At 44.5% G+C, this 82,823-nt stretch carries 82 protein-coding genes and 1 pseudogene; 44 read left to right on the top strand and 39 right to left on the bottom strand.

Going from position 1 to position 82,823, the window contains the following annotated elements:
- Positions 1-221: 221 nt before the first annotated feature.
- Positions 222-728 carry a regulatory protein RecX gene (locus B0E43_RS23355; protein WP_077346048.1) on the bottom strand — a complete coding sequence of 169 codons (507 nt, stop codon included), beginning with the start codon at positions 726-728 and terminating at the stop codon, positions 222-224.
- 70 nt (positions 729-798) lie between these two features.
- Here B0E43_RS23355 and tpiA point away from each other — a divergent pair, with 70 nt between their 5' ends.
- The 13 genes from tpiA to B0E43_RS23420 all read left to right on the top strand — a co-directional run bounded on the left by tpiA (position 799) and on the right by B0E43_RS23420 (position 15,878).
- Complete coding sequence (tpiA, locus tag B0E43_RS23360) at positions 799-1,560, top strand: triose-phosphate isomerase (protein ID WP_077346049.1); 762 nt, start codon at positions 799-801, stop codon at positions 1,558-1,560.
- A gap of 6 nt (positions 1,561-1,566) precedes the next feature.
- On the top strand, positions 1,567-2,394 hold the full coding sequence (prmA, locus tag B0E43_RS23365) for a 50S ribosomal protein L11 methyltransferase (protein ID WP_077346050.1): 828 nt from the start codon (positions 1,567-1,569) through the stop codon (positions 2,392-2,394).
- 1 nt (position 2,395) lies between these two features.
- Positions 2,396-2,596: a hypothetical protein gene (locus B0E43_RS23370; RefSeq protein WP_077346051.1), complete on the top strand. Its 201-nt coding sequence runs from the start codon at positions 2,396-2,398 to the stop codon at positions 2,594-2,596.
- Positions 2,597-2,693: 97 nt separating this feature from the next.
- Positions 2,694-4,418 (top strand): single-stranded-DNA-specific exonuclease RecJ, encoded by a 1,725-nt coding sequence (gene recJ / locus B0E43_RS23375; protein WP_077346052.1) that lies wholly within the window; start codon positions 2,694-2,696, stop codon positions 4,416-4,418.
- A gap of 1 nt (position 4,419) precedes the next feature.
- Positions 4,420-5,157 carry an LPS export ABC transporter ATP-binding protein gene (lptB, locus tag B0E43_RS23380; protein ID WP_077346053.1) on the top strand — a complete coding sequence of 246 codons (738 nt, stop codon included), beginning with the start codon at positions 4,420-4,422 and terminating at the stop codon, positions 5,155-5,157.
- Positions 5,157-6,677 (top strand): GH3 auxin-responsive promoter family protein, encoded by a 1,521-nt coding sequence (locus tag B0E43_RS23385; protein ID WP_077346054.1) that lies wholly within the window; start codon positions 5,157-5,159, stop codon positions 6,675-6,677. The genes lptB and B0E43_RS23385 overlap by 1 nt, the downstream gene beginning before the upstream one ends.
- A 212-nt stretch (positions 6,678-6,889) precedes the next feature.
- Complete coding sequence (locus B0E43_RS23390; RefSeq protein WP_077346055.1) at positions 6,890-7,828, top strand: lytic transglycosylase domain-containing protein; 939 nt, start codon at positions 6,890-6,892, stop codon at positions 7,826-7,828.
- Positions 7,829-7,961: 133 nt separating this feature from the next.
- The gene (locus B0E43_RS23395; protein ID WP_077346056.1) at positions 7,962-8,756 is read left to right on the top strand and encodes a hypothetical protein; all 795 of its coding nucleotides are present in this window, start codon (positions 7,962-7,964) and stop codon (positions 8,754-8,756) included.
- Positions 8,757-8,900: 144 nt separating this feature from the next.
- Positions 8,901-10,181: a Xaa-Pro peptidase family protein gene (locus B0E43_RS23400; protein ID WP_077346057.1), complete on the top strand. Its 1,281-nt coding sequence runs from the start codon at positions 8,901-8,903 to the stop codon at positions 10,179-10,181.
- 106 nt (positions 10,182-10,287) lie between these two features.
- Positions 10,288-13,119 (top strand): excinuclease ABC subunit UvrA, encoded by a 2,832-nt coding sequence (gene uvrA, locus B0E43_RS23405; protein WP_077346058.1) that lies wholly within the window; start codon positions 10,288-10,290, stop codon positions 13,117-13,119.
- 83 nt (positions 13,120-13,202) lie between these two features.
- Positions 13,203-14,255, top strand: coding sequence for a sensor histidine kinase (locus B0E43_RS23410; RefSeq protein ID WP_077346059.1), 1,053 nt, complete (start codon positions 13,203-13,205; stop codon positions 14,253-14,255).
- 14 nt (positions 14,256-14,269) lie between these two features.
- Positions 14,270-15,004 carry a LytTR family DNA-binding domain-containing protein gene (locus B0E43_RS23415; RefSeq protein WP_077346060.1) on the top strand — a complete coding sequence of 245 codons (735 nt, stop codon included), beginning with the start codon at positions 14,270-14,272 and terminating at the stop codon, positions 15,002-15,004.
- A gap of 118 nt (positions 15,005-15,122) precedes the next feature.
- Complete coding sequence (locus B0E43_RS23420) at positions 15,123-15,878, top strand: LytTR family DNA-binding domain-containing protein (RefSeq protein ID WP_077346061.1); 756 nt, start codon at positions 15,123-15,125, stop codon at positions 15,876-15,878.
- Positions 15,879-16,004: 126 nt separating this feature from the next.
- Here B0E43_RS23420 and B0E43_RS23425 read toward each other — a convergent pair whose 3' ends face one another.
- From B0E43_RS23425 to ileS, 5 genes are all read right to left on the bottom strand, one after another.
- The gene (locus B0E43_RS23425) at positions 16,005-16,235 is read right to left on the bottom strand and encodes a hypothetical protein (protein WP_139352622.1); all 231 of its coding nucleotides are present in this window, start codon (positions 16,233-16,235) and stop codon (positions 16,005-16,007) included.
- Between the two features lie 255 nt (positions 16,236-16,490).
- Positions 16,491-17,837 carry a PhoH family protein gene (locus B0E43_RS23430; RefSeq protein ID WP_077346063.1) on the bottom strand — a complete coding sequence of 449 codons (1,347 nt, stop codon included), beginning with the start codon at positions 17,835-17,837 and terminating at the stop codon, positions 16,491-16,493.
- A gap of 224 nt (positions 17,838-18,061) precedes the next feature.
- Positions 18,062-20,998, bottom strand: coding sequence for a DEAD/DEAH box helicase (locus B0E43_RS23435; RefSeq protein WP_077346064.1), 2,937 nt, complete (start codon positions 20,996-20,998; stop codon positions 18,062-18,064).
- Positions 20,999-21,202: 204 nt separating this feature from the next.
- The gene (locus B0E43_RS23440) at positions 21,203-21,823 is read right to left on the bottom strand and encodes a lipoprotein signal peptidase (RefSeq protein WP_077346118.1); all 621 of its coding nucleotides are present in this window, start codon (positions 21,821-21,823) and stop codon (positions 21,203-21,205) included.
- Positions 21,824-21,834: 11 nt separating this feature from the next.
- On the bottom strand, positions 21,835-25,206 hold the full coding sequence (ileS, locus tag B0E43_RS23445) for an isoleucine--tRNA ligase (RefSeq protein WP_077346119.1): 3,372 nt from the start codon (positions 25,204-25,206) through the stop codon (positions 21,835-21,837).
- Between the two features lie 695 nt (positions 25,207-25,901).
- Here ileS and B0E43_RS23450 point away from each other — a divergent pair.
- From B0E43_RS23450 to B0E43_RS23480, 7 genes are all read left to right on the top strand, one after another.
- Positions 25,902-26,078 (top strand): hypothetical protein, encoded by a 177-nt coding sequence (locus tag B0E43_RS23450; RefSeq protein ID WP_168171866.1) that lies wholly within the window; start codon positions 25,902-25,904, stop codon positions 26,076-26,078.
- Between the two features lie 51 nt (positions 26,079-26,129).
- Positions 26,130-26,726 carry a pseudouridine synthase gene (locus tag B0E43_RS23455; RefSeq protein ID WP_371454115.1) on the top strand — a complete coding sequence of 199 codons (597 nt, stop codon included), beginning with the start codon at positions 26,130-26,132 and terminating at the stop codon, positions 26,724-26,726.
- A 118-nt stretch (positions 26,727-26,844) separates the two neighbouring features.
- Positions 26,845-27,816, top strand: a complete 972-nt coding sequence (locus B0E43_RS23460) for a MoxR family ATPase (protein ID WP_077346068.1) — start codon at positions 26,845-26,847, stop codon at positions 27,814-27,816.
- A gap of 182 nt (positions 27,817-27,998) precedes the next feature.
- Entirely contained in the window at positions 27,999-29,234 is a 1,236-nt protein-coding gene (locus B0E43_RS23465; protein ID WP_077346120.1) for a hypothetical protein, read from the top strand.
- A gap of 105 nt (positions 29,235-29,339) precedes the next feature.
- On the top strand, positions 29,340-32,219 hold the full coding sequence (locus B0E43_RS23470; RefSeq protein ID WP_077346121.1) for a TonB-dependent receptor: 2,880 nt from the start codon (positions 29,340-29,342) through the stop codon (positions 32,217-32,219).
- A gap of 90 nt (positions 32,220-32,309) precedes the next feature.
- Positions 32,310-32,873, top strand: a complete 564-nt coding sequence (locus tag B0E43_RS23475) for a hypothetical protein (protein ID WP_077346122.1) — start codon at positions 32,310-32,312, stop codon at positions 32,871-32,873.
- Between the two features lie 12 nt (positions 32,874-32,885).
- A complete protein-coding gene (locus tag B0E43_RS23480) occupies positions 32,886-33,329 on the top strand; it encodes a DinB family protein (RefSeq protein WP_077346069.1) in 444 nt (147 codons plus the stop codon).
- Positions 33,330-33,332: 3 nt separating this feature from the next.
- On the opposite strand, the gene B0E43_RS23485 is transcribed toward B0E43_RS23480, so the two are convergent.
- Together B0E43_RS23485 and wecB are read right to left on the bottom strand one after the other, a co-directional pair.
- On the bottom strand, positions 33,333-33,815 hold the full coding sequence (locus tag B0E43_RS23485) for a cupin domain-containing protein (RefSeq protein WP_077346070.1): 483 nt from the start codon (positions 33,813-33,815) through the stop codon (positions 33,333-33,335).
- Between the two features lie 3 nt (positions 33,816-33,818).
- Positions 33,819-34,913: a non-hydrolyzing UDP-N-acetylglucosamine 2-epimerase gene (gene wecB / locus B0E43_RS23490; RefSeq protein WP_077346071.1), complete on the bottom strand. Its 1,095-nt coding sequence runs from the start codon at positions 34,911-34,913 to the stop codon at positions 33,819-33,821.
- A gap of 132 nt (positions 34,914-35,045) precedes the next feature.
- Here wecB and B0E43_RS23495 point away from each other — a divergent pair, with 132 nt between their 5' ends.
- Positions 35,046-35,711 (top strand): hypothetical protein, encoded by a 666-nt coding sequence (locus tag B0E43_RS23495; protein WP_168171867.1) that lies wholly within the window; start codon positions 35,046-35,048, stop codon positions 35,709-35,711.
- 9 nt (positions 35,712-35,720) lie between these two features.
- Positions 35,721-37,418: a capsule assembly Wzi family protein gene (locus B0E43_RS23500; RefSeq protein WP_077346124.1), complete on the top strand. Its 1,698-nt coding sequence runs from the start codon at positions 35,721-35,723 to the stop codon at positions 37,416-37,418.
- Here the strand turns inward: B0E43_RS23500 and B0E43_RS23505 are convergent.
- On the bottom strand, positions 37,398-38,270 hold the full coding sequence (locus B0E43_RS23505) for a glycosyltransferase family 2 protein (protein ID WP_168171868.1): 873 nt from the start codon (positions 38,268-38,270) through the stop codon (positions 37,398-37,400). The two genes, B0E43_RS23500 and B0E43_RS23505, sit on opposite strands and share 21 nt — an antisense overlap.
- Before the next feature lie 146 nt (positions 38,271-38,416).
- Here B0E43_RS23505 and B0E43_RS23510 point away from each other — a divergent pair, with 146 nt between their 5' ends.
- Positions 38,417-38,932: a peptidylprolyl isomerase gene (locus B0E43_RS23510; RefSeq protein WP_077346073.1), complete on the top strand. Its 516-nt coding sequence runs from the start codon at positions 38,417-38,419 to the stop codon at positions 38,930-38,932.
- 128 nt (positions 38,933-39,060) lie between these two features.
- Complete coding sequence (locus B0E43_RS23515; protein WP_077346074.1) at positions 39,061-39,576, top strand: DUF6252 family protein; 516 nt, start codon at positions 39,061-39,063, stop codon at positions 39,574-39,576.
- A 114-nt stretch (positions 39,577-39,690) separates the two neighbouring features.
- On the opposite strand, the gene B0E43_RS23520 is transcribed toward B0E43_RS23515, so the two are convergent.
- Together B0E43_RS23520 and rlmH are read right to left on the bottom strand one after the other, a co-directional pair.
- Positions 39,691-40,521: a hypothetical protein gene (locus B0E43_RS23520; protein ID WP_077346075.1), complete on the bottom strand. Its 831-nt coding sequence runs from the start codon at positions 40,519-40,521 to the stop codon at positions 39,691-39,693.
- A gap of 191 nt (positions 40,522-40,712) precedes the next feature.
- On the bottom strand, positions 40,713-41,186 hold the full coding sequence (gene rlmH / locus B0E43_RS23525; protein ID WP_077346125.1) for a 23S rRNA (pseudouridine(1915)-N(3))-methyltransferase RlmH: 474 nt from the start codon (positions 41,184-41,186) through the stop codon (positions 40,713-40,715).
- Positions 41,187-41,374: 188 nt separating this feature from the next.
- Between rlmH and B0E43_RS23530 the strand changes: the two genes are divergently transcribed.
- Positions 41,375-41,875: a fasciclin domain-containing protein gene (locus tag B0E43_RS23530; RefSeq protein WP_077346076.1), complete on the top strand. Its 501-nt coding sequence runs from the start codon at positions 41,375-41,377 to the stop codon at positions 41,873-41,875.
- A gap of 52 nt (positions 41,876-41,927) precedes the next feature.
- Here B0E43_RS23530 and B0E43_RS23535 read toward each other — a convergent pair whose 3' ends face one another.
- Positions 41,928-42,401: a YcxB family protein gene (locus B0E43_RS23535; RefSeq protein WP_077346077.1), complete on the bottom strand. Its 474-nt coding sequence runs from the start codon at positions 42,399-42,401 to the stop codon at positions 41,928-41,930.
- Positions 42,402-42,551: 150 nt separating this feature from the next.
- Here B0E43_RS23535 and B0E43_RS23540 point away from each other — a divergent pair, with 150 nt between their 5' ends.
- Positions 42,552-42,782 (top strand): hypothetical protein, encoded by a 231-nt coding sequence (locus B0E43_RS23540; RefSeq protein ID WP_077346078.1) that lies wholly within the window; start codon positions 42,552-42,554, stop codon positions 42,780-42,782.
- On the opposite strand, the gene B0E43_RS23545 is transcribed toward B0E43_RS23540, so the two are convergent.
- Both B0E43_RS23545 and B0E43_RS23550 read right to left on the bottom strand, forming a co-directional pair.
- Positions 42,779-43,192 (bottom strand): Fur family transcriptional regulator, encoded by a 414-nt coding sequence (locus B0E43_RS23545; protein ID WP_077346079.1) that lies wholly within the window; start codon positions 43,190-43,192, stop codon positions 42,779-42,781. The genes B0E43_RS23540 and B0E43_RS23545 overlap by 4 nt on opposite strands.
- A 78-nt stretch (positions 43,193-43,270) precedes the next feature.
- Entirely contained in the window at positions 43,271-45,751 is a 2,481-nt protein-coding gene (locus tag B0E43_RS23550) for a zinc-dependent metalloprotease (protein ID WP_371454137.1), read from the bottom strand.
- A gap of 153 nt (positions 45,752-45,904) precedes the next feature.
- Here B0E43_RS23550 and B0E43_RS23555 point away from each other — a divergent pair.
- Positions 45,905-47,029 (top strand): annotated as a pseudogene (locus tag B0E43_RS23555) (NAD(P)/FAD-dependent oxidoreductase); the annotation flags it as partial.
- On the opposite strand, the gene B0E43_RS23560 reads toward B0E43_RS23555, so the two are convergent.
- Positions 47,030-47,926 (bottom strand): UbiA family prenyltransferase, encoded by an 897-nt coding sequence (locus B0E43_RS23560; protein WP_077346126.1) that lies wholly within the window; start codon positions 47,924-47,926, stop codon positions 47,030-47,032.
- Between the two features lie 91 nt (positions 47,927-48,017).
- On the opposite strand from B0E43_RS23560, the gene B0E43_RS23565 reads away from it, so the two are divergent.
- The 3 genes from B0E43_RS23565 to B0E43_RS23575 are packed head-to-tail and all read left to right on the top strand — an operon-like array spanning position 48,018 to position 50,649.
- Positions 48,018-49,097 (top strand): type III polyketide synthase, encoded by a 1,080-nt coding sequence (locus B0E43_RS23565; protein WP_077346082.1) that lies wholly within the window; start codon positions 48,018-48,020, stop codon positions 49,095-49,097.
- A complete protein-coding gene (locus B0E43_RS23570) occupies positions 49,094-49,798 on the top strand; it encodes a methyltransferase domain-containing protein (RefSeq protein ID WP_077346083.1) in 705 nt (234 codons plus the stop codon). The genes B0E43_RS23565 and B0E43_RS23570 overlap by 4 nt, the downstream gene beginning before the upstream one ends.
- Before the next feature lie 23 nt (positions 49,799-49,821).
- On the top strand, positions 49,822-50,649 hold the full coding sequence (locus tag B0E43_RS23575) for a mechanosensitive ion channel family protein (RefSeq protein ID WP_077346084.1): 828 nt from the start codon (positions 49,822-49,824) through the stop codon (positions 50,647-50,649).
- A gap of 62 nt (positions 50,650-50,711) precedes the next feature.
- On the opposite strand, the gene B0E43_RS23580 is transcribed toward B0E43_RS23575, so the two are convergent.
- The 3 genes from B0E43_RS23580 to B0E43_RS23590 are packed head-to-tail and all read right to left on the bottom strand — an operon-like array spanning position 50,712 to position 53,174.
- Complete coding sequence (locus B0E43_RS23580) at positions 50,712-51,560, bottom strand: hypothetical protein (RefSeq protein ID WP_077346085.1); 849 nt, start codon at positions 51,558-51,560, stop codon at positions 50,712-50,714.
- A gap of 59 nt (positions 51,561-51,619) precedes the next feature.
- Entirely contained in the window at positions 51,620-52,297 is a 678-nt protein-coding gene (locus B0E43_RS23585) for a nitroreductase family protein (protein ID WP_077346086.1), read from the bottom strand.
- Positions 52,298-52,352: 55 nt separating this feature from the next.
- Positions 52,353-53,174, bottom strand: coding sequence for a hypothetical protein (locus B0E43_RS23590; RefSeq protein WP_077346087.1), 822 nt, complete (start codon positions 53,172-53,174; stop codon positions 52,353-52,355).
- Positions 53,175-53,472: 298 nt separating this feature from the next.
- Between B0E43_RS23590 and B0E43_RS23595 the strand changes: the two genes are divergently transcribed.
- The 5 genes from B0E43_RS23595 to B0E43_RS23615 all read left to right on the top strand — a co-directional run bounded on the left by B0E43_RS23595 (position 53,473) and on the right by B0E43_RS23615 (position 57,432).
- On the top strand, positions 53,473-55,242 hold the full coding sequence (locus B0E43_RS23595; RefSeq protein WP_077346089.1) for a hypothetical protein: 1,770 nt from the start codon (positions 53,473-53,475) through the stop codon (positions 55,240-55,242).
- Between the two features lie 64 nt (positions 55,243-55,306).
- The gene (locus B0E43_RS23600; protein ID WP_139352624.1) at positions 55,307-55,459 is read left to right on the top strand and encodes a lmo0937 family membrane protein; all 153 of its coding nucleotides are present in this window, start codon (positions 55,307-55,309) and stop codon (positions 55,457-55,459) included.
- 71 nt (positions 55,460-55,530) lie between these two features.
- The gene (locus tag B0E43_RS23605) at positions 55,531-56,676 is read left to right on the top strand and encodes a 5-(carboxyamino)imidazole ribonucleotide synthase (RefSeq protein WP_077346090.1); all 1,146 of its coding nucleotides are present in this window, start codon (positions 55,531-55,533) and stop codon (positions 56,674-56,676) included.
- Entirely contained in the window at positions 56,673-57,188 is a 516-nt protein-coding gene (purE, locus tag B0E43_RS23610; RefSeq protein ID WP_077346091.1) for a 5-(carboxyamino)imidazole ribonucleotide mutase, read from the top strand. Before B0E43_RS23605 ends, purE begins: the two co-directional genes overlap by 4 nt.
- A 97-nt stretch (positions 57,189-57,285) precedes the next feature.
- Positions 57,286-57,432 carry a hypothetical protein gene (locus tag B0E43_RS23615; RefSeq protein WP_168171869.1) on the top strand — a complete coding sequence of 49 codons (147 nt, stop codon included), beginning with the start codon at positions 57,286-57,288 and terminating at the stop codon, positions 57,430-57,432.
- Between the two features lie 27 nt (positions 57,433-57,459).
- Here B0E43_RS23615 and B0E43_RS23620 read toward each other — a convergent pair whose 3' ends face one another.
- The gene (locus B0E43_RS23620; protein WP_077346092.1) at positions 57,460-58,182 is read right to left on the bottom strand and encodes a hypothetical protein; all 723 of its coding nucleotides are present in this window, start codon (positions 58,180-58,182) and stop codon (positions 57,460-57,462) included.
- Between the two features lie 111 nt (positions 58,183-58,293).
- Complete coding sequence (locus B0E43_RS23625; protein ID WP_168171870.1) at positions 58,294-58,746, bottom strand: nuclear transport factor 2 family protein; 453 nt, start codon at positions 58,744-58,746, stop codon at positions 58,294-58,296.
- A gap of 205 nt (positions 58,747-58,951) precedes the next feature.
- On the opposite strand from B0E43_RS23625, the gene B0E43_RS23630 reads away from it, so the two are divergent.
- Together B0E43_RS23630 and B0E43_RS23635 are read left to right on the top strand one after the other, a co-directional pair.
- A complete protein-coding gene (locus B0E43_RS23630) occupies positions 58,952-60,061 on the top strand; it encodes a Fic family protein (protein WP_077346094.1) in 1,110 nt (369 codons plus the stop codon).
- Positions 60,062-60,136: 75 nt separating this feature from the next.
- Positions 60,137-61,252 (top strand): amidohydrolase, encoded by a 1,116-nt coding sequence (locus tag B0E43_RS23635; RefSeq protein ID WP_077346095.1) that lies wholly within the window; start codon positions 60,137-60,139, stop codon positions 61,250-61,252.
- Positions 61,253-61,283: 31 nt separating this feature from the next.
- Here B0E43_RS23635 and B0E43_RS23640 read toward each other — a convergent pair whose 3' ends face one another.
- Together B0E43_RS23640 and B0E43_RS23645 are read right to left on the bottom strand one after the other, a co-directional pair.
- The gene (locus B0E43_RS23640) at positions 61,284-61,643 is read right to left on the bottom strand and encodes a hypothetical protein (RefSeq protein WP_077346096.1); all 360 of its coding nucleotides are present in this window, start codon (positions 61,641-61,643) and stop codon (positions 61,284-61,286) included.
- 263 nt (positions 61,644-61,906) lie between these two features.
- Positions 61,907-62,485, bottom strand: a complete 579-nt coding sequence (locus B0E43_RS23645; RefSeq protein ID WP_077346097.1) for a HupE/UreJ family protein — start codon at positions 62,483-62,485, stop codon at positions 61,907-61,909.
- Between the two features lie 122 nt (positions 62,486-62,607).
- On the opposite strand from B0E43_RS23645, the gene B0E43_RS23650 reads away from it, so the two are divergent.
- Complete coding sequence (locus B0E43_RS23650; RefSeq protein ID WP_371454139.1) at positions 62,608-63,066, top strand: DUF6702 family protein; 459 nt, start codon at positions 62,608-62,610, stop codon at positions 63,064-63,066.
- 82 nt (positions 63,067-63,148) lie between these two features.
- Here B0E43_RS23650 and B0E43_RS23655 read toward each other — a convergent pair whose 3' ends face one another.
- From B0E43_RS23655 to B0E43_RS23705, 11 genes are all read right to left on the bottom strand, one after another.
- The gene (locus tag B0E43_RS23655; protein WP_077346099.1) at positions 63,149-64,615 is read right to left on the bottom strand and encodes a glycine--tRNA ligase; all 1,467 of its coding nucleotides are present in this window, start codon (positions 64,613-64,615) and stop codon (positions 63,149-63,151) included.
- Positions 64,616-64,749: 134 nt separating this feature from the next.
- Positions 64,750-65,190 carry an outer membrane insertion C- signal gene (locus tag B0E43_RS23660; protein ID WP_077346100.1) on the bottom strand — a complete coding sequence of 147 codons (441 nt, stop codon included), beginning with the start codon at positions 65,188-65,190 and terminating at the stop codon, positions 64,750-64,752.
- 53 nt (positions 65,191-65,243) lie between these two features.
- The gene (locus B0E43_RS23665; RefSeq protein WP_077346101.1) at positions 65,244-66,290 is read right to left on the bottom strand and encodes an oxidoreductase; all 1,047 of its coding nucleotides are present in this window, start codon (positions 66,288-66,290) and stop codon (positions 65,244-65,246) included.
- Positions 66,291-66,302: 12 nt separating this feature from the next.
- Positions 66,303-66,929 (bottom strand): response regulator transcription factor, encoded by a 627-nt coding sequence (locus B0E43_RS23670; protein ID WP_077346102.1) that lies wholly within the window; start codon positions 66,927-66,929, stop codon positions 66,303-66,305.
- Positions 66,930-67,000: 71 nt separating this feature from the next.
- Positions 67,001-67,756, bottom strand: a complete 756-nt coding sequence (locus B0E43_RS23675; protein ID WP_077346103.1) for a sensor histidine kinase — start codon at positions 67,754-67,756, stop codon at positions 67,001-67,003.
- Entirely contained in the window at positions 67,749-68,468 is a 720-nt protein-coding gene (locus tag B0E43_RS23680) for a hypothetical protein (RefSeq protein WP_077346104.1), read from the bottom strand. Before B0E43_RS23680 ends, B0E43_RS23675 begins: the two co-directional genes overlap by 8 nt.
- Positions 68,469-68,474: 6 nt before the next feature.
- Positions 68,475-68,843, bottom strand: coding sequence for a hypothetical protein (locus B0E43_RS23685; RefSeq protein WP_077346105.1), 369 nt, complete (start codon positions 68,841-68,843; stop codon positions 68,475-68,477).
- A gap of 135 nt (positions 68,844-68,978) precedes the next feature.
- Entirely contained in the window at positions 68,979-71,945 is a 2,967-nt protein-coding gene (gene secDF, locus B0E43_RS23690; RefSeq protein ID WP_077346106.1) for a protein translocase subunit SecDF, read from the bottom strand.
- Positions 71,946-72,037: 92 nt separating this feature from the next.
- Positions 72,038-72,382 (bottom strand): hypothetical protein, encoded by a 345-nt coding sequence (locus B0E43_RS23695; protein ID WP_077346107.1) that lies wholly within the window; start codon positions 72,380-72,382, stop codon positions 72,038-72,040.
- Positions 72,383-72,439: 57 nt separating this feature from the next.
- Complete coding sequence (gene udk / locus B0E43_RS23700) at positions 72,440-73,060, bottom strand: uridine kinase (RefSeq protein ID WP_077346108.1); 621 nt, start codon at positions 73,058-73,060, stop codon at positions 72,440-72,442.
- Positions 73,061-73,093: 33 nt separating this feature from the next.
- Positions 73,094-73,675, bottom strand: coding sequence for a non-canonical purine NTP diphosphatase (locus B0E43_RS23705; protein ID WP_077346127.1), 582 nt, complete (start codon positions 73,673-73,675; stop codon positions 73,094-73,096).
- A gap of 380 nt (positions 73,676-74,055) precedes the next feature.
- Here B0E43_RS23705 and B0E43_RS23710 point away from each other — a divergent pair, with 380 nt between their 5' ends.
- Together B0E43_RS23710 and B0E43_RS23715 are read left to right on the top strand one after the other, a co-directional pair.
- Positions 74,056-74,619 (top strand): TIGR00730 family Rossman fold protein, encoded by a 564-nt coding sequence (locus tag B0E43_RS23710; RefSeq protein ID WP_077346109.1) that lies wholly within the window; start codon positions 74,056-74,058, stop codon positions 74,617-74,619.
- Positions 74,620-74,870: 251 nt separating this feature from the next.
- The gene (locus tag B0E43_RS23715) at positions 74,871-75,374 is read left to right on the top strand and encodes a hypothetical protein (RefSeq protein WP_077346110.1); all 504 of its coding nucleotides are present in this window, start codon (positions 74,871-74,873) and stop codon (positions 75,372-75,374) included.
- A 79-nt stretch (positions 75,375-75,453) separates the two neighbouring features.
- Here the strand turns inward: B0E43_RS23715 and B0E43_RS23720 are convergent, their stop codons facing one another.
- Entirely contained in the window at positions 75,454-76,179 is a 726-nt protein-coding gene (locus tag B0E43_RS23720; protein ID WP_077346111.1) for a TIGR00730 family Rossman fold protein, read from the bottom strand.
- Between the two features lie 163 nt (positions 76,180-76,342).
- On the opposite strand from B0E43_RS23720, the gene B0E43_RS23725 reads away from it, so the two are divergent.
- The 4 genes from B0E43_RS23725 (at position 76,343) to B0E43_RS23740 (ending at position 78,494) form a co-directional block, all read left to right on the top strand.
- The gene (locus tag B0E43_RS23725; protein ID WP_077346128.1) at positions 76,343-76,927 is read left to right on the top strand and encodes a YkgJ family cysteine cluster protein; all 585 of its coding nucleotides are present in this window, start codon (positions 76,343-76,345) and stop codon (positions 76,925-76,927) included.
- 89 nt (positions 76,928-77,016) lie between these two features.
- Positions 77,017-77,385: a phage holin family protein gene (locus tag B0E43_RS23730; RefSeq protein ID WP_077346112.1), complete on the top strand. Its 369-nt coding sequence runs from the start codon at positions 77,017-77,019 to the stop codon at positions 77,383-77,385.
- Positions 77,375-77,755, top strand: a complete 381-nt coding sequence (locus B0E43_RS23735; protein ID WP_077346113.1) for a hypothetical protein — start codon at positions 77,375-77,377, stop codon at positions 77,753-77,755. The genes B0E43_RS23730 and B0E43_RS23735 overlap by 11 nt, the downstream gene beginning before the upstream one ends.
- Positions 77,739-78,494, top strand: coding sequence for a phosphoglycerol geranylgeranyltransferase (locus tag B0E43_RS23740; RefSeq protein ID WP_254423331.1), 756 nt, complete (start codon positions 77,739-77,741; stop codon positions 78,492-78,494). The genes B0E43_RS23735 and B0E43_RS23740 overlap by 17 nt, the downstream gene beginning before the upstream one ends.
- On the opposite strand, the gene B0E43_RS23745 is transcribed toward B0E43_RS23740, so the two are convergent.
- The 5 genes from B0E43_RS23745 to panD form a co-directional block, all read right to left on the bottom strand.
- On the bottom strand, positions 78,477-79,406 hold the full coding sequence (locus B0E43_RS23745; RefSeq protein WP_077346114.1) for an AraC family transcriptional regulator: 930 nt from the start codon (positions 79,404-79,406) through the stop codon (positions 78,477-78,479). The genes B0E43_RS23740 and B0E43_RS23745 overlap by 18 nt on opposite strands.
- Positions 79,407-79,543: 137 nt before the next feature.
- Positions 79,544-80,683, bottom strand: coding sequence for an acyl-CoA dehydrogenase (locus B0E43_RS23750; RefSeq protein ID WP_077346115.1), 1,140 nt, complete (start codon positions 80,681-80,683; stop codon positions 79,544-79,546).
- Between the two features lie 102 nt (positions 80,684-80,785).
- The gene (locus tag B0E43_RS23755; protein ID WP_077346116.1) at positions 80,786-81,472 is read right to left on the bottom strand and encodes a zinc metallopeptidase; all 687 of its coding nucleotides are present in this window, start codon (positions 81,470-81,472) and stop codon (positions 80,786-80,788) included.
- Between the two features lie 34 nt (positions 81,473-81,506).
- Entirely contained in the window at positions 81,507-82,511 is a 1,005-nt protein-coding gene (locus B0E43_RS23760) for a lysylphosphatidylglycerol synthase transmembrane domain-containing protein (protein ID WP_077346117.1), read from the bottom strand.
- On the bottom strand, positions 82,511-82,823 hold a 313-nt coding region (panD, locus tag B0E43_RS23765), incomplete at its 5' end, for an aspartate 1-decarboxylase (protein WP_139352625.1). The genes B0E43_RS23760 and panD, both read right to left, overlap by 1 nt.

Genomic DNA, 82,823 nt, shown 5'->3' on the forward strand with positions numbered 1-82,823 from the left:
GCTACTCAACCAAAAAAAGAAATATGTTCTCAAGCTTGCAGCAGAAATGAATATGGAAGTATACCAGACAAAATAAACATTCGATAATTGAATAAAATCAAAATAAATATTATCTCGTCATTGGTAGTGTAGTCGAAGTGTCAGCTTGATTTAATTTACTTAGCCTGATACTACATTTCAAGTGGGCTTCGACTCCGCTCAGCCTGACAACCGCAAACTGATCACTGCGACTGCAAACTGGCCACCGCCTCCTGTACCATATCCTGCTCAAAGCCCTTGGACATTAAAAAGTGAATTACTTTGTAGCGCTTTTTAAGGGGATCCTTTTCGGTTGTTTTCTCCCATTTTTTCTTCGCCTGGGTCAATAGAGAGTCGTAATATTCCTCCGGATCAATCTCAGTAAGTGCCATCTGAATACATCGGGGACTGATCTCCCTGATCTTCAGCTCTCTTGTGATTCTTATTCTTCCCCAATGCTTCAATCTGAATTTTCCCCTGGCAAATGCTCTTGCAAACCTCTCTTCGTTCAAAAAATCCGCTGTAATCATTTCGCAGATCAGTTCTTCCGACTGATCACCTTTTATGCCCTTTTCGTTGAGTTTTCGCCGTACTTCCCACTGACTTCGCTCTTGGTAAGCACAATAGGTTTCGAGTTTTCCCTTGGCCTCTTCCAGAGTCCAGTACTTTTTTGGAGTATGATCCGTGTTAAATTTTCCCCAACTGGACATTTTTGGTAATTTTAAGCCAAATTACCCCTGCTTAATCTTTTTTCAAACCCCCCAAAATTTTAATCCTCTTATGCGAAAGAAAATCGTTGCCGGAAACTGGAAGATGAATATGACCCTTGATGAAGGTCAAAAACTCACCTCCGAAATTGTTAATATGTATAAAGATGAGGCCTTAGAAGGCGTTATTGCTGTACTTAACCCGCCTTTTCCCCATATTTTTCCTGTAAAAAAACTGATAGGAAGTATTCCTGGCATCGCCGTAGGTGCTCAAAACTGCTCTGACAAAGAAGCCGGGGCATATACCGGAGAAGTGTCTGCCAAAATTCTGGCTTCCTTTGGGGTGCAGTATGTGATTTTGGGTCATTCAGAAAGAAGAGAATATTTCAAAGAAACCAACGAGCTGCTTTCCGAAAAAGTGAAGCAGGCTCTGGCAAATGGTCTGATACCGATTTTTTGCTGCGGTGAATCGCTCGAAATCAGAACAGCCGGTACACACGAATCCAATGTGAAGTTTCAGCTGACACAAAGTCTTTTTGACCTTTCTCCTGAGGATTTCTCCAAAGTTGTGATTGCTTACGAACCGATTTGGGCAATCGGTACCGGCAAAACTGCCACTGCTGACCAAGCTCAGGAAATGCATGCCGCGCTCAGAAGGCATATTGCCACCAAATATGGAAAGGAAATAGCCAACGAAACCTCCATCCTTTACGGTGGCAGCGCCAATCCGGGCAATGCAAAGGAGCTTTTCTCCAAGCCTGACGTAGATGGAGGTCTCATCGGAGGTGCATCCATCAAGTCTAGAGACTTCTTGGATATCATTAAATCATTCTAAATTTTCATGGATTACCTGGAGTTTAAAATCAAGTGCCTGGAAGAATTCAGGGAAATCCTCATCGCCGAACTGGCGGAAATTGGCTTCGATTCCTTCCTTGAGACCGAGGAAGGAATCGATGCTTATACTCCCGAAGCTGATTTTGACCGGGAAAAATTTGATGAAATTCTATCAAAGTATCAGAAACCTGGCCAAATCACCTTGACGGAAGGCATGATGCCCAAAGTCAATTGGAACGAAGAGTGGGAAAAAAACTACGATCCTATTGAAGTAGAGGACTTGGTGTATGTGAGAGCATCCTTTCATCAGCCTCAGCCGGGGTTCAAGTACGAGATCGTCATCAACCCAAAAATGTCCTTTGGCACAGGACACCATGCTACCACATTTCAGATGCTCCGGCATCAGGGGGAATTGGACCATTCTGGAAATCGGGTTCTTGATGTGGGCTCTGGCACCGGGATTCTGGCCATCATGGCTCACCTTTTGGGTGCCCGTGAAGTCGAGGCATTCGACATCGATGACTGGTGTGTGGACAATGGAAACGAAAACTTTGATCTCAACGGACTGAAAACACGAATGGGATTGGGGACTATCCGACAGGTAAATCCAATTGGGCACTTTGATATCGTCCTTGCCAATATCAACAAAAATGTCCTGCTCGATGAAATGGGAATCTATTCCGGACTGTTGGCTCCAAAAGGGTATTTACTTTTAAGCGGCTTTTACACCGAGGACATTGAGGATTTGTTGGAGGTAGCCAAACCTTTGGGAATGGAGCTGATCAAAAAGTCTTCGAAAGACAATTGGGCAGCTCTCATTTTACAGAAAAACTGACATGAATGAACTCCTGATCTATTCTTTCCTACTCGTTGTTGTACTGGGACATTGTACCGCTGCAGTCTTCATGTACAGGGAATTGAATGCCGATACTGGACTGACTTTTCGTGAGAAAAACGACTGGAAGCTGAAAGCCCTGGTTTCACCAGCCCTCTACTGGTACTACTACCGACAGGAAAAAAAGCGGCGGATTTCCTGAAAAGGGAAACTTTTTGGCCCGAAAGTCCGCTTTTAGGGGATCACCCAAACAACACACAAGCGGATTTTTTATCCTTTTTACCTTTGTAAAACAAAATATGGAGTACGTCTGGAAACAAAAACCCAAAGCATCCCAAACAGCCATAGATAGGCTGGGTAAGGAAATCAATGTGAATCCTACCCTTGCCAATATGCTGATCAATCGGGACGTGGAAAGTTTCGAGCAGGCCAAAGATTACTTCCGACCAAGTCTTAGTCAGTTGCATGATCCATTTCTGATGCAGGATATGGATGCAGCGGTCAACCGCATCGAAAAAGCGGTCCAGAACGAGGAGAGAATTCTCGTTTATGGAGATTATGATGTGGATGGCACGACTGCGGTAGCCCTGATGTACAGCTTTTTGAAAACCTTTTATCCAAAGGTTGATTTTTACATTCCAGATCGGTACAAGGAAGGTTACGGCATTTCAGAGCGCGGTGTCCGGCATGCCGCAGAAAATGAATTTTCGCTGATCATAGCTTTGGACTGTGGGATCAAAGCCATCGAAAAAGTGGCGCTTGCCTCCGAACTTGGAGTGGATTTCATTATCTGTGACCACCATACTCCCGGAGATGAATTGCCCGCTGCGGTGGCTGTCTTGGATGCCAAAAGAGCTGATTGCAATTATCCATACAAGGAATTGAGCGGATGCGGAGTTGGCTTCAAGTTGATACAGGCTTATGCCAAAACTCACGGGATCGAGGAATCAAATCTTTATGCCTATCTGGATCTTTTGGTGGTAAGTATTGCGGCAGATATTGTTCCGATTTCCGGGGAAAACAGGATTTTGGCCTATTACGGGCTTGACCGAATCAACAACATCCCGCGACCAGGGCTGAAAGCGCTGATCCTTCAGGCCAAAGTCGAAAAGGAAATCCAGATCTCAGACATCGTATTCAAAATAGGTCCCCGAATCAATGCTTCCGGACGCTTGGAACATGCCAAAGCCTCTGTGGAGCTGCTCATCGCTCCTAATTTGGACGACGCAATTGAGCGGGCCAAGTTGGTAGATGAGGTCAATTCTACTCGTCGAAACTTCGATGAAAACATCACCAAGGAGGCCTTTGAAATGTTGGCTGCACGTGAACAAGAAGCGGAATGGAACTCTACAGTTCTCTTCAAAGAGGACTGGCACAAAGGTGTGATCGGAATCGTAGCGAGCAGATGTATTGAAAAGTATTACCGCCCCACGATCATCCTCACCGAGTCCAACAACAAAGCCACCGGAAGCGCCCGCTCGGTGGTTGACTTTGATATTTACGAGGCAATAGCCGAATGCGCGGATCTTTTGGATCAGTTTGGCGGGCATAAATACGCCGCCGGATTGACGCTTTCGGTGGAAAATGTTCCGGCTTTTCAAGCCAAATTTGAACAAGTAGTCCGCAGCCGGATAGAAGAAATCCACCTGAAACCGGTGATTGAAGTGGATGATGTGCTCCTGTTGGATCAGATCAATTACAAATTTTACAGCATTCTTAAGCAAATGGCACCGTTTGGACCAGGCAATGCAGAGCCGGTTTTCCGGATTTCCAATGTGTTCGCAGAAGATGTCACGGTTCTGAAAGACAAGCATTTACGGTTTAAAATCGTGCAGGATGGACAGGTGACCACTCCCGTTTGTCTGGGATTTGGAATGGCAGACCGGGCCAAAGACCTGGATCTGACCACCGTCAATATGCTCCGGGGAAAAATGCGCTTTGATATCGTTGCCGAAATGCGGGAGAATTTTTTCAGAGACAAAAGCAGTTTGCAACTCTACGTGAAAGACATCAAATTTGACTGATATGATGCTTCGTGCCGAAAACCTAGTTAAAATCTACAAAGGACGCCGTGTGGTCAATGATATTTCCGTGCAAGTCGAGCAGGGGGAAATTGTCGGGCTTTTAGGCCCAAACGGTGCCGGAAAGACCACCTCGTTTTACATGATCGTGGGACTGATCCAACCAAACGAAGGCAAGATTTTTTTGGAAAATGAGCAAATCACGGGCCTTCCTATGTACAAGCGGGCTCAGCTTGGGATCGGGTATCTCGCTCAGGAAGCTTCTGTTTTCAGAAAACTTTCGGTAGAAGAAAACATCCTGGCTGTGCTCGAGATGACCAAAATGCCAAAAGCACAGCAGAAGGAAAAGATGGAAAGCCTCTTGGAGGAATTCAGCCTGACGCATGTCCGCAAAAACCTCGGAATGGTGCTGTCGGGAGGAGAACGGCGAAGGACGGAAATTGCCCGTGCTTTAGCCGTGGATCCCAAATTCGTCCTCTTGGATGAACCATTTGCAGGTGTCGATCCGATCGCCGTGGAAGAGATCCAGACTATTGTAGCAAAACTTAAAACCAAAAATATCGGAATTTTGATCACAGATCATAATGTCAATGAGACACTTTCCATTACCGACCGGGCTTATCTGATGTTCGAGGGACGGCTGCTTAAAGCCGGAACTGCTGAGGAGCTGGCCGCGGATGAGCAGGTTCGTAAGGTTTACCTGGGGAGCCAATTTGAGCTGAAACGAAAAGTTTTTAATTAATGGAAGTGATCAACAGTTTTTTGACCTGGATTTTTAAAAGTAGACTGGGTCAGATCGAGAATTTCAAAGAAAATCCCATTCCGGTTCAGGAGGAGACATTCCGTGAATTAATCGATGCTGGAAGACGCACAGAATTTGGCCGGGAATATGGATTTGAACAGATCAGGACCTATGCTGATTTTGCTGCAAAAGTTCCTGTTTTCGATTACGAATCTTTTAAGCCCTACATCGAAAAAACCATGCAGGGCCGGCAAAATGTCATATGGAATACCGATATCGAGTGGTTTGCCAAGTCATCCGGTACCACTGGCAGCCGAAGCAAATACATTCCGATTTCGGAAGAAAGCCTGGAAGAATGCCACTACAAAGGAGGCAAGGACATGGTTTCCCTCTATGTTTCCACCCATCCGGAATCCAAACTTTTCACAGGCAAAAGCCTTACCATCGGCGGAACTCTGGAGAAAAATCCCCTGAATCCTGAGGGAACTGCCAAAGCCGGGGACGTTTCGGCTGTGATCATGCAGAACCTTCCAATTTGGGCGCAATTTGCCAGAACTCCTGCCTTGGAAACTGCCCTAATGGGTGAATGGGAAGCCAAAATCGAAAAAATGGCCCGTGAGACAATGAATGAAAATGTCACAAGCATTGCAGGGGTTCCCACTTGGACTATTGTTTTGTTGAGGCGGGTTCTCGAATTGAAAAAGGCCAAAAATATCCTGGAAGTCTGGCCAAATCTGGAAGTTTTTTTTCATGGAGCAGTAGCATTTGGGCCCTATCGCAGCCTTTTCAAGGAATTGATTCCTTCTGAAAAAATGCGGTACATGGAGACCTACAACGCCTCCGAGGGATTTTTTGGGATTCAGGATCAGCCGGATTCTGAGGAACTTTTGCTCCTCCTTGATTATGGGATTTTTTATGAATTCATAGCCATGGAAGAGTGGGAAAAGGAAAACCCAACGGTCATTCCCCTGAAAGAGGTCGAAGTCGAGAAAAACTATGCCATGGTCATCTCTACTAATGGTGGGCTTTGGAGATACAAAATCGGTGATACGGTCAAATTCACGTCGCTCTTGCCATATCGCTTCCGTATTTCCGGTCGAACCAAGCATTTTATCAATGCATTTGGGGAAGAAGTGATCGTGGAAAATGCTGAAGCGGCAGTGCAGTTTGCGGCTGAGGAGACTCATTCCACCATTGCCAATTTCACTGCTGCCCCGGTTTATTTTGAAGGAAACGGCTCAAACGGTGCGCATGAATGGATCATTGAGTTTCAAAAAGCTCCAGCTGACCTTGAAGAATTCACCCGGCTTTTGGATCAGAAACTCCGTCAGGTCAATTCGGATTACGATGCCAAGCGATACAAGGACATCGCACTGAAAATGCCGCTTGTCCACCAGGCACCAACCGGACTTTTTGAGTCGTGGCTCCGCAAAAAAGGGAAATTGGGTGGTCAGCACAAAGTGCCAAGACTTTCCAATTCCAGGGAATTAGTAGAGGAGCTTTTGGAGATGATGCCCTGATTAATATTGAATTGGCAAAAAGTTAACTTCATTTCGTTTTTTTGATACAACAATTTCAAAGGGTGTTTTCTACAAACAACAATTTTTGAATTTGTTGTTTGTAGAAAACATTATTCCTCAAATTCAAATATTCCCTCCGACACATTCGTGTTATATTTCTACCGTTTACAAAAGAGCCTGGGATTACACCCAATCCGGGATTATCTTGAATTATGAGTAGAATTCACCTCTTTTCAATTTATATTCTTCTGGTTGCCAGCCTGATCTTGGCCTCTTTGGCATTTTGGAAAAGCATCGGTGAAAAAGATCAATCCGAGCTTGTTTCCGAAAATCAATCTTTCATTTCTCAGTTGCCACCTTCTGGAGATTCCATCCGATTGTTTGACATTCCCAAGGAACTGTCTTTTGCGGGTGAAAAAGTCCCTTTGGAAAAAGGCGATATTTTTGAAAGGCTGGAAAGGGAGATCTATGTCAATGCCTATTGGGAATCCAATTTGATTTTGCTCCTGAAGAGGTCCGCTAAATATCTGCCCGAAATGGAGCGAATGCTAAAGGAAAACGGCATTCCGGACGACTTCAAATACCTCGCAATTGCGGAAAGCGGGCTGATGAATGTAGGTTCTCCGGCTGGAGCGCGCGGTTTTTGGCAGATTTTGGAAACAACGGGCAAAGAATACGACTTGGAGATTTCTCAGGATGTGGATGAACGCTATCATTTTGAAAAGTCGACATTGACAGCATCCAAGTACTTCAAAAAAGCCCATGCAAAATTTGGGGATTGGACAGCAGTGGCAGCGAGCTACAACATGGGGCAGACGGGCTTCAGCAAAAGACAGCAGGAGCAGCTTCACCAAAACTATTACGAGCTCTATCTCAATGACGAAACCAGCCGATACCTTTTCCGGATCCTGGCTTTCAAGATAATTTTTGAAAATCCGGGAGCATTTGGATATCATCTCACGGAAGGTGACTACTACAAAAATCTGCCTCTGAGGACAATCAGAGTGGATGAGGATATCAAGGATCTTCCAAAATGGGCGAAAGAGCAAGGAAGTTCTTTCAAAGATCTAAAACTCTACAATCCCTGGCTTAGGGACCGAAACCTGAATGTGAAGCGAGGTAAATCGTATGAGATTAAGCTTCCGGAGTGATTATTGATTAAGTCTTAACTTATTCATTGAGAATTGATTACAAATTCTGACTCTCCTAGATTTGTGGGAAAACTCCGCTGATAACAATTTCGAGTATGAGGCGTTTTCTTTTTCAACCAACTCGTTGACTACTATGAAAAATGCATCGACCTCCCGGAAAATTGGCTTGCTATTGAGCCTGGCGCTTTCCTCACTTTTTTCATGCGATCTAAATAATGATCCTGATGACGATGACGATGGATTTTCCAATTCCTCCGCTGTATTTCTGCTTATAGACGAGGAAAGCATAGACAACGGGAATCCACCAAACAACTTTTCAGCAAATGATGTCAATGACCAATTGGTTACCATCGGACTACGCCAACCGCTCCGATTTTTTGAAAACAATATGGGTAGGGAGATTGACTTATTCACAGGGCAAGTGGGAGATGAGGGATGGTTTGCCCTCAAGACTATTCCAAATTCTTGGATTACAACTGGCCCAACTGGTAATGGACTAAGAAATTATCTGACTCCCGGCCCAAGTTTGGGAGCAGCAGTTCCTGACGACGATCGGGAAGTTTTGCTGGATAAGATCCCAAATGTAACCCCACTCCGAGCCACAGGCCTTGCCATGTTGGTTGGGCAGACCGTCTATGCCGTCGTATATGACAGTGATATTTCGATTAATTATTCACCACTTACCGGAAACCTCCAGGGTGACAATTTGGGCGTAGTGGCTTTTGATGTGATCAGGGCGGTGGAGCGGACGGATGGTTCTTCTTCGGATTTGCCTAGGGTGACAATTCGAATCCGAAGTGCATCGAGTGTTTCCGGATTAGACCTCAGCCTTTTTTCCAACGCCCCCGTTCCGTCATCCTCTTCTGAGCCTTTTGACATTGCGCCACCCGCCAATCCGCCGGCAATTGTCCTAAATCCCGCCAATTGAGTTACTGACAATTGACCAACTCAATGAGATCTGCTTTTTATCGAAGGTAAAATGACCAAAAGTGTCAATTTACCTTCGCTGTGCGATAATTTTCAAGGCCATATTTATTTACCTTGGATTCCCATCAGGAATCTCCTTTAAAAAATGAACAGACGGAATTTTATTAATGTATCTGCAATGACAGCAGGAGCAACACTATTGGCAGGAACTGCATCTGGCAGCGTCAAAAAAACAAACAAACAATCTATTTCACCTTTAGAAAGCCTCAGTTCAAAGCTGGTGGAAGTCGTTCCGATTTCACTTGAAGAGCGGAAAATCAGAATAGCGAAAGCGCAGGATCTCATGGCAAAAAATGGATTCGCTGCCATAGTCCTGGACTCAGGGACATCGATGAATTATTTCACAGGCATGACCTGGGGACAAAGCGAGCGACCGATGGTCGTTGTCATTCCTGCCAAAGGCGAGGTGAGCTATATCTGTCCAAAGTTTGAGCAAAGCAGGCTGGAGGAAAATATCAAAATCGGCCAGGATGTCTATCCCTGGGAAGAGGATGAAAGTCCCTACGAGCAGATCAAAAAAGCCATTCTTGACTCAGGAGCCAATTCCGGAAAAATAGGAATTGAAGAGCGGGTGCGGTTTTTTATTGCCGATGGGCTGCGCCAAGTCGCAACCGGTTTTACAATCGTGAGTGCTGATCCTGTCGTGATTCCCTGCCGAATCATCAAATCTCCAGCGGAAATTGCGCTGATGCAGATCGCTACAGGCTACACGATTGAAGCGATGAAATTGGGATTTGCGGCGCTCAAAGAGGGGGAATCTCCTTCCATTTTTTCATCTGCAGTGGCTCAGGCCCACCAAAAATTGGGTGCCAGGCACGCCTTTGCTTTGGCCAATTTCGCAGAAGCTTCAGCATTTCCCCATGGGACATCCAAGCCTCAGATTCTGAAGAAAGGCGATGTGGTGCTGGTGGATTGTGGATGTTTGGTGCAAGGTTACAATTCAGATATCAGTCGGACCATCGTATTTGGTGCAGAACCCACGGCGAGACAGCTTGAAATCTGGAATTTGGAAAAGGAAGCACAAGCTGCCGGATTCAAGGCTGCTCAGATTGGAGCACCCCTGGAAGCAGTGGATGCCGCTGCGCGAAAGGTAATCACTGATGCGGGCTTTGGTCCGGATTACAAGCTGCCCGGCTTGCCACACCGAACCGGCCACGGGATCGGAATGGATGGGCACGAATGGGGAAATGCCGTCCGAGGCAATAAACAGATTTTGGAACCCGGGATGTGTTTCAGCATCGAACCAAACATCTCCATTGTGGGAGAATTTGGAGTCAGACACGAGGATTGTGTCTACATGACTGAGTCTGGACCGGTATGGTTTTCCAAACCTAGCCCATCGATCGCGCAGCCATTTGAGCAGTAAGAAATCGGAAACCAATTATCTCATTTCAGCTTACAATCTTTGAATCCGAATCGGTCTTCCTCTTAAAAAACCGTACCTTCGCTGTTTATTAATTTCCCCCTCTCCCATGAGTCAATCCCCTGCTTCACAGGAAGAATTTATCGAAATTTTTGGAGCCCGAGAACATAATCTCAAAAACCTGGACATCAAAATTCCCCGCAACAAACTGGTCGTGGTGACCGGACTCAGCGGGAGCGGCAAGAGTTCTTTGGCTTTTGATACCATCTATGCGGAAGGTCAGCGTCGGTACATGGAGAGTTTTTCGGCTTATGCCCGATCCTTTTTGGGAGGAATGGAACGACCAGATGTGGACAAGATCAACGGGCTTTCGCCGGTGATTGCAATTGAGCAAAAAACTACATCAAAAAACCCACGATCCACGGTCGGCACAGTGACTGAAATCTACGATTTCATGCGTCTGCTCTATGCCCGGGCAGGTCAAGCCTATTCCTACATGACCGGAAAAAGGATGATCCGACAGACCGAGGATCAGATCATCGAGCAGCTGTTTACCAAGTTTCTGGACAAGAAATTGTACATCCTAGCACCTGTGGTGAAAGGCAGAAAGGGACACTACCGCGAGCTTTTTGAGCAAATCCGAAAGATGGGATTTTCCAAAGTTCGTGTCGATGGAGTGGTAATGGACATTGTGCCCAAAATGCAAGTGGACCGATATAAAATCCACGACATCGAGATCGTCATCGATCGGATCGTGGCTGAGGAATCAGACCGGTTCCGGATTACGCAATCCCTGAAATCTGGATTGCAGCACGGCAAAGGGGTGATAATGATTCGGGAAGAAAACGGAGAAATCCACCACTTTTCCAAGTATCTGATGGACCCTGAGACGGGGCTATCGTACGACGAACCTGCACCAAATTCCTTCTCCTTCAACTCTCCCTATGGCGCTTGCCCAACCTGCAATGGCCTAGGTGTAATCGAAGAAATCACGCGCGAAAGCATCATTCCAGACCCAAGTCTGAGCATCACCCGAGGGGGAATTGCCCCGCTGGGAGAATACCGGGATATCTGGATTTTCAAGAAAATTGAAGCAATCCTAAAACATTATAAGTGCAGCATGAGCACTGCAATCAAGGATCTTCCGGCTGAAGTGGTGGAAGTTTTGCTTTTTGGTGACAAAGTGGAAGTGGCCGTGGATTCGGTGAAATATCCGGGAACGAAATGGACGACCACTTTCGAAGGAATTGTAAACTTTCTCCAAAAATATCAGGAAGGTAGTTCGGATAAAATCCAAGACTGGGTCAGTGAGTTCACTATCACTCAGACCTGCCCGGATTGCCATGGCTACAGGCTGAAAAAAGAAGCCTTGCACTTCAAAATCGATGAAAAACATATCGGCGAGTTGGCTGTGATGGATATCCGAGGGCTGTCGGATTGGTTCGATGGTTTGGAAGCACGAATCAGCGATAAGCAAAATATCATCGGAGCAGAAGTGTTGAAGGAAATCCGTAAGCGGATCGGATTTTTGCTGGATATCGGACTGGATTACCTTTCTCTAAACCGGCCATTGAGGACACTTTCCGGAGGGGAAGCCCAGCGAATCCGCTTGGCCACCCAGATCGGCACCCAGCTCGTGGGCGTGCTTTATATCCTCGACGAACCCAGTATTGGTCTGCACCAGCGGGACAATGAGAAATTGATCAAAGCCCTTCAAAGTCTGCGTGACTTAGGAAATTCTGTCTTGGTCGTGGAACATGACAAAGACATGATGATGGCCTCGGATTTTGTCCTTGATATGGGACCGGGTGCAGGCCGACATGGTGGTCACGTGGTAGCTGCTGGTCCTCCAAATGAGATTTTCAACAATGGATCTGTCACCGCTAGATACCTCAGCGGAAAACTGGGACTGCCAATTCCAAAAGAGCGAAGAACAGGAAAAGGGAAAAGCCTGATTCTGAAAGGAGCTACTGGGAACAATCTGAAAAATGTGACTTTGGAGCTTCCTTTGGGCACGTTGATTTTAATAACTGGAGTTTCGGGCAGTGGAAAAAGTACCCTGATCCATGAGACACTTTATCCGATCTTGAACCGGGAATTTTACAATTCCAAAAAGGAACCGATGCCCTATAAAAGCATCGAAGGCCTAAAGGAACTTGACAAAGTCATCGAAGTCGATCAGTCACCGATCGGCCGGACTCCGAGATCAAATCCGGCGACTTACACCGGTGTTTTCTCCGATATCAGGACACTCTTCACCGAACTTCCCGAAGCTAAAATCCGGGGATACAAACCGGGCCGTTTTTCCTTCAATGTCAAAGGCGGAAGATGTGAAGACTGCGAAGGAGCCGGGATGAAACTAATAGAAATGGATTTTCTTCCGGACGTCCATATTCCGTGCGAAACTTGCAAAGGCAAACGATACAACAGGGAAACTCTGGAAGTCAGATTCAAGGGAAAATCCATTTCCGATGTGCTGGATATGACCGTGGAACAAGCGGTTGACTTTTTTGAATTTCAGCCCAAAATCCTCAGAAAAATCAAGACACTAAGTGAGGTGGGATTGGGATACATCACATTGGGCCAGCATGCGACTACGCTGTCGGGTGGTGAAGCCCAGCGGGTGAAATTGGCAACGGAACTTTCGAAAAAAGACACCGGAAAGACCTTCTACATTCTGGACGAACCCACTACCGGTTTGCATTTCCAGGACATCGATTTATTGATGGGAGTTTTGCAAAAGTTGGTGGAAAAAGGAAATACCGTCCTGATCATCGAGCACAACCTGGACGTGATCAAAGTAGCCGACCGGGTGATCGATTTAGGTCTCGAAGGAGGAAATAAAGGAGGAACAATTGTGGTCCAGGGGACGCCCGAGGAAGTGGCCGCTCACCCGAAAAGTCATACAGGTAGATTCTTAAAGGCTGAGCTAAACTCCTGAATTTGACGCGAAAATCAAGTGTCTCGTCCTTCTATCAAATTAAAAGCGGTCAATCCTACTCCTTGGCTACCTTTGAATCTGGAATGAACAGGGTAAGACTTTATTGGATTTTACAACTTTTGGGATGGGGCAGTTTTGCCTTTGTAAATATCTTTTTTGCCTCACTTTCCCAGGGGATTTCCGCAGTGCAGGCTTGGGCCTTTGTTGTTTTGGCTGCATTTTATTTGCTTTCAACGCATACTATGCGCCATATGGTCAAGGCCTATGGCTGGTTTAGACTGGGGATTCTCCGGTTACTCATCCAGACTATTTTTGCCTTGTTTGCCTTGGCTGTGGCCAATGTGCTTGCCCAGATTTTGATCAACTTGGTTTTTGGCACTTTAAAGCCGGACGAGGACTTCAGGTCCTTGGTTATAGCGGTCAATCTCTTTGTCAGTTTCCTGTATTATGCATTTTGGTTTTTGCTGTATTTTTTATTTCACTTTCTTGATAATTACAACAGCAGTCTCAAGTATGAAGCGAAAATCAATGAGATCCGCTTGAATCATTTGAAAAGTCAGCTAAATCCCCACTTCATTTTCAATGCTTTGAATTCTGTCCGGGCATTGGTAGATGAGGATCCCGATAAGGCCAAATCCGCAATTACCCGGATTTCCAACATGCTCCGGTTTTCCCTGATGATGGACAAAAAGCAGGTGATCGATTTCGCCGATGAGCTGGCCACAGTCAAAGACTACCTGGCTCTGGAGTCAATCCGGTTTGAGGAGCGACTCGAGGTAGTCTACCACATCGAGGAGGAATCGTTCAGCTATAAAATTCCGCCGATGATGCTGCAGACGATCGTGGAGAATGCAATCAAACATGGAATTTCCAACCTGGTCAAGGGCGGACTGATCGAAATAAAATGCCGTGAAGGACTGCAAAACGAGTTGTATATCCAGGTAAAAAACAGCGGATACCTCAATCCTAATTCCTCCAAGTCCAAAAGGGAGGAAGGAGGTCATGGGCTTGAAAACACGAGACAGCGCCTGAAGCTGCTTTATGGAGACCAGGCAAGTTTTCGGATTTTCAACTCTGGAAACCAATTCGTGATCACCGAAATTAAAATTCCCAAACAAAGAGTTACTTTAGAATAACCAACTCAACAAAGATGAGAGCCATTGTAATAGATGACGAGCGACTTGCACGTAAAGAACTGATCAATTTGCTAAATCAACTGGAGACTGTAGAAGTGGTCGGAGAGGCTGTCAATGTAGATGATGCCAAGGAGAAAATTGAACAACTTCAGCCGGATGTGATATTTCTGGACATTCAGATGCCGGAAAAAACCGGCTTTGACTTGCTTGAGGAACTGGACCACGTGCCCCACGTGATCTTCACCACCGCCTATGATGAATATGCCCTGAAGGCCTTCCAAGTCAATGCCCTGGACTATCTGCTCAAACCCATCGAGCCAAAGCGGCTGGAGGATGCCATCAACAAACTGATAGGCAAAATCGAGGGAGGAACCAAGCGGGAAGAGGACGGTTCCTATGCCAACCAAAAGAAACTGACCCTTGAAGACCAGGTATTTGTCAAAGACGGAGACCGGTGCTGGTTTGTTAGATTATCCAATGTCCGGCTATTTGAATCGGACGGCAATTACATCAAAGTTTACTTTGACAACTTCAAGCCGATGATTCACAAGTCTCTCAATGCCCTGGACGAGCGCCTGGATGAAAAATCCTTTTTCAGGGCGAGTAGAAAGCACATTATCAATCTGGGTTGGGTCGAGGCTATTGAGCCTTGGTTCAACGGCGGCTTGGTTGTGACCCTCAAAGGAGGAGACAGAATTGAGGTGAGCAGAAGACAAGCTGCGAGATTCAAGGAAATGATGAGCCTCTAAAATTTTTCATAGGCAAAAAAAGGCATTTGATTTGCCGAAGAAAAATTTGACATTAGGGTACCTATTGGTTTCACCTATTTTGTATCCAATTAAACACCCCTAACTCACCCATCTCACCATGAAAGAAGAACGGATTCTAATAGTCGAAGACGATTTAAGTATTGCAGAGAATATTCAGGAAATTCTTGAGCTCCTTGGCTATGTGAATATTGATATTGCAAATTCTGCAAATCAGTGCATCAAGGTGATCAAAAAATATCGCCCAGACCTGATATTCATGGATATCAAGCTGAAAGGCGATAAGGACGGAATTGAATTGGGAGAGATCGTTAAGCAAATGGTAGATGCTCCACTGGTCTTTGTGACTTCCTATAGTGATCCGACCATCATTGAGCGAGCCAAGCGGATTGCACCTGCCGGATTTATCGTGAAGCCTTTCAATACCAACGATATCCATGCCATCGTCGAAATAGTTCTCTACAATAAGCGGACAAAACCCGCACCTGAAGCTACAGTTGTAAAATCAGGGAATGAAAGCCCTTTTCTGGTAAATGATGCGGTTTTTATCAAGGCCGACAATGCCTTTGAACGTGTACTCTACGAAGATATTTTTTATATAGAAGCCAATGGAAACATGGTGACGATATTCACCAAAAACCGTGATTACAATATTCGAAAGTCCATGAAAGAGATCGAGGATATTCTTCCTTCCCAGTTTTTTCTCCGGGTTCAGAAGTCTTATATCGTCCACTTAGGCCAGATCGAGAGCTTCAATACTAAGGAAATCATGCTCAAACAAGGAGGAGTAATTCAGGTAGGCCGGCAGTATTACAATAGCTTCCTGGCCAAATTGAATACAATCACTGAAAGTTGAAATTCACTTAAACCCTCCAAGGGTTCAAAACCCTTGGAGGGTTTAAAATAAAAAAGAGGCGGACAAAATCCGCCTCTTTAGATTAACCAAACAATCAACCAAATTAACCCTTACGGATAATTGTCTTTAACAGGTCCCGGAATTCCGGGACTTTTCTGTTTTGTAGATGTTTACCTGAAGTGCTTCAGGATTTTTGTCAGTTTCGAATCCGATCTGTGGAGTTGGTTTAGTAAGTTCAAATCGGGCAGTTTGCTGTGCGAGGCTGGATTCAGCTTTCGCTTTTACGACGATAGTGATTGCCATTGCAAGTCCCAGTGCCGCACAGACGTTTTTTTGAGAAAAGATTGCAGTAGTCATGGCAGTAATAATTTGTTGGTTTGTTTTGTATATCACCTTATGCCAAAAGGCGACCAAACTTGAAAAAGGCCTAATTCAGCAGGATTTAAGGCTTTTGCCAAAAAACACTGTACGCTTGCGTACACCTGTCTGCCAGCTACGGACAAAAATTTCAAAAAGTAAAGGTTACAGCTCGGATGCAGTTTTTGGAGTAATTAACAAAAAAAGCTCCCGGTTAGGGGAGCTTAAGCTAAAGGGAAGCTAAAATTTTTAGAATTACAACAACTCATTCGCCAGATTGGCCAGCTCGGACCGTTCGCCTTTCTCCAGCTTGATATGGGCATAGAGTGGATGGTCTTTGACCCGGTCAATCAGGTACGACAAGCCATTAGACTGTGAATCCAGATAAGGTGTATCAATCTGGAAGACGTCACCTGTAAAGATGATCTTGGTGTTTTCCCCAGCTCTTGAGATAATCGTCTTGATCTCGTGAGGAGTCAAATTCTGCGCCTCATCTACAATAAAGAAGATGTTGGAAAGCGATCGGCCCCGAATGTAAGCCAAAGGCTGAATCACCAATTTTTCCTGATTGACCAGTTCGGTGATCTTCTGGAATTCCTTATCCGTCTCCTTGTATTGGTTTTGGATAAACTTCAGGTTGTCCCAGAGCGGCTCCATGTAAGGATTGAGCTTGGACTTGATATCCCCGGGAAGGTAACCGATGTCTTTGTTGGACAGCGGCACGATCGGTCTGGCCAGGAATATTTGCTTATAGTCCCTGCGCTGCTCCAAGGCTCCGGCAAGTGCCAATAGCGTCTTGCCTGTACCGGCTACACCCTGAATCGACACCAGCTTGATATCGGGATTCATGATGGCATGCAGGGCAAAGGTCTGCTCCGCGTTCTTGGGCTTGATGTTGTAAGCCAAGCGTTTATCCACTCGCTCCAGCACATTTTCATCGGAATTGTAGAATGCCAAAACCGAGTTCTTTTCGCTTTTCAGGATGTAGTAGGCATTTGACTTTCGCTTTCTCGTCCCCAGGATATTCTTTGCTTCGATATATCCCTGTTCGTAGAGCTTGTTGATCGATTCGGGATCCACGTCGTCCATCACATACTTCCCGGTATTTTCGAGTTCAGTGATGTTTTTGATCTTCCCGGTTTCGTAGTCTTCGGCCAGAAGTTCCAGAGATTTAGCCTTCAATCTTAGATTGATGTCTTTTGAGACCAGAATCACTTTCCGGTTTTTCTCATTCTCCTTGAGATAAAGTGCCGCATTGAGGATTTTGTGATCGTTCTTTTCCTCCCCAAAGATGATATTGGCGTTCATCTTGTTCTCCGGATTCATGAGTACTTTGAAGAACCCCTTGGTTTTCCCGTTCAGGGGTGTCCATTCATGAATCATGTGGTCCATAGACAGCTTATCCAACAATCGGATAAACTCCCGTGCCTCAAAATTCTTGGTGTCGTTGCCCTTCTTGAACTGGTCAAGCTCCTCTAGCACAGTGATGGGAATCACTACATCGTGCTCGGCAAAGTTCATGATGGAGTTGTGTGCATATAGGATCACGGACGTGTCCAACACAAAGATTTTCCGATCTTTATCGGACTTGGCTCTAGGCATGCGCAGGAAATTCTAGTGGTACTGATGTGAATTAATTTAGAAAAATATCCTCATCAAAAACGAAGAATTGCCAATAAATAATGGTTAAGAATTGTCAAATGCGGATAGGAGATTGAGAATCAAATTGATAAAAAAGAGTTGGAAGGTCAGAAAGTTTTAAAGTTGCAAATTTTTGCCCTCTAACCTTACAATTTTCCAGCCTTCCTACTTTTGAACTTCAAATTTTAATCCAACAGCGCGCGAATGTCTTCATTGTCCAGACTCTTCATAAAGCTCTCTTCGTTACTGATCAGCTCGCCAGCGAGGGCAAGCTTGCGATCCTGAAGGGCCATGATCTTTTCCTCGACGGAGCCGCGTGTGATGAACTTGTAGATGATGACCTTGTTTTCCTGTCCGATCCGGTGCGCCCGGTCGATGGCCTGCGCTTCCACGGCCGGATTCCACCAAGGGTCAAGCAAGAATACATACTCTGCTTTGGTCAGGTTGAGTCCCACGCCACCAGCTTTCAGAGAGATGAGGAAGACCTTGATGTTTTCGTCATTTTGGAATTTCTCTACCTGTGCCTGACGGTCTTTGGTCGCGCCGTCCAGATAGGCATAGGGGATCTTATTCTCATCTAGATAAGCCCGGACGATACTCAGGTGTCGTACAAATTGGCTGAAGACAAGCACCTTGTGGTTTTCGGAGATCGTCTCCTGCAGCATGTAGGTGATGTCTTCCAGCTTACCGGAATCGTCCTTGTAGTCTTCCCGGACCAGTTTCGGATGGTTGGCGATCTGGCGCAGCTGGGTCAAGCCACGAAGCAATGTAAACTGCTGGGAGCCCCTTCCGCCGCCATTTAGTTCGCCGATGATCTTTTCCCGATAATAGGTTTTTACCTCTTCGTAGACTTTTTCCTGCTCTGGAGTCATGTCGGAATACTTCACATTGGTGAGTTTTTCCGGCAGGTCTTTGGCGACTTGGGATTTGAGTCTTCGGAGGATAAACGGCTTGATCATCGCGTTGAGACGACCGGCCTTTTCCCGGTTGTTTTCCTTTTCGATGGGCTGGAGATATTGCTTCTTGAAGAGCGCTTGATTTCCCAGCAGTCCCGGATTGACAAAGTTCATCTGTGACCAAAGATCCATGGTGCTGTTTTCCACCGGAGTACCGGTCAGGATCAGACGTCGTTTGCTTTTCAGCTTGTTGACGGCCACGGCGATGTTGGACGTCGGATTTTTGATGGCCTGGGATTCGTCCAGGATCACGTAGTTGAAGTAGAAATCCTTCAGGACATCAATGTCCAGTCTCACGATCCCATAGGAGGTGAGCACGATGTCGTACCCTCGGAATTTCCAAGGATCTTTCAGTCTTGAGGTACCGGAGTAAACCAGAATTTTGATCTCTGGGGTGAATTTTTTAGCTTCCAATTCCCAGTTGTAAAGCAGGGAAGTAGGCATCACCAGCAGGGAAGTGAAGCCCGGATTTTCTTCTTTTTCATGGGCCAAAAGTGCCAAAGCTTGCACGGTTTTTCCCAGACCCATGTCATCGGCAAGGCAACCTCCAAACTGGTATTCATTCAGGAATCTAAGCCAGTTGTATCCCGCATGCTGGTAAGGCCGAAGGGTCCCTTCAAAACTTCCAGGCAATTCATAATCGTCAATTGCATCGAAGTTTCTCAAACGCTCCAGTTTGAGACTGAGGTTAAGCCTGATAAGTTCACCATTTTGAAGCTCTCTGGCAAATGCCAGGTGGTGTTTGCGCAGGACCAATTCCTCTGTTGACCGCTCTTCGATGAAATTAAACAGTTCAGAATAGTTGACAAACCAGGATGCAGGGATTACGGCAATCTCCCCATTTGGGAGCTCAAATTCCGTTTTCCCCTGGATGATCAATTTGCGGATTTTGGCAAAAGGCACCAGATAGACTCCAAATTTGATCAGGGCTTTGACATCAAACCAGTCGATGTTTTCATTGACCTCAATGGTAATTTGGGCTTTTCCGATATGGAATGTTTTACCGCTGAGACTGCCTCTCTGGACGATTTTGATTTTATGTTCCTCCAGGTAATCTTCATTGTTGCCCAACCATTCGAAGGCTTTGGTTTTGGGCAAGGCAAATTTTCCATGGGTGAAAATCATCTGTTTTTTCTTCAGATAAGTTTCAAATTTCTTCTCAACCAATGGAGTCCGGACGGTTTTCCAAAAGGTGAATTCCCCGTTGTTTTCCTCAAACCTGCAGGAATTGCCACTGTTTTCACCATCATTTGACAATATGCCAAAATCAAAATCACCGTATTTGTACCTCAATTCGAATACAATGATGTCCTCGGTTATATTTTCAATTTCACTTCCAAAAAGGTCCTCTTTGGTACCGCCGGGAAGCTCACTGAATGCCAACAAAGCCTGTGGGGTACCCTGCTCCGTGTGGATTTCAAAACCTTTGGCCTCGACTTCAAACTGTGTGATCAAACTGGTGACAAACTTTCTATAGTATTCCAGTTCGAATTTCCGCTCGACCATGATCCTACTCTTTGTGAGAAAGGGCTGAAGTTTTTTGCCATCTATTCCTTTTTCAAAATGAAATAGCTGCTGATTCACGATCAGCCAAGCCGGATCTTTACAGATGAGGTATCCGCCTTTGTGTTGCCAGTCAAGTGGTTTTCCTCTGAATTTTACTTTAGGGTAGTATTGAGTGTTGTATTCTCCTTTTTCAAAATGAAAAATGACCGTAGCCCTTTCGGCATTGACTTGGATTTCTTTCCAGGTAGGATTGCCGTCTGTAGCCATTTCAAACAGTCGTTTTCCTATCAACAAGGGAAGAATTTTGGCCCGTTTGATTTCCAGGTTTTTAAACAACAGCTCCTGAATTGTCTTGTCTTCGGTTTTTGGATCAAAAATTTTAATTAAAAATTCTTTGGGACGGATATTCCCCTTTTTCATATAGGGCTTTACGACTACCTCAGGCTGCATGGAATCCATCAGCTTGATCAGTTCGTAGTCAGCCTTGTCCAGGCCAGCATTAAACTCTATAGCGTTGGCCGAACTGATGTTTTGATACGCCAATGAGAGCCGGCCTTTTTCATCCAGTTGAATCACAAAAGACTCAAATAGCAGCCCTAAAGATTCATGGCTGAAAATGGAATATACTATTTGAAAAGGCCGGTCGGAATTAACTATCATCGTTAGTTATATACTATATATAGCTCAAGAATATATTTTCCGGTGCTATACTTTTAAAGGTTAGGGTTGGGACAAGGATATATAAGTTGAAAATTACTCAAAATGGCATTTCAATTTGGAATAGCCTGAGGATTTTTTAAAAAAAGCGACAAAAAAACCCGGATTTTAAATAATCCGGGTTTAGAATTGGACTTTATCCGATTCTCAGGAAAGAGTTGTGGGTTCCTCGACCGGAATTTCTGCTTTTTTATCCGGGAAAAAGCGGTTTTGGAAAACTAAAATTATGGCTACCCCAATGAATATCGAGGCGTCTGCCACGTTGAAAATCGGCCAAAGTGCAGTGTACCCGCCTCCGAAAAGAGGAATCCAATCGGGGATATAGCCTTCCCAAATATCAAAGTAAAACATGTCTACTACCTGACCGTGAAACCAAGGAGTGGGTGCATTGTAAGGTGCATTGTCCAGCCAAACTCCGTAGAATACCGAGTCCACCAAATTGCCTATAGCTCCCCCGAGAATCATGGCAATACAAAGGATATAAACCGGATGATTTTTCTTGTCAATGATATGAGTAAGGTAAAAACCAATCCCTACCATTGCCACCAAACGGAAGGAGGTCAGAATCATTTTTCCATACTCTGAACCCAATTCCATCCCAAAAGCCATTCCCGGATTGGTGGTGTAGTGGAGTTTAAACCAATCCCCGAAAATTGGAATCTGGCCAGGGGTGCCGAAGTCCATCTGAAAATGAACCAGCATTTTCACTACCTGGTCTAAGGCAATTACCAAAAAGGCAATCCCAAAATATTTGATATACTTATTCATCTGTTGCAAGCTTAGGCCTTTTCTACTTTTACGGCCAATTCAAAATCATCCATATCCAATACAGTTCCGTCAGTAATAGAGCTCAGACTCAGCGTCAAGGCCTGGGTCTCAGACTGAATGTATTGACCAAAGGCGGACACGGCAGCTTTTGCCAGTTCATTGTCTTCGGACACAATGATGTTGATTTTATCCTGTACTTCCAATCCCATGTCTTTTCTGAGATTCTGGATTCGGTTAACCAAGTCTCGGGCTACCCCTTCCTGCTTCAATTCGTCCGTCAAGGTGACATCCAGAGCCACAGTTACCCCCTGATCGGAAGCCACGGACCAGCCTGGAATATCCTGGGAGGTGATCAGGACTTCTTCCAAAAGCAAGTCTAGTGTTTCCCCTTCTACCAGTACCGGGATTTTACCATCTCGTTCAATCTGTGCGATCTCCTCTTGTTTCCAAGAATTGATAGCAGCAACCACGAAGCGCATCTTTGGGCCAAGTTTTTTACCCAAAACAGGCAAGTTTGGTTTCACATTTTTCACCAAAATCCCGGATGCATCATCCAGAAATTCGATGGATTTGATGTTTACTTCTGATTTGATCAGTTCCTCGACATGCTCGATCTGTGCTTTGGTTTTGGCCGAAAGAACAGGAATCAGGATGCGTTGCAAAGGCTGGCGAACCTTCAGTTTTTCTTTCTTTCTCAGCGAGTGGACCAAGGAGGAAATGTTCTGAGCCAAATCCATGCTTTGCTCCAATTCAGTATTGATCAAAGCCGATTCGGCAGCCACCCAGTCAGTCAGGTGAACGGATTCTTTTCCGTTTTCGGCAGACTCATTCAGGTTTTTGTACATCCAGTCGGCATAGAAAGGAGCAAATGAAGACATCAATTGTGTCAGAGAAAGCAAGCACTCGTACAAAGTTTCATATGCAGCCTGTTTATCGGGATTCATTTCCCCTCTCCAGAAGCGTTTTCTTGCCAATCGTACATACCAGTTGGACAGCTGGTCAACCGTGAAATTCATGATTGCTCGCGTAGCCTTGGTGGCATCGTAATTATCCATTGCTCCCTCTACTTCAGCGATTAGGGACTGAAGTTTGGAAATAATCCACTGGTCTAGTTCTGCTCTTTGACTCACCGGCACCGCTTTGGATTTGTCATAGACGAAAGCATCCAAGTTGGCGTATAGCGCAAAGAAATTATAGGTGTTTTGAAGTGTACCGAAAAAGCGTCTCTGCACTTCGGTCACACCGTCCAGGTTGAATTTCAGGTTGTCCCAAGGGTTGGCATTGCTGAGCATATACCAGCGCAGCGCGTCCGGCCCGTATTCCTTCAAGGTTTTGAAAGGGTCAACAGCATTGCCCAAACGCTTGGACATTTTATTGCCGTTTTTGTCCAGGACAAGACCATTTGCTATTACATTCTTGAACGCCACGCTGTCAAACAGCATCACGGCAATCGCGTGAAGCGTAAAGAACCATCCACGGGTCTGATCCACGCCTTCGGCGATGTAATCTGCCGGATAGTTGGCTTTGAAAATGTCCTGATTTTCGAAAGGAAAATGCCACTGGGCATAAGGCATGGCTCCTGAGTCAAACCAAACGTCGATCAGGTCCGGCTCGCGGAACATCTTTTCGCCTTTGTCAGAAACCAAAACGATATCATCCACATAAGGCCTGTGAAGATCCAGTTCTTTTCCTTCATAAGGAGATTTTTCCATAAATCCGGAAGCGATGGACTTCTCCATTTCGGCATTCAGTTCGGCGATGGAGCCGATGCACTTTTCTTCCATTCCGTCAGAGGTTCTCCAGATCGGCAGCGGCGTCCCCCAAAAGCGGGAGCGGCTGAGGTTCCAGTCCACGAGATTTTCAAGCCAATTGCCGAATCGGCCTGTGCCGGTAGCTTCCGGTTTCCAGTTGATGGTCTTGTTCAGCTCGACCATCCGGTCTTTGAATGCAGTGGTTTTGATAAACCAACTTTCCAATGGATAGTAAAGCACCGGCTTGTCAGTTCTCCAGCAGTGCGGATAGGTGTGCTCGTATTTTTCGACCTTGAAGGCCTTGTTTTCATTTTTCAGGATGATCGAGATGATCACATCGGTGTTTTTGTAATCCGCTGCGTTTTCATCGTCCTCGGTGTAGTTTTTTACATAGAAGTCATCCACTCCATACGTCTTGTGAGCAGTGATAGCATGCTCCTTCATCTTTGCAGCCAGGTATTCTCCGACCACGGGCAGGAATTTACCCCGCTTGTCCACTACGGGAATGTCATTTCCCAATTCATCTTTGACAAAGACGCCGGGCACCTTGTTTTGCACCAAAGTTCTAAAGTCATCCGCACCAAAAGCCTTCGCCAAGTGCACGATTCCTGTACCGTCCTCGGTAGTGACATAATCTCCTGATACGACAGTGAAAGCTGGATTTGGCAAGGCCAATTCCGCGATTGGGAACAATTGCTCGTATTCCCAGCCCAGCATGGATTTGCCTTTGAACTCTTCGATTACTTCGAAAGGGATCAACTTGTCTCCGGCATTATAATCTTCCAGCTTCAGTTCAGCAGCCTTTGGATTAAACAAAGACGACATTCTGGCTTTAGCCAAAATCACCGAAACAGGTTCATAGGTATAAGGATTGAAAGTCTTCACTTTCACATAATCCAGATTTTCCCCGATTGCCAAAGCCGAGTTGGATGGCAAGGTCCAAGGCGTGGTCGTCCAGGCCAGGATGTAGGTATTTTCGGCACCTTTTAGTTTAAACTGGGCAGTAATCGAGGTATCCTTGACATCTTTGTAAGTGCCAGGTTGGTTCAGTTCGTGTGAACTCAAACCTGTCCCTGCAGCCGGCGAATAGGGCTGGATCGTGTAGCCTTTATAGAGCAAGTCTTTGTCATAGAGCTTCTTCAACAGACTCCAAAGGGACTCGATATAGTTAGGTTCAAAGGTGATATAGGGATCATCCAGATCGACCCAATAGCCGATTTTCTCAGTCAGGTCGTCCCATTCTCCCTTGAATCGCATGACGGTTTCCCGGCACTTGCGGTTATATTCTTCGACGGTGATTTTCTTGCCGATATCTTCCTTGGTGATGCCGAGTTCCTTTTCCACCTGCAGTTCAACAGGCAATCCATGGGTGTCCCATCCGCCTTTGCGCTTCACTTGGAAACCCTTCAGGGTCTTGTATCGGCAGAAGATGTCCTTCAGCGTACGAGCCATCACGTGGTGAATACCCGGAGTGCCATTTGCCGAAGGTGGACCCTCGAAAAAGGTGAAGGTTTCCGCGCCGTCACGGTTGGCAACTGACTTTTCGAAAATCTGATTTTCTTTCCAATATTGAAGGACTGACTCTCCGATATTCGGATAATCGACCTGCTTAAATTCCTGATACGTTTTCACAATTGTCATTCTGGTGAATTGGGAGTTGGGGAAGATTTGGGCGTGCCCCGCCTTGCAAAAAGGCGGGTCGGGCTATCCACTGTATTCCCTTCCCCGGTTACCACCGGAGGAAGGGAATGCCGCTTTTATCCCTCACGCGGGCCATCCCGCTCAAAACAAGCCACAAAGATAGAAGAATTGGGCTTTTCGGGGAGATGGAAATTGGAAATAGGGAAAAAGCTTAAGTTTTGGATCAAGCGGAGGTTGCAAAAGCAGGCCTGAAAGGCCGATTTATCCTAACCAAGTCTGATAGGGCTGGGTTTTGCCGGCCACTCGATCTCCACCAGGCCTGAAAGGCCGATTTCCAAACTCAAAAATCATGAACAAAATCGGTCTTTCATACCTCTTGTCCTTTGCATGTGTCCTACCTTTTCCCGGAGCTCAACCGCTCCGGGCTGCTATAAATCAGGCATTCAGCCTGGGTAGTTCCCACCTCCCCACCTCGGCATATACTGCTACCTTTCGTCTTTGAGATTCCATTGACGCTGGGTGGTCAAACTTCTCAGAACACTTGCTCCCTCCGTTTACCAAATCTCTAATTAGTTGAAGATCAACTGGCCTTATTTTTGCCCAAAATATTTGGCTTTTGTATGGAACCAATTTGTACAGATATGCTATTTTAACCACTCAATCACCACTAACACCAAAGAACTTTTATGACCGAACAACAAAAACAAGCACTTGAGCAAGCCATAGACGCTTTGAAAGGCAAACTGACCGGAGATATGTTTGCTGACATGGAGACCCGGGATGAAATTCACAACCTGGAAATGCAGCTGAAAGGTGTGAAACCTATGGATTCACATTTCGACTGCATCGGCTGCGGAAGCTAAATCTTTAGCGAATTGGCCAGCTATTTTATTATTTACAAACCCTTTGGGGTTTTGACACAATTTTCTGGAGAGGGGCCTACATTGGCCTCTCTCGGTGCTTTTCCCCGGGAGGTATATCCGGTAGGGCGACTGGACAAAGATAGCGAAGGCCTTCTCCTCATTACTGATGATAAGTGGCTCAACCACCATCTCCTCAATCCAAGATTTGGTCATCAACGGACCTACTATGTCCAATTGGAGGGAATTCCCACTCCAGAAGCTTTGAAGCAGCTTCAAGCCGGTGTGGTGATCAATGTGGATGGGAAGGATTACAAAACCAAACCCTCAATTGCCAAAATCCTGGATCCGGTACCCCAGTTGCCGGACAGAAATCCACCGATTCGGTTTCGGGCTTCCATCCCGGATACTTGGATTTCCCTGACTTTGATCGAAGGGAAAAACAGACAAGTACGAAAAATGACAGCAGCAGTTGGATTTCCGACACTTCGTTTGGTCCGGTTTTCAATGGAGAAAATCAACATTGCGGGGATGCAGCCGGGTGAAATTCTGGAGTTGGATGAAAAGACGGTCTATCATCAGCTGGGCTTGACTGGATTTGCCAAAGCAGCGACTTCACCAAATAGTGGAAAAGGAAACCGTCGTTCTTAAATTTTCCTAAAAACCTCCGTCCCCCGCTTGATTTCCGCTTGTACCATTTAAAATTGTTGGTTGGTACAAATTCCCCTAATTTAGCCTCGCCATTTCAGGCATCTAATACTTGTAGTTCATGCATCAGGATAAAATCGCCGAAGTAATTCAGGAAGTCAAAAAAGTAGTCGTCGGTCAGGACAAAATGGTCAACCGATTGTTGATCGGACTTTTTACCAACGGACACATTCTCCTCGAAGGGGTGCCAGGTTTGGCTAAAACGCTCACAGTAAATACACTCGCCAAGGTACTTCATCTGGATTTCAAGAGGATTCAGTTTACTCCCGATTTGTTGCCATCGGATCTAATCGGTACGATGATTTACAATCAGCAAACCGCAAGCTTTGAGGTAAAAAAAGGCCCGATCTTTTCCAATGTGATTTTGGCGGATGAGGTGAACCGCTCCCCTGCAAAAGTTCAGTCCGCTTTGCTCGAAGCGATGCAGGAAAAGCAGGTCACCATCGGAGAGACTACTTTTACTCTTGACAGGCCATTCTTGGTTTTGGCCACTCAAAACCCGGTGGATCAAGAGGGAACCTATCCCCTGCCTGAAGCCCAAGTGGATAGATTCATGATGAAAGTCCATATCGACTATCCCAGCAAATCTGACGAAATGGAAGTCATGCGGCGCATGTCCAACATGCAGTACACTTCCGAAGTACGACCGATACTTACCAAGCAGGATATTTTTGACATCCGAAACGAAATCAATGCAGTCAACATCGCCGAGCCTTTGGAACATTACATCATTGAATTGGTGTTTGCGACGAGATTCCCTGCGCAGTACGGCCTAAAGGACGAAGCGAAATACATCATGTTTGGGGTTTCTCCACGTGCCAGCATCAATTTGAACCTGGCAGCAAAAGCGGTTGCATTTATGGATGGACGGGATTATGTATTGCCCGAAGACATCAAAGAAATCGCCGAAGACGTGTTAAATCACAGGATTTTGCTCAATTACGAGGCAGAAGCTGATAATGTGAGCACCAGAAGTCTGGTGAAAACACTCCTTGAAAAAGTGCCGATCAATAAGGCCGTAACATTGAAATAACATTAAATCAAGCTTAGCAAGGCTTTCCGGCAGGAAAGCCTTTTTTTTTGTCTCTGCTGTTAATTCAGTATTAAATTCTGTCTGGATTTTTAAACAAAGCATAAACAGTAAAATTCTCTTGTGGGGAAAATTGAGGTCAGCTTTGCATCATCAAAATGCAAAACCATAATTCTACCTATAAAATGAAAAAGTACAATTACCTGATAATGCTTGTTACAGCTTCCCTTCTGGGACTTACCAGCTGTATCGAAGGAAATGATAAACCGGATACGGATACTGATACCGGATCAAGCGTGGATATCACTTCCAACATTACCACAAACACCACTTGGGAAACCGGAAAAACTTATGTCCTGGCAGGAAGAATTGCCGTGACTTCCGGTGTCACTCTTAACATTCAGCCAGGCGTGGTTGTAAAAGGCCAAGTAGGATCGGGAGCAAATGCTTCTGCTCTGATCATCGCACGTGGCGCCAAAATCAATGCTGTTGGGACTGCTGCTCAGCCTATCATTTTCACCACTGTGGCTGATGAAATCGAGCCGGGCCAAATCGCTTCTCCAAACATGGAGCCTACTCTTGAAGGACTTTGGGGTGGCTTGATGATCATGGGCCGTGCAAAAGGTTCCTTTGCAGGAGATGTTCAGGAAATCCAAATTGAGGGTATTCCTGCATCCGACATCAACGGACTCTATGGAGGAAATGACGACGCTGACAATTCCGGTGTTCTAAAATATATCTCAATCCGTCACGGTGGTGCCAATATCGGTGAAGGAAACGAAATCAACGGTTTGACCCTTGGTGGAGTAGGTTCAGGTACAGTGATCGAGAACGTAGAGGTAGTAGCCAACCAGGATGACGGAATAGAGTGGTTTGGCGGGACAGTTTCTGTGAAAAATGCGCTGGTTTGGAATTCCGGTGACGACGCAGTCGACACAGACCAGTCCTGGGCTGGTACTTTGGACAATTTCATCATCATCGCTGGTTCAAATACTGACCACGGTTTGGAAGTCGATGGGCCGGAAGGAGCTTACAATGCGGCTCACACAGTGAAAAACGGATCTGTAAAAGGCCATCCAAACTCTGAATTTGGTGATTTCAGAGCGGGGGCCAGAGGAACTTTCGAAAACCTATACTTCTTCAATTTCCCTGCTCCATCTGCTAACAACAACGCAGGAAAAGGTGACTTGTCCCTAAGTGGTGACAATACCATTGCAAACTTCACCAATAGCATCCTGAAATTCTCCAAGCTTGAAGCAACCCTTGTCGAAGGCGTAACATTACAGCAGGCATTCAGAAACGGTACAGATGTACATGCTGGTACTGTAGCTGCCAAAGCTAACACTGTTGGAGCTGACAAAGCCGCATTCAATGGCTGGACTTGGGCTTCTGTTGGCAACACACTAGCTGATTTCAAATAATTAAAAAAAGCACCCGGAAAGAAAGGTCTTGCAAGGACCCTTTCTTTCCGGGTTTCTCAATTGAATTCACCCATTTGCTGTATGAAAAATAAATCAAACCAATCCATGCGAAAAGCAACTTTGGCAATTGTCCTGGTGGTAATTTTCCAACTGCTGGCAGGATTTGCCTTTGCCCAGAACGGTACCATTCGAGGTGCTGTTTATGAAGAAACTACCGGAGAACCTTTGTTTGGTGTCTCTGTATTAGTAAAAGAATTGTCCACCGGAGCAGTAACAGATTTTGACGGAAAGTTTGAAATCCAGGTAGCTCCGGGCACTTACACCGTTCAGGTGTCTTACCTTTCTTACTCCACTATCGAACTGACAACAGTCCTTGTTGATGCCGGCCAGGTCAATGTCCTCAATGACATTCTGATGAAGGAAGAGGCTTCTGAATTGGAAACTGTGACTGTGCAGGCTGCCGCTATCCGAACCACGGAGTCAGCATTAATGTCTGTGAAAAGAGGAGCTCCCAACTTGTTGGATGGGATCTCTGCGAGCACTTTCCGTCAAATTGGCGATGGTGATGCTGCTTCTGCTGTAAAGCGTGTAACAGGAGTTTCTATCGAAGGTGGTAAATACGTATATGTCCGTGGTCTTGGTGATCGCTATACCAAAACTGTCTTAAACGGGATGGATGTTCCTGGATTGGATCCGGATCGGAATACCATCCAGATGGATATTTTCCCAACCAATGTTATCGACAACATCATCGTTTCCAAATCTTTCACTTCTGAATTGCCTGCCGATTTTACCGGTGGTGTAGTGGATATCGAAACCAAGGATTTTCCTGAGGAAAAGACCATGAGACTGGGGATTTCAGGAGGTTTGAATCCATCGATGCACTTCAACAACAATTACATCACCTATGAAGGCGGCAAGACAGATTGGCTGGGTTTTGATGACGGAACCCGCGCAATTCCAACAGGCGGAAGAACTGACATCCCGCAGTACGGCGATGTGGTTGGAAATCCAAACAGTCCTGCAGGATTGGAATACCAGCAAATTCTGGGTGACTTTAACAAAACACTCGGCGGAACACGTCAGTCCAGTTTGATGGATTTTGGACTTTCTTTTTCTTTGGGAAATCAAATCGTCAGACCAAAAGTGACCTGGGGCTACAATGCTGCTTTGACCTACAAAAACGAAACAGAGTATTATCAAAACGCGGAGTTTAACCTGTATGCAAAGCCAATCGGTGAAACTGAAACAGAACTTGAGTCTTTGGAAAAGCAAAGAGGAGACTATGGGGTAAACAGTGTTTTGCTTGGAGGAATGGCTGGAATTGCTTTGAAAACCAATGCATCCAAGTACAAAATCAACTTCCTGCACCTTCAAAATGGAGAATCCAAAGCCGGTATTTTCGATTTCGAAAACACAAACTTGGGTGCAAACTTTGAAGCAAAACAATACAACCTGGAGTACAGCCAAAGAGCTTTAACAAGTGTCCTGTTTTCTGGTACACACTTTTTCAGTGGAAGAGATTGGGAAGTTAGCTGGAAGATTGCGCCAACCCTTTCTACCATCGAAGATCCGGATATCCGTTTCACTCGTTTTAGATTGCCTACGAATAATATTTCTACCGAAGTGGGTCTGCCAGCCAGAATTTGGAGATCCCTTCAGGAAGAAAACCTGGTTGGGAAAGGTGACATCACCAGAAATATGTCTGTCTGGAACAGAGACGCAAAACTTAAATTCGGAGGAAGCTATTCCTTTAAGCACAGACTTTTCAATATTCAAAGCTTCCAGTTTCCGACAGGTGATACTGAATTGACCGGTGATCCAAACCAGATCATGGACGAAGAAAATCTGTTTTCAGCAAACAATAGAAATGGTGTTCGCTATAACCCTGACTTTATCCCAAACAATCCAAATGAATACGAAGCTTATGCTACCACCATGGGTGGATATGCTTCCATGGAATTGAACCCAGCCGAGAAACTGAAGGCGGTGGTTGGATTGAGAGTGGAGCAGTTTAACCAATTCTACACCGGTACCAATCAAACAGGTACAATTGTCTATGACTTGGTGGAAATGCTGGATGACCTGGATTTCTTTCCAACTGTCAATCTGATTTATAACCTGAAGGAAAATCAAAACCTGAGACTTTCTGCTACCAGAACTACCGCAAGACCTTCTTTTAAGGAACTTTCCTATGCTGAAATCTTAGATCCGATTACCGGTAGAACATTCATCGGTGGACTTTACCCGGAAACTACAAATGGAGGTTCTGAGGTATTGTGGGATGGAAATTTGACATCCACCCGCATAAACAACTTCGACTTGCGTTGGGAATTGTTCCAACAAAGAGGTGAAATGTTCTCTGTGAGCGCATTCTACAAGACCTTTGAAAGACCGATTGAAATTGTCCAGTTCCTTTCGGATCCGGGTACTTTCCAGCCACGAAATGTGGGTAATGGAGCAGTGGCTGGTTTGGAATTTGAATTCAGAAAGTCCTTGACTGTTTTGGCTCCGTCACTTGAGAATTTCTTTTGGACAGCCAACGTCACAGTTACTGATTCCAAAATAAAAATGTCTGAATCCGAATTGAGATCCAGAACTCTTTCTGCTAAAGAAGGTGAAGTGGTGAATGATACCCGTCAGATGGCAGGTCAGGCTCCATTCATTGTAAATACCGGCCTTTCCTACACCAGCTTTACCACTGGATTTGAGGCAGGTTTATTCTACAATGTTCAGGGATCCACGCTCAATTACGTGGGTTTTGGAAACCGAACCGACACATTCTCGGTCCCTTTTCACTCTCTCAATTTTAACCTGAACAAATCATTCGGTGCGGATGAAAGAATTCAGGCAGGATTGGGAGTTCAAAATATCCTGAACCAGAAGCGTGAAATGGTGTTTAGTTCTTACGGAGCTCAGGATCAGATTTTCTCAAGCTTGGCTCCGGGGACAAAGATCAATTTCAATGTTGCCTTTTCTTTCTAATTAATATATGCCACGATGACCTGAGGCCCCGAAAAGGGGCCTTTTTTATTTTCAGGGATTGAAATGATTACTTTAGGAAAAAATAAACCCATGAAGTATCTCTTTTCCCTTTCAGTTTTCCTTCTCAGCTTTCAATTACAAGCTCAAGAATTAACCGGTGCTGAACAATTTTGGAGCAAATTGGAATTGCATTGTGGCAAAGCCTATGAAGGGAAACTGGTGTCGCCAGAATCCGATCCCAGATTTGCCGGCAGACTCGTCATGCATGTCAGATCCTGTGAGGATGGCAGAATCCGGATTCCTTTTTTTGTCGGAGAGGACCGTTCACGTACTTGGGTTTTGACAAAAGATGAGTCAGGTTTGATCCAATTAAAGCACGATCATCGTCATGAGGACGGAAGCGAAGACAAAGTCACACAATACGGCGGAAAAGCGACAAATACTGGTTCAGCGCTAATCCAGTTTTTTCCGGCGGATCAATTTACTGCTGGCTTGCTTCCTGCAGCCGTGGGCAATGTTTGGTGGATTACAGTTGATGAAACCTCCTTCACCTATAACCTCCGAAGGCTGGGTTCAGATACACTTTTTAGCGTTAAATTCGATTTGACCAAGCCAGTGTATGCCCCTGAGGCCCCTTGGGGTTGGAAAGATTAACTGTACTAAACCATGACAAACTCCTCCCTGATTGCACTATGGGCCGAAGGCCGAACTCGCTTCACGAAATTGCTGGATGCAGTTCAGGAGGCTGACCTGCCCAAAAAGAATGGCGACAGTCCCAATTCTGCTGGTTTCTTGATCCGGCATATTGCGGAAGTCGAGTTGCTTTTTGCGAAAAATGTCTTTGGCTTAGCGGAGGTAAAAATTGTCGCAAAAACGCTGATTGCCCAAAAGGATACTGGAGAGTGGACCAATCTTGCGGAACTGAAAGAAATCGCTTCTTATTCTGGTGAGATGATTATAAAAACAATTTTGGCTCAGACAAACTGGGATGAAGTCATCGAAACCAAAGAGTTTGGCAAAAAGACCAGAGCAGAAGCATTGGGCAGAATTGTAACCCATACTGCTTATCATGCCGGTCAACTGGCCTTGGTGTTGAAATACGGGAAATGAGCGTTAGGTGAGTTTTCGGATGATTTTTTCAGCTTCTGGAAAGAGAGAAAGCAAGTCTTCTGCATTAAAAAGTTCAAAATCCCTGAAATCAAATCCGGGGGCAACTACGCAGGAAACCAAAGCATAGCTTCCAACTTCGTTAACAGAACTTCCAAAAATGGTATCGGATTTTACCAAATGCTGAGGTAAAGCTCCAGATCCGTCGACAGGTCCAAGCTTTAGAATTTCATGCCCTTTCTCTCCCAATAAATGGACTGAAAGTGGGCTTCCCTCATGCCAAAACCAAAGTTCATCGCTTTTGATCCGGTGAAAATGTGAGACATCTTCCGAACGGAGCAGAAAGTAGATGGACGTGGTGAGATTTCTTTCGCCGCCTGAGGTTTCCAAAACTTGAGCAGAGCGATAGGTTTCCGCATAAAAGCCTCCTTCCGGGTGGGCTTTCATGTCCAGTTTTTCAACCAATTCCTGGATACGCTTTCCGCTCATAGCTTAGGAGTAGGATTCGGTCAGGATTTGCACGATTCTTTCGGCAGTCTTCCCATCCCAAAGGGGAATTCCCTGGTATTGTTTCCACTCTCCTTTCATAATCTTTTCGAGGTAGGGCTTTAGCTTTTTGGGATCAGTTCCCACCAGTTCATTTGTGCCGAGGTGGATGGTTTCAGCCCTTTCGGTATTATCCCTGAGAGTTATACAAGGCACGTTCATTACAGACGTTTCCTCAGTTACTCCACCCGAGTCTGTGATCACGCCTTTGGCATTTTTCACCAAATAGTTGAATTCCAAATAGCCCAAAGGTTCGCACATGTGAAGGTTTGGAGCCTGAATTCCCAGATTTTGTAGGTTTTTAGCGGTGCGGGGATGTACAGGAAAGAAGATCGGCAATCCGCAAGTTCCTTCCAAAATTGCATCAATCATCGCTTTCAGAGAATGTTCCTGATCGACATTGGCCGGACGGTGCATGGTCATCACGAAGTAATTTCCAGGACTTAGATTCTCAAAAATTTCACCTTCCGGTTTTTTGAAATTGGGCATCTGAGCCTTCAGGGTGTCGATCATGGTATTGCCGACAAAATGGATTTTTTCCTCAGTGACTCCAGCTTTTCTAAGATTGGAATTGGCGATTTCAGAAGTAGTGAAAAAATGATCGGTGATGCTGTCGGTGACCATCCGGTTGATCTCCTCCGGCATGGAAAGGTCTCCGGAGCGTATTCCTCCCTCGACGTGCGCAACATCAATTTGTAGCTTTTTGGCAGCGATGGAGCAAGCCAATGTACTGGTGACATCCCCTACCACAATGACCAAATCGGGACGGTTTTCCATCAGCTCTTTTTCGAAAGCAATCATGATTGCTGCGGTTTGCTCAGCCTGAGTGCCTCCTCCTCCGCCGAGATTGGCATCCGGCTCGGGAATATTCAGCTGGTCGAAAAAATCCCCGGACATCTTTTTGTCGTAATGTTGGCCGGTATGAACCAAACGGTAGACGACGTTTGTCCCTGCTTTTTGTTGCTTTTGAAAAGTATGAATAATCGGAGCGATCTTCATGAAATTGGGCCTGGCTCCTGCAACGATTGTAAAAATGGGCATGTGTAACTCGAATAGTTTGGGCAAAAATAAATAATCAATTCGGTGCGACAGTCTCTTTCGTCAGAATCATGTGCTCCTTTTGGTCAGATTTTTGTTTCTTTGTCCCGATGCTTTTTGAGTAAAACTGAATTAATGAGAAAGATTAGTTGGCGCAATCGCCTCCATGTGTGGATACTTTTTGGATCTTTGATTTCCATGGCTTCCTGCCTCCCCACTGTAGAAACGGAGCAAGTATTTTATTCCAATGATTTTTCGGATCTGGATCTTGCGGGGTTTGAAAATGGAAGGCTATTTATTTTTCAGAATGATACCATAGCTGGCTATTTCCACAATGAAGAGGTAGCGGTAAATCTTCAAAATATTCCTTCGCATAATTACCTCAAAGTGACCATTGAAGTGCTTGTCCATGACAGCTGGGACGGCAATCCTGACGATGGTATAGGAGGTCCTGATTTTTGGTATATGGGATATGATGGTACGGAGGTTTTCAGAACTACCTTTTCCAATTCTCCCTGTGTATCCACCTATTGTCTGTTTCAGTCCTACCCCAATGATTATTTCAGGCAAAATGTCCCCAAATCAGGAGCCATCAGGACCAATTTACCAGGCCTTTGCATTTTCGGAGCCAGTCCCAACTACACCACCACCTACCAGGTGTCCAAGTTGATAGAGCACTCCAACCCGAAGGTGAGAATATACATGGGGGGAGAACTGAAAGCAACGAATTCGCCCGATCCGATCTGTGACGAATCCTGGTCGATAGGCAAGATTGAAGTGGTGGCAATTCAAACGAATTAAGGGATGGATATGAAATTGCAAGTATTATCAGTTTCCTTTTTTTGTTTCTTGTTTTTGGGCCTTGGTTATAAGGTTAAATCACAGACAATTCCGGTCGGGACGCCGGTTTTGGATGAATATCTAAGGAGGCAACAGCTTTTGGGGAAGGTTGATTCGGCTTCCTCATGGATGATCCGGCCAATTTTTCCAACTGAGGCATTTGGTGTTGAAAATGGATTTGATCTCGACAGCTCGGTGGTGGATCTGGACAATTCCAACCTGCATCGAAGAATCGGGAAAGACGGTTCGGGGAAATTTTTAGTGATGCCGGGTATTTATAAAGTGCAGTATAATTCCACCTATGCGTTTGGTGTGAATGATGGTGCTTTTATCCCAAACAGAGGATTTCAGCAGGTTTTTAACCCCGGAGTCTATGCCGAATATGGAAAATTCAGCCTGCAGTTTCAGCCCGAACTATTGATCGCCCAAAACCAGGATTACCTCGGTTTTCCATTGGAGCACCAGGCCACGATCCTGTTTTATTACGAATACATGAATCGTATCGATATGCCTGAGCGGTTTGGTACGGGCACCTTTGTCAAATTATACGCTGGGCAATCCAGTTTCAGGTTCAACCTGAAGGAGTTTTCTTTGGGTTTGTCCACCGAGAACCTCTGGTGGGGACCCGGTCGAAGAAATTCACTCTTACTGGGAAATAATGCCCCGGGTTTCCTCCATTTCACTTTGAATACCAGAAAACCTGTCAAAACAGAAATCGGATCTTTTGAGGGTCAGTTGATTTCAGGTTTTTTGAAGTCGACAGAATTTCTTCCGCCTTGGCCTGATTATAACATCCAGCAAAATCCGGTTTACATTCCAAAAAGAGGAAATGGGAACCGGTATATATCCGGGTTGATACTGACCTACCAGCCTAAATGGGTCCCGGGCCTGTTTTTGGGATATGGATCAGTCAATCATCTGTATCGGGAAGATATTTCGAGCTTTGGAGACTTGATCCCTGTTTTCAATGGACGAAAGGGGCCATCCAATGTTTGGGATCCAATTCGTGATAAGCGTCAGCAATTTAGCTCCGGATTTTTCAGATGGTTGAGTCCTGCAGGCCATTTTGAGTTTTATGGGGAATATGGTACTAGAGGAAACAGCCGCAAGTTTGAAGAGTTTATCACTACTCCCGAGCAGGGAAGGGCATTTACTTTTGGCTTTGCCCACCTTATGAATCTGAAGAAGCCTGGGAGATTCCTTGAGATAAGTTCAGAAATGACCCTTTCGGGTCAGACGATTCGGGAAGAAATCCGTCAGCTTCGCACCTGGTATATTCATGATCATGTGAGGCATGGTTATACCCATCAAGGACAGGTATTGGGGATAGGAAATGGTCCAGCGGCGAATCAGCTTTTTGTAGGTTTGGCTTGGGTGGAGGGACTCAAAAAAATTGGGTTGCAGTTTGAAAGAATCGAATACAACAATGATTTCTACTATTACCGGTACGAGGCTTCTAAGGATTTCAGAAATAAGTATGTGGACTTGGTGTTGGGCTTGACTCCTGAATGGAACTTTGGAAGTTTTTTACTCGCAGGCAAATTCCAGTACGTGAGTACCCTGAATTACAAGTGGTATTTGGAGAATCAGCCGGATCAATATTTCGTTCCGGGGTATGACAGGAAGAATTTTGTGGGCTCGGTCGGATTAACTTACCTTTTTAAATAGGGGTATTTTATTCAGGATTGTAAAGGAGATTTTTTGAAGGACAGCTCTGAAAATAATCCGCTTTTCGGAAAGGCTTAAAGGCAGTTTGAAGATTACTTCACAGATTGCCAGATATAATGCAGACCGGTTGGTAAAGCTATATTTCCATTGAATGGACAAGTTTTTTTTGGTGTAAACTTTTTCAAAAAGAATCTCATCCGAGCAAACAAAAGGGCCAAAGGAAGCAGCTCTGATCAGCCAAACCAAATCCAGGGCAAATTCTTTTTCCCCAAATCGCAAGGGTTCAATCGGCAATATTTTTGGCACAAAACTGCTTCTTAGTAATCCATGATAGGCTGCCCACCACTCAGGAATCTCAAGTTTGATCAGTGGGATAAGGCGATCTTCCGGGCGGAGAGAGGAAGCAAATCCATGCGGAATAGAATCTTTGGAAGTGCCGTTTTCATAGGTGTTTTTCATTCCAGGTACACATAAAATTGCTTCAGGATTTTTTTCCAAAAGCACTACTTGCTCTGATATGAAATTCAATTTGGGAATGTCATCATGTGGATTGAAAAAGCAATAATCACTCGATTCTGAAGTGATCTTCCAAAAATGAATGGAGTTCCTCCACCAGCCTAGGTTATTTTCGTTTCGGAATAATTTGAACCTTGGGTCCTTTTGGCAAAAATCATCACAAATCTCAAGAGTACGATCAGTTGATGCATCATCACAAATCCAAATCTCAAAGTTCATATAAGTTTGCATTGAAAGGGCTTCCAAAGTGGCCAGGATGAATTTTTCAGCATTGAAGGCTGGTACATATCCGATTACTTTGGGAACCTTGGTCAATTGGCTGGATTCAATAGTCAAGATCTTGTTGTTTGAATTTTGGTAAATCGTAACAGAGGTAATATTATTCCACTATAAATTATTCTAAATTCTAAATTTGTGATGAATTTTCACCAACGCTTTTGCCTGATCGCTGATCCAGAAGTGCAATAATAAAACTTAATGAAATGAAAGCAGAAAAAGATAAAGTAATAGCAGTGGCATACACCCTACGAGTCGATGATGGAGAAAGTGGTCAGGAACTCTTTGAATCGGTAACTGAGGAAAGCCCCTTTTACTTTTTGATGGGTTATCAAAATGTCTTGCCCAAATTTGAACAGGCAATTGAAGGGAAAATTGCCGGAGAAAGTTTTTCGGTAGCTATCGATTTCGAAAATGGCTATGGAGATTACGATGAAAATAAAAAAGTGATCATCCCAAAAGCCAATTTCAAGGAAGACGGAAAAAAGAACAAAGACTTGCTCAAGGTCGGAAATGTAATCCCCATGCAGGATGACAAAGGAAACCAAATGCGCGGTGAAGTGACCAAGGTAGATTACCGTGGAGTACATATGGACTTCAATCCGCCTTTGGCAGGATTTGACTTATTTTTTGAGGGAAAAATAATCTCGATCCGAGAAGCCCAACCGGTGGAGATTGAGCACGGTCACGTGCATGGGCCTGATGGACATCACCACCATTGATTTTTCATAAAATGTATCCAGTTCCAAATGCCCTATTCACATTGAATAGGGCATTTGTCGTATGGTGGAGTAGGTAATGGGTAGGTAATTTTGACCAGTTCAGTTTTAAAAACCTAACCATTTATTTTGTGAAAAATACAATCGAAATTTTTAAAAAGGCCGCCCTTCTGGTTTTTTTTGTAGCATTTATGGCATGTTCCAATGATGACGGTCAAGATGTTTCCGGTAGCGGGGAGGAGTTTTCGGCAAATGTCGCAGGAGTGGGTGCAATCGCCGCCTCCAAGGATTTTGACACCGTTTCTGGGACTAAAATTGCTGCGGGAGGGTCCAATGTACTGGTGCTTCAGGGCACAGACAACTCCGGCAAAGGATTTATGCTAAGATTGAATACTTACACCGGGATCGGTTCTTATTCTCTAGGATTTGGAAATATCGCCAACTCTGCCACCTACATTGGAGGTACAGCAGTGGGAGAGCAATACTCCACGGCATTCCAAGGAACCTCAGGTAACATTACTGTAACTTCTGATGACGGCAAAACCATCGAAGGAACCTTTGAATTTGTGGGAAAAGTAAACAACACTTCTGCCTCAGTCTCTGTATCCGAGGGCGTGTTTAAAGTCAATCTCCAAGAGGGTGGATAAAGGAATCAAATTTTTTTAAAGTGTAGCTAGATTTTTTGAAATGGCAAATTTTCGGAGGATTAGGGTGATGATTCCGAAAATGAGCCGGGTTCCCGGGTGACCGGGAACCCGATTTCATTTTTTCAGTTCGTAGCCGTAGGTTTTGTAAGCCAAGTCTATGCTAAGCTCACGAAGGCCAAGAATCCGATCCGAAGGGTACAGCAAATACGCTTTGGATAGTTGATCAACAGCCTGCCCGAAGGCCTGGGTGTTGAAATGTACGATGGCATCATTGTAATATTGAAGACCTGCCAATTGCTTCAAGTTGACAATTCTGAAAATGGCATTGTCACTGTAATCAATATGTTGACCAGCTAAACCCTGGTTCAGAACTTTCAATTTTGAATTTGCTTCCGGTCTGTAAGCATCCAGATAGTTCTGAACTTCTGAAGGCATGGTAATCATACCGCCTACAGGTAGTGTGCTTTCTAAAACCACTTTTTTACCCTCCAAATTGACAACAATAAAGACATGAAAGTCTGTCTCCACGATGTCAAAAGAGTATTCATATCTCTCAAGTAAAAGTCCTAAAGCCGCTGAACCGCTTACGCAATCGAACTTTCCTTCAGAAAGCATAGAGTTGAAACTCGAATGCAGTTCGTATTTCTTGAGAAGTTTTTGGTGGGTTTTTTGGAAAATCTGGCGGAGAAAATTGAGCTCATCGCCTTTTTTGGATGCTTTTGAATCAAGGTCTTCAACTAAGCTTGCCCAGGCATCTTCAGGACTTGTCTGGTCCGCTTGAACGGCCCTGAATAGTTGGAATGGGTCCTCATTTCCTGTTTTCCAAATATTCATCTCCAATTCAGAATCAAAGGTCAGGTTTTCATGCTCCAGCAATTCATTCTGAGGTTTGGCCACTTGTGCCAACCCTGTCAGAAGTAAGAGCGTGAATAAGACCTTTTTCATGTGATTATAATTGCTTTTTAGCGGTCACATGGAATCTCGCATGGTGGAAAAACTTCCCACTGTTTAAAGTATTTGTCATGCTTGATTTCACATGAGATGAATCTAATGTTAACCAATTGTGCCAAAGTTAACAATTTGGTAACATTAGAAAATGCCCCAGCTAAAAACTTAACATTGAGTACTCTAGGTACTCATTCGTGATGATAGGGCTCGTTCTTTAAAATTGTAAAGGCTCGATAAAGCTGTTCTACAAAAAAAGGTCGGATCATTTGGTGGGAAAAAGTCATTTTTGAAATGGAGATTTTCCCGTTGGACCTTAAATAAAGTGCCTCAGAAAATCCATAAGGGCCTCCAATGACAAAGACCAATTGGCGAAGTCCCGAATTCATTTTCTTTTGCAGGTAATCGGAAAACTCAACAGAGGAAAATGTTTTCCCTCGCTCATCGAGAAGAATCAACTCATCGGAAGTTTGAATTTTTTTGAGGACCAATTCCCCTTCTTTTTCCTTTTGAATCTGCTCGGAAATCGACTTGGTGTTTTTTAAATCCGGAATAATGTCCAGTTCAAAGCGGACATAAAATCCTAAGCGAGTGGAATATTCCTCTAAAAGTTTTTGAATGGCAGGATGATCTGTTTTCCCTATGGCAATCAGCTTGATTTGCATCCTCCAAATATCTAAAAAAGCTTCAGAAAAATTTTTACGGAAAATTTTGAACAAAAACTAAAATCCGCTCAAGTAATTCTCCTACCGTACCTACCTGAAAAAGTCCATTTAGGATTCTTAACAAATCTTTGACAAACAATCACTTAAGACAGACTGTTCGGCCCTCACAAACCAAAATAATTTCTACCATGAAAAAAGTACTTTCTATTCTGATGGTGATGACGATTTTCTTCGCTTCATCATTCACACCAAAATCTGCAAATGTTCACGAAGTTGAAGCGGACATCGTCGACTTGGCAGTATCCACTGAGTTTTTGTCCACTTTGGTGGCAGCTGTCAAAGCTGGAGATTTGGTCAACGTGTTGAAAGGTGATGGTCCGTTTACCGTTTTTGCGCCTACTAATGAGGCATTTGCAAAACTGCCGGCCGGAACTGTTGAGAACCTGTTGAAGCCTGAAAACAAGGCTCAACTAGTGGCGGTTTTGACTTACCACGTTGTGCCTGGAAAAGTAATGTCGAAAGATCTGAAAAATGGCCAAAAGGCAAAAACAGTTCAGGGTTCTGAAATCACCGTAACCCTGAAAGACGGAAAAGCCATGATCAACAATGCAACTGTTACCGCAGCGGATATTGAGGCAAGCAACGGTGTGGTCCACGTAATCGACACGGTGATTTTGCCTAAGATGTAATTCACCTCATTCCAAAAAAATAAGCCCTCCGAGAAATCAGAGGGCTTTTTTGTTATTTGATCAATTCTTTGCGCTTCAGAATTGTTTCAAGAAATTTCTTTTCGTTCTCGGTATTGAAAATCCGGAAAGGAAGGTGGATAAACTGTGCCTTGGAAAGGTAAAGAACAAATGCATCTTTGGTGAGTTCGACGCGCTTGACCATGTTCCACTGAACAGGCATTCCTTCTCGGGCATTGATTTTCATAAGAATTTGGCGGCTGTCGATTTCGTAGGCCAATTTTTGAAAAATTGGCTTATTCTGTTCCATTTGGGTAACCCCGGTAAATTGGATGGTCCAAAAAAGAACATAAAGCCCGTAGGCGATCACAGCACCGATAAACCACCAAATGGATGCAATCCAGAAATACCCAAAGCATATCGCAAGGGCAATCAAAATAACCCACCATTGTTCTTTTAGGATGGATTTTAGGCCCATTTTGATGTAGGTTCCAGTCTCGAGCTGGTATTTTTTTGTTTTGATAATCATCGGTTACAAATTAGAGAGCGCAAATATCCACCTATCCGAGTGATTAAGCAAGTCCGATAAAATCATAAATAGGGGTATTAGATGAAACAAATGGATTAATCCGTTGATTTAGAATTTCCATTCGTTTATATTATATGAAAATCATCAGCTATGAACAGTCTTGTGATAGATCTTTTTATGTGCGGTGTAGCTTATGTCATTTTGATCTATTTTGTGGCTACGATGACAAAAAACTCCCTCAGGAGAGGAAATAGTAATAATGATGATGGGGACGGAGGAATTGAAAACCTAACCCCACCAAAAATTGATTTGCCTCCAGGGGTGATTTGGCCATCGGATGTCCCAAAAAAATCAAAGTCTCCCGAGCCGATTGACTTCTAGTGACACTTTTCGCAAATGCCCTGAACCAACAGGCTCATTTCCTTTTTTTCAAATCCTGAAGGAAGTTTGATCTGGGGGAGAATAATATCTTCCAAACAGGTCGTTTCCCCGCAGATTTCACATTTGAAATGCACATGTTCGTGGCTGTGATTGTGCACAGTCTCTCCATGTGAACAAAGCGCATACTTAGTCGCGCCGCTGTCATCAAGGACTTTGTGAATCAGATCTTTATCCAAAAAAGTCTTCAGAGTACGATAGATCGTCACCCGATCAAACTGCTGATTGAGCGTTTCCTCCAGATCTGAATGCGAAAGGGCGATGTTTTTGTCAAGAAATTCCTGAATGATTTCCTGTCTGCAATCGGTAATTCTGAGTTTGTGGGATTGTAATATGGTTAGCGGGCTCTGCATGACTTCCTTTTGGCTTTTCAAATTAACTCAAAAAATGGAAGTGAAAAAAAAGGCGCCAAATTCGGCGCCTTTTAAGTGTTAATTTCCTGATTCTTCGGAGAGGATTTTTTCGATTCTAGCCAGAGCATCCTCCAAATGGAGTTTTGACATTCGGTCGGAAGTCCTTCCGATTGCAGCTCTGATCTGGGTTTGAAGCGTTTTCAATTCGCCTCTTGCCATTGGTCTGATGTCAGACTGAGAAGCATTGATCTGAGGTCCTACAAACTGACGGAATTGTGCCGGAATGGCAGGTAGATCTCCCGTTAAAAGCAATTCTAGACGCTCAATATGTGCGCGCTGCAATGCTCTACGGTGAACATCGATGGTACTTCCAGATGCTAATTCAGTCCAGATTCCTTTTCTCAAGTCGTCGAACAGCTCGGTGATTTTGTAAGCCTCATTTCCGTTCAACGCTTCATTTTCAATCACACGACCTAAACGGCCCCAATCCAAAATCCCATTAAGGGAGGTCACCTGCATTCCTCTGATTCTTTCCAAAGCTCCAAAGTCGCCGATTCTGGAGATGATCTCATCGTCTATCATCCAGGTTGGAGTTGCGAACAGCTGCTTGTTAAGGAAATCCACCGCTGACTTCTGCATTTCTTTGGAAGTGTGGGTGTAAACGGCATCACCTTGTCCAGAAGATTTATAAATCTCCATGACACCGCCCACGTTGGTTCTCACATGTCCCATGTACCGGTTGAACTGGCCGATTACCTGACCGTACATTTCTTCCAGGTCCGCATAATCTTTGTATGGTTTGTTTTCTTCAGCTGTCCATTCCATAAGGTTTGGCATGATTCGCTTCAGGTTTTTAATTCCATATTCGGAAGCTTTGATTGCATTGTCTCCCAAATCCTCAGACTGAGTTGTTGGATCATAGCTGTTTCCCTGACGGCCATATCGATACACAGGATCACCTTTTTTGTCCAAGATCCACTGATCCAGGATCGCCTGTTCTTCTTCCGGAGTATTGGCTTCCGGAATTGGCTTATAACCCCACATGACGGCGTATTTGTCATAAGGTCCCACATCAGGCATCAGGCTAACACCGGCATCTTCTGGCTGGGCGATGTAATTGAATCGGGCATAATCCATGATCGATGGTGCAGTGCCAAATTCCTTTGTAAATGCCGGATCACGCAGTTTTTCTACCGGGTAAGCTACAGAAGAAGCAAAGTTGTGAGGCAAGCCCAAAGTATGGCCTACCTCGTGGGAGGAGACAAAGCGAATCAGTCTTCCCATTGTTTCCTCGGAGAAATTCACTCCCCTTGCATCCGGATTTATTGCTGCTGTTTGGATAAAGAACCAGTTTCTCAGCAAGTTCATGACGTTGTGGTACCAGCCGATGTGAGACTCTAGGATCTCTCCTGATCTTGGATCTGACACGTGCGGGCCATAGGCATTCTGTATATCTGAAGCGAAATATCGGATCACGGAGAATCGGGCATCTTCAGTACTCCAGGTTGGATCTTCCTCAGGAGTTGGTGCTTCCTTGGCAAGGATGGCATTTTTGAAACCGGCTGCTTCGAAAGCTTTCTGCCAGTCTTCCACACCCGCGATCAGATAAGGGACCCATTGCTTAGGAGTGGCGGGATCGATGTAGAACACGATGGGTTTGACCGGCTCAACCAATTCCCCACGCTTGAATTTCTCCATGTCCTCCGGCTTCACTTCCAGTCTCCAGCGGTCCAAATAACGGCGTGAAGCTGCCTTTTGGGCGTCAGAGCCATAGTCCACATAAGATCTGGCAAACCAGCCCACTCTTCGGTCCGCAAGTCTTTGCTTCATCGGCTCCTTTGGAAGTAGGATCATGGAAGCGTTCATTTCCAAAGTGATTAAACCGGTAGAACTGTTTGAAGGTGGCTCGGCTGCTGCATACGTCAACACATAGCGAGCCTCGATGTTGATTGGATAGGAATTGATATGTGCGATGTAAGTTCGCTCATTATCCAGTCGGGACACTTTATATTCAGTTCTTCTGTTTCGCTGAAGACCCAAAGCCTGATTGTCTTTGTTGAATAGATCCGTAGCCTCGATTACAATGCCAGTGGAATCTGTTCCGCGGGATTTGATGGCGAATTTTTGAAGGATTGGTTCTAGGTTGGAAGCTTTCACCGCCATGGAAATAGGCAGGGAATCCGCTGCGTAGTTGTTGACGGAGACTACTTTGAGCAGGATGTCGTCATTGCTTTTCTCCCAGCGCACCATCAGGTTGTTGGTGTTTTCACCGCCGTATCCGATTCCGTCTGCAGTTTTGGCGATTCTTACTACCATCAGCATATCTCGGCCAAGAAGAGAATCCGGGATTTCGTAGAAAAATTTATCCTCGATCTGATGCACTTTGAAAAGCCCTTCTTTGGTTTTGGCTTTTGCAGTGATCACTTCTTTGTATGGCTTTGGCCCGTTGGTCGGCGCACCGTTTTGCGGTTTCGCCGGTGCTGTAGGAGCTGGCGTTTCTTGGCCTTTTTTCTTTTTCTTTTGGGCAAATGAGTCTTCTGCAGATAGCAGCGTTCCCATCAATCCCAATACAAAGGCAGTTCTCCTTAGTAATTTGGGTAGGGTTTTGTTCATGTTACAGTATTTGGATTCTGGAAATAAAGTAACTTCCAAACAGCGGGATAAGCGGCAGTCAAACTTATTTTTTGATAAACGGTTGAATCCTCAAATCAAAGGCTCTTGAAGGAAACAAAAAACAAGGTAATCGTGATCGGTGGAGGGCTGGCAGGGCTGGTTTCCTCAATACTTCTTGCAAAACGCGGTAAGGATGTACTCCTGATCGAAAAAAAGACCTATCCGTTTCACCGGGTTTGTGGAGAATATATCTCGAATGAAGTTCTTGATTTTTTGAAAAGGGAAGCCATCTACCCGGATTTTTTGGAAATGCCTTCGATCTCCCGTTTTGAGTTCAGTGATACCAAAGGCCAAAAAGTCAGGATATCCCTTGATCTGGGTGGTTTTGGTATCAGCAGGTACGTTTTGGATGAATGGTTGTATCAAAAAGCCAAGTTTTTTGGAGTGGAAGTTCTTACAGGAATTCAGGTTTCTACGGTTGATTTTGATGAAAAAACAGACAAATTCTCCTTGTCACTTTCTGATCATTCGGTACTTGAAGGCGATTATGTGATCGGAGCCTATGGCAAGCGAAGCAAATTGGATTTGACGCTCAAGCGGCCATTTATTCAACAACGGAGTCCATTTATCGGTGTGAAATACCACCTGAAAATGGATTTTGTTCGAGACACTGTCGCCCTTTACAATTTCGCAGGTGGGTATTGCGGGATCAATGCTATTGAGGAGGGTAAATTCAATCTTTGCTATCTGGGAAGCCGAGAACAGTTGAGAAAATTTGGTTCTGTAGAAGAAATGGAGCGGCAGGTTTTGTGGAAAAATCCGATACTGGCAAGGATTTTCAGAGAAAGTGAGTTTCTTTTTGAAAAACCCGAAGTCATTAATGAGATTAATTTTGAACCGAAAAAACCGGTGGAAAACCATATCCTGATGGCTGGAGATGCTGCTGGGTTAATTACTCCGCTTTGCGGAAATGGGATGGCAATGGCGATACATTCCGGAAAACTTGCCGGTGAGGCCTTGCTGTCGGGACAAAACCGAAGTGAAATCGAATCAATCTATGCTCAATCTTGGAATGCAGAATTCCGGCAAAGGCTTTGGATAGGAAGGAAAGTGCAACGGCTTTTTGGAGCAAAAGGAGTTTCGGTTTTTGCCCGAAATCTGATTCAGCATCTTCCTTTTTTTGCGAAGCAAATCATCAAAAACACCCACGGAAAACCATTCTGATCAGAACCCGAAAACCTGTAAGATCTGGGTGTTTTCCAGAAAATAGTAAATAAAGAATGCATTCAGGATCAAGGCAGAAATGCTGTTCATGCCCATTGCCCAGGAATAGGAGGCATATTTTTCCGGATTGGAATTTACAAAACCGAACCAGATTAGAAAGAAAAGCATGATCGGAGCCATTGCGCCCAGGTAAATCCAGATTACCTCCACCTGATTTCGATCCAAAAAGTACCAGACAAAGGCTGCACCGGTAAGCGCAAAAAAGAAGGCTGAAAAAATAAATGTTCCCTTGATCCCCAACTTGATACTGAGAGTATGGTCGCCCCGTCGGGAATCTTCCCGATGTTGGTAAACTTGTGTCAATGGGTAATTTCCCCAAAGCATCAGGCTGGTCAAAAGTCCTGGAATTACCACGTGAGGCCTCAAAACCACATCCCAACCCAAGTTGCTCAGCCCGGCATAAGTCATCGCAAAAGTGAAATATCCCTGAAAAAACCCGGCAATAAACCAGCTTGCCCAAGGATACTTTTTGATCCGAATCGAAGGATGTGAATAAGCCATGCTGACAAAAGCATAGACTAATAGCATACTTGCAAAACTCCAGCTGATCATTGCTCCCAAAACCAAGGCAACTAAGAGGAACACCTGCGAAAGCCAATACAAATCCGGGGTGACTTTTGGTGGATGCTTCAGACCTCCGATACTTTCCTCGTCTTTGTCAAAAAAGCTGTTGTACCCATTGCTACTCGGATAGAGGAATAGGTGCAATGCCAAAAACACCAATAACAAGCGGCCCTCATTATGGTTTGGTGTAAGAGCAAGCGCAAAAAGGAATACCGGCATCAGGAAAAGCGAGAAAGGGATGCGCAGATGTTTAAGACTTGAGCTCGTGATCATGATTATTTTTTGTTGACCACTTAACCTTATCAGGCCGGGATGGTTACGTAGATAGCCATCCAATTTAGAAATTATACGTTAACTTGAAATAATGAATTCCAGCATAGTCAGCATCGGCCTTTCCAATCCGGGAGCCCCGATTTCCCAGTCCGAGATTGCCCGATTTATGCAGCTAGCCCATCAGTTGGATGAAACCGAAGGTAGAAGGCTGGGATTTCTTTACCGCAAGACCGGAATCGACAGCCGACACAGTGTTCTGGAAGATTTTGACAAGTTGAGTGTGGAGGATTTTAATTTTTTTCCCAAAAATGAATTGCTCTGTCCATTTCCTGGAACAAAGGCCCGGATGGATGTTTTTCAAAAAACTGCACCTCAATTGGCTTTTGATGCAGCAATTTCCTGTTTGAATCAGGCAGGTGAAAAATCTGAGGCCTTGACTCACCTGATTCTTGTTTCTTGCACCGGAATGGTGGCTCCCGGTGTGGAGCTCCAACTCATGGAAATGTTGGGGCTGGAGGATTCGGTGGAGCGATATTGTGTGCATTTCATGGGTTGCTATGCAGCCTTCACAGGATTGAAGCTAGCTGACAAAATCCTTCGTGCCGAACCAGAAGCCAAGGTTTTGTTGGTTTCGGTGGAGTTATGCACGCTCCATTTTCAAAAAGAATATTCTGAGGACAACCTTTTGGCAAATTCCATTTTTGGAGATGGAGCGGCTGCGGCTTTGGTCATGAATTCTGATATAGGACTGAAAATCAATTCTTACCTCAGTCAGGTACTTCGGGAAGGAGTGCAGGACATGGCTTGGGGGATTGGTGATTTTGGTTTTGAAATGAAGCTCAGCAAATACATCCCATCACTCCTGGATAAGGGAATCAGGCAGTTGAAAGAAGTTTTTGAAAAGAAGTTTCGTCTGAGTCAGATTAAAAATTTTGCGATCCACCCTGGAGGTAAGCAGATCTTGCAAAAGGTCCAGGAGGCATTCGAACTTGGCCCAGAGGTTAATTTCCATGCCTTGGAAGTGCTGAAACAATTTGGAAATATGTCTTCGGCTTCCATTCTTTTTGTGTTGGAACGGATGATGAAAGATCCAGAAGTTCAGGGAGAAATTCTTTCGATGGGCTTTGGGCCGGGATTGACTTTAGAAACTTTGCACCTGATCAAGCAATGAGCAAGTTTGCAAAGCGAAGTGAGGAAAAGGAGCTAATGGACGATCTCGAGTGTTCCGGTGAAGTGCTGGAGCAGACCCTGAAAGAGCTCAAAACTATCAATCGTTGGCTGGGTGGGAATTATGTCACCACCGATGGATTGGCCAAAATCATGAAACACCATCCCAAGGATTCCTATCAAATCGCGGACATCGGATGCGGGGGAGGTGATATGATCCGAGTCATGGATCATTGGGCCAAATCCAAAAAACTCAAAGTGGATTTTGCAGGTATCGATGCCAACCCAAATATAATCGACCTGGCTAAAGTCAGACTTCAGGACGTGACCAATGTCAGATGGCAGGTTCAAAATGTGTTTGAGCAGGAGTTTTTGGAGGAAAAAGTGGACATAATTACTTGCACCCTTTTTACCCATCATTTCACGGATCAAGAATTAATTGGCTTGATTCAGGCTTTTCGCAGCAAAGCTTACCTGGGAATTGTCATCAATGACCTCCATCGGCATTGGTTTGCGTTTCACAGCATTCGGATATTGACCGGGCTTTTCAGCAAATCACCGATGGTGAGAAACGATGCTTCTTTATCCGTTTTGAGAAGTTTCAAAAAAGCTGATCTGGAGAGAATTTTACGGGAGGCCGGAATAAAAACTTTCGAAATTCGTTGGTTTTGGGCGTTTAGATGGCAAGTTTTGGTCTTGTTTTAAATTTGAAACCTACTATTTTATTTATGGAATTGTCTCCGGAAACTATCAAAACACTATTGGAACAAGGTATCCAGCTGGCTTACAAAATCATTCCTTCACTGCTTTATGCCCTGTTTTTTTACTTTGTGGGGCGTTTTATTGTAAACAAACTTGTCAATGGATTCAGCAAAGTTCTGAATAGACGAGACGCGAATCCCTCCCTGAATACCTTTTTGGTGGGTCTGGTGAAAGCTGTGCTCTATGTCTCCTTGTTCATTGGGATTGCCACGATTTTGGGAGTGCCGATGTCCTCTTTCCTGGCGATTTTGGGTGCCGCAGGCTTGGCTATCGGTTTGGCACTTCAGGGCTCGCTCTCCAATTTTGCTGGTGGAGTTTTGATATTATTGTTTAAACCTTTTAAAGTTGGGGACGTCATCGAAGGCCAGGGCCGAACCGGAACAGTGACCAAAATTGATATCCTTTATACCCACCTCAATACCTTTGACAACAAAGAAGTTGTGATTCCAAACGGAAACCTTGCCAATTCCGATGTGGTCAATTTTTCTTCCCAGCCTACCAGAAGAGTGGATCTCAAAATAGGAGTTGCCTACCATACGGATCTCAAAAAGGCAAGGGAAGTGATTTTGGCAATTTTCAAAAATGATAACAGAGTCCACGCAGAACCGGAACCCGTAGTTTTTTTAAACAATTTCGGAGAAAGCTCTTTGGATCTGGTGGTAAGGGCTTGGACGGATACCGAAAACCTTTGGCCGGTCTATTTTGATTCCATGGAGAAAATCAAAGCCTCATTTGACAGCCATGACATTGAGATACCATTTCCGCAGCGGGTTGTTTTCACCAAAAAGGAGTAAAAATCAAATGGCCAACAGGAAACCGGAATTCCTGTTGGCCATTTGAATTTGAACCGGTTTTATTAAGATCTGGGCAAGGTAACGATTTTGGTCTGGTCTCCCACCGTGATAGAGACTTCTCGATCACAGCCATCCGTCCCAAAGTCGACTTTCATTTCTCCTCTACCCACTACCTTGATTTCCATCGATCCTTCATTTGGGATTCGGACTCCCGTGCGGATGCATCGCTCTACAAAGATCAAAGGAGATTTGATTTCAACTACGTATTCATTCCCCTTGCGGTTGATGCCTTTACTGCCGCCTGAGACAGCGTAGACAAATCCTCGGTCACCATTCGGCAAAAATATCTTTTTGGTATGTCTTGCCTCGAAAGTTCTGAAAGTGCCGTCAGGCCAGGTTATTTTGCCTCCTTCCACGACAGTTTTAAAGCTGAAAAACTTGTCATTTTCGTTAAAGCCTTCATTGGTGACCACCCGGATACCTTCAATTTTACGGCCATCCACGTAAAAATCATCAAATCTGGTCGTGATTTTGGAGCCTGGAACCCAATACCTTCCCGTGTAGGTGACAATGATTTTGCCCTTTCGGGTGACGCCTTTAGGGCTGGTGCAGCCTTCCCCAAAATCGATAACCATCCGTTTTTCATTGGGTGACCAATTGATTTTGACCTTTTCGCACAAGTCCTCTTCTAAGGTAATCAGGCTTCTGTCAGCAAATCCATTTCGCTGAAAACCGGTCAGTGTGACCTCATCGATGTCCTCCATAGTTGCCGTCAGGTCCACTTCTTGGGATGTCTCCTCAGTATCTTCAAGTTGACTCGACGGCAAATTGTCATCTTTATCACAAGAAGTAAAAAGCAGGATGCCTGGTAGGGCAAGGCATTTCAGCAGGGCAATACGTGTTGATTTCATGATAGATGGGGATTGATTTCTTGAAATTCGAACTTTAGACTAAAATACAACACGTCAGTTTAATAAGTTATCAATATTTTCTCTAGCCGTTTTCGTTCAATATCAGGAACATAGGCAGGGGTTTTTGGGTGGCCTACCGGCAAAAGAAGAAATGGCTTCTCATTGGATGGCCGTTTTAAAATTTCAGTCAGAAAATTCATCGGACTTGGAGTGTGGGTGACCGTGACCAATCCAGCTTGGTGAATAGCGGCTATCAAAAAGCCGCAGGCTATTCCTACAGATTCACTGACATAATAATGCTGGGTTTTTTCCCCATTTTCCACGCCGTAAGATTGCTTAAAGACGACAATCAGGAATGGAGCCTCTTCCAAAAATGGCTTTTCCCAATCTGTGCCCAGTGGTTTCAGGTCATTTTTCCAGTCTTCTGGCATTCGGTGCGAATAGGAAATTCGCTCTTCTTCCTCAGCTGCTTTTCGTATTTTCAGTTTGATATCCGAATCTGAAATCAGGCAAAACGTCCAAGGCTGTTTATGTGCTCCTGAGGGCGCCGTGCCAGCTGATCGGATGATATTTTCCATAACTTCAAGGGGTACCGGTCGAGTGTCAAATTCACGGACAGTCCTACGTGAATCCATGTCCTTATAGAAGACCATTGAATTTCGGACCAATTCCTCATCTGTCAATTTTGGCCTTTGGTAACGGATATGGTGGAATCCATTGATCAGTTTTTTTTCCATAAAAACAAAAACGGCTATCCCTAAAGATAGCCGTTCCTTTTGGAATGATAGTTTGTCAGTCCAGTGTGATTTCTTTAGATCCTCCCGGATAGGTGACTGTAGCGAGCTTGTCGCAGGTTCCACTGCCAAGATCTACTAAAACTGAGATGTCCAACACACTAAAATCCATCTTGCCTGAACTTGGGACGAACACGTTGGTCCTTACGCACTCTTGGTTGAGTACAAGTTCCTCAGTTACCAGGGCTGTATAGGCAAAACCTTCCCTGCCGGTGCCTGCCGCCGTCCCAGTGATGACTACTGATCCGTTTTCTCCAAGAGTTACCATGCGGGTTTGGGTAGAAGTATAGGTCGCAAAGCTATTGTCTGGCCAGGTTACTTTCCCGTTTTCGATCTTGACATTGAGTGATACTGGGCTGGTGCCGCTTGGTAGATTTCCGGTGATGGTCTTGATTCCTTCGATCTTCAATCCGTCAGCTTCATAGCCTTCCAAGGTGATGTTGGCGGAGATTTTACCCTGAAGCAGTTCGGCCAAAGAGTAGGAAATGAGGATTTTACCCTTCCTTTCTACTCCATTTGGGCTGGTGCATCCGGTACCGAAGTCTATGGTGAGTTTTCCCGCCAATGCGTTGTTGGTGATCGCGGTATTGGAGCAGATGTCTGCGTCAGTGAGTATTCTGGCGCCTAGTCCTATGCCTTGCAAGGCATCAAAAGCCAGCAAATCGATGTCCTCATAGGCTGCGTTGACTTCAAACTGTTCTTCAACGACCGCTACTTTGGACTCGGTAGTGACAGGATCGGGCTCATCGTTGCAGGAAAACAGCAGGACAGGAAAGGCCAAAAGCGAAAGTTTAGCAAGTGTCAATAGATTGGATTTCATTTTGTTATGTTTTAAAAGTCCGAAATTTACTTTTTATTTTTTGATAGTTGATTTTTTGGTTTTGGGATTACTTCCCACACACCCGATGTTTTGGGTTAAAGGGATGTCTGAAGGCAAAATTCCCATACCGGCCCTCATGTCCCATTCTTCAGCTTGATTGGATGGGGAAACCGTTTTAGGAAGTTTTTTGGTTGAATTATCCATTACTTTTTTCAAACGAGCACTTGGGGATAAGATTATTATTTTTGGATGAAAGTTTGAAATCGAAAGAATTTTTCCCCTTTGTCTATCTTTGGGGATGCCCAATTTCGACTTTGTTACTCAAGAATTAGACCAAAAACTCACTAAAAATAAGAAGAAAATAATTCAGGTTTCCCTTGTGCGGTTACTTGCTTTTTTTGGTTTGGGAGCTCTTCTTATCCTCACCTTGGCAGATCATCCATTTTGGGGGATTCCCGCATTTGGGATGGGGTATTTTTTTGTACGTCTCATTCAAACCTTCAATTTCCATAAGGACCAGGAAGCTATCTATCTAGCTTTGCAAAAAATGGACGTTGAAGCCCACCATCGCAAAATGCGGAAGCTTTCTGGATTTGATTTGGGAGTAGAATATTCAGAAAAATCCCATCCCTTTTCTAATGACCTGGATCTTTTTGGGGAGCATTCCCTTTTTCAGCTTTTAAACCATACTGTGACCAAAGGTGGAAAAGACAAGCTCGCCTTGCTGATGAAAAGCAAGTTTGACAAGGACGAATCCCAAAGAAGAGCTCACGCAGTAAGCGAATTGAAATCAAAGCCCTTGTTTCTTCAGGCGATGGAGGCAGCAGGTTTGGCATTGAAAAAAGATGAAAAGGAAGCCGAAAACTGGATAAATTGGTTGAATGCTCAGGAAAAAATCTCCTGGTTGCATCGACTTCTCGCTTTTTTGGGACCGCTTGGCGGAGTTGTCATGTTGGTTTTGGTGACTACTGGAATTCTGCCGGAGGCATTCTTGGGAGTTTGGATTTTGATTGGAATTGGATTTCTGGGTAGCGTTTTTCAGCCTCTCAAAAAAGCCGCAGAAGCAATTCCATCAGCTGCCACCCTAAAATCCTATCTGATTCGGACTGATTTGATTGAAAAAGAAGATTTTCATGGTGAGGAACTGAAAAGTGCGAAAGCCGAGTTGAGTAAAGAAGGAGTTCCCACATCAGGACTTTTGGGAGAGTTAGATAAGCTGGGCCTTTGGGCCCAAAATCGGATTAATCTGCTGTATTTGCCGATCAACTTGCTGTTTTGGACAGACTTCCTCCTTTTTGTTCAATTGGCTTCCTGGAAAAACCGAGTTGGTCAATCTCTGAGTCATCTGCCGGAAAATCTCGAAAAATGGGAAGTTTGGGTTTCTTTGGGAGCTTTTGAAGTCGAATTGGGAGGCTCGGGAAATGTGGAATGGACGGATGATTCCCAGCTGTCGGCAATTGACTTAACTCATCCACTGATTTTTCCCGAAAAAGCAATTTCCAATTCCATTGACTTTGATGAGCAACATAGGCTGATTTTGCTGACCGGAGCAAATATGAGCGGCAAGACGACCTTTATGCGAACTCTTGGGATCAACTGCGTTTTAGTCAATCTAGGTTTGAGTCCTTTTGGGAAAAATTTAAAACTCGGACGGGTTCAGTTGTATACCAGTATGCGCAATTCGGATAACCTGGGTGAAAGCGTGAGTTCCTTCTATGCCGAACTTAGAAGAATCCACATCCTGCTTGAAAGGCTTGAATCTGGAGAGAAATTATTTTTTCTTTTGGACGAAATTCTAAAAGGAACCAATACTCAGGACAGGATATCCGGATCCGAAGCTCTGGTTCTCCAAATTCTCCAAACCAAAGGATTTGGCATTATCAGCACCCATGACATTGAATTGTCAGAATTGGAACAAACTGTGGAAAAAGTCCACAATTTTTCATTCCATTCAGAGATTCACGATAAGTCCATCGACTTTGATTACAAAATCAAAAAAGGGCCCTGTCCTAGTTTTAATGCCCATAAACTGATGGAGCTGATGGGTATACGGTTCAATAAAGCCTAGTTTATGGCATTGGGATTGGATAAATCAATTCGAAAATCAATTGTTTACCTAAACCAAAAAAATCATGAATTCTTTATTGTATATCATCGCAATCGTATTGATCATTGGATGGTTGTTGGGAGTGTTTGTCTACAGTGTTGGTGGACTTATCCACATCCTTTTGGTCTTGGCAGTTGTTTCCATCTTGCTCCGATTAATCGGCGGGAGTAGGGTCTAAAGCCAAATACCCAACGATGTCAAATTTTACCATGCCTCTTTCTCTGAGAATCTGTTAATTTTGGCCTGTCTATGGCCAATACATCACAAAACCAGATTCTCGGAGTTCTTGGAGGTGGGCAACTGGGTCGCATGCTGATTCAGTCTGCCATCAATTACAATCAGGATATCCACATACTGGATCCTGATCCCAATGCTCCTTGCAAGGACATTGCTCAGCATTTTCAGGTAGGGTCGCTCAAGGATTTCGATACCGTTTATTCATTTGGATCCAGTTGTGATGTGCTCACAGTTGAGATTGAGGCTGTCAATACCGACGCACTTCAAAAGCTTGCCGATGAAGGCAAAAAAGTTTTCCCCCAGCCGCACATTCTGAAGTTGATTCAGGATAAGAGGGAACAAAAGCAATTTTATCTGACTCACGGCATCCCAACAGCGGACTTTGTCCTGACTGAAAACAAGGCTGATGTCATCTCCAAGAAGTCCTTTCTCCCGGCTGTAAACAAACTGGGGAAAGAAGGCTATGATGGCCGAGGAGTTCAGATTTTAAGGTCAGAAAATGACTTGGAAAAAGCATTCGATGCTCCTGGACTTTTGGAAAAACTGATTGATTTCGACAAAGAAATCGCAGTAACCGTGGCCCGAAATGAAGCCAGTGACCTCATTGCCTATCCTGCAGTGGAGTGCGCTTTTCACCCGACCGCCAATCTGGTAGAGTTTCTTTTTGCTCCAGCCCAGATTTCTCCGGAGGTTGAAAAAAAGGCTCAGGCTATCGCCAAAGAAGTAATTCTCAAACTTGAAATGGTCGGAATCCTGGCAGTGGAATTATTCGTCACCAAATCAGGCGAAGTCTTGGTCAACGAAATTGCCCCGCGCCCTCACAACAGTGGACACCATACTATTGAAGCCAATTTCACTTCTCAGTTTGAACAACACCTGCGCTCGGTGATGAATTGGCCTTTGGGCAATCCCGACTTGAGATGTCCTGCCGCTATGATCAATCTGCTCGGTGAGGATGGATATTCCGGTCCGGCGATCGTCGAAGGAAAAGAAGAAGCCCTGGCCGAGAAAGGGGTGTATATTCACCTTTACGGAAAAAAACTCACCAAACCTTTTCGGAAAATGGGTCATGTGACGATTCTTGATGAGAATATCAGCAGTCTCAAAGCCAAAGCTCACCGAATTAAAGAATTGATCAAAATAAAATCCATCTCATGAATCCACAGGTAGGAATCATCATGGGAAGTCAGTCTGACCTCCCCGTCATGGCAGAAGCTGCCCAGTTTCTCGAAGAACTCGGAATCGCCTACGAGCTCACTGTGGTAAGTGCGCACCGTACTCCCAGACGCATGATCGACTATGCAGAGTCTGCCCGGGAGCGTGGGATCAAAGTCATTGTAGCCGGTGCAGGCGGAGCGGCACATTTGCCAGGAATGGTCGCCTCTTTGACTAGTCTTCCGGTGATCGGCGTGCCGGTCAAAAGCTCCAATTCCATTGATGGCTGGGACAGTATTTTATCTATTTTGCAGATGCCAAGCGGCATACCTGTGGCTACAGTTGCCCTGAACGGAGGAAAAAATGCGGGTATTTTAGCTGCATCAATTGTCGGAGCCTATGATTCCGAAGTCGGTGCCAAAATGGATTCATTCAAAAAAGGTCTTCGTGAAAAGGTCGAGGAATCCGCCGCCGAGCTAGAGGCAAAGGGATGGAAGAGCGTACTGAAAAAGTAGGTTTAAAGGTGGAAATGTTGAAAAGTTCGCTAAAGCCCAATCCCTTAACACCTTCCAAGGCGTCGTCAATCGTAATTCTTAAATCGTAAATACCTTCATGGATTGGAAAAAGCCTGTCAAATTCAAAATCGGATCTGAGGATTGGGAAATGCCCCTGAACGTGCTGGTTTTGCTGGGGTTTATTACCCTGGTTTTGCTGGGATTGGGTGCATGGATGGGATTTAGTTTTGGCAGTCCCAATTGATGGTTTCTTGAAAAAAAGGATTGAATTCTAGACCTTGAAAATTGAATTCATCAGAGAAATCAAAGCAGTGGAATCCCTCAATCCAAGCAATACCGGAATAGCTAAAAGCTGCACAATAGCTACCAGGACGTATGAGAAATAGATTTTTTTCTCCCTCCTGTAATCCAGAATGATCAGAATAAGCACCACCAGGAATATTAAAAACTGGTTCCAATTGAATACATCTGACCAAGAGAAAGGGAAATCTGAAAACTGGGCTGGCTGGTAAATCATTCCCAAAGGGATGAATGATAACCTTGTGGTAGCTGGAGAGAGTACCCAAAAAACCGTACTGATCATCCATCGGGAATGGACTTTGGTGTTTTTTGAATTCCAAATCGCCGCAAGAACAGAAAAGATAAACCCGCTGATAAAGATAAAGTCCATGAGGGAAAGACTGTAGCGGACCTCATAGAGAGGGCTTTCTGCAGTAGCCATCATGTTTCCCCGGATCACTCCCAAAGCAGAAGCTGTTACAAACCCCGCAAGAATTACCCCAAAAATTCCGACTTTCTTGTGGATCCGGATCGGGCGATAATGGTAAAGCCAGGGCTGTATGATCAGGATGATGTACCATGCTGTGGCTGAAATTCCGTGCAGATGCCATTGAAATGAAGCGTCCGCAAAGTCCGTCCAATAGTGATTGAAACCGATCAGCGTAAGGACAAAAGGGAGGATCAACCAAAAGTGAAGCTTGGGAAAAATTTTCATAAAGAACCTGTTTTGAATTGGAATCCTAAAGTGTTCGGGTATTCAAATCAAATCAGCAGAAAATTTAAACAGCTGAAATTCAATGGAAAAGGTAAGCTATTTGGAGGAAAACTACTCTTTTCCTGATGAATTATGCAAAAGCCGGATGCGCCAGCCTGCATCGGTTTTGACCGCAACGACTGTTTCCAGCCAATGGATTTTCCTTGGAGGCGAGTTTTCGGTCGTGAATGTGGCGTAATTGTGATAGCTAACCAAGGCGACATCACCTTTCACTTCGATGGAAAAATAGTCAAACCTGTTTTCCCTCTTGGCTTGGGGAGTTCTCGATTTGGCCCTTTCCACATAATTCCGGGTGGAATCGTTGTTCCAGATTTCCCCGTTTTCGATCAGCATAAAATGCTCCGTAAAGTAGTCCGGTATTTTCTCAGCTTTAAACTGGGTCAAAACATCCTCAAAAGCTCCCTCTATCAGCTTTTTCAGGAGAATTTCATCCTGACTTTGAGCGAAAGCAGTGGAGGAAAAAACAGCAAATGCTGCGATCGAAAGTATAAGTCTGGTCTTCATAGAAGTTGGATTGGCAGGAATAAATATTGGCATAATTTCTTGTTATTAAGCAATATTGCCCAGCCATTTTCAAAAGAGAAGATCCATTTTGAGCCGATTAGTAAAGCTAATCGGCTCAATAAAATTAAAAATATGAGCCGAATAATAATATTAATCGGCTCAAAAAAGTTGTATATTTGAGCCGAATAGAAAACCTAATCGGCTCATGAGCTACAATTGGCAACAGACAGGCTGGCCAAAATTTGAGTTTACACCAGGAATCATCGAGGATGTACAGCTTAAATTTTTGCTCAAATCCGGAAAATCAAGCGGGCAATATTCCGGGATTTCCTTGGAGAAGAAAGACCAGCTTCTCGTGGATATCCTTTTGTCTGAGGCGATCAAGACATCTGAAATTGAGGGCGAATTCATGAGTCGGGTTGATGTCATGTCATCCCTCAAGAAGAATTTGGGCATTCACGAAGAGCAGCCTCGATTGGTGAAAGACCATCGGGCTAAGGGCATTGCCAAGCTGATGATCGCCGTGCGCCAAACCTGGAAAGAACCGCTGAGCGAGGCCATGCTTTTTGCCTGGCATGAAATGCTCATGGAAGGCAATCGCTACATTCAAGCAGGGGAATGGCGAAGCGGAACCGAACCCATGCAAGTCGTTTCGGGTGCCTTGGGCAAGGAAATTGTCCATTTTGAAGCACCTCCATCATCACGCGTTACTGATGAGATGGGCCAGTTTATTGCCTGGTTCAATGCCACTGCCCCGGGTGAACCAAAGGCTATTTTGAATCCAATCCTGCGTTCGGCTTTGGTGCATTTGTATTTTGAAAGCATCCATCCCTTCGAAGACGGAAACGGTCGAATCGGTCGAGCTTTGGCAGAAAAGGCGCTGCATCAAGGCTTGGATCAGCCCATATTGATCAGCTTGTCTCAAGTCATTGAGGCCAAGCGACTGTTCTATTACGATCAACTCAAGAAGGCTCAGCGGAGCCTCAAAGTAGATGACTGGTTGCTGTATTTTGCCGATGTGGTGATGAAAGCTCAGGAAAAAGTCGAGGAGCTGATCGAGTTTTCCCTTCAGAAAACCAAGTTTTTCGATGCGTTTAGCAAGGAATTGAATGAACGGGAATTGAAGGCATTGAATCGAATGCTCGATGAAGGTCCGGAAGGATTTGAAGGCGGCATGAATGCCAAGAAGTACATCGGGATCACCGGCGCATCCAAAGCCACAGCCACCCGTGATCTGCAGCATTTGCGGGATTTGGGGATTTTCGTGGCTGAAGGTGGAGGGCGAAGTGTTCGGTACCAAGTGAAGCTATCCTGATAGTTGCCTTTGCCTCAAGCTTTTCCAAAGTTTAAAACTTTGGAAAAGCTCGTTACTTTGGGGAAATCAAAGACAATGAACCAACTAGTCCAACTCCGACATACGCTCCATCAATTTCCTGAAGTTGGTTTTGAAGAAAGCCAAACTGCTCAACGGATTTTGGAGTTTTTCAGACCTCTTCAGCCGGATCAAACTTTCGAAAATCTGGGAGGTACAGGTCTGGCTTTTATTTTTCGGGGGAAGAGGCCGGGAAAGCGGATGCTTTTCCGCTGTGAACTGGATGCCTTGCCCATCGAAGATCTTAAGGAAAGTCCTTACCAAAGTCAGATTCCCGGCAAAGGTCACCTTTGCGGACACGATGGACATATGGCGATCATTTGTGGTTTGGGAGAAAAACTTTCCCAAAACCGACCCGAAACAGGCGAAGTCGTGCTTCTTTTTCAGCCTGCTGAAGAGACAGGCGATGGAGCGAGAGCCATTTTGAATGACCCAAGGTTCGAAGAAATCCGGCCCGATTTTGCTTTTGCCCTGCACAATCTTCCCGGTTATCCGCTTCATCAGATTGTGATGCGAAAAGGAACTTTTGCAGCAGGAAGTACCGGAATGACCATTTTCCTGAAAGGTAAAACTTCGCATTCGGCTCATCCCGAAGCTGGAATCAACCCGGCTCAGACTCTAGCCCAACTGATCAAAGAACTGCCAGAACTTCCCAGAACCCTTTCTCATTTCGGTTTATTGACACTTATTCATTCCGAGTTGGGAAGTTTGGCTTTTGGTACCAGTGCGGGCAAAGCCAGTTTGAGCATGACCTTGAGAGCTTTCGACCAAAAGGATTTGGATGATTTGATCGAAAAAGTAAAGGCAAAAACAAAGGCGGTGGCGGAACCGGAAGGATTGGAAGTGGACTTTGGTTTTGTGGAGCAGTTTGCCGTCTCGGTCAATGACCCGGACTTGTATCTCGTGGTGGAAAAAGCCGCACAAAATCTCGGACTTACCTTGACTGAAAAGCCTGAGCCTTTCCGCTGGTCGGAGGATTTTGGCCTGTTTTCACAGGTTTGTCCTTCGTTTTTATTTGGACTGGGAGCTGGAGAAAATTGTCCCCAACTGCATGAAGGAACTTATGATTTTCCGGATGAACTGATCGAGACAGGAGTGGGGATGTTTGAGGAGATACTCGGGTTTGTTTGTTAAAGACCTGGCAGGTTTTCAAAACCTGCCAGGTCTATTCCTTCAAACCACTTCCCACTTTTTTGATCAAAAGGACTACCTGACGATCTTTTTCATCCACTTTTTTTGAAGTATCAGGAAAGGGCTTGAGATCCACTAACTCGACTGAGTACCCTTCTATCGTTTGGATGTTCGGCACCTTGTTTCCAAAGTTCGGTGCAGAACTAAGATTGAATACCTCTTCCTGCCCATTTAGATTTACCGAAATCCGGACTTCCACCATCCCGGCCCAAATGCATGTGGCACCAATCGGACATCTGGAGTCGGAGATCAAATCCAGAAAAGTGACTGAAATAGGTTCCGTGCAATGAGTCACTGTCCTACCAAAGGGAATTTCGACAGGTTCTCCAATCATAAAGCTTGTGCAGGGGATTTCCTCCTCACAACTTGAAAAAATAAGTAAACAAGCAAGGAGTCCTGACACCGATTTCATCTGCCTGGATCTTTTTGGTTTAAAAATAGGAAGTTCCGATTGGGGTTTCTCATCGGATGAAATAAAAACGAAATGGAATGATGATTCGCTACAATTGGGGGAATTAATCCGAGACCTGGCAGGTTTCGAAAACCTGCCAGGTTTAAACTGGAAAAATGGAATAAGTGGTGAATGTTTGCTGGATTTTACCAGAATTTGGTCTCCAGCATCAGCATGCAAGCCACGCCCAACACAAAGGCTGAAACGATCAGTGTCCATTCTTTGCGGCTGACACCAGCCAGGCTAAGCAGAGAAGTTGCCAACAGAAAAGCTGATACAATAACGATTTGCCCGACTTCCAGTCCTATATTAAATGCCAACAGGGGTTGCCAGATGCTGGACTCTTTGCCGAGCAGTTCCTTCAGGTAATTGGAAAAACCCAGCCCGTGGATCAGGCCAAAAAACACCGCAAAGATATAATTGAGGGGTATTCCTTTGCCATTGGAAGGTTTGGGTTTGAAGATGGAAACCAATGCCGTAATTGCGATGGTGACCGGAATCAGAAATTCGATGACTTCGGATCTGACCTGGATGACATTGAATGTGGCCAATGCCAGTGTAAGAGAATGTCCTATGGTGAATGCCGTGACGAGGATGAGGATCTTTTTCCAATCCCGCGCCACATAAATTGCGCAAAGGGCCAAAATAAACAGGATATGGTCAAAGCCCCGGATGTCCAGAATATGCTGAAGTCCAAGCTTGAAATACAACTGAAATAAATTCATGATGGGGTGATACTTCCGCTATTGAAGTAAATTGCCGCAATAATACTGGATTAATCCCACATAAGGCACATTGAGCTGACCAAATGCAACACTTTTACATTTCGTTGATTTTCCCGGTTTGGATGGCTCTCGTTCATCCTTTTTTTATCAGCTTAACCGAAATGAGCTATAATTCTGAAAAGGGTAAAATGGAGATTTCCCAGAAGATTTTTTGGGATGACCTCGAGGTGGGACTGAGTAATCATTTTGGGGAAAAGGTGAATTTTCTTCAGCCAAAAGACAAAGCCACTTTGGACCGCCAGGTCAAAACCTACCTGGAGAAACACAATCAGATCCTGGTCAACGGAAAATCTATTACTCTGAATCTGCTGGGCTATGAAGTGGATGGCGAGGCGGCTTGGTTTTACCTGGAATCCTCACCTGTCGATCTTCCCAAATCGGTCGAAGTCACTAATACCCTTTTATTGTCAGACAGACCGGGCCAGCAAAATATTGTTCATGTCTATAACCAGTCCAAATCTCCGAGAAGTCTCCTGCTCAGCGAGGGAAATGAAAAAGGTAAGATTGAATTTCAGAAGTGAGAAATAAGAGGCAAGAAAAAAAGCCGCCAGACCTCAATCTGACGGCTTTTTAAATCCGAAATCACAAATCCGAAACCCGAAATCAGAGTTTCTCAAAAATCCTTCTGAAGCTGGTTGCCTCGGCGATTCGGCCATGGAGTTCGGAGATAGCAATTCGCTCCTGCTCGGTGGTGTCGCGGTGACGGATAGTCACAGTATTGTCTTCCAAAGTCTGGTGATCTACGGCGATACAGAACGGCGTGCCAATCAGATCCTGACGTGCATAGCGCTTTCCGATTGAAGCTGCATCTTCGTAGATGATGTTGAAGTCGTACTTCAGCAATTCCACGATTTCCTTTGCCTTTTCCGGCAAGCCGTCTTTCTTCACGATCGGAAGGATGGCGGCTTTCACCGGAGCGATGGCAGGATGAAACTTCAGATAAGTTCTGCTTTTCTCCTCTGAAGATTCCTCAGTGTAGGCATTGCAAAGCGTCAAGAGGAACAATCGATCCGCACCGATGGAGGTTTCGATCACATACGGGATGTAGTTTTGATTGATTTCCGGATCGAAGTACTGCTGCTTTTTCTTGGAAAACTCCTGGTGGGATTTCAGGTCAAAGTCTGTTCTAGAGTGAATTCCCTCCACTTCTTTGAACCCAAATGGAAACTCAAACTCGATGTCCATCGCAGCATTTGCATAGTGAGCGAGTTTTTCGTGATCGTGCTTTTTGAGCTTTTCCGCAGGGGTACCCAAGGCCAAATGCCATTTCATACGAGTCTCAGACCAGTAGGCGTACCAGTCCATTTCGGTGCCAGGACGAATGAAAAACTGCATCTCCATTTGTTCAAATTCACGCATCCGGAAGATAAACTGCCGCGCCACGATCTCATTTCGGAAAGCCTTTCCGATCTGAGCTATCCCAAAAGGAACTTTCATTCGTGCCGTTTTCTGCACGTTGAGGAAATTGACAAAAATCCCCTGAGCTGTCTCAGGACGCAAATAAATGGTGGAGGAATCTTCCGCTACGGAACCCACTTGGGTTGAAAACATCAGGTTAAACTGACGTACATCGGTCCAGTTGGAGGTGCCGCTGATCGGACATTTGATGCCTTCGTTGGTGATCAGGTCACGGACTCCGTCCAAATCTTCTGCTTCAAGCAATCGCGCCAAAGCAGCAGTCAAGGACTTTCCTTTCTCCGCTTGACCTTCTTTTTCAAGTTTGGCTGCATGTTCTTCTACCAAGACATCGGCTCGGTATCGCTTTTTGCTATCTTTGTTGTCGATCATCGGATCGTTGAAGCTGTCCACGTGACCGGAAGCTTTCCAGGTGGTCGGATGCATGAATATCGATGCATCAATTCCGACGATATTGTCCTGCACGCGAGTCATGGTTTCCCACCAAAGACGCTTCAGGTTATTTTTCAATTCAACTCCGTAAGCCCCGTAATCATACACTGCCTGCAGGCCGTCGTAGATTTCAGAACTTGGGTACACAAACCCATACTCCTTGGCATGGGAAATAATATCTTTCAATTGAGCATTTTCGCCCGGGGTCTCTGTCTTTGCCATAGGCCGCAAAAATAAAGAAACAAATTGATTTGAAGCAGGATGTAAATTTCCATTTCCGGCTTAAAACCTGCTTTTATTCAAAAAAAGCCACAACCCAGATAGGATTGTGGCTTGGTTTACTGGATAGGATTGATTTATCTAAAAGTGTATTTAAATCCAATACCACCTCTAAGATAGCTATCGTGATGACTTGCAAAAACTGGGGCAGCTTCGATTAAGAAACCAAAATTTTTCGAACTGAAAGGCTTGATGAGTACACCAAAAGGAATTGCAAAATACACATCATCATGATGTTCATGCTTATCATTCCTGTGATAGTCTCCAAAAAGGCCAAGAGCAGCCCCGACATAAGCGTTGACTTCACTCTTTCTGACAAAATTATACCCACCCATCAATTCAAGACCTATGTTGTCGCCTAAACCCAATCGTGCTTCTCCGAAAAATTCTTTATCCGGATCGGTACCGACTGTGATGAATGTACGGGTATTTTGAAAGTTGATTCCTGCACTGACCTGGGCCTCAGCCATAGACACAATTCCCATCAGGAAAAAGGCGAGAAATAATAATTTTTTCATGACAATTGGATGTTGTTTGGACTACCAATCAGACAAAGTCTAAGCCAATCCAATTACCAATTGCCTTCTAATTGGGTAATTCTTCTGCCTTCCTGAGCGCTTTTGAAGGCTGTTTCGATGATTTTCAACACCGAAATTGTCTGAGACAAAGTCACTTGGAGTGGCGTTTCTTTCAAAATAGCATCAGCTACATTTTTATAAAAAATCCTGTAATCTCCGGGCAAAGTCGGATAAGTAAGGGTTTCATTTTCTAAATAAACCTTCCCCCACCGATCTTCGGGATCGACTCCCCAGTTTGGTCCTTCCGGTATTTTGCCGTCTTTAAAAGCCTGCTCCTGTGCATCCAAAAAGAATTTTTGGAAAGATCCATTTTGGCCCAAAAGCAGGAATTTCGGAGTTGGGACATTGACCAATACCCCAGCGGTGACTCGTGCTTTTAATCCCGGATAATACAGTGAAATGTCAAAAAAATCGTCTGCAACAGCATTCATTCGCTGTTTTTGGATGTCGGCAAAGATTGCTTCCGGCTTTCCGAAAAGCAGCACGACCTGATCGATCAGGTGAGATCCAAGGTCGAAGGTAATCCCGTTTCCGGGCACTTCTTTTTCTCTCCAGTTTTCGGAAACATTCGGTCTGAACCGGTCAAAATGCGATTCCAGGTAGACCAAGTCTCCAAGAGTTTTTTCGGCTACCAGCTGTTGCAATGTCCGGAAGTCTCCATCGTACCTGCGGTTGTGAAAGACGCTGCAAACCAGGTTCTTTTCAGCGGCGATTTTTTCCAACTCTTCAGCCTCAAATGAATTGATCGTCACAGGTTTGTCCACCACCACATGCTTGCCTGCTAAAAGGCATTGCTTGGCCATCGGAAAATGAAACTCATTTGGGGTGGTGATGCAGATCAAGTCTGCTGCATCAGCTTCCAACAATTCCTCGAGGCTTCGAAAAGTCCTCACTTTGGGGAATTTTCCCTCACACCGATTCCCATTGCGCTCCACAATTGCCACAAAATCCAGATCAGGGCACACTGAGATCAGTGGAGCGTGCATTTTTTCTGCCACAGAACCATAGCCCACCAAGGCAGTTCGGATTTGTTTATTCATCGCAAAATTGGATTAAAGGTGCATTTCATTGACCTTCTTGATCAACTCGATTCGGGAGGAGACTTGCAGTTTTTGATGGATATTTTTGCGGTGAGTCTCTATGGTCTGAATACTCAAGCTCAATTGATCTGCAATATCGCGGTTGAGCAATCCATCGCTGATCAGTTTCAGGATTTGGGTTTCTCTTCTGGAAAGCCGGTATTTTTCCCGAAAAGCGTCAAAGAAAGGGGTGACATCTGATTGCTGAATTACCCGTTTGAAATCCATTAGGAAGCGACCTTCATGGACTTCAATGATGGTGAATATCAGTTCGTCAGGATCAGCATCCTTCAGTATAAAAGCATCGGCACCGAGGCTGGCGCATTCCTTAAAAATCTTTTCCTCGTCATACATCGACAGGACGATTACCTTGAGGTTGGGATGGTGTTTTTTGCAGTGACGGAGTACCCCAAAACCATCAACGATGGGCATGTTGAGGTCTGTTAAGACCAAATCCACTTCCTCGCTGTCCAAATATTCCAACAATTCTTTCCCGTTTGGAAACAGCCCGGTGACCAAAAAACCCTCATGTTCTTCGATAAGTCCTTCGAGTCCTTTTGCAAATAACTTGTGGTCGTCAGCCAGGGCGATCCGGATCATTTTTTGAAATATAGGTTTGGGGAGAAAGCGAGATTGAAATACTAAAGATTTTGGAAATTAGGTTACTTAATTCAAAAAGGCAACTTTAATGTTATTTGAGTTCCTTTTCCGACTTTAGATGTCAGGCTAAATTTCCCCCCGATCGTCTCCATTCGCTTCTTGAGGTTGGACATACCGCTTCCCTGAGATTGGTGGTTTGTGTCAAAACCTTTCCCGTCATCCCTGATTTCTATCGTTCGGGAAGTGCCGTTTTTGGACACCAGAATAGTGATTTTGTCGGGATGGGCGTGTTTGATCGCATTGTTCAGACATTCCTGGATTACCCGGATCAGAACCAGTTTATGGTCTTTGTTCAGCTCCAAAAAGGATCCGTCGGATTCCAGAGCCGTTTGGCAAAAGCCGGTGGACTGTATTTTTTCCAATTGCTGTCGGATAAAATCATCCAGGGAGACAGACTCAACCCAGTCCAGATTAAGTGTTTTGGAGAGAGTCCGGACTTCTTTGATGATCTGATTGATGTATTCCTTGCCTTCCGACTGTTTTTCCGGTTTGGAGGAGTTGAGGTTGAGTTTGGCTAGGGAGAGTAACTGACCGATATTGTCATGCAGCTCCCTTCCGATTTGGGTGAGGGTTTCCTGTTGGATTTCGTTTTCTACATTGAGCAGGGTTTTTTCATTTTCGTCTTTAATCTGAGTAAGCTTTTGGCGGTTTTGAACTTGGCGCTGTCGGTGGAGGACGACCATTGCCACGACAAAAAGCGACATCAGGAATGCAAAGAATATCCCACCAAAAAGAATTAAGATAAATTGACTTTCCTGCTCAGACATGGATGATCTCTAGTTGGAATCGATCTTTAATCAATGGCGAATAAATGCCAAAACAAAGCAAAAGGTTGCACAGGAGTGTCATATGCCTGGGAATCTGTATGACCATGTAATAAATATCCAAATGATAGGTGTAGAGGTATTTGAAAGAAATATAGACCATAAAGGAGGAGGAAAAATAGAATAAAATCGCAGTGGATGCCCAAAAGCTAAATTCCTTTAAGGGATCAATTTCTAAGAACTCATCTATTGTAATTAATTCAAAAAAATACAACCCACAGCAACATAGGATCAAAACAGTATTCAAAAATGAAATGTATTCCCCGCTGTCATTGTAATGCACGAATCCTGTAAGATGCAAAACCAGGGAAATCAAAAGAAAAAGCACAATGAAAATGTTTACCATTTTTTTGTGACTTTCTCTTTTGAGAAAACTCCCGATCAAAAGCATAAACAAAACCGCTGCTACATGTGCGTTGAACAGGTTATAAACCCATAGGTTTACTATTTTTTGGGAGCTTACAAATGTTGCAACCAATTCATAGAAGCCAACAGTCACCAAAATTTCAAGGCAGAACTTCAGGGGCTCATTTTTTCTTTTCTCTTTTGAAAGTTGTAAATAACCAAATAGTCCAGCAATAGCAAACCCTACTAATAACAATGGGTAATAGCCAAGTCTGTCATAAAATAGGTCGAGATTTACTGCTTTCATCATTTGTATTTATTGGCAGGTAGGAGGACAGGTAGTGCCTTTGTCATAGTATTGGTCTCCTCCTTGGATATCGCCCGATCGGGTGGCTTCAGGGCTGGCATTGATGGAAGAATAGACCAAGCCGAGTCGGCCTACATAAAGATCTGCATCGGCGCCGTATAACTTCTCGGCGACATCTTTGGTAAATTCAGTAAAGTGAAACTTGATGCCGGTCACACCGTCTTGGCCCAAGACTTCCATCAGGTCTTCCTTGGTGTAGGCAATCCAATTGGTCTGGTCTTCGATGTCGTGCTTGTTGCCTTTGCCTGGTTTGCCTTTTTTAATTTCTTTGTCATACTTCGCTTTCATTTTTTCGAAGTCTTCTTTGCTGATTTGCATGGTAAAATGGGTTGTTTAGAAAAGTTTGAAGATGAAAATTTTTGTGTTTGAAAAGATAATGGATTTTGTGGGAATGGGACAAAAAAAAGGAACGGGAGGCATCCCGTTCCTTTTATTGGATATATGAAGGAAAGCTTAAGCTATCTTCTTAGCCTCCTTTGGTGCTGGATTTTCTTCGTTTTCAAGCTCCTTTTTCATCAAATCCACTACGATCGGGGTCGCGATGTAGATCGAAGAATAGGTACCTACTGTGATACCCACAAATAGGGCGAAAGAGAAGCCTCTCAATACTTCACCACCAAACAACAACAACACAATCACCACAATCAAGGTAGTGAAAGAAGTCATCAAGGTACGTCCCAAAGTTTGGTTGATTGAGTCATTGAATACTTTTATCAACTTGTGAGTCCCGCGATTTTCGATGTTTTCACGGATACGGTCGAAGATGATTACCGTATCGTTAATCGAATAACCGATTACCGTCAATACCGCTGCGATGAACACCTGGTCGATCTCGAAAGTGGCGCCAAATGTACTTGCAATAGCAAATGCAGCAACTACAAACAGCGTGTCGTGAATCAAGGCCACAATGGCAGCCAAGGAGAACTGCCACTTGCGGAATCTCATCAAAATGTAAAGGAAGATGCCAATCAAGGCTAAAATCATCGCTTCTACGGAGGAAGTTTTGATGTCATCAGCTACTGTTGCACCAACTTTGGATGACCCCGAAATGGAGAATTGTCCATCCGCAATTTGGTCAGCATTCTCTACAAAAGTAAAACCGGTCACTGTCGAGATCCCTTCTTTTACCTTGGCTTCCACCTCTTTGTTTGAAGCATCGTCATCCTCGTTGATTAGGTAGGAGGTGGTTACTTTCAAGGTATTGTTGCCTCCGTAGGTCTTCACTTCTACAGATCCATCAAATTCACCATCTAGCCCCACTTTCAGATCAGACGGTACGACTGGTTCATCGAAAACCACGACATAGGAACGCCCACCGGTAAAGTCCACCCCGAATTTCAGTCCGTTGAAAACTGCAATGGCCAAACCGATCACGATGATGGAGGATGAAATGAGGTAGGCAACTTTCCGCTTGCTCATAAAGTCCACATTCATTCCGGTAAGTGCATTTTTAGAAAAAGGTGCTGTGAAGTTGATGGTGCTCTTGTCTCCTTTTTTGGTCAACCAATAGACAATCACACGGGTAATGTATACGGAAGAGAAGAAGGAACAAGCAATACCGATCATCAAAACGATGGCAAAGCCTTTAACCGGACCTTGTCCCAAAGCAAACAAAATCGCTCCAACAAGAAATGTGGTCAGGTTACCATCGAGAATCGCAGAGAATGCTTTGCTGTAGCCGGCCTCAATGGCTGCCATCAGATTGACACCGTTTCGGAGTTCTTCTTTGATTCGCTCAAAGATCAATACGTTAGCATCAATCGACATACCGATCGTCAATACGATACCTGCGATACCGGGCAAGGTTAGGGCTGTGCCCAATTGGGCGAGAATACCCAGGATGAAGAAAATGTTGAAAACCAGAGCAGCAACAGCAACTAATCCGCCTTTGGCATAATAAGCAACCATAAACAGAACAACCAAAGCCAAACCGGCAACCATAGAGAAGATACCCTGTGTTTGGGCTTCTTTACCCAAGGTCGGGCCGATGATGCTCTCTTCTACGATTTGAGTTGGAGCTGGAAGTGAACCGGACTTCAGGATATTTGCCAGATCCTGAGCTTCTACAAGGGTAAAATTACCCGCTATCTCAGATTGGCCGTTAGGTATCTCACCGTTTACAACTGGTGCAGTGTATACATAGTCGTCAAGGACAACTGCGATTCTTCTTCCGATGTTTTCAGAAGTCAAGGTTCTCCATTTTCTGGCTCCGTCAGCATTCATCTGCATGGATACCGCAGGCTGGGAAGTCTGGTCCAAAGTCTGACGGGCATCGGTCACTACGTCACCTTCTAGTGGTGCCTGATCGGATCCACGGGTTGTTTTTATTGCATAGAGCTCCAACAACTCACTTCCATCTTCAGCGATGGTTGGTTTCACTCCCCAAAGGAGTTTCAGATCTCTTGGAAGAAATGACTTATAGCGCTCGTTTTTGATGATTCTATTGATGGTCACCGTATCGCGGACATCGTACACCAAGCCATAACTAGCTTTCATCAGGCTGATTATCGGTGATACGTTGTTTTCGCTGTTCATCGGATCAATCTGCTCCAGCTGTTTTTCCAGCGCATTTCTCAGGGAATCTTCCGAGGAAACCTCGGCTGTGGTATCCACTGCGGCAGGAGTGGCTTTTTGATCAGCTACCCAAGTGGTGTTGATAGTTTCGATGGATCCACCATATTCATTCAACTCCAAAACTTCCCAAAACTGAAGCTTTGCCACGCCTTGAAGCATGTTTCTCACTCGCTCCTGATTGTCAACTCCGGGAAGTTCGATCTGGATTCTTCCTGAACCTGCAATTCTCTGAATGTTTGGCTGTGAGGTTCCAAATCGGTCAATACGGGTTCTGAGGATGTTGAATGATCTCTCGATAGCATTTTCAACTTCGGTGTTGATCAGGTCAAGGATTTCTGAGTCAGAGGATTCCAGGGAAATTCTGCCTCTGTTGGCAGCTGTTGCGAAAATGGTGCTCAGGTTTTTTCCGGCATTATTCTTCTGCCAGGCAGCATAGAATAGGTCCACAAACTTCGCATCGGAAGTTTTTGCAGCTTCTCTGGCTTCGTCGACCGATTTATTGAATCCTTCGTCTTTTGGATTGCCTGCAATTCCTTTTACAATTTCTACCGGAGAAACTGCCAAAGTCACGTGCATCCCGCCCTGAAGGTCAAGACCAAGGCCAAGTTCGGTTTCTTTGATTTCCTGATAAGTGAAGTCAGCACCCAGGAAGTTGTAGACTGGCTCTCTCCATACGGAATCGAGGTAAGCTCTTTTTTTGGCAAAGTCAATATTGCCGGAGGCATCGGTAGCATAAGCTTCAGCTTTTTGCTGGATACCATTGGATACGAAAGTGAATGACAGATAGTACAGACAAAGCGCCGTAACAATCACTGTCAAAAACACAATGACACCTTTGTTTTGCATAAGGATTGAATAGTTAATTAGAATAAGAAATACAGAATTGATTCAGAACCTGAAGAGGTTCAGTGTTACTTGTTTTGGGGGAAAAGCGAAAATCAGGGCCCCTGAGTGGAAATAATCCGCTCAAAAAGTATCTCTACGAGATGGTTGGGATAGAAAGCCGAAACGGCCTGGTGTGTAGGTAATTTGAATTCAAAGCTGAAAACCTGATAAATCAGGTAAAAAACAGTGTCAGCCACATGCAGGATGAAAGGTACCACTGCATCTACGGCCACATTGAGAAAGGTCTGATCGGGATTTTCGGAGGAATGCTCAGTTTTTGCGATTTCACCACCCTGAGGCAAATACTCCACGCTGGAAATGAACAGGCAAAACAGCAAGGCCATCAACAGCGTGAAGCGCTGTTGGAAGAGACTGTTATGGATTATCCTGTTTTTCATTTGGCGCAAATATAGACATTATTTGAAAATCCAACTTTTTGCTACCAATATTTTGATTCAGTTCCCTGATTTGGCGCGGAGATAAGTGCGGATGACTTCCAGGGCCATGTCAAAACTGGAGTTGTTTGGTACGATCAGGTCAGCTTCGTTTTTGAAGGGCTTGATGTATTTTTCATAAGTAGGCATCACGTGCATTTCGTAGCGGTAAAGCACATCATCCAGGTCATAGCCCCGCTCCACTTTGTCTCGGATGATTCTCCGCTTTAGTTTAATGTGATCTTTGGCATCGATAAAAATCTTCAGATCAAGCAGATCTGCAAGTTCTGGATAGAAAAGCACAAAAATTCCCTCGACAACCACCACGGGAGCTGGAGAGAAGGTGAGCATTTTTGGTTTTTTGGAGGAGTTGTTGAAGGTATATTCTTCCCGTTGGACCGTTTCTCCATTTTGGATCTTACGGATATCAGTCGCGTATTGCTCGAAATCGATGCTATTGGGAGTATCAAAATTGTGGACTCCCTGCGCATCGATGGGCTGCTGATGTCGGGGTTTGTAATAGTTGTCCTGAGAAATGAGGCAAACTTCGCCGGGGTCAAAACTGCTTAGTAAACGCTCCAAAAACAATGTTTTGCCGGAAGCGGAGCCTCCGGTAATCCCGACAATGAATGGTTTTTTCATGGGGAACAAAGGTAATTTATTTTAGACTTCATCTCAGAATTTTCTATTGCTTAGGAAGGAAATCAAGGCTTTTACGGCTTTGCCACGGTGACTGATTTCATTTTTTTCAGCCAAGGTCAATTGTGCAAAAGTCCGATCAAATCCGAGAGGTTTGAAGACTGGATCATAGCCAAATCCTCCCGACCCCACTTTTTTATCCAAAATCTCACCTTCTGCTGTTCCTTCAAATGAATATTCTTTTCCATCAAGGATCAGTGCAATGACCGTTCGGAATCTGGCATTTCGGCTGTTTTTTCCTTCCATTTTCTCCAAAAGCAAGGAAATATTCCTTTCGTCGCTCCGGGCCTCACCGGCAAACCTCCCGGAATAGACCCCCGGGGCTCCGTTTAGCGAATCCACTTCCAGGCCCGTGTCATCAGCAAAACAATCAACCCCGTAGTGGTCTTTTACAAAACGGGCTTTTTGAAATGCATTGTGATCCAGGGTGTCGCCGGTTTCGGGAAGCTCCTCAAAACACCCGATTTCACTGAGAGAAACGACTTCATATTCAGTGCCTAAAGCGGCTTTTACTTCTTCGATTTTCTTTGAGTTATTGGTAGCGAAGCAGATTTTCATGCGGTAGATGAAATAATCGGGTGGATAAAAAATATTTTGCAAAGGTCGCAGAGATTTTCAAAATCGGTAGCTAAAATTCAGGAAAGAGCTGGGAAATCGCTTTTACCATTTTCGATAAAAATGATGTCACCCCTTTGGGGTTACCGTACATAAGAAACACATTTAAAGCTATAATCCTGTTATCCCTTCGGGATTTAAAAGCCAGTATGGCTGAAATTATTATAGGAACGATTGGATAAGCATTCATTTAAACCCCGAAGGGGGTGATACAAATTTTAAAAGCGATTTACTGCAGGAAAGAGGGATTTTTTGGTGGAGTTCGATAAACTCCTAAAGTCCTTTTCATTTCCCCTTTGATTTGAAACTTGTATTTTCGGGATATGAAGAAAATCACGATTTACTGTGGCTCGAAAAAAGGAAACAGTGGCGTCTATGAAGCTGGCGCACGTTCCTTGGTGCAGGAGATGATCAGGCGAGATCACTCTTTGGTCTATGGAGCGGGGCGTGTGGGTTTGATGGGCATCATTGCCGACGAAATGTTGGCGGCCGGCAAGGAGGTTCTGGGCATTATTCCTCAAAAATTGGTAGATCGGGAAGTAGCTCATCTGGGCTGTACCGAATTGATCATCGTGGAGACGATGCGGGACCGGAAATGGCTGATGGCAGAGCGGGGAGATGGGTTTATTGCCATGCCGGGAGGAATCGGGACTTTGGAGGAACTTTTTGAAATCATGACTTTAAACCAACTCCACTATATCCAGAAGCCTTTGGCCTTATATAATGTCAACGGGTATTTCGATAAGTTGATAGAGTTTTTGAATCATGCGATGGAATCGGGGTTCCTTTATCCCGAGCAGGAGGAAATGCTTATCATCTCCGATGATCCCATTGATTTGCTTGATCAAATGTCAGCTTATCAGGCAAGACGACCGGCAGATTGGTAAGGATCGTCATCGGTTAACCGTCACTGCGAGGGAGGTACGAACGAAGCAGTCTCCAAATTAAAACCTGCTTCTAATGATGGGATTGCTTTGGGGCATGAAACACCCAAATCAATCTAACCTTGGAAAAGCCCCTCGCAATGACGTCCCCAAAACAGCCGGAAGTGGCCATCCAACACTTATCCGTATTTCGTCTTTTGGACTTCGTAATTCAGAAAGATAAATAGTACTTTTGCCAGAACCCTGATAGCTGTATGATCGACAAGCTTTTTCCACTGGATAAAAATTACATTCTACGACAAGCTCAGTATGTATTGGAGGAAGAGCTGATGGATCAGATGGTTTACGAATTGAAGCGCTCTTATACTTTTCATTACAATCCACTCCGGCTGATGGATCAGACCTATGAGAGGATTTTGGATACCTTTGATTTTCCCACTGACAGGATTCGGATGATTTACCGCCAGCTTTGCGGGATCTATCGGTTCAAAAATAAGGATAACCAACTGGAATTGCTTTTTGATGGGCGTAGCCACTTTGACAAGTTCAAGGAAGACTGGGAGGCTGGATTTATTGCATGGATCCAAGAACTAGGTCAGCATGAACAATACGTGAAAACCATGCTTCGAATGACCTTGCTGTACGATACTGAATCCCGGGCAGAATGGGCCGAAAACCACTGCAAGGCTTTTATCAATCAGTACTTTGAGCTAAAAATTGTAAAAAGGCAGGGTGAATTGAGATTGAAAGTCGGTTAATAGATTCAGCCAAAACAGAACAAAAAAATAGCCATCTCCACGATGGCTTTTCAATTTTCAAAATCTGACGGGTCAGGTATCAGAAGTTCGGACTCAACAGGTATTTGCTGTAGAAATCATCGATCGCTTTTACCGCTTCGGTGGCATTATCGACCACAGTAAACAATTCAAGATCTTCTTCTTTGATGTAGGCGTGGTCAGCCAACAGGGTTTTTTTGATCCAGTCCACGAGTCCTTCCCAATAGGACTTACCTACAAGCACGATTGGGAACCGACCGATTTTATTGGTTTGGATCAAGGTAAGTGCCTCAAAAAACTCATCCAGGGTACCAAATCCTCCAGGCAAAACCACGAATCCCTGAGCGTATCGGATAAACATAACCTTTCTGACAAAGAAATAGTCAAAGGTAATCAGCTTATCCCGGTCAATGTAGATGTTGTTAAACTGCTCAAAGGGGAGCACAATGTTCAAGCCCACGGACTTACCGCCTTCGGAATAAGCGCCTTTGTTTCCGGCTTCCATGATTCCGGGACCGCCGCCGGTGATGACTCCATAGCCATGTCTGACGAGTTTGGCGGCAATTTCCTCGGCCATCTTATAATATTCATGGTCTCGTGGAGTGCGGGCTGAGCCAAAAATAGACACGCATGGGCCGATCTTTGCCAGTTTTTCATATCCTTCGACAAATTCGGACATTACTTTAAAAATTGCCCAGGAATCCTCACTTCTGATTTCGCTCCAGTCGCGTTCCTTGAAAGCCTTGCGGATGCGTTCTTCGGCCTGTTTGTCCTCCAGATTATTCATGTTTCTTCCTTTTAGTCTTTCAAAAAAACGATTCTCAGAGGCAAATGTCGATCTATCTAGTCCTTCTAAATTTAAACGATTGATAATCAGGAAGAAAAAATGCAGGAACCCCAGAGTTTATTGGGGATTAGTTCTGCTACTTTTGTCTTCTGAAAAATTGGAAATGAATCTATTTGAAAAATCCGAGGCTGTCAAAGAGGTCTTTCAGGAGCTGGAGGCTGAGTCCCGCCAATTTCATTCTGAAGCTGGAATGGGCTGTATTTCAGGTTGCGGATTTTGTTGTGCAAACCCGGAGGTTCCTGCATCACCTTTGGAATTTTTGCCTTTGGCATTTGATCTTTACAATAAGGGAATAGCCGAAGAAATCGCCAATCAGCTTTCGATTGAGGATGAACCGGGCAATTGCATTGTCTATCGGTCCAGCAAAGAAGATGTGACCAAGGGATTTTGTGGAAATTATGCCAACAGAGGACTTATTTGCAGACTTTTTGGTGCATCTGCCCGCAAAACTAAATATGGCCAAAAAGACCTCATCACCTGCAAAATCCTAAAAGCCCAAAAATCAGAAGCTTTTGCAGCCGCCACTTTGCGCATCAACTCGGACATGGAGATCCCTATGGCAACGGCATATTATACCCGACTCAAGGATGTGGATGAATCTCTGACCAATCAATATCCGGTCAACCAGGCAATTTTGATGGCTCTGGAGTTGGTTTTAAGGTTTAAATTTTACGAAGAAGCAGAGTGATGTGCCTCGGTTTGATTTTTTTGCTCTTTCGTTTTCCAGTATATTCGGAATATGATTAGTGGAAAAAGGGACAAAAAACACCCGAAATTATGTTGAAAATCGCCGAAATCATTCAAACCGTAAGGGGGATCATTGAAGCCCGGATTGGAATTGTCAAGCAAGAAATCCAGGATGAATTTGTGGGGATTTTGTCCCGGCTTATTTTATTGGTTGCCATTGGAAGTATGCTTCTGTTGGTATTTCTGTTTTTGTCACTTTCATTGGCTTTTTTCCTGAGTCAAGTTACCAAGAGCCCCTACTTGGGCTTTTTGATCGTGGCCTTGATGTATTTTTTGGTCGTGTTGGTGATGGTATTGAGCAGGGATTCTCTGCGCCTCCAGCAAAGGGTCGAAGATTTGCTTAAAGATTTTATTTTCAAAATTAAATCCAACAGGGAAGAAGAAGAAGATGAGCAATAAACTTGATAAAAAGACAGAGGAATTGGAGCAAACTCTGGCCAAGCAATTGGAAGTGTTGAAGAAAGATTCCCAAGAATGGCTGAAAGTAGGAGCTGTAGTTGCGGTCGGGGCACTTTTGACTTATGGAATCATCCGTGCCACAAAAAAGAAAAAAGTAAAAACCACGGACAAAGCTTTGGAGGTATTGGAGAAAGAAGGACTTCTCAATGAGGACATCAAAAAGCGTCTGACCAAGTCAAAAGGTTCATCTTTTTGGCCAAATCTGACCCAGAGGTTGATCATTTTGGGGCTTGCCTTGGCCAAAGACAAGATTTTCAGCGAGATTTTTTCTTCCCCGGCAGAAGTAAAAGAAGGTGAAAAAAGTAAGTAAACTCCTCAAAGGGCTCTCCAAATCCCAAAAAAAAGGAATTGCCTGGTTGGTTGACCCAGAAAAGGAAACGGATTTGAGCCGATTCGCATGGGTAAAAGGCTCAGGTTTGGATTTGATCCTGGTGGGTGGCAGTAGCACTTCTTCAGAGAATTTCGAAAACACTGCCCGATCCCTTGGAAAAGTAGCCGGAGAGATTCCGGTTTGCCTTTTTCCTGGCTCCCATCTCCAGCTTTCTCGGCATGCGGATGCGATTCTGTTTATGAGTTTGATTTCGGGTAGAAATCCCGAGTTTTTGATTTCCCATCAGGTTCTTGCTGCACCTGAGCTAGCAAGAATGGATTTGGAAGTGTTACCCACAGGGTACATTTTGGTCAATCAGGGGGAGTTGCTCAGTGTCCATTCAGTGAGTCAGACTTTGCCCCTTTCCAACGAGGATTTCGAGCAGGTCAAAGCAACAGCCTTGGCTGGTAAATTTCTTGGAATGAAATATTTTTACCTGGATGCCGGGAGCGGAGCCGGATTCCCGGTTAGCCCAAAAGTGATCTCGGAGGTGAAGTCCACAGTAAATTTGCCTCTGATTGTTGGGGGGGGATTAAACAGTCTTGAGAAAATAAGGACGGCATTTGAGGCCGGTGCAGATCTGATTGTTTTGGGCAATTCCATAGAAAAAGACCCCGGCTTTTTGGCCGAGGTCCTGGATATCAAGGAATGGTACAATCTGTCACTGAATATTAATTAGGGATTCTCTTCTGCGCATTTTTCCTGCAGGTACCCCATACATCATTTTGAAACGACGGCAGAAATACGCGGTGTCTTTATAGCCGACTTCTTTTCCTATATCACGGATTGATTTTTTGGAGGTACGAAGCAGTTCAACGGCAGTCTCCATCCGTTGGTATTCAATGTAATCCTGGGGATTGATTCCGGTAAGCATTTTAAAATACTGGCCCACATAATCCTCAGAGACATTGGCCACTTTTGCCAGGACTTTGTTGGAAAGGTCTCCTCCGATATTGGCTTTTATAAAATTGAATAGGTCAATCAGCCTCGGATCTTTGAAATAGGTCGAGTTGGTAGACAATTCTTCGGTGAAAAGTCTGTTTTTTAGAATATGCCGCAAAAGTTCAATAACCAACACTTCAGTCTGAGCCTTCAGAGAGCGCTCTTTTCCGACATTCGTGGTTTCCAGTTCTTTGATTATATCCTCCACCAAAGTGGCAATCCGGTCGTTGAACCGGATGATGAAAGGGGGAATGTCCAGAGAATTGAAAAAATTGACCACATCAAAGACTTTGGACTCAAACTGTACATGTGAAATGCAGTCATCCTCTGTGGTCTTGATGTCTTTGAAACTGATACTTTGGAGAAATTTTCTTTTGTTGTCTCCAAATTGATCCATTCCAAGCTCGTTCCGTTTGGTACCGGTCCCAAAAGTGATTTGGGTTTTTTGGCCTTTGGGGATGAAAAGCACTTCGCCTTCATTGACTAGTTCTTGGTCTTCACCAAATTTCAAAGAACCATGATGTAGCAAAATCAAACTATTTTCGCTTTCTTCATAGTCCATCACCGTCACAGGTTTTTCAATTTTGAAATTGTTGCCTTTCAAAAAACGTACGTGGACGGACTCAATGACTTTGTTGTAATAATCCATGGATAGGTAATAGTAGAGGTGTTGTAAAAATATAACTTTTCCTTAGCCAAAACAGGAATATTCTATAAAAGGCCTAATTAAAGTAAAAAAAGGTATAATAATTTGTAATTAGACCCTGATAAAATTTTCCAATAGGATTATTTTAGAATTTTTCTGGAGATTACAATCCGCTGAATCTCAGAAGTTCCTTCGTAGATCTGAGTGATTTTTGCGTCCCGCATCAATCGTTCGACATGATATTCTTTGACATACCCATATCCTCCATGCACCTGGACTGCCTCAATGGTGACGTTCATGGCCACTTCGGAGGCGTAAAGTTTGGCCATGGCAGAGGCATGGGCATAATCCTCACCCTGATCTTTAAGCCAGGCAGCCTTGTACACCAATAGTCTTGCGGCTTCGATTTGGGTAGCCATATCTGCCAGTTTGAACTGAATTGCCTGGTGCTGGCTGATCGGTTTTCCAAAGGTTTTTCTTTCCTTGGAATAAGCCAAAGCCAATTCATATGCACCACTTGCAATTCCCAAAGCTTGGGCAGCAATCCCGATTCTGCCTCCGTTAAGGGTTTCCATGGCATAAGTAAATCCGAATCCTTCCTCCCCAATTCGGTTTTCGACCGGGACTTTGACGTCTGTAAACATCAGGGAATGGGTATCAGATCCACGGATTCCAAGTTTGTCTTCTTTTTTTCCGACCACAAATCCTTCCCAACCTCTTTCTACAATGAATACCGAAATGCCTTTGTGGCCTTTCTGGGAATCTGTTTGGGCAAAGACTAGATATATACTTGCAGATGAACCATTGGTAATCCAGTTTTTTGTACCGTTGATTAGGTAATAGTCCCCTTTAATTTCTGCTGTGGTTCTCTGTGAGGTAGCATCAGATCCGGCTTCTGGTTCGGAAAGACAAAATGCGCCTAACACCTCTCCGGTCGCCAGTCGAGTTAGGTACTTTTGTTTTTGGGCTTCAGTCCCATATTTTTCAAGTCCCCAACAAACGAGTGAATTGTTGACAGACATGGACACAGATGCTGAAGCATCAATTTTTGAAAGTTCCTCAATGGCAAGGACGTAGGAAATGGAATCCATTCCCCCTCCGTTGTATTTGGGATCAACCATCATACCCATAAATCCAAGTTCCCCCATTTTTTTGACCTGTTCCAGGGGAAACTTGGCCTGGGTGTCACGATCGATTACTCCTGGAAGTAACTCTTGTCGGGCAAATTCTCTTGCTGCTTCCTGTACTGCCAGCTGCTCCTCGGAAAGTTCAAAATTCATAGGACAAGTAAAATTTTGGGTTTAATACCTGATTGAAAATATAGCCCAAAAAAAGAAAAGGGGCAAAAACTTGCCCCTTTCCGAATTTTATTTTGATCTGGATCAATCGCGGTTGCCGAAGAAAATGAAAATGTAATATGCCAAAGTCGCTAAGGAAGCCAAAGCAGCCACTACATAAGTCATTGCAGCCCAGTGAAGCGCATCCTTTGACATCTCATATTCAGGTCGTGTTACGATGTTTCTGGTTTGTACCCAAGCCAAAGCCCGGTTCGAGGCATCAAATTCGACAGGAAGAGTGACTAATGTGAATAGCGTCATCACCGAATAAGAGCCTACCACAATATACCCAATAACAGGATAAGGCAGTCCTAGGGCAAATCCACCAAACAGTGACGCAATCAAAACGAAGTTGAGAATCTTGCCGGAGACGTTTTGAACGGGAACCATGGCAGATCTCATTTTCAGCCAGGCGTATGATGTGGCGTGCTGTACAGCGTGACCGCATTCGTGGGCGGCAACAGCGGTAGCTGCTGCATTGCGGCCATAGTATACATCCGGAGATAAGTTTACAGTTTTATTCATCGGGTTGTAGTGGTCAGTCAGCTGACCTTCCACACAGACTACCTGCACATCGTGAATGTTATGGTCAGCCAACATCAACTTGGCGATATCAGCACCAGATAGATTTGCCTGAAGTGCAGTTTGAGAATATTTCTTGAATTTGCTTTTCAGCTTGCTGCTGACCACAAATCCAAGTATTGCAAATACGACTACGATTAAAATAATCATTTTTTTTTGTTTTAAACTGGGTGTAAATACGAAGTTAGAGCTTGTCGGGTTTATTCCAAGCGGGGATTCTCATCATTACGATCCAACTGACCAATCCTGCAATCAGAACCATGATCACTTGTGTTCCGTGGATGATGGCCGCAAAGATTTTTCCATCAGACTCCGATATTCCGAATTGAATCAAAATGTAAGCCACCAATGCATGGAAGGTACCAATCCCCCCTTGGACAGGTGCTACCATGCCAATTGTTCCCATTACCATCACCAAAAGCACCTCACCGGGTGTCAAGTTGGCAGTGCTCTGGATACCAATCGACACCATCTGCATGGTGATGAAATAGATTACCCAGATCAAAATAGAACTGATCCAGAAACCTGAGGGGTTTTTAAGTCTGCCGATGCTCTTGAGTCCGGTAAGAAGGTGCCTCCCAAAATTTTGAAACTTTTTTACTAGCCCATGGTCTTGGAATTTTTTAAGCAGGAGGTATATGAAAACAATGAAAACCGCGGCTCCTCCAATTAATATGGGTAAGTTGCTTTGGAGCTTTCCACCGAGAGTTTCCAAATCTATCAATTCTCCTGAAAGAGCTAGGAAAAGTTGATTTTCAACTAGAAATGCAAGAATAATTGTAAAAACTAAAAAAAGGAGGTCAATACTTCTCTCCAATAAAACTGTACCAAAGAGATGTCCGACCGAAATTCCGTTGGTCCTAGAAAGGACGCCACAACGGGCTACTTCTCCCGCCCTTGGTACAAGTAGATTGACCAAATATCCAACCATGACCGCATGATAGGCCCTGTTTGCAGTTACTTTTTTGCCTTCTTCAAAATCCAAAAGTAGAGACCATCTCCATCCTCTAAGCCAATATCCAAATAATGAAATTGCCAGGGAAAGAAGAATCCAAAACCAATTGGAGGATCTAACTTGATCCAAAAGGCTTGAAAACTGTATGTCTTTATATAAAAACCAGAAAATCCAGAAAGCAATCGCGAGTGAAATTGCTACCTGGATTCCTTGTTTAATTTTTAAGTTGAACATTAGGCCAATTTGTTCCTTTCGTCAGGAAAAATAAGAATGGGTTTGAATTTTTTGGCTTCCTCAAATTCCATTATGGCGTATGCAATGATGATAATAATGTCGCCAACTGCTGCCTTTCTTGAAGCGGGGCCATTGAGACAGATCATTCCGCTGCCTCTTTCACCTTTGATTACATAAGTCTCCAAGCGTTCCCCGTTATTGATGTTGACAATCTGAACCTTTTCGTTTTCGATTAGATTGGCGGCATCCATCAAATCTTCGTCAATTGTAATCGAACCTACATAGTTAAGTTCTGCTTGTGTAACTTTAACC

The sequence above is a fragment of the Algoriphagus sp. A40 genome (assembly GCF_002002735.1).
Taxonomy (GTDB): domain Bacteria; phylum Bacteroidota; class Bacteroidia; order Cytophagales; family Cyclobacteriaceae; genus Algoriphagus.

Coding starts and splice junctions, on each gene's coding strand:
- B0E43_RS23355 (WP_077346048.1), bottom strand. CDS start 728: ATGTCCAGTTGGGGAAAATTTAACACGGATCATACTCCAAAAAAGTAC.
- tpiA (WP_077346049.1), top strand. CDS start 799: ATGCGAAAGAAAATCGTTGCCGGAAACTGGAAGATGAATATGACCCTT.
- prmA (WP_077346050.1), top strand. CDS start 1,567: ATGGATTACCTGGAGTTTAAAATCAAGTGCCTGGAAGAATTCAGGGAA.
- B0E43_RS23370 (WP_077346051.1), top strand. CDS start 2,396: ATGAATGAACTCCTGATCTATTCTTTCCTACTCGTTGTTGTACTGGGA.
- recJ (WP_077346052.1), top strand. CDS start 2,694: ATGGAGTACGTCTGGAAACAAAAACCCAAAGCATCCCAAACAGCCATA.
- lptB (WP_077346053.1), top strand. CDS start 4,420: ATGATGCTTCGTGCCGAAAACCTAGTTAAAATCTACAAAGGACGCCGT.
- B0E43_RS23385 (WP_077346054.1), top strand. CDS start 5,157: ATGGAAGTGATCAACAGTTTTTTGACCTGGATTTTTAAAAGTAGACTG.
- B0E43_RS23390 (WP_077346055.1), top strand. CDS start 6,890: ATGAGTAGAATTCACCTCTTTTCAATTTATATTCTTCTGGTTGCCAGC.
- B0E43_RS23395 (WP_077346056.1), top strand. CDS start 7,962: ATGAAAAATGCATCGACCTCCCGGAAAATTGGCTTGCTATTGAGCCTG.
- B0E43_RS23400 (WP_077346057.1), top strand. CDS start 8,901: ATGAACAGACGGAATTTTATTAATGTATCTGCAATGACAGCAGGAGCA.
- uvrA (WP_077346058.1), top strand. CDS start 10,288: ATGAGTCAATCCCCTGCTTCACAGGAAGAATTTATCGAAATTTTTGGA.
- B0E43_RS23410 (WP_077346059.1), top strand. CDS start 13,203: ATGAACAGGGTAAGACTTTATTGGATTTTACAACTTTTGGGATGGGGC.
- B0E43_RS23415 (WP_077346060.1), top strand. CDS start 14,270: ATGAGAGCCATTGTAATAGATGACGAGCGACTTGCACGTAAAGAACTG.
- B0E43_RS23420 (WP_077346061.1), top strand. CDS start 15,123: ATGAAAGAAGAACGGATTCTAATAGTCGAAGACGATTTAAGTATTGCA.
- B0E43_RS23425 (WP_139352622.1), bottom strand. CDS start 16,235: ATGACTACTGCAATCTTTTCTCAAAAAAACGTCTGTGCGGCACTGGGA.
- B0E43_RS23430 (WP_077346063.1), bottom strand. CDS start 17,837: ATGCCTAGAGCCAAGTCCGATAAAGATCGGAAAATCTTTGTGTTGGAC.
- B0E43_RS23435 (WP_077346064.1), bottom strand. CDS start 20,998: ATGATAGTTAATTCCGACCGGCCTTTTCAAATAGTATATTCCATTTTC.
- B0E43_RS23440 (WP_077346118.1), bottom strand. CDS start 21,823: ATGAATAAGTATATCAAATATTTTGGGATTGCCTTTTTGGTAATTGCC.
- B0E43_RS23450 (WP_168171866.1), top strand. CDS start 25,902: ATGACCGAACAACAAAAACAAGCACTTGAGCAAGCCATAGACGCTTTG.
- B0E43_RS23460 (WP_077346068.1), top strand. CDS start 26,845: ATGCATCAGGATAAAATCGCCGAAGTAATTCAGGAAGTCAAAAAAGTA.
- B0E43_RS23465 (WP_077346120.1), top strand. CDS start 27,999: ATGAAAAAGTACAATTACCTGATAATGCTTGTTACAGCTTCCCTTCTG.
- B0E43_RS23470 (WP_077346121.1), top strand. CDS start 29,340: ATGCGAAAAGCAACTTTGGCAATTGTCCTGGTGGTAATTTTCCAACTG.
- B0E43_RS23475 (WP_077346122.1), top strand. CDS start 32,310: ATGAAGTATCTCTTTTCCCTTTCAGTTTTCCTTCTCAGCTTTCAATTA.
- B0E43_RS23480 (WP_077346069.1), top strand. CDS start 32,886: ATGACAAACTCCTCCCTGATTGCACTATGGGCCGAAGGCCGAACTCGC.
- B0E43_RS23485 (WP_077346070.1), bottom strand. CDS start 33,815: ATGAGCGGAAAGCGTATCCAGGAATTGGTTGAAAAACTGGACATGAAA.
- wecB (WP_077346071.1), bottom strand. CDS start 34,913: ATGCCCATTTTTACAATCGTTGCAGGAGCCAGGCCCAATTTCATGAAG.
- B0E43_RS23495 (WP_168171867.1), top strand. CDS start 35,046: ATGAGAAAGATTAGTTGGCGCAATCGCCTCCATGTGTGGATACTTTTT.
- B0E43_RS23500 (WP_077346124.1), top strand. CDS start 35,721: ATGAAATTGCAAGTATTATCAGTTTCCTTTTTTTGTTTCTTGTTTTTG.
- B0E43_RS23510 (WP_077346073.1), top strand. CDS start 38,417: ATGAAAGCAGAAAAAGATAAAGTAATAGCAGTGGCATACACCCTACGA.
- B0E43_RS23520 (WP_077346075.1), bottom strand. CDS start 40,521: ATGAAAAAGGTCTTATTCACGCTCTTACTTCTGACAGGGTTGGCACAA.
- rlmH (WP_077346125.1), bottom strand. CDS start 41,186: ATGCAAATCAAGCTGATTGCCATAGGGAAAACAGATCATCCTGCCATT.
- B0E43_RS23530 (WP_077346076.1), top strand. CDS start 41,375: ATGAAAAAAGTACTTTCTATTCTGATGGTGATGACGATTTTCTTCGCT.
- B0E43_RS23535 (WP_077346077.1), bottom strand. CDS start 42,401: ATGATTATCAAAACAAAAAAATACCAGCTCGAGACTGGAACCTACATC.
- B0E43_RS23540 (WP_077346078.1), top strand. CDS start 42,552: ATGAACAGTCTTGTGATAGATCTTTTTATGTGCGGTGTAGCTTATGTC.
- B0E43_RS23545 (WP_077346079.1), bottom strand. CDS start 43,192: ATGCAGAGCCCGCTAACCATATTACAATCCCACAAACTCAGAATTACC.
- B0E43_RS23550 (WP_371454137.1), bottom strand. CDS start 45,751: ATGGGAACGCTGCTATCTGCAGAAGACTCATTTGCCCAAAAGAAAAAG.
- B0E43_RS23560 (WP_077346126.1), bottom strand. CDS start 47,926: ATGATCACGAGCTCAAGTCTTAAACATCTGCGCATCCCTTTCTCGCTT.
- B0E43_RS23565 (WP_077346082.1), top strand. CDS start 48,018: ATGAATTCCAGCATAGTCAGCATCGGCCTTTCCAATCCGGGAGCCCCG.
- B0E43_RS23570 (WP_077346083.1), top strand. CDS start 49,094: ATGAGCAAGTTTGCAAAGCGAAGTGAGGAAAAGGAGCTAATGGACGAT.
- B0E43_RS23575 (WP_077346084.1), top strand. CDS start 49,822: ATGGAATTGTCTCCGGAAACTATCAAAACACTATTGGAACAAGGTATC.
- B0E43_RS23580 (WP_077346085.1), bottom strand. CDS start 51,560: ATGAAATCAACACGTATTGCCCTGCTGAAATGCCTTGCCCTACCAGGC.
- B0E43_RS23585 (WP_077346086.1), bottom strand. CDS start 52,297: ATGGAAAAAAAACTGATCAATGGATTCCACCATATCCGTTACCAAAGG.
- B0E43_RS23590 (WP_077346087.1), bottom strand. CDS start 53,174: ATGAAATCCAATCTATTGACACTTGCTAAACTTTCGCTTTTGGCCTTT.
- B0E43_RS23595 (WP_077346089.1), top strand. CDS start 53,473: ATGCCCAATTTCGACTTTGTTACTCAAGAATTAGACCAAAAACTCACT.
- B0E43_RS23600 (WP_139352624.1), top strand. CDS start 55,307: ATGAATTCTTTATTGTATATCATCGCAATCGTATTGATCATTGGATGG.
- B0E43_RS23605 (WP_077346090.1), top strand. CDS start 55,531: ATGGCCAATACATCACAAAACCAGATTCTCGGAGTTCTTGGAGGTGGG.
- purE (WP_077346091.1), top strand. CDS start 56,673: ATGAATCCACAGGTAGGAATCATCATGGGAAGTCAGTCTGACCTCCCC.
- B0E43_RS23615 (WP_168171869.1), top strand. CDS start 57,286: ATGGATTGGAAAAAGCCTGTCAAATTCAAAATCGGATCTGAGGATTGG.
- B0E43_RS23620 (WP_077346092.1), bottom strand. CDS start 58,182: ATGAAAATTTTTCCCAAGCTTCACTTTTGGTTGATCCTCCCTTTTGTC.
- B0E43_RS23625 (WP_168171870.1), bottom strand. CDS start 58,746: ATGAAGACCAGACTTATACTTTCGATCGCAGCATTTGCTGTTTTTTCC.
- B0E43_RS23630 (WP_077346094.1), top strand. CDS start 58,952: ATGAGCTACAATTGGCAACAGACAGGCTGGCCAAAATTTGAGTTTACA.
- B0E43_RS23635 (WP_077346095.1), top strand. CDS start 60,137: ATGAACCAACTAGTCCAACTCCGACATACGCTCCATCAATTTCCTGAA.
- B0E43_RS23640 (WP_077346096.1), bottom strand. CDS start 61,643: ATGATTGGAGAACCTGTCGAAATTCCCTTTGGTAGGACAGTGACTCAT.
- B0E43_RS23645 (WP_077346097.1), bottom strand. CDS start 62,485: ATGAATTTATTTCAGTTGTATTTCAAGCTTGGACTTCAGCATATTCTG.
- B0E43_RS23650 (WP_371454139.1), top strand. CDS start 62,608: ATGGCTCTCGTTCATCCTTTTTTTATCAGCTTAACCGAAATGAGCTAT.
- B0E43_RS23655 (WP_077346099.1), bottom strand. CDS start 64,615: ATGGCAAAGACAGAGACCCCGGGCGAAAATGCTCAATTGAAAGATATT.
- B0E43_RS23660 (WP_077346100.1), bottom strand. CDS start 65,190: ATGAAAAAATTATTATTTCTCGCCTTTTTCCTGATGGGAATTGTGTCT.
- B0E43_RS23665 (WP_077346101.1), bottom strand. CDS start 66,290: ATGAATAAACAAATCCGAACTGCCTTGGTGGGCTATGGTTCTGTGGCA.
- B0E43_RS23670 (WP_077346102.1), bottom strand. CDS start 66,929: ATGATCCGGATCGCCCTGGCTGACGACCACAAGTTATTTGCAAAAGGA.
- B0E43_RS23675 (WP_077346103.1), bottom strand. CDS start 67,756: ATGTCTGAGCAGGAAAGTCAATTTATCTTAATTCTTTTTGGTGGGATA.
- B0E43_RS23680 (WP_077346104.1), bottom strand. CDS start 68,468: ATGATGAAAGCAGTAAATCTCGACCTATTTTATGACAGACTTGGCTAT.
- B0E43_RS23685 (WP_077346105.1), bottom strand. CDS start 68,843: ATGCAAATCAGCAAAGAAGACTTCGAAAAAATGAAAGCGAAGTATGAC.
- secDF (WP_077346106.1), bottom strand. CDS start 71,945: ATGCAAAACAAAGGTGTCATTGTGTTTTTGACAGTGATTGTTACGGCG.
- B0E43_RS23695 (WP_077346107.1), bottom strand. CDS start 72,382: ATGAAAAACAGGATAATCCATAACAGTCTCTTCCAACAGCGCTTCACG.
- udk (WP_077346108.1), bottom strand. CDS start 73,060: ATGAAAAAACCATTCATTGTCGGGATTACCGGAGGCTCCGCTTCCGGC.
- B0E43_RS23705 (WP_077346127.1), bottom strand. CDS start 73,675: ATGAAAATCTGCTTCGCTACCAATAACTCAAAGAAAATCGAAGAAGTA.
- B0E43_RS23710 (WP_077346109.1), top strand. CDS start 74,056: ATGAAGAAAATCACGATTTACTGTGGCTCGAAAAAAGGAAACAGTGGC.
- B0E43_RS23715 (WP_077346110.1), top strand. CDS start 74,871: ATGATCGACAAGCTTTTTCCACTGGATAAAAATTACATTCTACGACAA.
- B0E43_RS23720 (WP_077346111.1), bottom strand. CDS start 76,179: ATGAATAATCTGGAGGACAAACAGGCCGAAGAACGCATCCGCAAGGCT.
- B0E43_RS23725 (WP_077346128.1), top strand. CDS start 76,343: ATGAATCTATTTGAAAAATCCGAGGCTGTCAAAGAGGTCTTTCAGGAG.
- B0E43_RS23730 (WP_077346112.1), top strand. CDS start 77,017: ATGTTGAAAATCGCCGAAATCATTCAAACCGTAAGGGGGATCATTGAA.
- B0E43_RS23735 (WP_077346113.1), top strand. CDS start 77,375: ATGAGCAATAAACTTGATAAAAAGACAGAGGAATTGGAGCAAACTCTG.
- B0E43_RS23745 (WP_077346114.1), bottom strand. CDS start 79,406: ATGGATTATTACAACAAAGTCATTGAGTCCGTCCACGTACGTTTTTTG.
- B0E43_RS23750 (WP_077346115.1), bottom strand. CDS start 80,683: ATGAATTTTGAACTTTCCGAGGAGCAGCTGGCAGTACAGGAAGCAGCA.
- B0E43_RS23755 (WP_077346116.1), bottom strand. CDS start 81,472: ATGATTATTTTAATCGTAGTCGTATTTGCAATACTTGGATTTGTGGTC.
- B0E43_RS23760 (WP_077346117.1), bottom strand. CDS start 82,511: ATGTTCAACTTAAAAATTAAACAAGGAATCCAGGTAGCAATTTCACTC.